Annotated in this window: 93 protein-coding genes, 3 tRNA genes, 2 rRNA genes, 1 other RNA gene and 6 pseudogenes (2 of these 105 only partly in view); 70 read left to right on the top strand and 35 right to left on the bottom strand. The window is 62.9% G+C overall.

All coding sequences use genetic code 11. From position 1 onward, the window contains the following. The 6 genes from HYN69_RS06265 to tnpC form a co-directional block, all read left to right on the top strand. Positions 1-2,101: ribosomal RNA gene (locus HYN69_RS06265) — 23S ribosomal RNA — on the top strand (it extends 734 nt beyond the left edge of the window). Positions 2,102-2,255: 154 nt separating this feature from the next. Further along, positions 2,256-2,370: ribosomal RNA gene (gene rrf, locus HYN69_RS06270) — 5S ribosomal RNA — on the top strand. 71 nt (positions 2,371-2,441) lie between these two features. Then, a tRNA-Met gene (locus HYN69_RS06275) sits at positions 2,442-2,518 on the top strand. A gap of 409 nt (positions 2,519-2,927) precedes the next feature. Next, positions 2,928-3,302, top strand: a complete 375-nt coding sequence (locus HYN69_RS06280) for a transposase (protein ID WP_108434425.1) — start codon at positions 2,928-2,930, stop codon at positions 3,300-3,302. Continuing rightward, the gene (gene tnpB / locus HYN69_RS06285; RefSeq protein ID WP_216824621.1) at positions 3,299-3,652 is read left to right on the top strand and encodes an IS66 family insertion sequence element accessory protein TnpB; all 354 of its coding nucleotides are present in this window, start codon (positions 3,299-3,301) and stop codon (positions 3,650-3,652) included. Before HYN69_RS06280 ends, tnpB begins: the two co-directional genes overlap by 4 nt. 79 nt (positions 3,653-3,731) lie before the next feature. After that, on the top strand, positions 3,732-5,270 hold the full coding sequence (gene tnpC / locus HYN69_RS06290; RefSeq protein WP_108434424.1) for an IS66 family transposase: 1,539 nt from the start codon (positions 3,732-3,734) through the stop codon (positions 5,268-5,270). Here the strand turns inward: tnpC and HYN69_RS06295 are convergent. Genes HYN69_RS06295 through HYN69_RS06305 form a run of 3 tightly spaced genes read right to left on the bottom strand, consistent with a single transcriptional unit; the run spans position 5,252 to position 8,587 of the window. Beyond that, positions 5,252-6,538: a recombinase family protein gene (locus HYN69_RS06295; protein WP_230426552.1), complete on the bottom strand. Its 1,287-nt coding sequence runs from the start codon at positions 6,536-6,538 to the stop codon at positions 5,252-5,254. The genes tnpC and HYN69_RS06295 overlap by 19 nt on opposite strands. A gap of 53 nt (positions 6,539-6,591) precedes the next feature. Beyond that, complete coding sequence (locus HYN69_RS06300) at positions 6,592-7,689, bottom strand: site-specific integrase (protein WP_108434996.1); 1,098 nt, start codon at positions 7,687-7,689, stop codon at positions 6,592-6,594. Further along, complete coding sequence (locus HYN69_RS06305) at positions 7,682-8,587, bottom strand: site-specific integrase (protein ID WP_108434997.1); 906 nt, start codon at positions 8,585-8,587, stop codon at positions 7,682-7,684. The genes HYN69_RS06300 and HYN69_RS06305 overlap by 8 nt, the downstream gene beginning before the upstream one ends. Positions 8,588-8,813: 226 nt before the next feature. Between HYN69_RS06305 and istA the strand changes: the two genes are divergently transcribed. Further along, a complete protein-coding gene (gene istA / locus HYN69_RS06310; protein ID WP_108434414.1) occupies positions 8,814-10,352 on the top strand; it encodes an IS21 family transposase in 1,539 nt (512 codons plus the stop codon). A gap of 14 nt (positions 10,353-10,366) precedes the next feature. After that, positions 10,367-11,125 carry an IS21-like element helper ATPase IstB gene (gene istB / locus HYN69_RS06315; RefSeq protein WP_108434714.1) on the top strand — a complete coding sequence of 253 codons (759 nt, stop codon included), beginning with the start codon at positions 10,367-10,369 and terminating at the stop codon, positions 11,123-11,125. Here istB and HYN69_RS20500 read toward each other — a convergent pair. The 3 genes and pseudogenes from HYN69_RS20500 to HYN69_RS06325 all read right to left on the bottom strand — a co-directional run. Then, a complete protein-coding gene (locus tag HYN69_RS20500) occupies positions 11,091-11,948 on the bottom strand; it encodes a hypothetical protein (protein ID WP_159082375.1) in 858 nt (285 codons plus the stop codon). The two genes, istB and HYN69_RS20500, sit on opposite strands and share 35 nt — an antisense overlap. A 223-nt stretch (positions 11,949-12,171) precedes the next feature. Continuing rightward, positions 12,172-12,375 carry a helix-turn-helix domain-containing protein gene (locus tag HYN69_RS21900; RefSeq protein WP_108434998.1) on the bottom strand — a complete coding sequence of 68 codons (204 nt, stop codon included), beginning with the start codon at positions 12,373-12,375 and terminating at the stop codon, positions 12,172-12,174. A gap of 1,052 nt (positions 12,376-13,427) precedes the next feature. Beyond that, positions 13,428-13,916: pseudogene (locus HYN69_RS06325) on the bottom strand (transposase); the annotation flags it as partial. A 62-nt stretch (positions 13,917-13,978) separates the two neighbouring features. On the opposite strand from HYN69_RS06325, the pseudogene HYN69_RS06330 reads away from it, so the two are divergent. The 4 genes and pseudogenes from HYN69_RS06330 (at position 13,979) to HYN69_RS06345 (ending at position 17,760) form a co-directional block, all read left to right on the top strand. After that, a pseudogene (locus HYN69_RS06330) lies at positions 13,979-14,835 on the top strand (transposase). Between the two features lie 173 nt (positions 14,836-15,008). Further along, the gene (locus HYN69_RS06335; RefSeq protein ID WP_108434999.1) at positions 15,009-15,902 is read left to right on the top strand and encodes an FkbM family methyltransferase; all 894 of its coding nucleotides are present in this window, start codon (positions 15,009-15,011) and stop codon (positions 15,900-15,902) included. A 114-nt stretch (positions 15,903-16,016) separates the two neighbouring features. Beyond that, a pseudogene (locus HYN69_RS21330) lies at positions 16,017-16,408 on the top strand (IS5/IS1182 family transposase); the annotation flags it as partial. Positions 16,409-16,650: 242 nt separating this feature from the next. Continuing rightward, positions 16,651-17,760: a glycoside hydrolase family protein gene (locus tag HYN69_RS06345; protein ID WP_159082376.1), complete on the top strand. Its 1,110-nt coding sequence runs from the start codon at positions 16,651-16,653 to the stop codon at positions 17,758-17,760. A 148-nt stretch (positions 17,761-17,908) separates the two neighbouring features. Here the strand turns inward: HYN69_RS06345 and HYN69_RS06350 are convergent, their stop codons facing one another. From HYN69_RS06350 to HYN69_RS06370, 5 genes are all read right to left on the bottom strand, one after another. Then, positions 17,909-19,642 carry an ABC transporter ATP-binding protein gene (locus HYN69_RS06350; RefSeq protein ID WP_230426508.1) on the bottom strand — a complete coding sequence of 578 codons (1,734 nt, stop codon included), beginning with the start codon at positions 19,640-19,642 and terminating at the stop codon, positions 17,909-17,911. A 244-nt stretch (positions 19,643-19,886) separates the two neighbouring features. After that, complete coding sequence (locus tag HYN69_RS06355; RefSeq protein ID WP_230426509.1) at positions 19,887-20,777, bottom strand: glycosyltransferase family 4 protein; 891 nt, start codon at positions 20,775-20,777, stop codon at positions 19,887-19,889. A 396-nt stretch (positions 20,778-21,173) separates the two neighbouring features. Beyond that, positions 21,174-22,109 (bottom strand): glycosyltransferase family 2 protein, encoded by a 936-nt coding sequence (locus HYN69_RS06360; protein WP_216824662.1) that lies wholly within the window; start codon positions 22,107-22,109, stop codon positions 21,174-21,176. Between the two features lie 294 nt (positions 22,110-22,403). After that, positions 22,404-23,336: an IS5 family transposase gene (locus HYN69_RS06365; RefSeq protein ID WP_108435004.1), complete on the bottom strand. Its 933-nt coding sequence runs from the start codon at positions 23,334-23,336 to the stop codon at positions 22,404-22,406. A gap of 130 nt (positions 23,337-23,466) precedes the next feature. Beyond that, positions 23,467-23,556, bottom strand: a tRNA-Ser gene (locus HYN69_RS06370). A 244-nt stretch (positions 23,557-23,800) separates the two neighbouring features. On the opposite strand from HYN69_RS06370, the gene HYN69_RS06375 reads away from it, so the two are divergent. The 7 genes and pseudogenes from HYN69_RS06375 to HYN69_RS06405 all read left to right on the top strand — a co-directional run bounded on the left by HYN69_RS06375 (position 23,801) and on the right by HYN69_RS06405 (position 30,032). Continuing rightward, positions 23,801-24,691 carry a hypothetical protein gene (locus HYN69_RS06375; RefSeq protein WP_159082377.1) on the top strand — a complete coding sequence of 297 codons (891 nt, stop codon included), beginning with the start codon at positions 23,801-23,803 and terminating at the stop codon, positions 24,689-24,691. A gap of 200 nt (positions 24,692-24,891) precedes the next feature. Beyond that, positions 24,892-25,278: pseudogene (rplU, locus tag HYN69_RS06380) on the top strand (50S ribosomal protein L21); the annotation flags it as partial. 78 nt (positions 25,279-25,356) lie between these two features. Continuing rightward, a complete protein-coding gene (rpmA, locus tag HYN69_RS06385; RefSeq protein ID WP_108435007.1) occupies positions 25,357-25,626 on the top strand; it encodes a 50S ribosomal protein L27 in 270 nt (89 codons plus the stop codon). Positions 25,627-25,815: 189 nt separating this feature from the next. Next, complete coding sequence (locus HYN69_RS06390) at positions 25,816-26,397, top strand: GNAT family N-acetyltransferase (protein WP_108435008.1); 582 nt, start codon at positions 25,816-25,818, stop codon at positions 26,395-26,397. Positions 26,398-26,556: 159 nt separating this feature from the next. Next, positions 26,557-27,579: a GTPase ObgE gene (obgE, locus tag HYN69_RS06395; RefSeq protein WP_108435009.1), complete on the top strand. Its 1,023-nt coding sequence runs from the start codon at positions 26,557-26,559 to the stop codon at positions 27,577-27,579. Next, entirely contained in the window at positions 27,567-28,691 is a 1,125-nt protein-coding gene (gene proB / locus HYN69_RS06400) for a glutamate 5-kinase (protein ID WP_108435010.1), read from the top strand. The genes obgE and proB overlap by 13 nt, the downstream gene beginning before the upstream one ends. Before the next feature lie 81 nt (positions 28,692-28,772). After that, positions 28,773-30,032: a glutamate-5-semialdehyde dehydrogenase gene (locus HYN69_RS06405; RefSeq protein ID WP_108435011.1), complete on the top strand. Its 1,260-nt coding sequence runs from the start codon at positions 28,773-28,775 to the stop codon at positions 30,030-30,032. On the opposite strand, the gene HYN69_RS06410 is transcribed toward HYN69_RS06405, so the two are convergent. Next, positions 30,022-30,621, bottom strand: coding sequence for a histidine phosphotransferase family protein (locus HYN69_RS06410; protein ID WP_108435012.1), 600 nt, complete (start codon positions 30,619-30,621; stop codon positions 30,022-30,024). The genes HYN69_RS06405 and HYN69_RS06410 overlap by 11 nt on opposite strands. A gap of 29 nt (positions 30,622-30,650) precedes the next feature. Here HYN69_RS06410 and HYN69_RS06415 point away from each other — a divergent pair, with 29 nt between their 5' ends. The 3 genes from HYN69_RS06415 to HYN69_RS06425 all read left to right on the top strand — a co-directional run bounded on the left by HYN69_RS06415 (position 30,651) and on the right by HYN69_RS06425 (position 32,598). Beyond that, positions 30,651-30,830, top strand: coding sequence for a DUF3553 domain-containing protein (locus tag HYN69_RS06415; RefSeq protein ID WP_108435013.1), 180 nt, complete (start codon positions 30,651-30,653; stop codon positions 30,828-30,830). A gap of 176 nt (positions 30,831-31,006) precedes the next feature. Further along, on the top strand, positions 31,007-31,783 hold the full coding sequence (locus HYN69_RS06420; RefSeq protein WP_108435014.1) for a GNAT family N-acetyltransferase: 777 nt from the start codon (positions 31,007-31,009) through the stop codon (positions 31,781-31,783). Beyond that, positions 31,780-32,598, top strand: a complete 819-nt coding sequence (locus HYN69_RS06425; RefSeq protein WP_230426510.1) for a lysophospholipid acyltransferase family protein — start codon at positions 31,780-31,782, stop codon at positions 32,596-32,598. The genes HYN69_RS06420 and HYN69_RS06425 overlap by 4 nt, the downstream gene beginning before the upstream one ends. Positions 32,599-32,647: 49 nt before the next feature. Here HYN69_RS06425 and HYN69_RS06430 read toward each other — a convergent pair whose 3' ends face one another. Further along, positions 32,648-33,265 carry a thiamine phosphate synthase gene (locus HYN69_RS06430; protein WP_108435015.1) on the bottom strand — a complete coding sequence of 206 codons (618 nt, stop codon included), beginning with the start codon at positions 33,263-33,265 and terminating at the stop codon, positions 32,648-32,650. A gap of 129 nt (positions 33,266-33,394) precedes the next feature. Here HYN69_RS06430 and HYN69_RS06435 point away from each other — a divergent pair, with 129 nt between their 5' ends. The 4 genes from HYN69_RS06435 (at position 33,395) to HYN69_RS06450 (ending at position 38,108) form a co-directional block, all read left to right on the top strand. Then, positions 33,395-34,144 (top strand): RNA methyltransferase, encoded by a 750-nt coding sequence (locus tag HYN69_RS06435; protein ID WP_230426511.1) that lies wholly within the window; start codon positions 33,395-33,397, stop codon positions 34,142-34,144. A gap of 180 nt (positions 34,145-34,324) precedes the next feature. Further along, a complete protein-coding gene (gene ctaA, locus HYN69_RS06440; RefSeq protein ID WP_108435016.1) occupies positions 34,325-35,479 on the top strand; it encodes a heme A synthase in 1,155 nt (384 codons plus the stop codon). Continuing rightward, complete coding sequence (locus HYN69_RS06445; RefSeq protein ID WP_108435017.1) at positions 35,476-36,951, top strand: carboxypeptidase M32; 1,476 nt, start codon at positions 35,476-35,478, stop codon at positions 36,949-36,951. Before ctaA ends, HYN69_RS06445 begins: the two co-directional genes overlap by 4 nt. Continuing rightward, a complete protein-coding gene (locus HYN69_RS06450) occupies positions 36,948-38,108 on the top strand; it encodes an MFS transporter (RefSeq protein WP_108435018.1) in 1,161 nt (386 codons plus the stop codon). The genes HYN69_RS06445 and HYN69_RS06450 overlap by 4 nt, the downstream gene beginning before the upstream one ends. A gap of 174 nt (positions 38,109-38,282) precedes the next feature. Here the strand turns inward: HYN69_RS06450 and tldD are convergent, their stop codons facing one another. Continuing rightward, positions 38,283-39,704, bottom strand: coding sequence for a metalloprotease TldD (gene tldD, locus HYN69_RS06455; RefSeq protein ID WP_108435019.1), 1,422 nt, complete (start codon positions 39,702-39,704; stop codon positions 38,283-38,285). A gap of 185 nt (positions 39,705-39,889) precedes the next feature. Between tldD and coxB the strand changes: the two genes are divergently transcribed. The 9 genes from coxB (at position 39,890) to HYN69_RS06495 (ending at position 47,449) form a co-directional block, all read left to right on the top strand. Further along, positions 39,890-40,810 (top strand): cytochrome c oxidase subunit II, encoded by a 921-nt coding sequence (gene coxB, locus HYN69_RS06460; protein WP_108435020.1) that lies wholly within the window; start codon positions 39,890-39,892, stop codon positions 40,808-40,810. A 75-nt stretch (positions 40,811-40,885) separates the two neighbouring features. After that, the gene (cyoE, locus tag HYN69_RS06465) at positions 40,886-41,818 is read left to right on the top strand and encodes a heme o synthase (protein ID WP_108435021.1); all 933 of its coding nucleotides are present in this window, start codon (positions 40,886-40,888) and stop codon (positions 41,816-41,818) included. Between the two features lies 1 nt (position 41,819). Then, positions 41,820-41,996, top strand: coding sequence for a hypothetical protein (locus tag HYN69_RS20960; protein ID WP_174213604.1), 177 nt, complete (start codon positions 41,820-41,822; stop codon positions 41,994-41,996). Continuing rightward, entirely contained in the window at positions 41,996-42,565 is a 570-nt protein-coding gene (locus HYN69_RS06470) for a cytochrome c oxidase assembly protein (RefSeq protein ID WP_108435022.1), read from the top strand. The genes HYN69_RS20960 and HYN69_RS06470 overlap by 1 nt, the downstream gene beginning before the upstream one ends. A 24-nt stretch (positions 42,566-42,589) precedes the next feature. Further along, complete coding sequence (locus tag HYN69_RS06475; protein ID WP_108435023.1) at positions 42,590-43,390, top strand: cytochrome c oxidase subunit 3; 801 nt, start codon at positions 42,590-42,592, stop codon at positions 43,388-43,390. 121 nt (positions 43,391-43,511) lie between these two features. After that, the gene (locus HYN69_RS06480) at positions 43,512-44,192 is read left to right on the top strand and encodes an SURF1 family protein (protein WP_108437065.1); all 681 of its coding nucleotides are present in this window, start codon (positions 43,512-43,514) and stop codon (positions 44,190-44,192) included. A 31-nt stretch (positions 44,193-44,223) separates the two neighbouring features. Then, positions 44,224-45,609, top strand: coding sequence for a threonine synthase (gene thrC / locus HYN69_RS06485; RefSeq protein WP_108437066.1), 1,386 nt, complete (start codon positions 44,224-44,226; stop codon positions 45,607-45,609). A 50-nt stretch (positions 45,610-45,659) separates the two neighbouring features. Then, a complete protein-coding gene (locus tag HYN69_RS06490) occupies positions 45,660-46,865 on the top strand; it encodes a M16 family metallopeptidase (RefSeq protein WP_407925255.1) in 1,206 nt (401 codons plus the stop codon). Then, on the top strand, positions 46,865-47,449 hold the full coding sequence (locus HYN69_RS06495; protein WP_108435025.1) for a GNAT family N-acetyltransferase: 585 nt from the start codon (positions 46,865-46,867) through the stop codon (positions 47,447-47,449). The genes HYN69_RS06490 and HYN69_RS06495 overlap by 1 nt, the downstream gene beginning before the upstream one ends. A gap of 189 nt (positions 47,450-47,638) precedes the next feature. Here the strand turns inward: HYN69_RS06495 and HYN69_RS06500 are convergent, their stop codons facing one another. Further along, complete coding sequence (locus tag HYN69_RS06500) at positions 47,639-48,628, bottom strand: MDR family oxidoreductase (protein WP_108437067.1); 990 nt, start codon at positions 48,626-48,628, stop codon at positions 47,639-47,641. A 266-nt stretch (positions 48,629-48,894) separates the two neighbouring features. On the opposite strand from HYN69_RS06500, the gene HYN69_RS06505 reads away from it, so the two are divergent. The 3 genes from HYN69_RS06505 (at position 48,895) to ssrA (ending at position 50,870) form a co-directional block, all read left to right on the top strand. Further along, complete coding sequence (locus HYN69_RS06505) at positions 48,895-49,947, top strand: ABC transporter substrate-binding protein (RefSeq protein WP_108435026.1); 1,053 nt, start codon at positions 48,895-48,897, stop codon at positions 49,945-49,947. A gap of 121 nt (positions 49,948-50,068) precedes the next feature. Continuing rightward, positions 50,069-50,524, top strand: coding sequence for a GNAT family N-acetyltransferase (locus HYN69_RS06510; protein WP_216824663.1), 456 nt, complete (start codon positions 50,069-50,071; stop codon positions 50,522-50,524). After that, positions 50,515-50,870: a transfer-messenger RNA gene (ssrA, locus tag HYN69_RS06515) on the top strand. The genes HYN69_RS06510 and ssrA overlap by 10 nt, the downstream gene beginning before the upstream one ends. A 127-nt stretch (positions 50,871-50,997) precedes the next feature. Here the strand turns inward: ssrA and HYN69_RS06520 are convergent. After that, a complete protein-coding gene (locus tag HYN69_RS06520) occupies positions 50,998-52,419 on the bottom strand; it encodes an FAD-binding oxidoreductase (RefSeq protein WP_108435027.1) in 1,422 nt (473 codons plus the stop codon). A 106-nt stretch (positions 52,420-52,525) separates the two neighbouring features. After that, positions 52,526-53,341 carry an MBL fold metallo-hydrolase gene (locus HYN69_RS06525; protein ID WP_108435028.1) on the bottom strand — a complete coding sequence of 272 codons (816 nt, stop codon included), beginning with the start codon at positions 53,339-53,341 and terminating at the stop codon, positions 52,526-52,528. Between the two features lie 146 nt (positions 53,342-53,487). Here HYN69_RS06525 and HYN69_RS06530 point away from each other — a divergent pair, with 146 nt between their 5' ends. From HYN69_RS06530 to HYN69_RS06545, 5 genes are all read left to right on the top strand, one after another. Further along, positions 53,488-54,717, top strand: a complete 1,230-nt coding sequence (locus HYN69_RS06530; RefSeq protein WP_108435029.1) for an aminotransferase class V-fold PLP-dependent enzyme — start codon at positions 53,488-53,490, stop codon at positions 54,715-54,717. Positions 54,718-54,792: 75 nt separating this feature from the next. After that, positions 54,793-56,247: a cryptochrome/photolyase family protein gene (locus HYN69_RS06535; protein ID WP_108437068.1), complete on the top strand. Its 1,455-nt coding sequence runs from the start codon at positions 54,793-54,795 to the stop codon at positions 56,245-56,247. 61 nt (positions 56,248-56,308) lie between these two features. Further along, complete coding sequence (locus tag HYN69_RS06540) at positions 56,309-57,520, top strand: SAM-dependent methyltransferase (RefSeq protein WP_108435030.1); 1,212 nt, start codon at positions 56,309-56,311, stop codon at positions 57,518-57,520. Then, positions 57,520-57,960 (top strand): TrgA family protein, encoded by a 441-nt coding sequence (locus tag HYN69_RS20505; RefSeq protein WP_159082379.1) that lies wholly within the window; start codon positions 57,520-57,522, stop codon positions 57,958-57,960. Before HYN69_RS06540 ends, HYN69_RS20505 begins: the two co-directional genes overlap by 1 nt. After that, a complete protein-coding gene (locus HYN69_RS06545) occupies positions 57,957-59,045 on the top strand; it encodes an NUDIX domain-containing protein (RefSeq protein ID WP_230426512.1) in 1,089 nt (362 codons plus the stop codon). Before HYN69_RS20505 ends, HYN69_RS06545 begins: the two co-directional genes overlap by 4 nt. 15 nt (positions 59,046-59,060) lie before the next feature. On the opposite strand, the gene HYN69_RS06550 is transcribed toward HYN69_RS06545, so the two are convergent. Beyond that, positions 59,061-60,236: a Gfo/Idh/MocA family protein gene (locus HYN69_RS06550; RefSeq protein ID WP_108435031.1), complete on the bottom strand. Its 1,176-nt coding sequence runs from the start codon at positions 60,234-60,236 to the stop codon at positions 59,061-59,063. 96 nt (positions 60,237-60,332) lie between these two features. Beyond that, entirely contained in the window at positions 60,333-61,322 is a 990-nt protein-coding gene (locus tag HYN69_RS06555) for a LacI family transcriptional regulator (RefSeq protein WP_230426513.1), read from the bottom strand. Between the two features lie 208 nt (positions 61,323-61,530). Here HYN69_RS06555 and HYN69_RS06560 point away from each other — a divergent pair, with 208 nt between their 5' ends. From HYN69_RS06560 to HYN69_RS06575, 4 genes are all read left to right on the top strand, one after another. Continuing rightward, entirely contained in the window at positions 61,531-63,921 is a 2,391-nt protein-coding gene (locus tag HYN69_RS06560; RefSeq protein ID WP_108435033.1) for a glycoside hydrolase family 2 protein, read from the top strand. Between the two features lie 104 nt (positions 63,922-64,025). After that, complete coding sequence (locus HYN69_RS06565; protein ID WP_108435034.1) at positions 64,026-64,682, top strand: GntR family transcriptional regulator; 657 nt, start codon at positions 64,026-64,028, stop codon at positions 64,680-64,682. A 217-nt stretch (positions 64,683-64,899) separates the two neighbouring features. Next, a complete protein-coding gene (locus HYN69_RS06570) occupies positions 64,900-66,300 on the top strand; it encodes an aspartate aminotransferase family protein (protein WP_108435035.1) in 1,401 nt (466 codons plus the stop codon). A 312-nt stretch (positions 66,301-66,612) separates the two neighbouring features. Then, positions 66,613-68,103, top strand: coding sequence for a nucleobase:cation symporter-2 family protein (locus HYN69_RS06575; protein ID WP_108435036.1), 1,491 nt, complete (start codon positions 66,613-66,615; stop codon positions 68,101-68,103). Between the two features lie 50 nt (positions 68,104-68,153). On the opposite strand, the gene HYN69_RS06580 is transcribed toward HYN69_RS06575, so the two are convergent. Next, positions 68,154-68,633, bottom strand: coding sequence for a DUF2938 domain-containing protein (locus HYN69_RS06580; protein WP_108435037.1), 480 nt, complete (start codon positions 68,631-68,633; stop codon positions 68,154-68,156). Between the two features lie 263 nt (positions 68,634-68,896). On the opposite strand from HYN69_RS06580, the gene HYN69_RS06585 reads away from it, so the two are divergent. The 5 genes from HYN69_RS06585 to HYN69_RS06605 all read left to right on the top strand — a co-directional run bounded on the left by HYN69_RS06585 (position 68,897) and on the right by HYN69_RS06605 (position 77,014). Further along, positions 68,897-69,931 (top strand): cysteine synthase A, encoded by a 1,035-nt coding sequence (locus HYN69_RS06585; RefSeq protein ID WP_108435038.1) that lies wholly within the window; start codon positions 68,897-68,899, stop codon positions 69,929-69,931. After that, on the top strand, positions 69,928-72,465 hold the full coding sequence (locus tag HYN69_RS06590; RefSeq protein WP_159082380.1) for a DUF3772 domain-containing protein: 2,538 nt from the start codon (positions 69,928-69,930) through the stop codon (positions 72,463-72,465). The genes HYN69_RS06585 and HYN69_RS06590 overlap by 4 nt, the downstream gene beginning before the upstream one ends. Before the next feature lie 12 nt (positions 72,466-72,477). Further along, entirely contained in the window at positions 72,478-73,197 is a 720-nt protein-coding gene (locus tag HYN69_RS06595) for an alanyl-tRNA editing protein (RefSeq protein WP_108435040.1), read from the top strand. 69 nt (positions 73,198-73,266) lie between these two features. Then, positions 73,267-73,356, top strand: a tRNA-Ser gene (locus HYN69_RS06600). Between the two features lie 271 nt (positions 73,357-73,627). Then, a complete protein-coding gene (locus HYN69_RS06605) occupies positions 73,628-77,014 on the top strand; it encodes a class I SAM-dependent DNA methyltransferase (protein WP_230426514.1) in 3,387 nt (1,128 codons plus the stop codon). A 4-nt stretch (positions 77,015-77,018) separates the two neighbouring features. On the opposite strand, the gene HYN69_RS06610 is transcribed toward HYN69_RS06605, so the two are convergent. The 5 genes from HYN69_RS06610 to HYN69_RS21160 form a co-directional block, all read right to left on the bottom strand. Beyond that, positions 77,019-77,651 (bottom strand): hypothetical protein, encoded by a 633-nt coding sequence (locus HYN69_RS06610; RefSeq protein ID WP_216824664.1) that lies wholly within the window; start codon positions 77,649-77,651, stop codon positions 77,019-77,021. Positions 77,652-77,983: 332 nt separating this feature from the next. Beyond that, positions 77,984-78,193: a helix-turn-helix transcriptional regulator gene (locus HYN69_RS06615; RefSeq protein ID WP_108435043.1), complete on the bottom strand. Its 210-nt coding sequence runs from the start codon at positions 78,191-78,193 to the stop codon at positions 77,984-77,986. Between the two features lie 688 nt (positions 78,194-78,881). Then, positions 78,882-80,204: a tyrosine-type recombinase/integrase gene (locus HYN69_RS06620; RefSeq protein WP_108435044.1), complete on the bottom strand. Its 1,323-nt coding sequence runs from the start codon at positions 80,202-80,204 to the stop codon at positions 78,882-78,884. A gap of 379 nt (positions 80,205-80,583) precedes the next feature. Next, complete coding sequence (locus tag HYN69_RS06625; RefSeq protein ID WP_108435045.1) at positions 80,584-82,758, bottom strand: Ig-like domain-containing protein; 2,175 nt, start codon at positions 82,756-82,758, stop codon at positions 80,584-80,586. A 21-nt stretch (positions 82,759-82,779) separates the two neighbouring features. Next, positions 82,780-82,992, bottom strand: a complete 213-nt coding sequence (locus HYN69_RS21160; protein ID WP_108435046.1) for a hypothetical protein — start codon at positions 82,990-82,992, stop codon at positions 82,780-82,782. A 167-nt stretch (positions 82,993-83,159) separates the two neighbouring features. Between HYN69_RS21160 and HYN69_RS06635 the strand changes: the two genes are divergently transcribed. The 3 genes from HYN69_RS06635 (at position 83,160) to HYN69_RS06645 (ending at position 90,185) form a co-directional block, all read left to right on the top strand. Beyond that, on the top strand, positions 83,160-83,900 hold the full coding sequence (locus tag HYN69_RS06635) for a tetratricopeptide repeat protein (protein WP_108435047.1): 741 nt from the start codon (positions 83,160-83,162) through the stop codon (positions 83,898-83,900). A gap of 250 nt (positions 83,901-84,150) precedes the next feature. Continuing rightward, the gene (locus tag HYN69_RS06640) at positions 84,151-87,843 is read left to right on the top strand and encodes an autotransporter outer membrane beta-barrel domain-containing protein (RefSeq protein ID WP_159082381.1); all 3,693 of its coding nucleotides are present in this window, start codon (positions 84,151-84,153) and stop codon (positions 87,841-87,843) included. Between the two features lie 137 nt (positions 87,844-87,980). Then, a complete protein-coding gene (locus tag HYN69_RS06645; protein ID WP_108435049.1) occupies positions 87,981-90,185 on the top strand; it encodes a glycosyltransferase family 2 protein in 2,205 nt (734 codons plus the stop codon). Between the two features lie 342 nt (positions 90,186-90,527). Here HYN69_RS06645 and HYN69_RS20510 read toward each other — a convergent pair. Both HYN69_RS20510 and torT read right to left on the bottom strand, forming a co-directional pair. Next, a pseudogene (locus HYN69_RS20510) lies at positions 90,528-90,623 on the bottom strand (integrase core domain-containing protein); the annotation flags it as partial. A 151-nt stretch (positions 90,624-90,774) separates the two neighbouring features. Then, complete coding sequence (gene torT / locus HYN69_RS06650) at positions 90,775-91,836, bottom strand: TMAO reductase system periplasmic protein TorT (protein ID WP_230426515.1); 1,062 nt, start codon at positions 91,834-91,836, stop codon at positions 90,775-90,777. A 118-nt stretch (positions 91,837-91,954) separates the two neighbouring features. Here torT and HYN69_RS06655 point away from each other — a divergent pair, with 118 nt between their 5' ends. Together HYN69_RS06655 and HYN69_RS06660 are read left to right on the top strand one after the other, a co-directional pair. Then, a complete protein-coding gene (locus HYN69_RS06655) occupies positions 91,955-92,776 on the top strand; it encodes a hypothetical protein (RefSeq protein WP_108435050.1) in 822 nt (273 codons plus the stop codon). Beyond that, positions 92,773-94,758, top strand: a complete 1,986-nt coding sequence (locus HYN69_RS06660; protein WP_108435051.1) for an ATP-binding protein — start codon at positions 92,773-92,775, stop codon at positions 94,756-94,758. The genes HYN69_RS06655 and HYN69_RS06660 overlap by 4 nt, the downstream gene beginning before the upstream one ends. On the opposite strand, the gene HYN69_RS06665 is transcribed toward HYN69_RS06660, so the two are convergent. Continuing rightward, complete coding sequence (locus HYN69_RS06665) at positions 94,739-95,443, bottom strand: response regulator (protein WP_108435052.1); 705 nt, start codon at positions 95,441-95,443, stop codon at positions 94,739-94,741. The two genes, HYN69_RS06660 and HYN69_RS06665, sit on opposite strands and share 20 nt — an antisense overlap. A gap of 184 nt (positions 95,444-95,627) precedes the next feature. Here HYN69_RS06665 and HYN69_RS06670 point away from each other — a divergent pair, with 184 nt between their 5' ends. The 5 genes from HYN69_RS06670 (at position 95,628) to dusA (ending at position 100,942) form a co-directional block, all read left to right on the top strand. Further along, positions 95,628-96,572 carry an ABC transporter substrate-binding protein gene (locus HYN69_RS06670; RefSeq protein ID WP_108437071.1) on the top strand — a complete coding sequence of 315 codons (945 nt, stop codon included), beginning with the start codon at positions 95,628-95,630 and terminating at the stop codon, positions 96,570-96,572. A gap of 99 nt (positions 96,573-96,671) precedes the next feature. Continuing rightward, positions 96,672-97,694, top strand: a complete 1,023-nt coding sequence (locus tag HYN69_RS06675) for a quaternary amine ABC transporter ATP-binding protein (protein WP_108435053.1) — start codon at positions 96,672-96,674, stop codon at positions 97,692-97,694. Then, complete coding sequence (locus HYN69_RS06680) at positions 97,691-99,655, top strand: ABC transporter permease (RefSeq protein WP_108435054.1); 1,965 nt, start codon at positions 97,691-97,693, stop codon at positions 99,653-99,655. The genes HYN69_RS06675 and HYN69_RS06680 overlap by 4 nt, the downstream gene beginning before the upstream one ends. Before the next feature lie 46 nt (positions 99,656-99,701). Next, the gene (locus HYN69_RS06685; RefSeq protein WP_159082382.1) at positions 99,702-99,863 is read left to right on the top strand and encodes a hypothetical protein; all 162 of its coding nucleotides are present in this window, start codon (positions 99,702-99,704) and stop codon (positions 99,861-99,863) included. 134 nt (positions 99,864-99,997) lie between these two features. Continuing rightward, positions 99,998-100,942, top strand: coding sequence for a tRNA dihydrouridine(20/20a) synthase DusA (gene dusA / locus HYN69_RS06690; RefSeq protein WP_230426555.1), 945 nt, complete (start codon positions 99,998-100,000; stop codon positions 100,940-100,942). A 48-nt stretch (positions 100,943-100,990) separates the two neighbouring features. Here the strand turns inward: dusA and HYN69_RS06695 are convergent, their stop codons facing one another. Next, a complete protein-coding gene (locus HYN69_RS06695) occupies positions 100,991-102,169 on the bottom strand; it encodes a multidrug effflux MFS transporter (RefSeq protein WP_108435057.1) in 1,179 nt (392 codons plus the stop codon). A gap of 72 nt (positions 102,170-102,241) precedes the next feature. Here HYN69_RS06695 and HYN69_RS06700 point away from each other — a divergent pair, with 72 nt between their 5' ends. Beyond that, positions 102,242-103,039: a hypothetical protein gene (locus tag HYN69_RS06700; protein WP_230426516.1), complete on the top strand. Its 798-nt coding sequence runs from the start codon at positions 102,242-102,244 to the stop codon at positions 103,037-103,039. A 153-nt stretch (positions 103,040-103,192) separates the two neighbouring features. On the opposite strand, the gene HYN69_RS06705 is transcribed toward HYN69_RS06700, so the two are convergent. The 3 genes from HYN69_RS06705 to ccmI are packed head-to-tail and all read right to left on the bottom strand — an operon-like array spanning position 103,193 to position 105,271. Continuing rightward, positions 103,193-103,420 (bottom strand): DUF1289 domain-containing protein, encoded by a 228-nt coding sequence (locus HYN69_RS06705; RefSeq protein WP_108435058.1) that lies wholly within the window; start codon positions 103,418-103,420, stop codon positions 103,193-103,195. Continuing rightward, positions 103,410-103,922 (bottom strand): Holliday junction resolvase RuvX, encoded by a 513-nt coding sequence (ruvX, locus tag HYN69_RS06710; RefSeq protein ID WP_108435059.1) that lies wholly within the window; start codon positions 103,920-103,922, stop codon positions 103,410-103,412. The genes HYN69_RS06705 and ruvX overlap by 11 nt, the downstream gene beginning before the upstream one ends. Continuing rightward, positions 103,919-105,271: a c-type cytochrome biogenesis protein CcmI gene (ccmI, locus tag HYN69_RS06715; protein WP_230426517.1), complete on the bottom strand. Its 1,353-nt coding sequence runs from the start codon at positions 105,269-105,271 to the stop codon at positions 103,919-103,921. The genes ruvX and ccmI overlap by 4 nt, the downstream gene beginning before the upstream one ends. A gap of 91 nt (positions 105,272-105,362) precedes the next feature. Here ccmI and HYN69_RS06720 point away from each other — a divergent pair, with 91 nt between their 5' ends. From HYN69_RS06720 to HYN69_RS06745, 7 genes and pseudogenes are all read left to right on the top strand, one after another. Then, entirely contained in the window at positions 105,363-106,610 is a 1,248-nt protein-coding gene (locus tag HYN69_RS06720) for a sarcosine oxidase subunit beta family protein (RefSeq protein ID WP_108435060.1), read from the top strand. Then, on the top strand, positions 106,607-106,768 hold the full coding sequence (locus HYN69_RS20515) for a hypothetical protein (RefSeq protein ID WP_159082383.1): 162 nt from the start codon (positions 106,607-106,609) through the stop codon (positions 106,766-106,768). The genes HYN69_RS06720 and HYN69_RS20515 overlap by 4 nt, the downstream gene beginning before the upstream one ends. Next, positions 106,755-107,078 carry a sarcosine oxidase subunit delta gene (locus HYN69_RS06725; RefSeq protein ID WP_108435061.1) on the top strand — a complete coding sequence of 108 codons (324 nt, stop codon included), beginning with the start codon at positions 106,755-106,757 and terminating at the stop codon, positions 107,076-107,078. The genes HYN69_RS20515 and HYN69_RS06725 overlap by 14 nt, the downstream gene beginning before the upstream one ends. Further along, a pseudogene (locus HYN69_RS06730) lies at positions 107,075-110,094 on the top strand (sarcosine oxidase subunit alpha family protein). The gene HYN69_RS06725 and the pseudogene HYN69_RS06730 overlap by 4 nt, the downstream one beginning before the upstream one ends. After that, positions 110,087-110,635: a sarcosine oxidase subunit gamma gene (locus HYN69_RS06735; RefSeq protein WP_108435062.1), complete on the top strand. Its 549-nt coding sequence runs from the start codon at positions 110,087-110,089 to the stop codon at positions 110,633-110,635. Before HYN69_RS06730 ends, HYN69_RS06735 begins: the two are co-directional and overlap by 8 nt. Before the next feature lie 137 nt (positions 110,636-110,772). Continuing rightward, positions 110,773-111,180, top strand: coding sequence for a hypothetical protein (locus HYN69_RS06740; protein ID WP_159082384.1), 408 nt, complete (start codon positions 110,773-110,775; stop codon positions 111,178-111,180). Between the two features lie 248 nt (positions 111,181-111,428). Then, positions 111,429-112,031, top strand: coding sequence for a superoxide dismutase (locus tag HYN69_RS06745; RefSeq protein ID WP_108435064.1), 603 nt, complete (start codon positions 111,429-111,431; stop codon positions 112,029-112,031). 328 nt (positions 112,032-112,359) lie between these two features. Here HYN69_RS06745 and HYN69_RS06750 read toward each other — a convergent pair whose 3' ends face one another. From HYN69_RS06750 to HYN69_RS06760, 3 genes are all read right to left on the bottom strand, one after another. Further along, on the bottom strand, positions 112,360-113,085 hold the full coding sequence (locus HYN69_RS06750) for a response regulator transcription factor (RefSeq protein WP_159082385.1): 726 nt from the start codon (positions 113,083-113,085) through the stop codon (positions 112,360-112,362). A gap of 75 nt (positions 113,086-113,160) precedes the next feature. Continuing rightward, a complete protein-coding gene (locus HYN69_RS06755; protein ID WP_108435066.1) occupies positions 113,161-115,005 on the bottom strand; it encodes a 7TM-DISM domain-containing protein in 1,845 nt (614 codons plus the stop codon). Beyond that, positions 115,002-115,343, bottom strand: the 3' portion of a protein-coding gene (locus tag HYN69_RS06760) for a 7TM-DISM domain-containing protein (protein WP_108435067.1). The gene runs 1,557 nt beyond the window's last position; 342 of the gene's 1,899 nt are visible here — the last part of the coding sequence; its start codon lies off the right edge, out of view; its stop codon occupies positions 115,002-115,004. Before HYN69_RS06760 ends, HYN69_RS06755 begins: the two co-directional genes overlap by 4 nt.

The raw sequence follows: 115,343 nt of genomic DNA on the forward strand, positions 1-115,343 counted from the left end.
GGTAACACTTGCTGGAGGTCCGAACCAACACCCGTTGAAAAGGGTCTGGATGACGTGTGGCTAGGGGTGAAAGGCCAATCAAATCTGGAGATAGCTGGTTCTCCGCGAAAGCTATTTAGGTAGCGCCTCGGACGAATACCTGCGGGGGTAGAGCACTGCATGGGTGATGGGGGCCCACAGCCTTACTGAGCCTAAGCAAACTCCGAATACCGCAGAGTACTATCCGGGAGACACACGGCGGGTGCTAACGTCCGTCGTGAAGAGGGAAACAACCCTGACCTACAGCTAAGGCCCCTAATTCGTGGCTAAGTGGGAAAGCATGTGGGACGGCCAAAACAACCAGGAGGTTGGCTTAGAAGCAGCCATCCTTTAAAGATAGCGTAACAGCTCACTGGTCTAGATAAGCTGTCCTGCGGCGAAGATGTAACGGGGCTCAAGCCACGAGCCGAAGCTTAGGATGTGGAGCAATCCACGTGGTAGCGGAGCGTTCTGTGATATAGCTCGATGCCTCTCTTGCAGTTTTAGGACTGCATTGGAGGCAGTGAGCTTTCTGTGAAGCCAGGCCGTGAGGCAACTGGTGGAGAGATCAGAAGCGAGAATGTTGACATGAGTAGCGACAAACAGGGTGAGAGACCCTGTCGCCGAAAGTCCAAGGGTTCCTGCTTAAAGCTAATCTGAGCAGGGTAAGCCGGCCCCTAAGGCGAGGCCGAAAGGCGTAGTCGATGGGAACACGGTTAATATTCCGTGGCCAGGAGGAAGTGACGGATCTCAAAGGTAGTTTGCCCTTATCGGATTGGGTGGGCTGCTCAGAGGTCCCTGGAAATAGCCCTCCATCAGACCGTACCCTAAACCGACACAGGTGGACTGGTAGAGAATACCAAGGCGCTTGAGAGAACCACGTTAAAGGAACTCGGCAAAATGCCTCCGTAAGTTCGCGAGAAGGAGGCCCCGTCTGTACGCAAGTGCGGGCGGGGGGCACAAACTAGGGGGTGGCGACTGTTTACTTAAAACACAGGGCTCTGCGAAGCCGTAAGGCGACGTATAGGGTCTGACGCCTGCCCGGTGCTGGAAGGTTAAAAGGAGGGGTGCAAGCTCTGAATTGAAGCCCCAGTAAACGGCGGCCGTAACTATAACGGTCCTAAGGTAGCGAAATTCCTTGTCGGGTAAGTTCCGACCTGCACGAATGGCGTAACGATCTCCCCGCTGTCTCTAACGTGGACTCAGCGAAATTGAACTGTGTGTCAAGATGCACACTTCCCGCGGTTAGACGGAAAGACCCCATGCACCTTTACTCCAGCTTTGCACTGGCATCAGGATTGTGATGTGCAGGATAGGTGGTAGGCATCGAAGCGGGGACGCCAGTCCTCGTGGAGCCTCCCTTGAGATACCACCCTTCGCACTCTTGATGTCTAACCGCGGTCCGTTATCCGGATCCGGGACCCTGCATGGTGGGGAGTTTGACTGGGGCGGTCGCCTCCCAAACAGTAACGGAGGCGCGCGAAGGTAGGCTCAGACCGGTCGGAAATCGGTCGTTGAGTGCAATGGCAGAAGCCTGCCTGACTGCAAGTCTGACAAGACGAGCAGAGACGAAAGTCGGTCATAGTGATCCGGTGGTCCCAAGTGGGAGGGCCATCGCTCAACGGATAAAAGGTACGCTGGGGATAACAGGCTGATGATGCCCAAGAGTCCATATCGACGGCATCGTTTGGCACCTCGATGTCGGCTCATCTCATCCTGGGGCTGGAGCAGGTCCCAAGGGTATGGCTGTTCGCCATTTAAAGAGGTACGTGAGCTGGGTTTAGAACGTCGTGAGACAGTTCGGTCCCTATCTGCCGTGGGTGTAGGAGATTTGAGAAGAGTTGCCCCTAGTACGAGAGGACCGGGGTGAACGAACCACTGGTGGACCAGTTATCGTGCCAACGGTAGTGCTGGGTAGCTATGTTCGGACAGGATAACCGCTGAAGGCATCTAAGCGGGAAGCCCCCTTCAAAACAAGATCTCCCTTGAGAGCCGTGGAAGACCACCACGTCGATAGGCCGGAGGTGTAAGTGCAGCAATGCATTCAGCTGACCGGTACTAATTGCTCGATAGGCTTGATTTGATCCAGAAACAGCAAGGCTAACATAAGCCCCGAAACGGATCGTCAAAAGCAACACGAAATGACTTGGAACAATCAACATGATGTAAGCTGCGGTGAAAAAACAGGCCAAATCCTTACGGATAAACGCCAACGCCGCAGCCTGTTTCTTCCTCGGTTTGGTGGTCATAGCACGAGCAAAACACCCGGTCCCATCCCGAACCCGGCCGTTAAGTGCCGTCGCGCCAATGGTACTCCGTCTCAAGACGTGGGAGAGTAGGTCACCGCCAAACCTAGAAAGAAACAGATCTCTCTAAACCATGACATACCCCCCGATCGCAAACAAAAAGCCCTCGGGAACGGACGCGGGGTGGAGCAGCCCGGTAGCTCGTCAGGCTCATAACCTGAAGGCCGCAGGTTCAAATCCTGCCCCCGCAACCAGTAAGACCCTACACAAGCCACCGTCCGCGGTGGCTTTCGCACGTGTAGCCTCCATTGCGAAATCCAACAGTGACGCCAGGGCGCCATAAAGCGTGACCTGAGCTGGTTCGCGTCTTGTGCCTGGTGCGACCACGATCCGCTGCACGAGGCTCCGGACGATGTCCATTGCCTGGGGACGAGTTGCTTCGTCCACGAGCAGCTGGCTCATCTCTGTCACCTTGCGGCGGTAGAGCTCGCCGAGGTGTGGGTGGATCTCGAGGACAGGTGTGCTGGATTGCCCTGGCTCAGCTGGCGCTCTAGGGTAAGCGCTGTGCCGACCCCACCTTCCTGCTGAATCCGTAAGCTGCGATGCGCCCTCGTGTGGAGATTTGCACGGGAGGTGTCAGTGGGAGTCCATCGGGAGCGCAGTATGGAGGCCGTCGGCTTTGTGGAGCTGCTGGCAGCACCGGCAGCCAAGCGGCGGTGGTCTGACGAGGCGAAGGGCCGGATGGTGGCGGAGACGCTGGTGCCTGGTGTCACGGTGAATGAGGTGGCGGGTCGGCATGGGGTGAAGGCCAACCACCTGTCTTCGTGGCGGACGCTTGCGCGGCAGGGCAAGCTGGTCGTGCCAGAGGTAACGGGAGCCGAGTTCGCCGCGCCGGTGGCGACGGCGCAGGCAGTGGACACGCCTGTTTCAACTGCGTCGATTGATCTGTTGATCGGCCCTGTGACGATACGGCTGGATGTTGCCACACCTGCGGCACGGCTCGCGGAACTGATCATGGCATTGCGGGCTTTCCCGTGATCTTCCCGTCGAACCGGGTGCGGATCATGGTGGCGACGAAGCCCATCGACTTCCGCAAGGGCCACGACAGCCTGGCCGCGATGGTGAAGAATGAGCTGCGCAAGGACCCGTTCACCGGGACAGTCTTCGTGTTCCGCGCGAAGAAGGCGGACCGGTTGAAGCTCTTGTATTGGGACGGCACCGGTCTGGTGATGGCCTACAAGCGGCTGGAAGAACACAGCTTCACCTGGCCCGCCGTTAAGGACGGGGTCATGATGCTGAACCATGCGCAGTTCGAGGCGCTGTTTGCGGGGCTCGATTGGCGGCGCGTTCGGGCCGTCGCGGCGAAGGCTCCCAAAGCCGTGGAATGACCGGTTCTGCCCTGCGGCAGGATGACTCATCGTGCTCTTTCCGGAGGCATAGCCCATGGTGGTTTGGTAAACATCAGCCATGCCAGAGACCGCTGATCTGCTTGAAGAAATTGCTGCGCTGAAGGCGATGCTGATTGCCGCGGACGCACGTGACAAGCGCAAGGACGAGCGCATCGCACGGCTAGAAAAGCTGGTCGCGGCCTTCAAGCAGGCGGTCTTCGGCCGTAAATCGGAAAAGGGCGATCCGGACCAGTTCGAACTGGCGCTGGAAGATCTGGAAACGGCCATGGCCGTGATCCATGCCGAAGAGGATGCCGCGGATCGGGCCGCCAAGCGCCCCGCCAAACCGCGTGCCGCCAATCGTGGATTGCTGCCAAAGCACCTGCCGCGCATCGAGGAGATCATCGAGCCGGACAGCCTGACCTGCGCTTGCGGTGGCTGCCTGCATTGCATCGGCGAGGATGTGTCGGAACGGCTCGACATCGTGCCCGCCCAGTTCCGTGTCATCGTCACCCGCCGACCCAAATATGCCTGCCGGTCCTGCACCGATGGCGTGGTTCAGGCGGCTGCCCCCGCGCGGCTGATCCCGGGCGGCATGCCGACCGAAGCCACGGTCGCCCATGTGCTGGTCAGCAAGTATGCCGACCACCTGCCGCTTTACCGGCAGGCCCAGATCTACAGCCGCCAAGGCGTCGATCTCGACCGCTCCACCCTTGCCGATTGGGTGGGTCGCGCCGCCTTCGAACTCCGCCCCGTCCATGACGCGCTGATGGCGGACCTGAAGCGGTCAACCAAGCTCTTCATGGACGAGACCCGCGCCCCGGTTCTCGATCCGGGGGCCAGAAAGACCAAGACCGGATACTTCTGGGCCTTGGCCCGCGATGACAGGCCGTGGGGCGGCACGTCACCACCGGGCGTGGTCTTCACCTTTGCCCCAGGTCGGGGCGGGCAACATGCTGAGCGGATATTGAAGGGTTTTGGGGGTATTCTCCAAGTCGACGGCTATGCCGGATACAACCGCTTGATCGCAGCGGACCGGATCGGTCCGGGCATTCAGCTCGCATATTGCTGGGCGCACGCACGCCGCAAGTTGATCGAGATCACCCGCAGCGGACCCGCGCCGATTGCCGAGGACGGCGTGGCTCTCATCCGCGAGCTTTATGCCATAGAGGCCGAGATCCGCGGCACTGCCCCCGCGACCCGGCTGGCCATCCGGCAGGACCGCTCCGCCCCGATCCTCGCCCGCCTCGACGACTGGCTGGCCTACCACCGCGCCCGCGCCTCCGCAAAGTCGCCCTTGGGCGAAGCACTTGCCTACATCGCCAAATACCGCGACGGCCTTGGCCGCTTCCTGACTGATGGCCGCGTCGAGATCGACAACAACACCGTCGAACGCACCATTCGCCCCATCGCCCTGAACCGAAAGAACGCCCTCTTTGCTGGCCACGACGCCGGGGCTGAGAACTGGGCCGTCATCGCCTCGCTCATCGAAACCTGCAAGATGAACGCGATCGACCCACACGTCTGGCTCGCAAACACGCTTACCGCCATCGTCAAAGGCCACAAACAAAGCCAGATCGGCGACCTGCTCCCATGGAATTACGCCGTCATGGTGTGATCGGCACAGCGCTTACGCTCTAGGTCGCGCTTACGGGCTTCTAGCTCCTTGAGCTTATGGCGGATGCTGCCAGGATCGCCATCGCCTTCGAGGATGAAGGCCAAGGCCCGCTCAATGCTGCGGGTGACCTTCTCCAACTCCTTTTGCAGGATAACGCTGTTGTCCTTCCTGCTGCGGCGAAGGCGGTCTACCTCTGCCCGGAAGCTGGCCGCGAACTCTGCGATTAGATCCTCGCGCCCGAACAGGATGTCCTTCAGGGCGGTCAGGATGCACTCCTCCAGTTCAGCAACACTGATACTCACCCGGCAGTTACAGGTTCCCCGCTCACGGCGCGCCGAGCAGGAGTAGCGCTCACGATTGACGATGGTCATCGCTCCCCCGCAGCCTGCGCAGCGCACGAGGCCGGAGAGAAGACGCTTTTTGGTTTGGCGCTTGTTGCCGGCTTGCGAGCTGTAGCGACCTCTCAGGGTTTGGGCAGCCTGCCACGTGGCTTCGTCTATGATCTGCAGGGCAGGGACCTCCTTGGTCACCCAGAGGTGTTCTGGGTTGACCCTGGACTGCCGTTTGCCACTGTCAGGATCTTTTACGAAGCGCTGCCGGTTGTAGGTGATGCGCCCAAGGTAAAGTTCGTTGTTGAGGATGCCGTTCTTGCGTTGCCGGCTGCCGTTGATGGTGGAGGCATTCCAGAGACCACCGCGGGGGCTGGGAATGCCCTGACGGTTGAGACTGGCCGCGATGGCACGGGGAGGCTGACCGGATGCATAGTCCGCGAAAATCTGGCGCACCACTGCCGCCTCGTCTGGATGGATCTCTCTCTCGCCGCGGATCAGGTTGCCGTCCTCGGCAATGCGCCGGATCATCCGGTAGCCATAGCTATTGCCGCCAGGAATGCGTCCGACTTCGACGCGTCCACGCTGGCCGCGTCGGGTCTTCTCAGCCAGATCCTTCAAGAAGAGCGCGTTCATCGTGCCCTTCAAGCCGACATGCAACTCGTTGATCTCGCCTTCCGTCAAGGTGATCAGTTTTACGTCTGCATGGTTCAACCGCTTGAAAATCGCTGCCACATCTTCCTGATCACGGCTGATCCGATCGAGCGCCTCGGCAATGACCACATCGAAGTCCCGTGCCCGTGCTGCTTCCATCAGGGCCAGCATACCCGGCCGCGTGCGTAGGTTGCTGGCACTGATCGCATAGTCGCTGAACACCTCGACAACGTCATGGCCCAGGGCTGTCGCCCGCTCGCGGCAAAGGCGGACCTGATCGTCGATCGAGGCAGCCGACTGAAGATCGGAGGAATATCGAGCCTAGATGGCAGCGCGGGTCATTTGTTTATCTTGCCTTTGGATGGAGGAAGGATTTTGCGGGCTTGCGCCACTGAGGACCTGAGGCGGCGGCCGGCCACGATCTGGTTGGCCTCGATGTAGTGCCGTTCGGCCGCGCGAGGATCGACGTGACCGAGGAGTGGCGAGACGATCCCGATATGCTCCGGGTCCTCAAGCGCGACAAAGGTTGCTGCGCAATCGCGAAAAAGATGGAGGTTGATCGATCGGCCAAAAGCAACCTCAGTGGTCACTGTCACCGCCTCGTGGATGGTTCGCCCGGACATCGGCGTGCCGCGTTCTGACACCCACAAGCGCGCGTGGCTCGGGCCTTTGAGGAGGCGGGGCCTTACAACGGAGATGTATTGGTCGAGGGGGGCCGTCAACTCTCGGGAGAGGGGCGCGGAGAAGAGATGGCCTGTCTTGGTCTCGTTGGGAGCAAATCGGAGAACATAGCCTGTGCTCAGTCGGACGAGGTGTCTGTCGATCTCGATCATGGTAAGGTTCGCCAAACGCACCGGGCAGCAAGACAGCAGTCCGATGATGAGCGCGTTGCGGTATGCACGGTCACCCACGTGCTGAACAGCACGATGCTGAGCATTCTCTATGTGGCGCAACGCCCAATCGAGCATTATGTGGGAGGGCTGAAGCCGCGGCGCCTTCTTGCGCCGATCGACCGTCTGGCGCTCGTAGTAGCGAACGATACGTCGCAGCCATCCGAAGTCTTCCTTCGGTGCCATGGCCTCGATCAAACATAGGAGCCCTGCCATACGGCCCCAGATGGTCCAGCTGGACATGTCTTGTTCAACCAGTTGCGCGAGATAAGCCGCAACGCGCTCGGGTGTGACGCGCTTCCACGGTGCCTCTTGATTGTTAGCCAATAGACCCTGACCGATGACGAACGTCAGCCAACGGCCATAGCTTTGCCGATAGTTGATCTGCGTCGTGGGCTTCCAAAAAGCGCCCGGTCCGACCGTTCCGTCGAGAATGTCACCTTCCACAAAAAGGCTGTCCCATGCGGTTCTGTCTGCCGCTGGCCAAAGGGCCAGCGGCAGGCAACGGCGTAAGAGATCGCCATAGAGTATCTTCTTATCAGCCATGTTGCCTCCTCGGTGCCGGCAATCTGATCCGGGCGGTCGTGACGGAGGCTTGGAAGTGCCGCATGGCATTTTGCTGTTCGAATTGCGCATAGGACTTCATCGTGGTCGGTAGGCTGTCACCGATTACATGGCTCAGCGTCGCGAAATCTCCGGGGTTGGAAAGCATGTGAACCTTGCCGGCGATGCTGCGGAAGAGATGCGCATGAATGGTCAGCCCAGTGTACTCTTGGATCGTGTTCTTGATCAGCGCCGAGAGCGAAATGGTCCATCTGGCGCCACCATTCCGCGCCGGAAACAGAAAGTCGGACGGTGCGCTCAGCAGGGTAGGGCGATAATCCCGCATGTAGAGGTCAAAGAGGGCAAGCGTCTCACCCCTAAGCTCGTAGGACAGGGCGCGGCCGTTCTTCACATCCTCGCCCGGGATACTCAGAATGATGCAGGGCATTCGCGTTACTTCTGCCCGGCGGACATGGTGCTCGAGATGGAGACCGGCAAGATTACCGATCCGCATCGGGGCATGTAGCAAGATATCGATCGCAAGCGCCGCCTGGACGAGAAGTGCGCGGCGATGTACGCGCGGATCATTGCGCGCAGCGCGTGCCACAAGCCGAGCCGGAAGATGCAGTAAGAGCGCCAGATTGGCCTCGTCTTCCAGTTGCTCCAGACGTTCCTGGTTCTTGGTCCGAGTTCCATCGATCCGGGCCGCGATGCGGCTGCACATCGTTGAAATCTCTTTCTGGTGCTGTTCGTCGACTTTGAGACCGTGACGCGCGATTGCCAGCACACAAACTGCAAGCTTGTGGGTGGACCCGGTTGGTTTGTCATCGAAGCGGCTCATGTAATAGCGCAGGCCCGCCTTCAGCTTCTCGATGTCGGCAAGGCAGCCCAGATTTTGCATGTCCTCGATAGGGGTACCACTACGTACGATGGCGGAGGCAATTTGCTGAATGTTTGCGTGTTTCGCGTGATGGCGGGCACTGATTTCAGATGATGGCGGGCACCCGTTTCGCGCGATGACGGGCAGCTATTTCACGCGATCGCGGGCAGCGATTTCGCGTCATCGCGGGCAGGCCTGGTCGGCAAAGAGAGGATAGAGCTGCGCTCCTTGAAGAGAGGGGGGCAGGATGCCGACGGGACGACTGAACATGCGGCGGATACGCGATGTTTTACGATTGAAGTTTGGCCAGGGCCTGAGCGAGCGGCAGGTTGCCGCCTCTCTGGGGCTGAGCAAGACAAGCGTTGGAACTTACCTGCACCGGGCGCGGCAGGCGGGTCTGACCTGGCCTTTGCCACAGGGTCTCGACGATGACGGGCTGGAGCTTTTGCTGTTTCCCGCAGCGCCAACCGTGCCCGCCCCCGAGCGGCCGTTTCCGGATTGGATCAGCATCGACCGAGAGCTGCGCCGTCCCGGGGTGACCCGGATGCTGCTGTGGGAAGAATACCGTGCGGCCCATCCGGCAGGCTTTGGCTACACATGGTTCTGCACCCATTTCGACGCCTGGAAAGGGCGGGTTCGCCCGACGATGCGGCAGACCCATGTTGGCGGCGAGAAGGTCTTCGTCGACTTTGCCGGCGACACGATCGACGTCATAGACCCGGCAAGCGGTGAAGTGCAGCCCATGAAGCTGTTCGTCGCCGCGATGGGCGCATCGAACTACACCTATGCCGAAGCGGTCGCCTCGGAGGGCCTTGAAGACTGGATCGGTGCCCATGTGAGGCTGTTCACCTTCTTGGGTGGCGTGCCCAAGGTGGTCGTGCCCGACAACCTGAAGTCGGCCGTGCTGAAGCCGGACCGCTACGATCCCGGACTGAACCGGACCTATGCCGAGATGGCGGAGCATTATGGCACGGCGATCCTGCCAGCCCGGCCTCGCAAGCCCCGCGACAAGGCAAAAGTCGAGGTTGCGGTGCAGGTGGCGCAACGCTGGATCCTGGCGCGGCTGCGCAACCGGCGCTTCTTCTCTCTGGCGGAGCTGAATGCCGCGATCCGGCAGTTGTTGGATGAGTTGAACATGCGGGTCATGCGCGGCTACGGCGCCAGCCGGGCCGATCTCTTCGCGACGCTCGATCGGCCGCATCTCCAGCCGTTGCCGCAGGCCGCTTATACCTTCGCGCGATGGAAACGCGCCCGAGTGGCGTTGGACTATCATGTCGAGGTGGACAGTTCCTGGTATTCCGTGCCCTTCGGCCTGATCCGGGAAGAGGTGGATGTTCGCATCAGTGGCGACATCGTGGAGATCTTCCATAAAGGTCAGAGGGTTGCCAGCCACCTCCGCTGCCCCGGACGCCGCAGCCATGTGACGCTGCCCGATCATATGCCCTCGGCCCATCGGCGGCACGCCGAATGGACCCCGGCCCGGATGCTGGCGCAGGCCGCCAAGCTGGGACCGTCGGTCACCGCCTTTTGCGAGGCGGTCATGACCGCCAGGCCACATCCCGAGCAGGGCTTTCGAACCTGTCTCGGGGTTCTGGCCCTGGCCAAAAGCTACGACGCCACGCGCCTGGATGCCGCCTGTCGGCGCGGCCTGACCATCCAGACCCGATCTGTCGCCTCGATCAGGTCGATCCTGAAGAACGGGCTCGACCGGGCCTTCCTTGAGGACCGACCCGAAGACCGCCCCCTGCACCACGCCAATATCCGTGGGCAGGGTTATTACCACTGAGAAGGAGAAGACTGATGTTGACCCACCCCACTTCCGAGCGCCTCACCGCGCTCGGCCTGGCCGGAATGGCACGCGCGCTGGATGAGCAGCGCCGTGCCGGCCCCACCTATGAAGCACTCGGCTTCGAGGAGCGTCTCGGCCTTCTGGTCGATCGCGAGGCCGCCGAGCGCGACACCAAACGCCTGACCGCCCGCCTGAAGTTCGCGGCCCTCCGGCAGACCGCCAGCGTCGAGGATCTCGACCTGCGCACACCGCGTGGCCTCGACCGCGCCGTCATGGCGCATCTGATCGACGGGGGGTGGACCCTTCGGCATGAGAACCTGCTGATCACCGGCCAGACCGGCCTCGGCAAAAGTTGGATCGCCTGTGCCCTCGGTCACAAAGCCTGCCGTGACGGACGCAGCGTCGTCTACCACCGCGTCCCGCGCCTCTTCGAGGCCCTCGCCCTGGCCAGAGGAGACGGGCGTCACGCCCGCATGCTCAAAGCCATCGCCAAACTGGACGTGCTGATCCTCGATGACTGGGGTCTGGCCATCCTCGCCCCATCGGAGCGACGCGATCTGCTGGAAATCCTCGAAGATCGCCACGGCCGTGGTTCTACCATCGTCACGAGCCAACTCCCGGTTGAGCACTGGCATGAAGCCATTGGAGATCCCACCCTGGCTGACGCCATCCTGGACCGCCTCGTCCACAACGCTCATCGCCTTCAGCTCTCAGGCGAAAGCATGCGCCGAAAAGTCACGAAACCCCTTGACCTCGGCCATCAGGCCTGACTCCATGAAGCCGTCGATCAGCCTGCCCGCGACCGCGAAATGGCTGCCCGCGATGCCGTGAAACAAGCGCCCGCGATCGCGCGAAATCACTGCCCCAATCGCGCGAAATCCGCAGAATGTTGAATCGCTGGTATTTGAGAGAGGCTGGGCGCAACGGTTTAGATGGACCCTCCCCACTCAGCAGATCCGGTTTGGCAATGCGTTCCATCCAACGCGCCACTTCCGATTGAAAGCTCGCTGGGAATGCTTCGATCGGGAAAGTCCAAGGTTCTCTCTTTCTCGGAAACTTGAGAGTGACCTGCGGCCAGCCAGACTGCGCCTCGCGTAGCCGGTTCCAGACCACTACGATTGCGCCGACCGTGACGGCAGGATTGTCGGTGAAGGTCTCTTCGGTCAAAGCGATCAGGAGGCCTTTGACATGGTCGTTTTGCACGCCCTCGGGCGGCACACCGCGGGCACTGCAGTACTGTGCGAACTGCGTCAGCTTCCAGACATCATGCTGGTCAGGCACCTGCGCCAGAAGATCGGCCCACTCCTGTGAAGGTGGGTTGAGCCAATCCGATCTGGACCGGGACGCGCCGCAAAGTTCCAGTGCCTTCAAGACGCCCGAGCGGATGTTCTTGAGCCGCTTCGCCGACAGCCCGACCTGGGCTGGGTGGATCCGCCGCAGCCGCACATGAACCCAGGCAACATTTGCGGGCACCGCGCTAGGGGCCTGTCCAACCAGACGACAAAGGGTCTGGACTGCGGACTTCATGTCGCGCCGCTGAACCGGCGTAACAGCAACGGCATCGAGGCCCTGCAGGATGGCATCCATCATCATGATGTCAGTCCGAACGAAGGGGCTGGTCTACAGGTATACTTCGGGTGAACTGTGCATCGGGTTGGCTCCACATTGGACAACGTTTGCATCGGGTGGACAGGGGTAGTCAGGACGACTGATTCGGGACACCGTAACACAACAATCCGGCTCGGATTGCAGCGCACCGTTGTCCCGATCTGTCGACAAACCATTGTCATCATTGAACATTTTCGCCATCGGCTGGTCATTCTTCCAGACGGTCGCGCACAAAGCGCGCGAGGTCTTGAGGCCTAATCCGCCACTGGAATCCGAGCTTCGCCGCCGGCAAATCGCCCCTAGAAATCCAGCGCCGGATCGTCTTCGTGGACACGCGTACGTACTCCGCCGCGTCAGGGATCGTCATGAGCCGTTCAAGGCTCGTCGGGGAACTGTCGGGGTGTTTGGGCATTGGGCGCTCCTGGCTGATCCGTCAGGCAAGAGGCGACAAACTCGCGTGCCGCTTGCACCGCAAGCAGGCGGACCAACGCGCGCAGGTCACCCTGCGCGGCGCTCGTCTCGATATGCTGCTTGGGGGATGCCCTGCGCACTTGTCACGTCCTCTGCTGACCTGCAGTGAACATGACTGTGCAGTGGCTACACGTCGGCTCACCATTGGCCCGCCTAAGGAGAGCCGGATGTGAGCCCGTCATAGGCCCCTGACGTACCTCTTGAAGGCGCTGAAAGAGGGGGCTGACCTATTGGTCTTGGCTTCGTAGGCTTTGCTGACTTTGTCGATAATGGCGTTTGCGGACAGTTCCGGGTCGCGGGCTCTTTGTTCGAGAAAAAGATCCTGAAATTTTTGCCGGTCGTACTTTGAACGACCATCAACTCCGCTCGGCCGACGCCACAGACGTTCTACGTCAGCGCGGAGAACAAGAAAGTCGGTCCAAGGGCGCAAGCGTTTGCCCGTCCCATCTGAAACGTAAGGACCCGCGTCAACGTCTGGCCCTGTAGGCTGAGGCCCAAAGCGAAGTCATTCCAAGCGAAAGCGATCGTTTTGGAAGAATAAATGTCCAACATTCTTCCGCAGCGGACGCCACGTGTCCGCTCCGTCAAAGTCGGTAGTTGCGCCAAAATAACCTAACCCGTCAGGCGCGCTCGAAGCCATGCGGCTGGCTGGGTCGCTAGGGTCAGGACTTCGGTAACAGGGTAGCCCCAGTCAAGCTGTTTTGTGTATGCGAGGTTGGCCGCAGGGGCGCGGTTTTGAACATCTTTTCTTGTTGGGCCTTCTTGCAGTCGCTGCCGCCTTCGTTTGAGATCAACCTGGGTGCATGCTTCGGTCCGTGGTCAGCGCGGTGGCTGCCAACATGATGCTGGTTCAATGCAATTCCGATGTGCCCATCTCGTTGGCGTGCTCGATCTGGATCGGCAACAGTCCTGACCACAGCATCATGGGAACCGCGTCCCTGGGGGACCTCGAAGGCCTGCGTTTAGGCAGGCAACGGTTTGGAACTAAAGCTGTCAGGCCGCATAGGGCACTGCTATGTCGGACTGGAAGTCGGTCTCATCAACCCACATACGGTGAAGGATTACCCCGATGCGCCGTGCCAGGGCGACCATGGCGCGTTTTGTGCCACGGCGCCGGGCAACCTGTGCGGCCCATGTTCTCAGCCAGGTCGAGCGGCCACGGTGCATCATGACCGTCGCAGCTTGGCACAGGGCGCGTCGAAGGTTGACGTCGCCCGCCTTGGTGATGCCGCCTGAGACGTCGCGCTCGCCAGATTGGTTTCGCGACGGGGTGAGGCCGACCCACGGTCCTACTTCTTTTGGAGACGTGAACCGGGCGGGATCATCGACAGCAGACCGGAAGGTAAGTGCAACGACTGCGCCGATGCCGGGCATGGACATCAACCGGTGGCACACTGGATCATTCTGAGCCAAGTGGCGAACACGGCGATCCAGTCCCGCCAGTTCTTGCCGCAAACATGCCCGCGCCCGGAGCATCGGTTTGGCCTGCTGCCGGTTTCGTGGACACGAAGATAAGATCGTGACCAAGGAACCGGAGAGTGGATCTGACGAGACGGAAGTTCAGACGTGAGTTCAAGATAGAGGCCGTAAGGCTTGTGACGGACCGGGGTGTGGCGGTGGCGCAGGCCGCGCGTGACCTCGACTTGGCGGAGAGCGTGCAGCGCCGCTGGATGCGGGAGTTGACCGCGACCCCGGCCACAGCGTTTCCCGGGAACGGGCAGGTGCGGGCCGATTTGGCCGAGATTGCAGCGCTGATGAAAGAGGTCGCGCGTCTTCGTGCGGAGCGTGACATCCTGAAGAAAGCAGCTTTTTTCGCGCGCGAGGCGACATGAGGTTCGCCTTCATCGCCAAGCATCATCATATCTGGCCGGTCAGCTTGCTGTGCGACGTGCTGGATGTGTCGCGCTCGGGCTTCCATGCCTGGCTCAATCGTCTGACCAGCAGCCGCGAGATCCATGACGCCAAGCTCGTCACGGCGATCGAGACGAGGTTCAAGGCCAGCGAGCGGAAAGGCCGACGCTTTGCTTCATCATTCTGATCAGGGATCGCAATACACAAGCGAGCAGTTTCAGCGGCTTCTGGCCGATCGAGCCATCGTGGTGCCATCGGTTCAAGCCCGATGGCGAGGGGCATCACCTGCTCGATGAGCCGGGCAGGCAATGTGTGGGATCGAGCCATGGTCGCGCCACCGGTCCGAGAGGCCATGGCGAGGTCGGCGATGGAAAGCTTCTTTTCCTGGCTGAAGACCGAACGCACAGCCCGCAAAGTCTACCGAGCTCGCGACGAAGCCCTTGCCGATGTCTTCGATTACATCGAGCGCATCTACAACCCCCGCAGACGGCATTCGAAACTGGGCTATCTCAGCCCCATGGAGTTTGAGGCCCGCGCTATGCTAGTTTAACCTGATGTCCACGAGACCGGCCGCAGCTCAGTTCAAACCTATCCCAGCAAAAATTTTCAAAAAAGCGAGGCGCCCTTGCGTGGTAGTTGTCATCTTTACAAAGCTCAGGTGCAGACCTAAAAATTCGCTTTCAGGGTGACGTAAAGCGGCTGAAGAATAAGAAGGAGCTCACGATGCCGAACATCTTTCAACATTTACTTAGAGCGGATGACCGATCCGCCTGGCTACGCACATACTATCAACGCAAGATGGGGAAATTAACCGATCGAAAATTTAGCGCTGTCGAGGTAGAATCCTTTGTCGAGAGGGCGTTCGATGTAGAGGCAGAAAAGGATTTTCCATATCGGTTGCGCAAATGGTTTGACTTATTCTTGTTACTTGACACAAACAGTTACGTCGACCGCAAGATATTTCAACAAGAAGGCTGGGAAGGTCGTCAGCTTGACATCATTAAAAGTGCTTGTCACCATTTCAAGAAAAACGGAGGCTTTACATTTTTAGATGTGGGCGCCTATTGGGGTCTTTATGCTATGAAATCAGTCCAATGGGGAGCTGATGCCACCATTGCCATGGAACCTGACCCGCAAAATCACAAGCATCTTTTAACACATTTGATGATTAATAATCTTTTAGACAAAGTTGAGACGTATCACCTTGCTGCGTCAAGCGAGGCTTGCACCCTAAATTTTCTTGCCAGCGAAGCCATTTCCTGTGGCAACCGTGGTGGCGCGCAAGTTGTCAGCGATGTGAACGACCAGTTGGTGTCGGTAAAGGGCGTCAAGATTGATGATGTTGCTCCGTTCAATGGACGAAACATTATCGTGAAATTGGATGTTGAGGGCCATGAGCTACACGCCCTGCGTGGCATGCAACGCTTGTGCGACGAGAATGTCATCTTTGCACAAATTGAAATTTGGGAAAAAAACCAGCAATCTGTGTGTGAATATGCGGAGTCGATAGGCCTTCGATTGCTTCACTCGATAGCGGATGATTTCTTTTTCTCAAATAGCGCCGATCTTGAGTGGCTGGACAATGCGCTGAGTAGCCAGGGCGGCGTCCGTAATTGAGAGCGGATTGAAGCAGAGGCATCCCTTTAGGTTCAGGATCCGCTAATCTTAGGCAGTCTGCGTGATGCCGCCTACGCAAGGAGACTGAACCGCTCTGGCCTCATCCAGTAGGGCGACCTGACTCAGGCTGACGGTCATGCCGAACGCCGCGCCGCGCTGGACATGATCCATAGCAACTCCCGCGGATCGACCGGCGTCTGGCGACGGGCGCGGACAAGGTTTACTACGCCGCGAGGTTCGTCGCCGACTTGCGCAAGACCTGTGTAACTACGCATGTCACGCAGAAATCACGCTATGAAGCGATCAATGCCCGCATGATTCGACACAAAGGCTATGCCCTCTGGATCAAGCACCGCATGCGGATTGAAGGGGCCTTTGGTTCGGCAAAAACCATCTGCAGCATGGCGCAAACCGTCTATCGCGGCGTCGAGCGCATGCGATCCCGCTTCGTCCTGGCGATGGCCGCCAACAAACTCGCCCGACTGCCCCGGTTGCTGGCTGCATGACACCAAGAACACGTTTTTCTGAGAGTGCATGCCCTTCGCCCAAACCAGCCGAAGGGTCAGGGCCGTCGCTATTCCACAGGGAAAGCGTTCCAGCTCGCTGACTATTTCAGCAACCTGCTAAACAAAGCCGAAGAAACAAAGCAAAAAACCTCTTGGCAGTCGATCGCGAATTGGATAACGGCATTAGCCATGGAAGACTCTGAAATTTCCACAATTGAATCTCAGCGAGGAGAATAAGAAAAATGGCCGGCAGCAATCCATCAGCTCCTTTCCATCGAGTACGAGGTTTGCGAGGTTTGAGGGAGCGAATGCTCCGTTCGGCTGCAAAACGGCTAGGATTACAGAAATTCATTGATGAATATGATCGTCGTGGCGACCGTCTCCGACAACTGGAAAATTTGAGTGGCGATCTTGTGGATACCATTTTTCAAAACAGCCTTTTGCGATTGTCTTCTTATCCAACGTCTACAAGCTACACACTAAAGGTCGATGAAGCGCCCTATGCTTTCAATCCCTCGCTGGTCAGTGTCGCGGATGGCTTTTTGTCTTTTGTTCGCGATACGAACGCGGTTGTGGTTTCAGATGGGCAAAGTGGCTTTTATTTGAATTATCCGCATAGAACAGAGAACTATATTCTCGAATTGCGTGGCGACCTATCGATCAAGGGGTGCCGAAAGTTAAAACTTGAATCTGACCAATATTCGTTGATCGAGGCCGCAAACGGCCTTGAGGATATGCGTCTTTTTTCTTGTGGCGGAAAACTTTATGGTATCGGTGCAGGCATCAGGGACGCTGGGTGGAAGCCAAGCGAGCAGCGAGAAATTACGCAAATCTTGTTAACGCTGGATGCCCTTGGAAATGTTCTGAACCAGAATGTCCTCAATTCTCCACTCGGCTACGATGTCGAAAAGAATTGGATGCCCTTCGAGCATAATTCGGAATTACATATCATTTACTCTGTCGATCCACTGACCATATTGAAGGTTCAGGGCAACCAATTAATCCAGCTTGGCAGCCAGCCATCCTTAAGCAAAATCATACATGAGGATATGAAATATAGAGGTTCAACAAATGGTATTCCTTTCCGCGGTGGCTACTTGTTTGTTATCCACAATAGACGTAGATATGGAGAAAAGCACGCTTACATCCATTACTTTATGTTCTTGGACCGCGATCTGAATTTGATCCAGATATCGGAGCCTTTTTTGTTCGATCGGCCCGGAATAGAGTTTGCCATAAACCTGGTGGAGAGCGGCGATAGCGTTCTGATTTCATACGGCATAGCAGATAGGCAATCCCGTGTTATCAGCGTGGATGCTAACCGTGTAGCGGATTTGATAGGAATTAGTTAACCGCATGAATTCCCCATGTGAAAACCCGATATCCTGAGTTCTGCCATACGAATAATCGCCCCTTGCGCAAAGTTGGGAATCAGTTTCGCCCGCTGTCGGGTGCTGAATTGTATCCCAAATCCGTTGGCAAGGGGCGACACTCCGGCTTTCAGATGCCAGCCACTTCATCGCGTTGATCGGAACTGAATTCGCTATAGAACAGTCCGGCAAATCGGGTCTTAGTTTTCAGAAGATCCGAAAGAGGCCCTTGCTCAACCAGACGTCCACGTTCGATGAAAGCGATCTCATCCGCCGCAAGGACCGTTGAAAGGCGATGCGCGATGATGATTGTCGTCCGACCTATTGTGGCCTTCGCGATCGCTTCTCTCACGAGAAATTCTGACTGGTTATCAAGTGCGCTCGTTGCTTCGTCCAGGAGAAGGATCGGCGCATCCTTTATGATCGCGCGCGCGAGCGACAACCGTTGCCGTTGCCCGCCGGAGAGGAAAATGCCGTTCTCCCCAACCGGAGTGTCATAGCTTTGGGGCAAATTGATAATAAATTCGTGCGCTTGGGCGGCTTTTGCGGCCGTCTCCACTTCTGCATCGGTCGCATCACGCTTTCCCATGCGGATATTTTCGCGAACCGAGGCGGAGAACAGGAATGTGTTTTGACCGACATAGGCGGTGCGCGCTTGAAGCGACTGGCGTGTGACTGCGCGAAGATCGATGTCGTCGATTTCTACACTGCCGGACTTCGGGTCATACATCCGCAGCACAAGGCTCATTATCGTCGACTTTCCTCCCCCGGATGGACCTACGAGAGCGGTCATCTTTCCGGCCGGGAAGACAAGGCTGAGATCGTCCAGAATATTGTGCACGCCATCGTAACTGAAGCTTATGCGCCGGAGAGCGACCTCACCCACCACGGAAGGTAAAGGTGTTGCGTCAGCGGAATCCAGCATCGCGTCCGGCTTGTCCAGGATATCAAACATCATACGCACGCCAACGAAAGCGCCTTCGAGCGACACGCGCATCCGAGAGAGCCGTTTTGCCGGTTCGTATGCCATAAGCAATGCCGTGATGAATGCCATTAGCTCGCCCGGCGACGCTTGCGTGCCTAGGCTAGCGCTGCTGCCGCTCACCAATACGATTGTGGCAATTGCGATGCCCGCCAGCGTGTCCATCATCGGCGCTGTCGCGCTCTCGAGCCGGACGATTGCATTGGAGCGGTACTCAACGTCGCGAACAGCGCGGTCCATTCGCGCCTCAAGAAGCGGCTCGAGACCAAAAGACCGAACAACACGAAGGCCGGCTGAGGTTTCCTGGATAACTTTCAGGATTTCGGTTAATGATACCAGCTCCGCCTGCATGATCCGGCGCACTCGCCCGAGCACGGACCGCACCCCGAGCAATGCTAGGGGACCGATAACGAGGAACACTGCGGAGAGTGTTGCTTGCTGCCAGATCATGACAGCAATCAGCCCGCAAAGCGTCAATGCATCCCGTACAAAAGAGGTAACGATGATGTCGATCACGGTGCGAGCTGCTTGTGCACCCTGGGTGACGCGCACAAGAATATCGGACGACTCGGTTGCATCGAACCAGGCCGCTTCTTGCTGAAGCAGCTTACGATAGAGCCGCCGTTGAATCGTCGAGACAATTCGATTTCCGGCTTTGGTTAGCGCCACTTGCTGGATATAGCCAGCAATCCCTTTGCTCATGAAGATGGTGACGACGATCGCAGCGACTGCCGCAGCAGGCAGGGCGTCCGGCTCGTCCGATAGCACATCGAAGATCGCCTTCATAATCCATGCAGTTGCCGATGTGGTGGCTGCCACAACAATCATCGCGGCGACAGCGACCCCGTAAATGAACTTCTGCGCAAAAAAAATCTCACGCATAACTCTTAGTATAACTGACGTAATCGTAGTATCGTTATTCATATCATGCAGTCTCTGGCATCACCCACTACCGCCCGGGAGGGAGATTCACAGCCGAATCTAGAACGGCAGTGAAAAATGAGCGACGAAAGTGGTGTGAATATCTCGGTAAGTGCAGCGCAAAATGTTGCCACTTTTGCCCTTTCTGGTAGAGACGACTTGCCGCGGCGTCAGCGAAAATTGTGGAATTTTTCATGATTAAAGATTATTGCGTCATTAATCTTCGGTAAATCTGGACAAGCGCTTCGGCCTCTTTTTGGATGTCAAAATTTATCTGCACATGTGCACGTGCAGACAACGCAAATTCAGCTCGCTGTTTGTGATCCAATAACAAGACCTCGACTGCATCAGTGATTTTCGAAGCAGATCCAGGCGCAACGATAAAACCTGTTTCTCCATGAACAATCTGGCTTCTGAAGGTGCCGACATCAGCTGCAACCACGGGCACTCCGCAAGCCATAGCTTCTATTGGGGTGAGGCCAAATCCCTCCCAGCGCTGTGGCGCGACATAGAGATCAAGCGCGCGATACATGTCAGCTATTGCGGCGAACGGCACGCGTTCTCTAAAAAAAATGCGATCTTCTAACCCTGCAGTCCGAACCCGTTGCTCAAGTGCATGCAGGAATGCTTTATTACTGCCAATCGCCTGGCCAAGGACGACCGCATTAAGATCAGCATGACGTCTGCAAAGATTAATTGCGGTTGATATAAAGAGGTCTGTACCTTTGTTTGAGCGAATGCGGCCGAAGCAGCCGATCAATTTTCCACCAATTGGCAGTCCTAAAGCGGACCGAACAGCTCTTTTGTCATCAGTTGGAGAAAACTCCACAGTATCAATACCATGACTGATGATATGCGGTTGGCATTTAAGATAGCTCGCAGATTTATCTGATGTAGCCAATACGGCATCCATGCGGCTGATCAACCAGCGCGTATATTGTGAATGATTGCGCTGCGAGGCAGAGGTAAAGATAAGCTTCAGTCGCTTTCTCAAAAGAATGCGCAGCGCCAATCCAGCAAGCATCTCGCTATTGCGTCGCGCGTGCCAGACGCGCCAGCCATTTGGCCCAAAACGTGACATGGTCAGCAAGGACAAGATTGATATCTGAGGCAAGTTTGCAGGAAGGCCTAGGCCAACTGAAACGATAGGCATTTGCGCTGCCTGTCTTGGGACCAACCGTACAATCGTTGATGTCACGCCCGAAAGTCGACGATTGAAATTTGGCGCAATCACTGAGACGTCTTTTATATGTGGGCGTTGTAACACAATTTATCCATATGCGAGTGATGTTCTCGCCGATAACGCTTGGGGTTGCAGGTGTAGCGGTCGCAAAGGTTTGCAAAGCATCGCACGCAGTCTGCGTGCAAGCTCGCAGCTTTTGGGCGTCACGGATGCTCAAAAGTGCCTGCGCCACTGCACCAGTTGAATTTACGGTAAGCGCGCCCCACAATAACCATGCCGCCGATAAATCATAATAAAGACCTACCAAAATCAGGCTCTGCGCAACAAAGCCTTCATAGATGCGGTCATCCGCCCGAAATCTTTCTCGGCTTGCCCACCGATCTGCCAGATGCCATAGGTCATTCGAAAATACTCAATCACCATCAAATCAGCTGCAATCCGACCTTGGCCCAGCTCTTCAAACTTAAGTAGTGCGTTGAGTTCACCCACGCTTGACGCCCTCGGCTGTTTTCCGCTTCCGTTTAGCCAAATCGGTATGCCAATCAATTCAAGATGCCCAGATAACCATGGGTCATCGACGGTCCACATAACGTCTGGAATATCGAAGGCGCAATCGTCAAACCAATCTGGGCGCACTAAGACACCTCCGTAGCCCGAGATTTGGTCGACATACCCGCTATTACGATATGTATGGGGTTTGTGAAGGCCAAGGCTAGCTAAACGTTTCAACCTGTATAGCCAGTTTTTCCGCTCGCGCCGCCCACGAGGTAGACGATTGGCTGGTCGCGCGCCGTCCGCTATATCCGGAAAGGTTTCACCTGCTTCAACAATGCAAGTTCCAGGTTTCAAAGCTGCGCAGTTCTTGAAGCGTTTATGCCAGTTGAAATCATAGATCTTGTCGTCATCGCAGAATAACAGGTCCACGTTACGGCCACGCAGCGCCTTAGCAGCAGGAAGAACTTTTGTCGCAGGGCCAAAGTCTTTGGGGCAACGTGTAATTGTCACTCCCTCCGGGACCTCCGGTACTACCCCGTCCCACTGCGGAAACCGGCGATATTCTAGCGGTATGTAGAGGCGAATCTCATCAAACGGCAATGTCTGACCCAACAGGGAATTTAGCGTCGGCATCAACCCATGGAATCTTGGCGGAATTGCAGTTAGCGTCGCGATTGTGGGTACGTGCATAAAGAACTCAAATTTTCTGATCTCTGCATATGGACTGAATGCAGATTCTGACCATTCCATGAACCCGACAGTAAATTAAAATTAACTTGCTACACAAGAATTAACGGAAGTGACGCGCGCGCAAGAGTAGCATTCAGAAAACTATTCTGGCTTACTCCAGTTGGGTACGACCGCTACACATCATGAACTACTCTTGGGGCGGGCGTTAGTAAATAGTACGAAAGTGAGCAATATCACCCATTCGACAGTAGTCCGACCAGAAAGTATGGTGGTAATGCCCCGTTTTTAACGGGTCGCATCGGCTCTGTTGCACAAATTGGCTGGCGTCCGGACTTCCCCTGTCCCCGGACAGAGCTATCCTGCGACTTTCGTGACGGGGATGCCGAGCGCGGTGTAGCCGTTCAGCACGGCAACACGAATCTGGAGCTCCGCGACCTGGCGGTCGAAGTCCCGCGCCATGAGGCTTTGACCCAGGAGTTTGACGCAGTGCATTTTCGTTTCTGTGCGGCTTCGGCGGTGATATCCGCTCCATCGTCGCCAGAGCGCACGGCCCAGGTATTTCGATGCCCGCAGTGCTTCGTTGCGCGCGACCGCGCCTGCCGTGATCGCCTTCCACGGCTTGGCGTTCTTGCGGGGCGTGATCACGGCATGGGCCCCGCGTTCGGCGATGGCGTCGTGGCACTTGCGCGTGTCGTAGGCCCCGTCGGCTGTGACGCTTGCGATCTGCTGATCGGGAGGGATCTGGCAGAGCAACTCCGGCAACATGGGCGCGTCGCCTGTGTCGCTGCTGGTGACCTCAACCGCCCTGATCTCCAACGTTTGCTCATCGATCCCGATGTGAATCTTGCGCCAGACGCGGCGCTTGGGACCGCCATGCTTGCGCGCGTTCCACTCGCCTTCACCCTCCACCTTGATCCCGGTGCTGTCGATCAAAAGATGCAGCGGACCCTGCGACCCCCGATGCGGAATGTTGACGGCAAGGGTCGTCTGGCGACGGCTCAGGGTGCTGAAGTCGGGCACATCCCAATCCAGACCGATAAGGCAAAGCAGGCTCTCCATGAACCCGGTCGTTTGCCGCAGCGCCAAGCCGAACAGCACCTCTATCGTCAGGCAGGTCTGGACGGCGGCGTCGCTGTAGACGGGCTGTCGCCCGCGCTTGCCGGTGGGCTTCGCCGCCCAAACCATCTCAGGATCGAACCAGATCGCCAGCGATCCGCGACGCTTGAGCGCCTTGTTATACGCGGGCCAGTTCAGCGTCTTGTAGGTCGGTGTGTTCGGTCTGCTCATGGCCTCCAGCTATCACGCTGGATTCACGAGATGAATCCCTGACAGGATTTGTGCAACAGAGCCGGTTGACGGGTTTAACGATGGGTAAGACGCCAAATCGGTGATCTTATTCAGTGAAACTAGTTGCTAATGGCGGAGAGGGTGGGATTCGAACCCACGGTGGGCTTGCACCCACTCCGGTTTTCGAGACCGGCGCGATCGACCACTCCGCCACCTCTCCGCGCTTAGGGGGTCGTCTGGGGCGGGGATGTAACGGGGTCTTTCGGGGCATGCAAGTCCCAAAGCGGCGACGATTGCGGGATTCTTGCGGCCCCGGCACGGAGCCGGACGAAGGCGGGGTCTTGCCGCTTGGCGGGCGCTGCGAAAGGCCTGACTTGGCAACGCCATTCGGGCAGCATAGCTATCGGAAGGCCGGGATGTCCCGCCACCATGCCACAGATATGTCCCTTTGGTCCGGAGCGATTATGACCCACTTCCTGCCCCGCCTGGCTCTTTTGTCGCCTGCGCTTGTGGCTTGCCTTGGCTTCTTGGTGCCCTCTGTGCTGCTTGCAGAAACCTCTGTCGGACAGGCTGCTGTTTCGGCCGAGGATCAGGGGGCCGTGGCCAAGTTGATCGGCACCATGCAGATCGACGATGTGATCGATGTCCTCCGCAGCGAAGGGGTGGATTACGGCGTGTCCATCGAGGACGAGATGTTTCCCGATGCGGGTGGCGCATCCTGGAAGGCGACTGTGGCGGGCATCTACAGTGCGGCCAGGATGAAGTCGGTCTTTGCCGCGAAGCTGACAGAGCAGTTGGCCGGCAAGACAGCCGATGCGACGAAGGCTGAGGCATTCTTTGCGTCGTCCCTCGGGCAGCGGGTACTTATGCTTGAACTCGAGGCGCGGCGGGCCTTGCTCGACGAGGAGACCGAGGCGGCGGCGCGATTGGCCTGGGGCGATCTGCAGGCCGGGGGCGGGGAACGGGCCGATCTTTTGCGCCGCTTTGCCGAAGTGAACGACCTGATCGAATCGAATGTCATGGGGGCGTTGAATTCGAACCTCGCCTTTTATCACGGCATGGCGGGAACTGGCGCGTTTGCGGGGGAAATGGACGAAGGGGAAATCCTTTCGGACGTTTGGGGACAAGAGCCGGATATCCGTAACCAGACCGAGGAGTGGGTTTACCCTTATCTGGGCCTTGCCTATTCGTCGTTGACGGATGACGAATTGCGGCAATACGTCGAGTTTTCGGCGTCCCCTGCCGGGCAGGTGCTGAACTCTGCGCTGTTTGTGGCGTTCGACGCCGTTTTCGTGCCGATTTCGGAGGCCTTGGGCGCAGCGGCGGCGCTGCAGATGAACGGGCAGGATATCTGAACCGTCCAAGGGGGCGGCGGCCCCTTTGGCGCTTGACTCGGATAAGCGATTTGCCGATAAGCCCGCATCCTGGCGAGGCGCGAGTCTCGCCTTGATCCTATTTTCAATGACGCCTCAAGCGGGGCGCGCTGTCCGAGGCGGGGGAGACCCCAAAACTCCGCAAGGGGCCACAGGACGCGGAGCAAAGTGAAGGAAAGACCATGTTTGCGGTCCTCAAGACCGGTGGCAAGCAGTACAAGGTGCAGGCGGGTGACGTTCTGCGCGTTGAAAAGCTGGATGCCAATGCCGGTGACAAGGTGCAGTTCAACGAAATCCTGATGGTCGGCGGCGAAACCGTCACCGTTGGCGTGCCCACCGTTGCCGGTGCTGGCGTCGTGGCCGAGGTCATCGACCAGATCAAGGGCGTCAAGACGATCCACTTCGTCAAGCGCCGTCGTAAGCACTCGTCGCAGCGCACCAAAGGCCACCGCCAGCAACTGACGCTGCTGCGCGTGACCGAAGTCCTGGCTTCGGGCGCCGACACGTCGGGCGTCGCCGCTGCCGTTGGCACGGCCATCGCGCGCCGCGCCGTGCACAATTCCGCCGCTGCTGCCCCCGTCGTGGCAGAAGCTTCCGCGAAACCGAAGCGTGCCGCCAAGGCCGCTGCTGCTACGGAGTAATCACTCATGGCACACAAGAAAGCAGGCGGTTCATCCCGCAACGGCCGCGACTCGGCCGGTCGCCGTCTCGGCGTGAAGCTCTATGGCGGTCAGGCTGCCATTCCGGGCAATATCATCGTCCGCCAGCGCGGCACGACCTATTTCCCCGGTCAGGGCGTCGGCATGGGCGTGGATCACACGATCTTTGCCGTGACCGAAGGCCGCGTGGCGTTCAAGAAAGGCCTGAAAGGCCGCACCTTTATTTCGGTTCTGCCCGTCGCGGAGGCAGCCGAGTAAGCCGAACCTTTACAATCGGTTTGTAAAAGGGGGATCGGCCGAAAGGCCGGTCCCCCGCTCGTTTTTTTCGGCATGCGGAGGGGCTTGGCGGAAAAGAGGTGGATGCAGGTGTCAGATTTTCTGGTGCCGGTCCGTAAGGTTTGAAGGGGGTCTCGGGCCCCCGACATGCGCTTCGACAGGAGGGAAGCCATGACGACAGTGGATTTGACGGCGAACACCAACAGCCCGCTGCGCGGGGCTGCGGCCTTTATCCCGGCGGGGCGCTTCGTGCTGCGTCCGGTACGGCGGTCGGACGCTGGGCTTTTCGCGATGTATTCCGGGGATCGCCGCGTGGCGGAAGCGACGCGCTCGATCCCGCATCCCTTGCCACCCGGAGCGGCCGAGGCTTTCGTCACCCGTGCGATGTCGGGCAAGAATGACGAGGATGTCTGGGTGCTCGACGGATCGGCCAGCGGTCTGGCCGAGGTGCTGGGCGTCATAAGCCTGAAGCGCATGGACGAGACGAAGTGGGATCGCAAGCAATCCGAGATCGGCTACTGGGTCGCGCCCGCCTTCTGGAACGCGGGTTTCGCGTCGGATGCCGTGCGGGCGCTTGTCGGTGCCAATCCGCAAGGCAACCGGACGATCTTTGCCGAGGTGTTTCAGGACAACCCCGGATCGGCGCGGGTGCTGACGAATGCTGGCTTCGTCTATCTTGGCGATGCCGAGACCTTCTCGGTCGCACGCAACGCGCGGGTGCCGACCTGGACCTATATCTGCAAGCTGGATTGAGCGGCCCTGTCGGAGCGGGGGTTTTGCACCCCCGCACCCCCGCCGAGTATTTTGTGCCGAGATGAACGGGAGAGATTCTCCGGTTCGATACCGCAAGGCTTGAGCCTTGGGGCATTGTGATCTATCGGCTGTGTCTGACCCTGTTGAAAGCCTGACGCCATGAAGTTCCTCGACCTTGCCAAAGTCTATATCCGCTCGGGTGGCGGCGGGGGCGGATGCGTGAGCTTCCGGCGTGAGAAGTTCGTCGAATTCGGTGGGCCGGATGGCGGCGATGGTGGCAATGGCGGGTCGGTCTGGGCCGAGGCGGTCGACGGGCTGAACACGCTGATCGATTATCGCTACCAGCAGCATTTCTTTGCCAAGAATGGCCAGCCCGGCATGGGCAGCCAGCGCACCGGCAAGACCGGCGATGACATCGTCATGAAGGTGCCTTTGGGGACCGAAATCCTCGACGAGGATGAAGAGACGGTGATTGCCGACCTGACGCGGGTCGGCCAGCGTGTGCTTTTGGCCAAGGGAGGTAACGGCGGGTTCGGGAACCTCTATTTCAAATCGTCGACCAACCGCGCGCCGGGGCGGGCCAATCCGGGGCAAGAGGGGGTCGAGCGCACGATATGGTTACGATTGAAGCTGATCGCCGATGCGGGGCTGGTGGGGTTACCGAATGCGGGGAAGTCGACTTTCCTTGCTGCCGTGTCGAATGCGCGGCCGAAGATTGCCGACTATCCGTTCACCACGCTGGTGCCGAACCTTGGCGTCGTGGGCGTTGACGGGCGTGAATTCGTGATGGCCGATATTCCGGGCCTGATCGAGGGCGCAAGCGAGGGGCGCGGCCTTGGCATGCAGTTTCTGGCGCATGTCGAACGCTGCAAGGTGCTGCTGCATCTGGTTGACGGCACGTCGAGCACGATCACCAAGGATTACCGCACCATCGTGACCGAGCTTGAGGCCTATTCCGACATTCTGGGCGACAAGCGCCGCGTGGTGGCGCTGAACAAATGCGATGCGCTTGACCAGAAAACCATCACCACCCGCAGGAAGGCCCTGGAAAAAGCCTCGGGCGGCAAAGTGCATGTGATTTCGGGTGTGGCCCAGACCGGTTTGCAGGATGTGCTGCGGGCGATCTATGGCGAGATACAGGGGGCCGCCCCCGAAGTGGAGCATGTGCCTTGGCAGCCCTGAGCGCGCTTTGTGCGCCTGACATCCGAAATGCCAAGCGGCTGGTCGTCAAGATCGGGTCCGCACTTCTGGTGGGCAAGCAGGGACTGAAGCAGGGATGGCTATCGGCCTTGGCGCTGGATGTGGCCGAGGTCAAGCTGCGCGGGACGGATGTGGTTCTGGTATCGTCCGGGTCCATCGCGCTGGGGCGGCGGGTGCTGGGGCTGCCGGACGGGGCCTTGACGCTGGAACAGTCGCAGGCGGCGGCGGCGGTCGGGCAGATCCGGCTGGCCCGGGCCTATGAGGAGGTGCTGGCACCGCATGGCATCACCACGGGGCAGGTGCTGGTCACGCTGGAGGATACGACCGACCGGCGGCGCTATCTGAACAGCCGCGCGACGATGGAAACCCTTCTGGGGCTGGGCGTGGTGCCCATTGTGAACGAGAATGACACGGTGGCGACCGACGAGATACGCTTTGGCGATAACGACCGGCTGGCCGCGCAGATTGCGGTGACAGTGGGTGCGGACCAGTTGATCCTTTTGTCGGATGTAGACGGGTTCTATTCGGCCAACCCGAAGGAAGACCCGACCGCGCAGCGCTTCGATCTGGTCGAGACCATCACGCCCGAGTTGGAGGCGATGGCGGGTGATCCGATTTCGGGCCTATCCAAGGGCGGAATGAAGACCAAGGTGATGGCGGCCAAGACCGCCGTGGCCGGCGGCTGTGCCATGGCGATCATGGAGGGGTCTGTGCTGCGCCCCTTGAAGGCACTGGCCGAGGGGGCGGCGCGGACATGGTTCGTGGCCGGAGCCGATCCGCAGGTGGCGCGCAAGCGCTGGATCAATGCGATGAAGCCGCGCGGAGAAGTAACGGTGGATGCCGGCGCGGTGACCGCCCTGCGCGCCGGAAAATCGCTGCTTCCGGCAGGGGTGCGCGCGGTTTCGGGGAATTTCGGGCGCGGCGAGCCGGTGGCGATTGTCGGGCCTGACGGGGCGGGATTGGGCAAGGGCCTGATCCGCTATACCGCGGATGAGGCGAAGCGGATCGCAGGGCATAAATCGGGCGAGATCGAGGGCATCCTCGGCTATGCCGGGCGGGCCGCGCTGATCCATCGCGATGACATGGTGATCTAGCTGCCGACGGCCAAGCGGGGGTTTCACACCCCCGCACCCCCGTGGGATATTTTTGGACAGAAAATGCGGAAGGCGCGGGCCATGGATGGAACTTTTTCGGGCATGATGGCCGATATCGGGGCCAAGGCGCGGGCTGCTGCTGCGGAACTGGCTTATGCATCATCCGAGCGGAAGGCGGCGGCGCTGACCAGCGCGGCGCATGCGGTCTGGGCGCGGCGGCAAGAGATACTGGATGGCAATGTGCTGGACATGGATTTTGCCGAAAAGAAGGGGCTGTCGCCGGCGATGCTCGACCGTTTGCGGCTGGATGAAGGGCGTGTCCGCGCCATCGTCGACGGGTTGCGGTCGGTTGCCGAACAGCGCGATCCGGTGGGGCGGGTGCTGGCGGAATGGGACATGCCGTCGGGATTGCATATCCAGCGGGTCGCAACGCCGCTCGGCGTGATCGGGGTGATCTATGAAAGCCGCCCGAACGTCACGGCCGATGCGGGGGCCTTGTGTCTGAAGGCGGGCAATGCCGTGATCCTGCGCGGCGGGAGCGAGAGCTTCCATTCGTCGGAAGCGATCCATGACTGCATGGTACAGGGGCTGCGCGAGGCGAACCTGCCGGAAGCGGCGATCCAGTTGGTTCCGACGCGTGATCGCGCCATGGTCGAGGCGATGCTGCGGGCTGTGCACTACATCGATGTGATCGTGCCGCGTGGTGGCAAGGGGCTGGTCGGCCTTGTGCAGGCCGAGGCGCGGGTGCCGGTCTTTGCCCATCTGGAAGGCATCTGCCATGTTTACGCCGACCGCGATGCCGATCTGGCCAAGGCGCGGGCCGTGGTGCTGAACGCGAAGACGCGGCGGACCGGGATTTGCGGGGCGGCCGAGTGTCTGCTGATCGATTGGCAGTTTTATACCAGGCACGGTGCGGTGCTGATAGAGGATCTGCTGGCCGCCGGTGTCGAGGTGCGCACGACGGGCGAGTTGCTGAAGGTGCCCGGAACGGTGCAGGCGGCGGCCGATGATTTCGGGCGCGAATTCCTCGACAAGATCATCGCGGCAAAGCTTGTCGACGGGGTGGACGAGGCGATTGCCCATATCCGGCGCTACGGGTCGAGCCACACCGAGGCGATCCTGACCGAAAACGACGCGACCGCGGCCCGTTTCTTTGAACGGCTGGACAGCGCGATCTTGATGCGGAATGCCTCGACCCAGTTCGCTGACGGGGGCGAGTTCGGGATGGGGGGTGAGATCGGCATCGCTACCGGCAAGCTGCATGCGCGCGGGCCGGTGGGGGCCGAGCAGTTGACCAGCTTCAAATATCTGGTCACCGGCGACGGAACGGTCAGAAGCTGATCGTCAGGTTTGTCAGCGCCACATCGACCGTGACGCGGCGCGCGAGATGGTCGAGCATCAGCCCTGCGAGCGGAAACTGGACCTGCGCGGGTTCGACCTCGGGGCCGCCGAAAGGGGTATCGAGCAGCGACCACAAGGCGCTGTCGTGACGCAGACGCGGCGATGCGGCCGTGATGTGCCATCCGTTGTCGTCATGGACCACCTTGATGTTGCCGCCCGTCGGGATCGCGTGTTCGGCGCAGAGGATCAACAGGAATGCGAGCTTTACTTCGGCGCGTGACAGATCGACCGGACTGGTCCAGTCGACCGCGATCCGGCCCGTGCGGTAAAGATCGCCGAGCAGCGGCACGATTTCTATCCGGCTGGTCGACTGTCCCTGTGTCGCCACGCCGAAGGCGATGCGGAAGAAGCGCAGCCTTGCATTGGCCGAAGCCACGCTATCGGCCAGAAGCGCGATTTCGGCCGGTTTCGGGCGCGGGTCGAGCGCCATCAATTCTACGCCGTTGCCGATCGCCCCGATCGGGCTGATAAGGTCATGGCACAGGCGCGAGCCGACGAGTGCTGCAAGTTGCTGGGCTGGATCGGTCATACAGGCCTACACAGGGGAGGGGTGAAACGATGATGTCCTTGCTGGAACCGGGCATGTTCGTGCGCCATCCGTCGCAACCCGACTGGGGGTTGGGGCAGGTGCAGTCCAATATCGGCGGGCGCGTTACGGTGAATTTCGAACATGCGGGCAAGGTGGTGGTTGACGGGAACCGGGTTGAACTGGTGATCGTCTTCGATCTTCCTCGATGATCTTGTGAATTTTCGCACTTAATGCAACCGATGGTTGCCAATGGGCATGGCTTTTGCCCGACTATGGCGAGAATGGCGCAGGGTCGCGCAGCGGGATGGCGTTGCACAGCGGGCAGGCAGACCATAAGTAAGCGCCGTAGGGCGTGGAGTGGATGGCTGGCCCGACGGGATGGGCAATGACGGGCGTTGATGCGTCGATCTTTACGCTGCGGCTCGCCCGCGATGCGCGCGACCTGCGGGCGGCGCAGCGCTTGCGATACACGGTCTTCGTCGAGGAGCTGGGCGCATCGGGGCCTATGGTCGACCATGACGGGCGGCTGGAGCGGGACGCGTTCGATCCGGTCTTCGACCATCTATTGCTGATCGACCAGCGGCGCGATGCGGACCAGCTTGACGATGTGGTGGGCGCTTACCGGTTGTTGCCGTCGGACCGGCTGGGTCCGGGCGAGCGTTTCTATTCCGAAAGCGAGTTCGATCTGCAGCCCTTGCGGCAAAGCGGGCGCAAGCTGCTGGAACTGGGGCGGTCGTGCGTGCATCCCGATCATCGCGGCGGGACGGCGATGTATCATCTGTGGAACGCACTGGCCGATTATGTGCTCGAGCGGGATATCGAGATCCTGTTCGGGGCGGCGAGCTTCCATGGCACCGACATTGCGGCGCTGACGCAATCGCTGGCCTATCTGCATCATCACCATCTGGCCCCCGAAGGCTTGCGGGTGCAGGCCCGCGAGGGGTGCCAGCCGATGGACCTGCTGCCGGTCGCGGCGCTGGACCGCAAGGCGGCGATGGCGGCCACTCCGGCGCTGATAAAGGCCTATCTGCGGCTGGGCGGTTTCGTGGGAGAGGGCGCGTGGATCGACCATGCCTTCAATACAACCGATGTCTGTCTGGTGATGGATACGGGCCGGATGTCCGAGCGACATCGCGGCTTTTACACCAAGGGCCGCGCATGAGCGGCGAGGGGTGGAAGGCCGAGGAGATGGTCTATGCGAGGGCCGGCGTGGCGGGCTGGGGACGTGCGCTGTGGCGCGGGCTGGCCTTGGGTCTGGTGACCTATGGCGGTCTGGTGGTTTTGCTGTTGGTGCGGCTGGTCGAGCGGCCTCTGTTCGGGCTGGACCGGCCGTGGACGCCGCATATCACGCAATTCGTCTGCAAGGCGGCCTTTGTGATCCTGCGCTTGCCGGTGACGGTGCGGGGAGAGCCTATGCAGGGGCGCGGGGCGATGGTGGCGAACCATGCGTCGTGGATGGATATCTTCGCGTTGAACGCAGCGGCGCAGGTCTATTTCGTGGCGAAATCCGAAGTGGCGGGCTGGGCGGGCATCGGTTGGCTGGCACGGGCGACGGGCACCGTTTTCATTGCGAGGAAGGGGCGCGAAGCCAAGGTGCAGCAGCGATTGTTCGAGGACAGGCTGCGGGCGGGTCACAGGCTTGCGTTCTTTCCCGAAGGGACCAGCACCGATGGCGTTCGGGTTCTGCCTTTCAAATCAACGCTTTTCGCGGCGTTCTACACCCATGGGCTGGACGAGGTGATGCAGATCCAGCCGGTGACGCTGGTCTATCATGCACCCCGGGGACAGGACTCGCGGTTCTATGGCTGGTGGGCGGACATGACATTTGGCGGCCATTTCCTGCGGGTGTTGATGCAAGGCCGGCAGGGGCGGGTCGAGGTGGTGTTTCACAAAGCGGCCGCGGTCGAGGACTTTCCTGACCGCAAGGCGCTGGCCGCCCATTGCGAGGCGGCCGTGCGCGCTGCGCTGGTGCTTTAGTCGGCACGAATTTTCTGCGAAAATTCAGGCCGCGACTGTGGCGTTGGGTTCAGCCCAGCGGAGCAAGCAGGGACTTGAGGGTTGAGAGCGGCGCGTCGGTGTTCCAGATTTCTTCGCCCAAGGCGAAGAAATCGGTGACGGGACCGAATTTTTCGACGAGTTCGGCGGTCAGGGCACCTTCGGCAACGACCGGAACCTCGATCATTTCGGACCACCATTCGAACAGGTCCCAGTCTGCCAGACTGCCATCGCCCAGCGGGGTGGCGCCGACGGGGCCGAAGGCGACGTAATCGGTGCCCTGTTCGGCAGCGGTGATGCCTTCGTGGCGGGTCGCGCCGCAATGGGCGCCGATGATCGCATCGGGCAGGTCCTTGCGGACCTTGCGGAGCGAGCGGGCGCCATCGGTCAGGTGCACGCCGTCGAGGCCGAGGCGGTCGACGAGGAGGACGTGGCGTTCGATGATGATGGCGACATCGCGGGCGTGGCAGGTCTGGCGTAGGGCGTCGGCGGCGCGAAGCACGCGGTCTTCATCCTTGGTCGCCAGAGCGAGGCGCAGGCAGGCGATCTCGGCCCCGTCGAGCACGGCGGCAAGACGGTCGGGAAAGGTGTCGAGGTCGAATTCGGGCGGGGTGACGAGATAGATTTGCGGACGGTCTTGATCGGCCATGATGCGCTCCGGTCGGCGTTTTCATCGCATTAGCCTATGTTTGCGGGGTTGACCATGGCCGAGGGTGCTTGCCCTGCAATGGCGGGGCGCGTATCGCGGGGACGAGACTTTGCCCATAGGGAGGGACCGATGGCCGCACCGGAGATGATTGCACCGAGTTTCATCCTTGTCCGCCCGCAGATGGGCGAGAACATCGGGGCTGCGGCGCGGGCGATGCTGAATTTCGGCCTCGAGCGGATGCGGATCGTCGATCCGCGGGACGGCTGGCCGAACCCCAAGGCGGTGGCCATGGCCTCGGGTGCGGGGCGATTGCTGGACAATGCGGGGCTGTTTCCCGACGTTCAGGCGGCGATTGCGGATTGCGACTATGTCTTTGCCACCACCGCACGGGGGCGCGAGCTGGTCAAGCCGGTGGTGACACCCGAGCGCGCGATGGAGATGGCGCGGGCGATGGCGGCGGAGGGCAAGCGCGTCGGCGTGCTGTTCGGGCCGGAACGCGCGGGGCTGGAGAACGAGGATGTGGCACTGGCAAATGCCATCGTGACCGTGCCGGTGAACCCCGAATTTCCGTCTTTGAATCTGGCTCAATGTGCTTTGCTGATGGGGTATGAATGGCGGCGGCAGACGGAAGCGGTGGCCCCCGAGGTGATGGGGTTGGCGCGCACCGAATTTGCGTCGCGCGTGGATGTCGAGAAACTGGGCGACCATTTCGAGGAGCGGCTTGATGCGGCGGGCTTCTTCTTTCCGCCCGACAAGGCCGAGGGCATGAAGCTGAATCTGCGCAACATGTGGGCCCGGCTGGGGCTGACGCGGGCCGAGGTGCAGACCTTTCACGGGATGCTGCGGCAGATCGCCTTTATGTTGAAAAAGCAGGGCTGAGGCCGCGCTTTCGGTTGGCCGCCGGGGGTTTTCCACCCCCGGACCCCCGAGGATATTTGGGCAAGTGTGAAAGCGGGTAGAGGGGGGGCGCACGGGGCCTTGATGGGCTTTGGTGTCGCAGTACCTTGAAGCGGCGGGCGGGGAAGCCTACCGTTGCGGCACAAAGACGGGAGACGGGGAATGGCCGGAAAACGCAGCATTTTCGAGGATGTCGGGGCGGGAGGAGCAGTCCCGGCGGCGCCTGCGGGCGGGATGATCGGGGCGCGGGGAACCGGCGCACGGCGCGGCATCAGGGCGTGGCTGGCGGTGCTGTTCCTGCTGGTTGCCTGCATGATCGCGGTGGGTGGCTTGACGCGGCTGACGGATTCAGGGCTGTCGATCACCGAATGGCGGCCCGTGACAGGGGCGCTGCCGCCGCTGGACGATGCGGCTTGGGCTGTGGAGTTCGCCAAGTATCAGGCCAGCCCCGAATACCAGTTGCAGAACAAGGGGATGGAGCTTTCCGAGTTCAAGACGATCTTCTGGTGGGAATGGGGGCACAGGCAGCTTGGCCGCGTGATCGGGCTAGTCTGGGTGGTCGGGTTCGTTGGCTTTCTGGTGACGCGGCAAATCCCTGCGGGATGGACCGGGCGGCTGCTTGGCGTGGGTGCGCTGGGCGGGTTGCAAGGGGCCATCGGCTGGTGGATGGTGTCATCGGGGTTGAAGGGCGAGATGGTGGATGTGGCGTCATACCGCTTGGCGACGCATCTGGGGATTGCCTTTGTCATCCTTGGGCTTATCGCCTGGTATGTGTTCCTGCTCGGCCGGTCGGAGGCCGAGTTGATGCAGGCGCGGCGGGGGCGCGAGGTCAAGCTGTTCGGGATGACGACGGGGCTGATGCACTTTGCGTTCCTGCAAATTCTGCTTGGCGCGCTGGTTGCGGGGATCGATGCCGGGCGGGCCTTTCCGACTTGGCCCGACATGAACGGGCAGTTCTTTCCGGCGGATGCTTTCTATGTGCCCAATGGGATGTGGTGGCAGGCTTTCTTTGAAAATCCGGGGCTGGTGCAGTTCATTCACCGCATGTCCGGGTATCTTTTGTTCGCTTTCGGTGTGGTCGTGTGGCTGCGGGGGCGGAAGTCTCCGCATGGGATAACACGGGCTGCGTGTCATATGGTCTTGGCGATGCTCGTGGCGCAGGTGGCACTTGGCATCTTTGCCGCGTTGACGGCGGCGCAGGTTCATGTGGCGATTACGCATCAGATCGGGGCGGTTGTCCTGTGGGTGCTGATCATCCGGGCGCGGCATCTGGCGCAATATCCTGTTGCGGGTTCGATCCGGAAAGGGACGCAATGACAACTGCTTACGACGAGTTGATGGCGTTCCAGCGCGAGACCGAGGCGCTGGGGCAGGTGGCGGGGCGGCTTGGCTGGGACCAGGAAACGATGATGCCGCGGGGCGCTGCCGAGCAGCGGTCGGAAGAGATGTCGGCCATGGAGGGGGTGCTACATGCGCGGCGCACCGATCCGCGGGTGGGGGAATGGCTGGCAAAGGCCGAGCCTGCCGATGCGGTGGCTGCGGCGCAGTTGCGCCATATCCGGCGGTCGTACGAGCGGTCGGTGAAAGTTCCGGCACGGCTGGCGCAGGAATTGGCGCGGGTGACTTCGGTGGCTCAGGGGGTCTGGGCGCAAGCGCGGGCCAAGGAGGATGTGCCGGGATTTCTGCCAATATTGCAGGATGTTATCCGGTTGCGGCAGGAAGAGGCGGCCTGTCTGGCGGCGGGCGGCGATGCCTATGACGCGCTGCTGAACGATTACGAACCCGGTGCTACGGCGGCGGGGATCGGGGCGATGTTCGACCGGATGCGGCCACGGCTGGTGGCGCTGCGGGCCAAGGTGCTGGGGGCGGCAAAGCAGCCTGCGGCGCTGCAAGGGTCGTTCGGGGCGGATGCGCAGATGCGAATGGCGCGCGATCTGGCGACTGCGTTCGGATATGACTGGGAGAGGGGGCGGCTGGACCTTGCAGTTCACCCCTTCAGTTCGGGGTCGGGAGATGATGCGCGCATCACCACGCGGGTGGCCGAGGCTGACCCGTTCAACTGTTTTTACTCGACAATCCATGAGGTTGGTCACGCTTGTTACGAGCTTGGCATCGACAGCGATTACCGTCTGACGCCGCTTGGCGCGGGGGTGTCGATGGGGGTGCACGAAAGCCAGAGCCGGATCTACGAGAACCAGCTTGGCCGGAGCCGTGCCTTTACCGGCTGGATGTTTACCCAGATGCGCGAGCGGTTCGGGGAGTTTGGCATCACCTCGGCGGATGAGTTTTATGCTTCCGTTAACCGTGTTTCGCCGGGTTATATCCGCACCGAAAGCGACGAGGTGCAGTATAACCTGCATATCATGATGCGCTTCGATCTGGAGCGCGACCTGATCGGCGGGTCACTTTCCGTCAAGGATCTGGAAGACGCGTGGAACGCGCGGTTCCTTGCAGATTTCGGTGTGGCGGTCGATCGTCCTTCGCATGGCATGTTGCAGGATGTGCATTGGTCGGTTGGGCTGTTCGGATATTTCCCCACGTATAGCCTTGGAAATGTTTACGCCGGATGCCTGCACCGTGCGCTGCGGGCAGACGTGCCCGATCTGGACGCGGCCTTGGCCAAGGGTGATGCGACGCCCGCGACAGGTTGGCTGCGCGAGCGGTTACAGCGGCATGGCGGCCTGCGCGAGCCGAAGGACACGATTGCCGAGGCTTGCGGGTTCGAGCCGGACGAAGGGCCGCTTCTCGATTACCTCGAAGCGAAATTCGGCGCGATCTACCAGCTATGAGCGAACGCGCTGCCGTCTGGTGTCTGGCGGCAGCGCAGATGCTGGGATATGCCTGTTTTTTCTATATTTTCGCGGCGCTGATCCTGTATTGGCAGCAAGGGCTGGACTGGCCGCATTGGGTGCTTGCAGCGGGGCCGACCCTTGCGATTGCGGTGTCTGCGGTGCTTGCGCCTGTTTGCGGGCGGGCGGTGGATCGGGGGCAGGCGGTGGCCTTGCTGACAGTCGGGCCGGTCGTGGGGGCCTTGGCGCTGGGGGTGCTGGCGGTCTGGGTTACCCCTGTCGGCTATCTGGTGGCATGGGCCGGATTGGGCGTTTCGCAGGCGATGTGTCTTTATGACGTGTGTTTCGGCTTGCTGGTCAGGCGGCACGGGGCTGGGGCACGGGAGTCGATCACCAAGGTGACGCTGGTGGCGGGTCTGGCAAGCACGCTGGCCTTTCCGGCAGGGGCGTGGCTGGCGGGGCATTTCGGCTGGCAAGTGGCTGTGTGGGTTGGGGTTTTCGTGGCGTTGGGGTTGGTGCTGCCCCTGCAGGGCCTCGCGGCAAGAGTGGTGGCGCGGGCGGTTCCGGACGAGGTTCGGGATCGGGCGCGGCTGGTGCTGCCATGGCGGGGGATCGTGACGGAGCGGGCGTTCCTGCGGTTGGCGCTGTTGTTTTCGTTGGTGAATTTGAACCACTGGATGCTGATGAACTACCTGCGGCCGATGTTCGAGGGGTTGGGTCTGGCGGCGGCAGTCGGGGTGGCTGCGGCGGCGACGGTGGGGCCTGCACAGGTGGTCGGGCGGCTGGCCCTGATGGGGGCGGGCGGGCGCATGGGAAGCCGGTTCGCGCTGTGGGTGACGATGGCGGCTGTTGTCGCCGCGCCGGTTTTCCTGTGGTTTTCGGCAGGGTTGCACGTGCTCGCCTTTGGCTTTGCCATACTGCAGGGGGCGGGGATGGGGATATTGACCATCCTTCGGCCGGTGCTGGTGGCCGAGCGGTTGGGGCAGGAGCGGTACGGGGTTACTGCGGGGTTGATGGCGATACCGGGACTGGTGGCGATGGGGGTTTCTGCGCCGCTGGGGGCGGGATTGCTGGCGGCGGGTGGACCGGAAGTGGTGATAATCGTGGCTTTTATCATAGCCTTGGGGGCGGTCTGGGCTGTGGCTGCGGATGCGTAGGGCTATGCACGGGATGTGCACGCTTTGGTGCGGTTCCTGCCGGAAAGGGCCGGAAATCGGGGAAAGACCGGATGCACAGGGGATGCATACGGATTTTTTCGGCCGGTAAGGAGCGGTTAAGGGTTTTGCGGCGCGCGCGGGGGTCAGGGGGGCGCGGGTGCGCCCCCCTGCCGGTCAGGCGGCCGAGCCGCCGATGGTCAGGCCGCCGATCATCAGGGTGGGTTGGCCCACGCCCACGGGCACCCATTGGCCGGCCTTGCCGCAATTGCCGATGCCGGGGTCAAGGGCGAGGTCGTTGCCGATGGCGCGGATCTGTTTGAGCGCCGTTGCGCCATCTCCGATCAGGGTGGCGCCCTTGACGGGGGCGATGATCTTGCCGTTCTGGACGCGGTAAGCCTCGGTGCAGGAGAACACGAACTTGCCGTTGGTGATATCGACCTGACCGCCGCCGAAGCCCACGGCATAGATGCCGTCTTTCAGGTCGGCAAGGATAGCGGCGGGGTCGTCGCTGCCTGCCAGCATGTAGGTGTTGGTCATGCGCGGCATGGGGATATGGGCGAAACTTTCGCGCCTTCCGTTGCCGGTGGGGGCGACACCCATCAGGCGGGCGTTCTGGCGGTCTTGCATGTAGCCCACAAGGATGCCGTCCTCGATCAGCACGTTTTTGGCCGAGGGGGTGCCTTCGTCATCGACGCTGATGGAACCGCGGCGGTCGGGGATGGTGCCGTCATCCAGCACGGTCACGCCCGGCGCGGCGATGCGCTGGCCCAGAAGGCCCGCGAAGGCCGAGGTTTGCTTGCGGTTGAAGTCGCCTTCCAGCCCGTGGCCGATCGCTTCGTGCAGCAAGATGCCGGGCCAGCCGGGGCCGAGGACGACATCCATCATGCCAGCGGGGGCGGGGACGGCGTCGAGGTTGACGAGGGCGATGCGCAAGGCTTCGTCAACCATGGGTTTCCAGTGCGAGGCTTCGATCAGGCGGGCAAGGCCGAAGCGGCCGCCGCCGCCCATGCCGCCCTGTTCGCGGCGGCCCGCATGTTCGACGATGACCGAGACGTTCAGGCGGGCCATGGGGCGGATATCGGTCAGGCGGGTGCCTTCGGGGCGGAGGATTTCGACCTCTTGCAAGCCGGCCGAGAGGGTGGCCGAGACTTGCACCACGCGGGGATCGAGCGCGCGGGCGTAGGCGTCGATTTCTTTCAGCACATCGAGTTTGCCTGCGAAGGAGGCGTCGGCCATCGGGTCGGCGTCGGAGTAGAGTTTGACGTTGGTGCCTTTGGGGGCGGGCGCAAGCGTGCCGCCGCCGGCGCCGACGGCAAGGCGGGCGGTTTCCGACGCGCGGCGCAGCGATTTTTCGCTGATTTCGGTGGAATGGGCGTAGCCTGCGACCTCGCCCCGCACGGCGCGCAGGCCGTAGCCTTCGGAGGCGTCATAGGCTGCGGTCTTGATCCGGCCGTCATCGAGCACGATGCCTTCGGATCTTTTGCGTTCGAGAAAGAGTTCACCGTCGTCGGCACCGGCGGTGGCCTGACGCAGGATGGACAGCGCAACCCCTTCATCCAAAAGGGTTTCGAAGGGCCGGAAGGGCGCATCGGTCATGGGGTGCTGTCCTTGATCTGTGTCAAATGGCGCGCTTTTGCCGCAACGGTTTTGCTTGTCGCGCTGCCTCTAATATGGTTTCAAGCAGGCCGGAAACAACGGGATTCTGCGTGGTACTTGTTGCGGGTGTCACGCGGGACCGAAAGAAGCAGCGGCCAAGCCGCGCACTGTGACGGGAAACGAACATGCGTCTTTCGACCATTCAAAAGGGATTTGCCGCCGGTCTGGCCGGATTTGCCGGGGCGATGCCCCTGGCTGCCGCCGCACAGGAGCTGGAGGTTGTGGGTCAGCCGCTGACGCACAAGATGGGCTTTCAGCCCGCCGCGACGGAATTGGCCCGTGACCTGCAGGGTCTGGACCATATGCTTTTGATCATCATCACCGTGATCACGGTCTTTGTCACCGCGCTGCTGGTCTATGCGATCCTGCGCTACAACGGGCGTGCGAACAAGGTTCCGGCGAAGTTCACGCACAACTCGCCGCTGGAAATCGCATGGACGGTCGTGCCGATCCTGATCCTTGTGTTCATCGGTGCATTCTCGCTGCCGGTGCTGTTCAAGCAGCAGGAAATTCCTGTGGCCGATGTCACGATCAAGGTGACGGGGAACCAGTGGTACTGGTCGTATGAATATCCCGACAACGGCATTGCGTTCGACAGCTACATGATCGGGTCGCCCGCGACCGGTGGAACGAACCAGATGACGCCGGATGTCGAAAAGCAACTGGTCGATGCGGGTTACAGCAAAGAGCAGTTCCTGCTTGCGACCGATACGGCGGTCGTCGTGCCGGTGAACAAGATCGTCGTGATGCAGGTCACGGCGGCGGATGTGATCCATTCGTGGAAGATCCCGGCATTCGGCGTGATGCAGGATGGCGTTCCCGGACGTCTGGCGCATCTGTGGTTCAAGGCCGAAAAGGAAGGCATCTATTTCGGCCAGTGCTCGGAACTGTGCGGCCAGATGCACGCCTATATGCCGATCACGGTCAAGGTCGTGTCGCAGCCGGTCTATGACGCGTGGGTCGCCAAGGCTGCGGCCGGTGACGTGGCGTTGTCGGCGGCCGATATCGCCGCCGCCCAGCCGATCGAGCTTGCGGCTGGCAACTGAGCCTTTTGGACGAAGCGATGTGATGGGATGGCCCCGGTTGATCGGGGCCTTTTCCCAACCTGAAGGAACGGAACGATGAGCGATATCCACGCCTTCGAGCAGCCCAAAGAGGCGGGCTTTGGCGATTTTGTGCAGCTTTTGAAGCCGCGTGTCATGTCGCTTGTGGTGTTCACGGCGCTGGTCGGTCTGCTGGTGGCGCCGGTGTCGGTGAACCCCGTGGTCGCCTTGGCCTCGATCCTGTTCATCGCGCTGGGGGCGGGTGCCTCGGGGGCGCTGAACATGTGGTGGGACGCCGATATCGACGCGGTGATGAAGCGCACGGCCAAGCGTCCGGTGCCTGCGGGCACGGTTGCGGCGGGCGAGGCGCTGGGGCTGGGCATGGCGCTGTCGGGCATATCGGTCGTGATGCTGGGTCTGGCGTCGAACTGGCTGGCGGCGGGGCTGCTGGCGTTCACCATCTTTTTCTACGTGGTGGTCTATTCGATGTGGCTCAAGCGTTTGACGCCGCAGAACATCGTGATCGGCGGGGCTGCGGGAGCTTTCCCTCCGATGGTGGGGTGGGTCGCGGCGACGGGGTCGGTTTCGCTGGAAGCGGTGTTGATGTTCGCGCTGATCTTCATGTGGACGCCGCCGCATTTCTGGGCGCTGGCGCTGTTCATGAAGGAAGATTATTCCAACGCCGGCGTGCCGATGCTGACGGTGACGCATGGGCGCAAATCAACGCGGAAACATATCTGGGTCTACACGGTGCTGCTGGCGCCGGTTGCGGTGGGGGCTGCGTTCACCGGGATCGGCGGGCCGATCTATCTGGCGGCTTCGGTGTTGCTGAACGGCTGGTTCCTGTGGGGCGCGTGGCGCATCTGGCACCGCGACGAGGCGGTGGCGGAAGCGGATAAATACGCGGTCGAGAAATCGGTGTTCCGTTTCTCGCTTTACTATTTGTTCCTGCATTTCGGGGCGATCCTCGCCGAGGCGGCGTTGCGGCCCTATGGTCTGGGAGGCTGGTAAGATGGCATTTCGTCCGGAACATGAGATCCACAAGCGGCGCTTTTCGCGCAACCTGGGGGTGGGGCTGTCGTTGGCGGCGTTCATCGCGCTGGTGTTTGCGCTGACGGTGGTGAAGGTCACCGAAGAGGGCAAGATGAAGCACAACGCCGATGGCACCATTCAGGGGCAGTCCGAGTGATGCATAAGCAGAACAAGACCGCGCTCTATCTGGTGGGGGTGGTGGCTTTGATGGCGTCGCTGTCCTTTGCCGCCGTGCCGTTCTATTCATGGTTTTGCCGCGTGACGGGGTTTGCCGGAACGACAGGCGTCGCCACTGCTGCGCCGGACGAGATATTGGACCAGACGGTGATCGTGCGTTTCGATGCCTCGATCGAGAAGGGGATGCCCTGGACCTTCAAGCCGATGCAGCGGGAAATGACCGTGCGGATCGGCGAGAACGCCTTGGCGTTTTACGAGGCCGTCAATACCGCCAAGCGGACGGTTGCCGGAACGGCTGCCTATAACGTCACCCCCGATGCGGCGGGTGGCTATTTCGACAAGATCGAGTGCTTCTGCTTTACCGAGCAGGTCCTGAAACCGGGCGAGCGGGTGGAAATGCCTGTAAGCTTCTTCGTGGACCCCGAGATGCTGAAGGACCCCGAGGGCCAATTCGTGAAGGAAATAACGCTTTCCTACACGTTTTTCGAAACACCGTTGACCGAGGAGCAGGCAGCACTTGCCGCCTCTGAGGGCGAGACGGTAAACTGACAAGAAACGCGAGGGAAACCGGACATGGCACAAGCCAAGAACCACGACTACCACATTCTTCCGCCGTCGATCTGGCCGTTCATCGCTGCGGTCTCGGCCTTTCTGATGCTGTTCGGGGCGACGCTTTGGATGCATGGCAAAGGGCCGTGGCTGGCGCTGATCGGCTTTGCCGGGGTGCTTTACGTGATGTTCGCCTGGTGGTCGGACGTGGTGAGCGAAAGCCAGGTCGGTGACCATACGCCGGTGGTCCGCATCGGGCTGCGCTATGGCTTCATCATGTTCATCATGTCGGAAGTCATGTTCTTTGCCGCATGGTTCTGGTCGTTCTTCAAGCACGCGCTTTACCCGATGGGGCCGGAAAGCCCGGGCATCGACGGGGTCTGGCCACCTGCGGGGATCGAGACTTTCGATCCGTGGCATCTGCCGCTGATCAACACGCTGATCCTGCTGTGTTCGGGGGCTGCGGCCACTTGGGCGCACCATGCGCTGGTGCACGAGAACAACCGCAAGGACCTGAAGAACGGTTTGCTGCTGGCGGTGGCACTGGGTGTGTTGTTCACCTGTTTCCAGATCTACGAATACAGCCATGCGGCCTTTGGCTTTGCCGGCAACATCTATGGCGCGAACTTTTTCATGGCGACGGGCTTTCACGGGTTCCACGTCTTTATCGGCACGATCTTTCTGCTGGTGTGCTATTTCCGCGCGACGCGGGGGCATTTCACGCCAGAAAAGCATGTCGGTTTCGAGGCTGCGGCCTGGTACTGGCACTTTGTCGATGTGGTCTGGCTGTTCCTGTTCGCCTCGATCTACGTCTGGGGCCGGTGAGGGCTGAAAACGCCGGGGGGCTTTGCGCCCCCCGGACCCCCCGCAGGATATTTTTCGGACAGAAAATGAGGGGCGCGGGGCGGATGCCTCGCGCTTTTTCGGTTGGGGAAGGGATATGTCGATGTTGCGCCGGATGATTGTGCCTTTGCTGTTCGGCTTGGCGGGGGCGGCGGTTCTGATCGGGCTTGGTGTCTGGCAGATGCAGCGGCTGTCGTGGAAAGAGGCGGTGCTGGCCGACATCGACGCGCGGATCGTGGCGGCGCCGGTCGGGCTGCCCGAAGCGGTCGACCGTGTGCGCGACAGCTATCTGCCGGTGCGGGTGAAGGGGCGGTTCACGGGCGAGCATGTCGATGTGCTGGTGAGCCGCAAGCAGATTGGCGCAGGGGTGCGGGTGGTCGAGGTGTTCGAGACCGGGGCCGCAGGCGGTGTGCGGCGGGTGCTGGTGGACCGTGGGTTCGTGACCGACGATCTGCGGGATGCGCCGCGGGTTTCGGGAGAGGCCGAGGTGGTCGGAAACCTGCATTGGCCCGACGAGGTGGATGGCTATACGCCACCGCCAGACCCCAAGACCGGGCTGTGGTTTGCCCGCGACGCCGATGCGATTGCCGCGAGCCTGCGGACCGAGCCGGTGTTTATTATCGCGGCCGCGCCAACCGGTGGCGCGATCGAGCCGATGGCGGTCGATACTTCGACTATTCCCAATGACCATCTGCAATATGCGATCACGTGGTTTTCGCTGGCGGCGGTCTGGCTGGGGATGACAGTCTATCTTCTCTGGCGTATCAGGCAGCGGACGGTTTGAACCGTGACAACGAGGCTATAGGCTGATGACGATGAATTACATCTCGACCCGTGGTGCAGCACCGGTTCTGACCTTTGGCGAAGCGATGATGACGGGCCTTGCGCGGGACGGCGGGCTTTATGTGCCCGAAACCGTGCCGGTGATGGCCAAGGCCGAGATCGCGGCGCTGGCCGGGTTGACCTATGAGGAGATCGCGTTCCGGGTGATGCGGCCGTTTCTGGGCGACACCTTCCGCGATGATGAATTCCGCGAGTTGATCGCCAAGGCCTATAGCGGCTTTGGCCATGCCGCGCGGGCGCCGCTGGTGCAGCTCGGGGCGAACCATTTCCTGCTGGAGCTGTTTCACGGGCCGACCTTGGCGTTCAAGGATTTCGCCATGCAGCTGATCGGGCAGATGATGCAGGCGGCGCTGGCCAAGACCGGCGAGCGTATCACCATCGTGGGGGCCACGAGCGGCGATACCGGATCGGCGGCGATGGAGGCGTTCCGGGGGTTGAGCAATGTCGATCTGTTCATCCTGTTCCCGCATGGCCGCGTGTCGGACGTGCAGCGGCGGCAGATGACCACGCCTTCCGAGGCGAATGTCCATGCGCTGGCGATGGACGGGGATTTCGACGATTGCCAAGCCCGCGTTAAGGACATGTTCAACGATTTCGCATTCCGTGACGGGGTGCGGCTGGCGGGGGTGAACAGCATCAACTGGGCGCGGGTGCTGGCGCAGGTGGTGTATTATTTCAGCAGCGCGGTGTCTTTGGGTGCGCCGGAGCGGGCGGTTTCGTTCACGGTGCCCACGGGGAATTTCGGCGACATCTTCGCAGGCTACATCGCGCGCAAGATGGGGCTTCCCATCGAGCAACTGGTGATCGCGACCAACCATAACGATATTCTGGACCGTGCGATGCGGTCGGGGGCCTATAAGACCGACGGGGTGAAGCCGTCGATCAGCCCGTCGATGGACATTCAGGTGTCTAGCAATTTCGAGCGGGCTTTGTTCGATGCCTACGGGCGCGATGGCGGGGCCGTGTCGCAGTTGATGGCCGAATTGAAGGCGGGTGGTTTTGCCATCAGCCAAGGCGCTTTGCAGATGCTGCGCGGCACCTTTGCCTCGGGGCGCTGTTCCGAGGACGAGACTATCGCCACGATCCGCCACGCTTTTGCAACCACGGGCGAGGTCTTGTGCCCGCATTCCGCCGTGGGGGTGAAGGTTGCCGGGGAGCATCTAGGGGCTGTCCCGATGATTACGCTGGCCACGGCGCATCCGGCGAAGTTTCCCGATGCGGTCGAGGCGGCGATGGGCGCGCGGCCGGCGCTGCCGCTGCGGATGGGCGATCTGTTCGACCGGCCCGAGCGGATGACCCGCGTTCCGAATGATCTGGCCGCGCTTCAGGCCGTTGTGCGCGAAAGGACTGCGCGTTGAGCCTGAGAATTACCACGCTTGCCAATGGGTTTCGCATCGTCACCGAAGCCATGCCGGGGCTGTTGTCTGCATCCGCCGGGGTCTGGGTGACGGCGGGGGGGCGCCACGAGCGGGCCGAGCAGAACGGGATCGCGCATTTTCTGGAACATATGGCGTTCAAGGGGACGAAGCGTCGGTCGGCTTTGCGGATTGCCGAAGAGATCGAGGATGTGGGGGGCTATATCAACGCCTATACCAGCCGCGAGATGACCGCCTATTACGCGCGGGTGCTGTCGGCCGATGTGCGGATGGCGCTGGATGTGATCGCCGATATCGTGCTGAACCCGGTGTTCGACGCGAAGGAGATCGAGACCGAGCGGGGCGTGATCTTGCAGGAAATCGGGCAGGCGCTGGATACGCCCGATGACATCATCTTTGACTGGTTGCAGGAGGTGTCTTATCCTGACCAGCCGTTCGGGCGCACCATTCTGGGGCCGTCCGAGCGGGTGGGGGCGTTCAAGAAGAAGGACTTGCAGACCTTTGTGGCCGAGCATTACGGGCCGGACCAGATGATACTGGCCGCTGCGGGCGGGGTCGATCACGACAGCATCGTGGCGCAGGCGGAAGAACTGTTCGGGCATCTGAAACCGGTGGGTGACGCGCGCTTGCAAAAGGCGCTGTTCGGGGGTGGCGAGCGGCGCGAGGTCAAGGATCTGGAGCAGGTGCATTTCGCGCTGGCCTTCGAGGGGCCGGGATACCGCGCGCCCGATGTCTACGCAGCGCAGGTTTACGCCACGGCGATGGGCGGCGGCATGTCGAGCCGCCTGTTCCAGAAGATCCGCGAGGAGCGGGGGTTGTGCTATTCGATCTTTGCCCAGTCGGGCGCCTATGAGGATACGGGGCAGATCACGGTTTATGCCGGAACGTCCGAAGACGAGATCGGCGATCTGGTGGGGCTGACGGTCGACGAGATGAAGCGTGCCGCTGACGATATGAGCGAGGCCGAGGTGGCACGGGCGCGGGCGCAGTTGAAGGCAGGCATGCTGATGGGGCTGGAAAGCCCGTCAAACCGCGCCGAGCGCAACGCCCGGCTTCTGGCGATCTGGGGGCGCGTGCCGGGGGTCGAGGAAGTGGTGGCACGGATCGACGCGGTGGGCGTGGGCGATGTGCGGGCCTATGCCGCATCTGTCGCGGTGGCGAAGTCGGCGGTGGCGCTTTATGGCCCCGTCGCCGATGCGCCCGGTCTGGAGGCGATCCGCGCTAGGCTCGCCGCCTGATGCTGGCTTTTCGCCGCAAGGTCCGCATCGAGACCGAGCGCATGACGCTGCGCCTGCCGCAGCATGGCGACTGGAAGCCCTGGGCGATGCTGCGGGCGGAAAGCGCCGGGTTTCTGGCGCCGTGGGAGCCGTCCTGGGCCGAGGATCACCTGACGCGGCGGTCTTTCACCAACCGTGTCTATTGGGCGGCGCGGGCCGAAGCGCAGGGCACGGCGCTGCCCTTGATGCTGGTCAGGCGCGAGGATCAGGCGCTTTTGGGGGCGATCACACTCGACAACATCCGTCGTGGCCCGTCGCAATCGGGCACGCTGGGTTATTGGATCGGCGAGCAATTCTCGCGCCGCGGTTATATGAAGGAAGCGATCCTTGGCGTGGTGCATCATGCCTTTAACGTGATGGATCTGAGCCGGATCGAGGCGGCCTGCCTGCCCGAGAATGCGGCATCGCGCGGTGTGCTGGAGAGATGCGGCTTCAAATACGAGGGTGTGGCGCAAAGCTATCTGCAAATCGCGGGGCGCTGGCGCAACCATGTGCTTTACGCGAGCCTGCGGACAGACCGGCGCGGTCGCACGGACGTGGGCTGACGGCTTGCCTTGCCAAGAGCGGGGGGCCACTGCCCCCCCGCACCCCCCCCCGCACCCCCCCGACGGGCGGATACTTAAGCCATTGTGAACAGGGCGAGGGTCTTATGCCTTTTCACGCTTGCTCAAATATTCTCGGGAGGGGTCCGGGGAGGGTGGAAAACCCTCTCCGGCCTTGGGGCAAAAGCGCCGTCAGGCGTTCACATCGACCACGATTCGGCCCTGAACCTCGCCCCGCAGGATGGCGGCGCCGAGGGTCGGCAGGTCCGACAGGGTGGCGGGGCGGATCATCGCTTCCAGCTTGCCCATCGGCAGTTCGGCGGCAAGGCGGTTCCACGCGACCACGCGTTGCGCGTAGGGGATGGTGACCGAGTTGATGCCCAGAAGGTTGACGCCGCGCAGGATGAAGGGGGTGACCTTGGCGGGCAGATCGGCGCTGGCGGCAAGGCCGACCGAGGCGACCGAGGCATTGGCCTTCATCTGGCCCAAGAGGCGGGCCAGCATCGCGCCGCCCGCGTTGTCGATGGCACCGGCCCAGAGTTCGGATTCGAGCGGTTTTTTCACCGTCTCGGCCAGATCGGCGCGGGGGATGATGCGGCTGGCCCCCAGATCGCGCAGGTAGCTTTCCGTCTCGGGGCGACCGGTCACGGCGGCGACGCGGTAGCCGTTCGCCGCGAGAAGCGCGGTGGCGACCGACCCCACGCCGCCTGCGGCCCCTGTTACCAGCACCTCGCCCTGATCGGGGGTCAGGCCGTGGGCTTCGAGCGCCATGATGGCGAGCATGGCGGTGAAGCCTGCGGTGCCGATGGCCATGGCCTGACGCGTCGATATCGCATCGGGCAGGGGCACCAGCCAATCGGCATTGACGCGGGCCTTTTGGGCATATCCGCCCCACCACGCCTCGCCCACGCGCCAGCCTGTCAGCACCACGCGGTCGCCCGCCTTGTAGCGCGGGTCGGAGGAGGTTTCGACCGTGCCGGCAAAGTCGATTCCGGGCACATGCGGATAGGTCCGCACGAGACCGCCGCCGGGGCCGATGCACAGCCCGTCCTTGTAGTTCAGCGTGGAGTATTCGACGGCCACCGTCACCTCTGCTTCGGGCAGGCGGCTTTCGTCGATGGATTGGACCGAGGCGGTGGTCTGGCCGGTGTCGTCTTTTTCGACGAGAAGGGCGCGGAACATGGGGTTTCCTTTTTTGTTATGCACGGTCTTGGTCATGCCCGGTTTCAGACCGCTCGTTCGCGCGGCAATATAGGACGGACAGTCACAATCAAGGCGTATCGCAGGGCAATTTCCCTTGCGGGTGCCCTTGCGGGTGATTGAATTTGTGACAGTGTGCAATATCTTGACGAGGCACTTCCAGAGCTAATCCAGCCTTTGTCTGCCTTCGCTGGAATTTCCAACGGTCGGCTCGGTCAGGGCATGAGTGAGAGAGGAAAAAGGAACTGATGAAACACACGAGAGCGCCGCTTCTTTCCGTTGCCGCCCTGTTCGGGCTGGCAACGGCCGTATCCGCAGCAGATGCCGAGCTGACGGTTTTCGATTGGGCCGGCTGGGATATTCCGGGTCTGTCGGCGAAATACGTCGAAAAGCACGGCGACAGCCCGACCTATGCGTTTTTCGGCGACGATGACGAGGCGTTCCAGAAGGTCAGTTCCGGTTTCAAAGCCGATCTGGCGCATCCCTGCGTGGCCAGCCTGCCGCGCTACAAGGAAGCGGGTCTGATCGAGCCATGGGATGTGTCGAAGATCCCGGAATTCGCCAATATCCACCCGCCGCTGCTGGAATCTTCGGTGGTGAAGGATGATCAGGGCGTGTGGTTCATCCCGACCGATTACGCCTATACCGCCGTGGCCTATAACACCAAGGAAGTGACGGCCGAAGAGGTCGCCTCGCTTCAGGTGTTTACCGATCCGAAATTCGCCGGGCGCATTTCGCTGCCCGACAGCGCCGATGACATCTGGTCGCTGGCTTTCCTCGCCACCGGTGTGACGTCTTGGGACAACGTGACAGACGAGCAGTTTCAGGCGGCGGCAGATTGGCTGCGCGCGGTGCATCCCAACGTGCGGGCCTATTGGGCCGACCCTGCCGAGATGAGCCAGCTTATGGCGACGGGCGAGGTTCTGGTGGCCTGGTCGTGGAACGACGGTGTGGCGCTGCTGCAGGACGAGGGCTTCCCCATCGGTTTCAACCGCACGCCCAAGGAAGGGGCGGCGACCTGGTATTGCGGTTACGTCAACCTCAAGGACGGGCCGGGCAGCGAAGACAAAGCCTATGATTTCATGAACAGCTTCCTCGACCATGGCTCGGCCAAGGCGATCCTCGATGCCATCGGCTATGCCATCTCGAACGATGCCGCGCTCAAGGAGATTCCGGCCGAGGAGCTGAAGGCGGCTTTCGTCGATCCGGTCGAGGGGCCGATGCTGGCGCAGACGCCGGTGAGTTCGGAGTTCCGCGCCAAGATGATCGAAGAGTTCGAGAACATCAAAGCGGGGTTCTGACTCCGGCTTGACCAAGACCGAGGCTGGCGGAAGTCGGTCTTCAGGGCGCCCGGCGGCAGGACCGCCGGGCGCTTGGCTTTTGCGTCATCGTCCCGTCACGGCTCTGTCCCATCCTGCGCCGATGGAATACACGCTTCGCCCCGCCGACGTTCAGGATGCCGCCTTTTTGCGAGAGCTGGAGGCGGAGGCTATGCGCGACCATGCGCTGGCCTTGTGGGGGCGGTATCTGCCGGTCGAATATCCGACGCTGTTCGATCTGGAAAAGACGCGCATCGTGTCGGTTGCAGGGGTTCCGGCGGGCAACCTGACCGTCGAGAGCGGGCCGGACCATCTGCGGCTGCGCAAGCTGTACCTTGTGCCCGATGTGCAGGGGCGGGGTCTGGGCAAGCTGTTGCTCGGGGTGGCACAGCGCGAGGCGGCGGCGGCGGGGTTGCCGTTGCGGCTGAGCGTGTTGCGGCCCAACCGTCGGGCACTGGCCTTTTATCTGCGCGAAGGATTGCAGGTGACCGAGGACACCGGCGAGCGGCTGTTCCTGATGCAGCCGGTTCCGGCGGAAAGTCGCAAAACGCCCTTGTGACCACGCTTCGGCATGCCTATATTCGATCCTGTTCGGGGCAACCCGGACTATGGTGATAAACGCACCTGTAATAGACGGCTCGGACCCGGGGGCGGTACCCGGCGACTCCACCAATCCACCCGGTCATTGCGGGGGTTCGGGGTCGAAATAGGATCGACGAACGTTCAAAGAGGCCAGCTTTTACCCGGTGAGGTACCACCGTTATCGGTCCATGATCACAGTTGCCAATGACAACAGTGCTCCGATGGCGCTGGCCGCGTAAGCGGCTCGCAATATCAAACCTAAGTCCTTGCGCTTAGCCGCGTAAGGCGGGGTTCGCAGGTACCTGGCAACAGAAACCTGCACTTTTCCCTTTTTTATCGACAGCATTGCGGGCGATTTCTGACGCAGAAATCGCGGCGGAATTTGACGCAAATTCCGGCGAGCACGGTCGGACACCGTTTTCTGCGCCAGAAAACGGCGCGGAATTTGCGTCAAATTCCGCTGGCGCGCAGCACGGCGCCGGGGTTGAGGATGCCGTTCGGGTCGAGTGCGGCCTTGATCGCCCGCATGGCGTGCAGTTTGGCGGGGTCGGCGTAGCGTTCCAGATCGGCGACCTTGAGCCTGCCGATGCCATGTTCGGCGCTGACCGATCCGCCCATGCTGTCCACGAGGTCGTGGATCGCGGTCTTTATCGGCTCGCGCTGCGCTTCGTGGTCCTTGCGGGTTTTGCCGGGGCGGGGGAAGACGTTGTAATGCAGGTTGCCGTCGCCCAGGTGGCCGAAGCAGTTGATGCGGAAGCTGTCGATGCGGGCCAGTGCGGCGGGGGCTTTGGCGATGAAGTCCGGGATCGCCGAGAGCGGGAGCGAGATGTCGTGGCTGGAGACCGCGCCGATGCGGCGGTTGGCTTCGGGGATCATCTCGCGCAGGCGCCAGAGTTGGGTGGCCTGCGCCTGCGATGTGGCGATCACGCCATCGGTCACGAGCGAGAGGTCGTCGGCTTCGGCGTAAAGGCTCGCCATCGCCTCGTCTGCGTTCAGGCCCGAGGGCAGGCCGAGTTCGATCAGGACCGACCAATCGGGCGGGGTGGCGAAAGGCTGGGTCACATCCGGCAGGGTTTCGGTCAGGAAGTCAAAGCCGGTGCGGTGGATCAGCTCGAAGGCCGAGACCATGCCGGAGAGGCGCTTTTGCGCGAGGGCCAGAAGCCGCAGGGCGGTTTCGGGCGAAGGGGTCGTGAGAAGCGCCGTCACGGTGCGCGCGGGGATGGCGAACAGGCGCAGGCTGGCGGCGGTGATGATACCAAGCGTGCCTTCCGACCCGATCAGCAGGTGGCGCAGGTCGTAGCCGGTGTTGTCTTTCCGCAGGCGTTTCAGGCCATGGAAGATGGAGCCATCGGCCATCACCGCTTCGATCCCGAGGGTCAGGTCGCGCGCGTTGCCGTAACGCAGGACGTTCAGCCCGCCTGCGTTGGTGGCCAGAAGCCCGCCGATGCGGGCGCTGCCTTGCGAGGCGAGCGAGAGGGGGAAGAGAAAGCCTGCCTCGGTCGCCTGCGTCTGGGCGTGGGCAAGGATGGTTCCCGCCTCGACCGCGAGGACGGATTCGGCGGGGTAGAGCCCGCGGGTGGCGGTCATGCGTTCGAGGGACAGGATCAGGGGCGCCGGGCCTTCGGGCAGAAGCTGGCCGCCCACAAGGCCGGTGCCGCCGCCCCATGGCACGATGCCGACGCGGGCGGCGTTGCAGGCGGCGACGATTGTAGCGACCTCGGCCGTGCTGCGGGGCAGGGCGACGGTGCTGCCGGTGCCGGTCCAGCGGCCACGCGGGTCGCTGCGATAGGCCTCGGCGGCGGGGCGGAGGGTGTCTGCGGGGAGCGTTTCCGCGAGGGCTTCGAGAAAGGCATCGGAGGCGGGGTTCAGCATGGGGTGCCCTTTGGCGGCTTGGCTCGGGCTTTACCTAGCGCAAGGGGCGGGGTGGGGAAACGGGGATCGTCACGGGCTTGGGTTGGATGCGCCGGAGAAGCACATCTTACAGCGGGGCGGGGTCGAGGACGAGGATCGAGGGGGTGGCGGGCAGCGTGTCTTGTGACAGCACAAGGTCGGGGCCGCCGGTTTCGACCACGGGATAGCGGCCGCCCAGCGTGGCGAGGAAGGTATCGAGCGAGCTGCCCGAAAACCAGTGCATCGGGATGATGACGCGGGCGCGCAGGCGGTCGACCACGCCGATCATCGCCTCGGTCGACATGGTGTAGCCGCCGTCGACGGGGACCATGACCACGTCGAGCCTGCCGATGGCGGCGTATTGGGCATCGTCGGGGATCTGGTGCAGGTGGCCGAGATGGCCGATGCAGAGGCCGCCCGCTTCGAACACGAAGATCGAGTTGCCGTCGCGCAAGGCGCCTTCGCCGAAGCGGCCACGGGTGTCGGTGGGCACGTTGCGGACCAGCATCGCGCCGAGGTCCAATTCATGCGCGGCGGCGATGCCGCCCGTGGGCCAGCCTTGCAGCACATGCGGGATGCGCGGGTCGGGGTTGTCGGTCCAGTGGGTTGCGTGGGCGTTGTTCATCGTCACCACATCTGGGACGATGTCGGGGTTGCCGAGAAAGCCCGTGTAATCGGTCACCGCCATGACGCTGCCCGATTGCAGCGCGAATTGGGCGTGGTTGATATAATGGATGCGGACCTGATCGGTGCCGACCTCTGCGCCGAGGGCGGCGGGCATAATGCGTTCGGGGCCTTTCGCCAGTGCAAAGCAGTTCGAGGCCTTGCGAGTTTCCTGCGCTTGGGCTGCCATGGCAAGCAAGGTCAGCGCAGTGGCTGCGAAGGTGGCGAGGCTTGTGTGCATGGGCGGCTCCTGTCGCGGGGCGGTTTGCGTGATGGTGCCACGGGTTTGGCGATTGGCGGAATCACGGCTGCGTCAGTGAAAGTTTTGCGGCGTCTTGCGGGGGGCGGCGATCCGTTCCATCAATCGGGCAGCCAGAGGAGACACAGATGACCGGCCTTGACCTGAATTTCGTGCGTGACCAGTTTCCGGCGTTTTCGTCGCCCGTGCTGTCGGGCCATGCCTTCTTTGAAAACGCGGGCGGGTCTTATCCGTGCCGGCAGGTGGTGGACCGGTTGCATCGGTTCTACACGGATCGCAAGGTGCAGCCCTATGCCCCCTATGCCGGAGCGCGCGAGGGCGGGGCCGAGATGGACGAGGCGCGGGCGCGACTGGCGGCGATGATGGGGGTCGAGACGCGGGAAGTGTCGTTCGGGCCTTCGACGAGTGCGAATACCTATGTGCTGGCGCAGGCCGTGCGGCAGTGGTTGCGTGGCACGGACGGGGCGGTGGTGGTGACCAATCAGGACCACGAGGCGAATTCGGGCGTCTGGCGGCGTCTGGCCGATGAAGGGGTCGAGGTTCGGGAATGGCAGATAGATCCGCAGACGGGATCGCTGGCCTTGGCCGACCTGACGGTGCTGCTGGCTGACGGGCGGGTGCGGCTGGTGTGCTTTCCGCATTGCAGCAATGTGGTGGCCGAGATCAACCCCGTGGCCGAGATCGCCGCGATGGCGCGGGCGGCGGGGGCGCGGACTTGTGTGGACGGGGTGAGCTATGCGCCGCATGGCTTTCCGGATGTGGCGGCGCTGGGCTGCGATGTGTATCTGTTTTCCGCCTACAAGACCTTCGGGCCGCATCAGGGGATCATGGTGATCCGCGAGGCGTGGGGAATGGAGTTGCCCGCGCAGTGCCATTACTTCAACGCAGCTTCGCTTTATAAGCGGTTCACCCCTGCGGGGCCGGACCATGCCCAGATTGCGGCCTGTGCCGGAATGGCGGATTACGTGGACGCTTTGGCCGCGCATCACGGGATTTCGGGCGATGCGGCGGCGCGCAATCGTGCCGTGCATGATCTGATGCGCGCCCAAGAGGTGGCGGTGATTGCGCCCTTGGTGGATTATCTGGCGGCGCGCAACGATCTGCGCCTGATCGGGCCGAGGGATGCGGGGGCGCGTGCGCCGACGGTGGCCGTGGCGCTGGACCGTGTGGCCGAGCCTGTTTCGGTGGCGCTGGGAGAGCGGGGCATTGCCTGCTGGGCGGGGGATTTCTACGCGGTGCGGCCATTGCAGGCGATGGGGGTCGATCTTTCGCGCGGCGTGCTGCGGCTGAGTGCGGCGCATTACACCAGTGCGGGCGATGTGGCGCGGCTGATCGCGGCGCTGGACGAGGTGCTTTAGGCGGCTTTGTTTCGTGGGCAGGGTTGAAAAGCTGCGCTGCGGCATAGGTTTAGCGGTCGTTTGGGGATTTATCGCATGACCGCTCCGCTGCTTTTATGGTTCCGCCGCGACTTGCGGCTGGATGATCTGCCGATGCTGGCGGCTGCGCTGGCGACGGGGCGGCCGCTTGTGCCGGTTTTCGTGCTGGATGACGAAACCGAGGCCTTGGGCGCTGCGCCGAAATGGCGGCTGGGGTTGGGGGTTGCGGCTTTCGCAAAGCGGCTGGAGGCGGCGGGGTCGCGGCTGGTGCTGCGGCGGGGCGATGCCTTGGCGGTGCTGCAGGCGCTGGTGGCCGAGACGGGGGCCGCGGGGGTGATGTGGTCGCGGCTTTACGATCCGGTGTCCAAGGCGCGGGATCAACGGGTCAAGGCGGGGCTGCGCGAGGCAGGTATCGGGGCCGACAGTTTCGCGGGGCATCTGCTGCACGAACCTTGGGATGTGGCGACGGGGACGGGCGGGTTCTACCGCGTCTATACGCCGTTCTGGCGGGCGGTGCGGGGGCGGGCCGTTCCTGCTCCGGTGGCGGCCCCTGCGCGGTTGCCTGCGCCTGCGGTCTGGCCTGTGTCGGACGATCTGGACGCGTGGCGGATGGGGGATGCGATGAACCGCGGGGCGGCGGTGGTTTCGGCTTATGTCCATGTGGGCGAGGCGGCGGCGGTGGCGCGGCTGGAGCGGTTTCTTGACGGATCCGTAGACAGCTACGACGTTGCGCGCGATCTGCCGGCGGTCGAGGGAACCTCGGGCCTGTCGGAAAACCTTGCGCTGGGCGAGATCGGGGCGCGGCGGGTCTGGCATGCGGCTTGGGCAGCGTTCGAGCGGGGCGGGGCGGGGGCCGAGACGTTCCTTAAGGAGTTGGTTTGGCGCGAGTTTTCGTATCACCTCGTCTATCACAGCCCGCATATCACCACGGCGAACTGGAAGCCGGAATGGGATGCCTTTCCGTGGCGCGGTGACAGTGCCGATGCAGAACGCTGGAAGCAGGGCATGACGGGCGAGCCTTTCGTGGATGCCGCGATGCGCGAGATGTATGTGACGGGGCGGATGCACAATCGGGGCCGGATGATCGTGGCGAGTTACCTGACCAAGCATCTGATGACCGATTGGCGGATCGGGCAGGCGTGGTTTGCCGATTGCCTGATCGACTGGGACCCTGCGGCCAATGCGATGGGCTGGCAATGGGCGGCGGGGTCGGGGCCGGATGCGGCGCCCTATTTCCGCATCTTCAACCCCGCGACACAGGTCGAGAAATTCGACCCCAAGCAAGAGTATCGCAAGCGGTTCATAGCCGAGTTGTCGCGCGATCCGGGGCGCGAGGCTTTGGCGTTTTTCGACGCGGTTCCAAGGGGTTGGAACCTGTCGCCTGCCGCGCGCTATCCGATGCCCATGGTCGATCTGGCCGAGGGGCGGGCGCGGGCGCTTGCGGCCTATGCGGCGCGGGGGGGCGCGGGGGGCGATGTGGCTTCAGTGGAGGGGTCTGCACGAAACTCTTGAGTGCGGGCTTCGTATCTGTGACTGTGCGTTGTTAAATAAGAACAAAAAGAAGTGGGGTGTGATGGACGTTTTGACGAGCACGGCAGGCCAGAGCGGGCTGCCGCGATATTTCTCCTCGGCTTTCGAGGTTGCCAAGCGGTTGGGGCGCGGGCGGCTGGATTTCGTGTTGCCTGACGGGCGGCGGTTCCGGGTCGAGGGCAAGGCTGCGGGGCCGGTTGCAGAGTTGACGGTGCATAACGCCGACAGCTTTGCGCGGCTGATCCGCGAGGGTGACCTGGGCTTTTGCGATGCCTATCTGGATGGCTGGTGGTCGACGCCGGATTTGCAGGCGCTGATGGACTTGGTGCAACTGCCCGAGAACGACATGGTCAATGACGGCTTTCCCGGCATGGGTCTGGTGCGGTTCTATGAACGCATGCGGTTCTGGTTGCAGGGCAATTCCAAGGCGCAGGCCAAGAAAAACATCCATTACCACTATGATCTGGGCAATGCGTTCTACCGGCTTTGGCTGGACGAGACGATGACCTATTCATCGGCGATCTTCCGGTCTGGGCAGGAAAGTCTGGAAGCGGCGCAGGTCGAGAAATACCGGTCCATGGTGGACGAGATGGGCGCGAAACCGGGCGATCATGTGCTCGAGATCGGCTGCGGCTGGGGCGGGTTTGCGGAATATGCCGCGAAAGAGCGCGGGTTGCAGGTGACGGGGCTGACGATTTCGCAGGCGCAATATGATTTCGCGGTGGAACGGATGGCAAGGCTGGGCCTGTCGGACCGCGTGACGATCAAGTTGCAGGACTACCGCGACGAGCGCGGCATGTATGACGGCATCGCAAGCATCGAGATGTTCGAGGCGGTGGGCGAGAAATACTGGCCGGTCTATTTCAACAATTTGCGCGACCGGCTGAAACCGGGTGCCAAGGCGACGCTGCAGATCATCACCATCGCTGACAAGCGTTGGGACGTGTACCGCAAGAGCGTGGATTTCATCCAGAAATACATCTTTCCGGGGGGTATGCTGCCGTCACCCGCCGTGCTTCGGGCCGAGGTGGAAAAGGCGGGGCTGCGGGTCGCGGGGTCGATCGAGTTCGGGGAAAGCTACAGCCAGACGCTGCGGCGCTGGCATGACACGTTCAACGACCGCTGGGACGAGGTGGCGCGGATGGGGTTCGATGACCGGTTCCGCCGGATGTGGAATTTCTACCTCACGTCTTGCGCGGGGGCGTTTCAGGGCGGGAACTGCGATGTGACGCAGATTACCGTGACGCGGGTCTGATGCCGACGGCGGCCAAACTTTTCGCCGCGCTCGGGTTTGCGGCTTTGGGCTGGCTGGCGGCGGCGGTGCTGGGGCAGGGTCTGCCCGAGGGAATGGTGCTTGGCCTTGTGCCCGAGGGGGCGATGGTCGCGGGGCTGCTGTGCGGTTGGCGCATCGCGGGGCGCGAGGCGGGGCGCGGATATGGCACGGCAGTCGGCACGGGGGTGCGGACGGGTGCGGTGATGGTCGCGGTCGTGCTGTTCGGGGTGGCGGCCTGGGCAATGCTGGAAGCGTCGATGCGCAGGCAGTATCCGGGACCGTTCGAGGCGCTGATGGGCATGGTGCAGTTGATGCTGAAATACGGGCGGCTGATGGGCTATGCGCCCTTCATCGGGGTGATGGGTGTCGGAAGCGCGGTTCTGGGCCTGCTGACCGAAAAGGTAGGGCGGCGCTGGTCGTGAGTCTGGTATTCCTTTACGGGCCGCTTTGCGACACCGCGCTGCGGGCTGTGGTGCTTGGTGGCGGGGTTTCGGTTCAGGCGGGGTCGGTCGCGGGGGTTCTGCACGCAACGGCGCATGGCGCGACATGGGCGTTGGGCGCGGGTGTCGTGCGGGGCGATCTGCTGCGATTGACAGACGAGGCAGCGGCGCGGCTGGCGTTTTACGCAAGGGTGACGGGGCAGGCGGCAGTGCCTTGCGAGGTTGCTTTGGCAGAGGGATCGGTTGCGGCGGTGCTTTATGCGGGCGGGGATGCATTGGCTGCGTGGTCTGCTGGCGATTGGGAGCGTGATTTCGCGGCGGCGGCGGTTGCCGCGGCGCGGGATGTGATGGGGCTTTACGGCGTTGTGGCGGCGGATGTGCTGGCGCGGCGCTACGGCCATATGCTGGTGCGCGGGGCTGCGCGGGTGCGTGCGGCTGTCGCGGGGCCGGTGACGGCGCGGCGGGCGCAGGGGGCGGGCGATGTGGATGTGGCGCGGGTGGCGCTGCCCTATGCCAATTACTTTGCCGTGGAAGAGCATGACCTGCGGTTTCGCCGCTTCGATGGCAGTTTCAGCGATACGGTGAAACGGGCGGCCTTTGTCATGGGCGATGCGGTGACGGTTCTGCCCTATGACCCGGTGCGCGACCGTGTGTTGCTGGTCGAGCAATTCCGCGCCGGTCCTTACGTGCGGGGCGATGGCGAATGCTGGTCGCTGGAGGCGATTGCCGGGCGCATCGATGCGGGCGAAAGCCCCGAAGATGCCGCGCGGCGCGAGGCGGTCGAGGAAGCAGGGCTGCGGCTGGGCGCTTTGGAACTGGTCGCGGGCTATTACCCAAGTCCCGGCGCGGTGACAGAGTTTTTGTATTCCTATGTCGCGCTGGCCGACCTGCCAGACGATGCGGCGGGGGTCTTCGGGGTCGAGGGCGAGGCCGAGGATATCCGCGGCCATCTGATGGGCTTCGGGCGGCTGATGGAATTGGTGGCTTCGGGCGAGGTGAACAATTCGCCCCTTATCCTGACGGCGCTGTGGTTGCAGCGCGAGCGGGGGCGGTTGCGGGCGGGGTGACCCCCGCCCTGCCGGTTACAGGTTCAGCGCGGTCCAGGCCCCGTTGCGCTTGGACGAGCGCACGCAGGCATCGACGAAGGCCACGCCTTCCAGCCCTTCGGCAAGGCCCGGAAAGGTGACTGCGGGGTCGAGTGCGGTGCCGTCGCGACGGGCGAGGATGGCGCGGGCGGCTTCGGCGTAGATGTTGGCGAAGCCTTCCAGATAGCCTTCGGGGTGGCCTGCGGGCACCCGGGCCATGCGGGCGGCGGCGTGGCCCGAGCCGTGGCCATTGCGGGTCAGGCGGTAGCGTGGCGCGTTGAGGGGGCCGACCCAGAGGTTGTTGGGGTCTTCCTGCGACCATTCGATGCTGGATCTGGTGCCGAAGACGCGGAGCTTGAGGTTGTTTTCCAGCCCTGTCGCCACCTGACTGCACCACAGCATGCCGCGTGCGCCGCCTGCAAAGCGCAGCAGGATATTGGCGTTGTCGTCGACGCGGCGGCCGGGGACGAAGCTTTGCAGATCGGCGGCGAGCGCATCAAGCGTCAGGCCGGTGACGAAGCGGGCGAGGTTGAAGGCATGGGTGCCGATGTCGCCGATGGCGCCGCCTGCGCCGGTGCGTGCGGGATCGGTGCGCCAGTCGGCCTGTTTGTGGCCCGACTGCTCGATGGGTTCGGCCAGCCAGTCTTGCGCGTATTCCACCTGCACGAGGCGGATGTCGCCCAGATCGCCATTGGCGACCATCTCGGCGGCTTGGCGGACCATGGGGTAGCCGGTGTAATTGTGGGTCAGCGCGAAGATCACGCCCGACGCTTCGGCGGCTTTGGCGAGGCGCTTGGCCTCGGGCAGGGTGGCGGTCAGGGGTTTGTCGCAGATGACATGGATGCCACGGCGCAGGAATTGCAGGGCCACGGGGGCGTGCATGTGGTTGGGGGTGACGATCGCCACGGCCTGGATCCCGTCTTTGCGGCGTGCTTCGCGGGCGGCCATTTCGGCAAAGCTGGCATAGGCGCGTTTCGGGTCGACGCCCAGATCGGCGGCGCTGGCGAGGCTTTTTTCGGCGGTGGCGGAAAAGCAGCCCGCGACGAGTTCGTATTGGTCATCGAGCCTTGCGGCGATGCGGTGGACCGCGCCGATGAAGGCATCGCGCCCGCCGCCCACCATGCCGAGGCGGATGCGAGGGCTGCGGGCGACAGGTGCTGTTGTATTGGTCATTCGAACCTCTCTCGTTCATCCTTGCGGCAAATACTCCGGGGGGTGCGGGGGGGGGGTGCGGGGGGCTGGCCCCCCGCCCTTGCCGGTTCCGCCGGATCATGCGTCCGTTATGTCGGGCCGGTCGACGAATTGCCAGAGCGTCGGATCGGCGCCGTCTATGGCGGCAAGGACGGCGCGGGTCAGGAAGGCTCCGGCGCGGGCAACGTCTTCGGGCAGTGCGATCAGGCCGGGGCGGAAGCGGGCCAGAAACGGGGTGGCCTCCTTCCCCACCGCGTCGAAGTCGCGGGTCAGGGTCGCGCCACCGCGTTCCGCTCCGGTCACGAGCGCCATGGTCGCGGTGGTCGAGGCCGAAATCAGGCCATCTGGCGGATCACTCGCGAAGCGGCGGGCGATGGCGGCTTCGATTTCGGCCCCGGCGCTGTCCGAAGTGATGTCGTCGGCCACTTGCGCCGAAAGCCCCGCACGTGCGGCCTCGTCCAGAAAGCCTGCGGTCATGTGGCGGGCGTAGCTGTGGTCGGGCGGGGGGGCGATGAGGAGCAGGCGTTTGCGCCCGCGTGCGGCGAGGGCGCGGACGGCGGTGCGGGCGAAGGCTTCGTTGTCATAGTCGAAAAACGGGTGGGTCAGGCCCATGTCGCTGCGCCCGTGGGTGGCAAAGGGGAAGCGCCGGTCGTGCAGGTAACGGATGCGCGGATCGTCGGCGCGGGTCTGGTTCAGGATCACGCCATCGGCCGAGCCGGTCTCGACGATGTAGCGCACCGGCGCCATCTGGTCTTCGTCGGGAAAGAAGGGCATGACGACAAGGTGGTAGGGCGTGCCGCGCAAGCCGCGGGCGATGGCGTTCAGAAGCTGGGCGGTATGGGTCATTGCGTCGGCCTCGGTCGACAGGATCAGGGCGATGACATGGGTCTTGCCGGTGCGGAGCCTGACGCCTGCGCGGTTGGGGCGGTAGCCGAGGCGGGCTGCGGCCTCGGCCACGCGGGTCTTGGTGGCCGCGCCGATGTCGGGGGCGTCTTTCAGCGCGCGGCTTACGGTTGCAACCGCAAGGCCGGTTTCAGCGGCGATGGTTTTCAGCGTGGGGCGGGTCATGCCTGCTGTCGGTCGGGGGGATGCGCTGTCGTGGGGCATGCGGGGTCCGGCAGGGGTGTGGCATGATTTGTGACCGCTGCGCGGGGTGGGGGCAAGGGGGGAAAGCGGGTTGATGCGGAAATCTATAACGTTATAGATTTTTCTGAACCGGTCCCTTGGTGGCAGGCCGGCGACGGGCGGCGGATGGATTCGGGGAAGGGCGCGGGGGATGGACATGCGTGATCTGGGCGGGGAGTGGTCACTGACCGATGGCGCGGTGACGGTGCCTTTCATGGTGCCCGGCGACGGTGTTACCGCGCTGCATCGGGCGGGGGTGATCGCCGACCCCTATGTCGGGCGCAACGAATATGGCTCGCGCTGGGTGGCCGGGCGGGACTGGGTGGCGAGGCGGACTTTCGACCATGCGGGCGGTGCGGCTGCGCTGGTGATCGAGGGGCTGGATACGGTGGCCGAGGTGCGGCTGAACGGGGTGCTTGTCCTGAAGGCGGCCAATGCATTCCGCCGCTGGCGGGTGTGTTCGGGCGCTGCTTTGCGGCAGGGGGAGAACGAGATTTCGGTGACCTTCCGGTCCTCGGTGGCCGAGGCGGCGCAGAGGCAGGCGGCGCAGCCGTTTTTCGTGCCGTGGCACGAGGGGAATTGCCCTATCCCGAACGGCAACATGCTTCGCAAGCCGCAATGCGATTTCGGCTGGGACTGGAACGTGGCGCTGGCGCCGTTCGGCATCTGGGGGCGGATCGGGATCGAGCCTTGCGGGCCGCGCATCGCCGATGTGGTTGTGGTGCAGCGGCACGGGGTTGGCGTGGCCGAGGTTGCGGTCGAGGTGCGTGCCGAGGGAGTGGCAGAGGGCGAGGTTGTCACGGCTGCCCTGTGCGGGGTGACGGGGGCGGGCACCATAGCGGGCGGCGTGGCGCGGGTGGTGCTGGCGATTGCCGAGCCTGTGCTGTGGTGGCCCGCGGGTCTGGGCGCGCAGGTGTTGCATGATCTGGTGGTGACGGCGGGGGCTGCGCGGGCGGTGCGACGGGTGGGCTTGCGCGACATGGCGCTGCTGTCCGAGCCTGACGCGGCGGGGCGGTCGTTCGGGTTTAGGGTCAACGGGCAGGCGGTCTTTGCGCGGGGGGCGAACTGGATACCGGCGGATGCGCTGGCGGGTCGGATTACGGTTGAGGGCGTGCGCGATCTGCTGCAATCGGCGGTGGATGCCAATATGAACATGATCCGCGTCTGGGGTGGCGGGCGCTACGAGCCGGACTGGTTTTACGACCTCTGCGACGAGATGGGGCTGATGGTCTGGCAGGATTTCATGTTCGCCTGCCATCTTTACCCCTCGACCCCCGAATTTCTGGCCGAGGTCGATGCCGAGGTGCGCGATGTGGTGGCGCGGATCAACCATCACGCCTGCATCGCGCTGTGGTGTGGCGACAACGAATTGGTCGGCGCGCTGGGCTGGTTCGAGGCAAGCCGCAAGGACCGCGACCGTTATCTGGTCAGCTATGACCGGCTGAACCGGACGGTCGAGGCGGCGCTGAAGGCGGTGTTGCCAGATGCGGCGTGGTGGCCGAGTTCGCCTTCGGCGGGGCCGCTGGCCTTTGGCGATGCGTGGCATGACGACAGTTCGGGCGACATGCATTTCTGGAGCGTCTGGCACGAGGGGCGCGATTTCGACCATTACCGCGAGGTGCGGCCGCGGTTCTGTTCGGAATTCGGCTTTCAATCCTATCCGTCGATGCAGGTGATCCGGCGCTTTGCGGAGCCTTCGGATTTCAACATCGCCGCCCCCGTGATGGAGAGCCACCAGAAGAACGCGGGCGGCAATGCGCGGATTGCCGAGACGATGTTCCGGTATTTCCGCTTTCCGGTGGATTTTGCCAGTTTCGTTTACCTGTCACAGGTGCAGCAGGGGCTGGCGATCAAGACGGCGGTGACGGCATGGCGGGGGATCAAGCCGCAGTGTCAGGGCACGCTGTACTGGCAGTTGAACGACACATGGCCGGTGTGTTCGTGGTCGTCGCTCGACCACGGGGGCGGGTGGAAACTGCTGCACCACATGGCCAAGGGGTTTTATGCGCCAGTGACGGTGGTCTGCATCCCGCAAGGCGAGGCGCTGGTGCTGCGCGGGGTGAATGACGGGCGCGACGCGGTGCGGCTGCGGGTTACCGCGCGGGCGGCGGCGATGGACGGGACGGTGCGCGATCTGGGGGCAGGCGAGGGGGTGGTGCCGGTCGACCGTGCGGTGGACCTGTGCCGCGTGGTGCGGGGCGATCTGCGGGCGGAGGAGGTGCTGGTGTTCGACTGGGAGGGCGATGCTGCAGGGAGCGATGTTTTTGCGCCCTTGCCGTGGAAGGCCTATGACTTGCGGCCATCGGGCGTGACGCTTGCGGTTTCGGGTGGGGCAGGCGACTGGCGTTTGCGGCTGGAGGTTGCGGCGCTGGCGCCCTTTGTTGCGGTCGAGGCGGATGTGGCGGGGCGGTTCAGCGCGAATGCGGTGACGATGGTGCCGGGGGTTCCGGTCGAGATCGGCTTTGACTGCGATCCGGGCGTGGTGCCGGAATTCGTGCTGCGCGATCTTCATGCGGCGACCTATGGGCCGGGTGCGGGATGACCTTGGCGGGCCTGCGTCGATTTTGGTCTTGGCGGTCTTTGCCCGCTTGATCAAATTGCCGGTCGCGGCGTAACCATTGGGGCCGAGGGAACGGGAAGGCCGGAATGGACGAGGCGACGCAGAAGATACCGATCCACGAGGTCACCTATGGCCGGTTGCGGGATATGATCCTGTTCGGGCGGCTGGAGCCGGGGCAGGCGGTGACGATACAGGGTCTGGTGCGCGATCTCGATGCCGGAATGACGCCGGTGCGCGAGGCGATCCGGCGGATGACCGCCGAGGGGGCGCTGCTGCCGCAGGGTAACCGGCGGGTGGCGGTGCCGGAGTTGACGCCTGCGCTGCTGGAGCAGTTGGCTTTCGTGCGGCTGACGGTCGAGCCGAAGCTTGCGGAACTGGCGGTGGCGCATCTGACGCCCGCGCTGATCGACCGGCTGGAGGCGATCGACGACCGCGTGGACCGAGCGATCCGGGGGGGGCATGTGAACGAGTATCTCGAAAGCAACCACGCCTTCCATTTCGCGCTTTACGAGGCGTCGGATGCGCCCTTGCTTGTCGATATCGCGCGGTCGCTGTGGCTGCGGTTCGGGCCGTCGCTGCGGGTGGTCTGTGCGCGCTTCGGCGCGTCAGCCCTGCCGGACCGGCATGAGGAGGCGCTGGCCGCGATGCGGGCGGGCGACGGGGCAGCGCTGGCGCGGGCGATTGCCAATGACATCGAACAGGGGATCGAGCAGATCAGGGCGGCGCAGGCGCAGGACGCCTGAGGCGGGGCGTGTTGGCAAGGATTTCCGGCCGCAGCGCGGGGTGAAAGCGCCGGGGGTTTCACCCCCGGACCCCCAGAGTATTTTCGCAAGGATGAAGAGGCTTTCGGTGGCTGTAGAATTTGATCAAATTTCTTGAACGGCGCGGGATTTGATCATAAACTGGGAAAAGTGGTGGCGGGAGCGTCCTGCCACCTGATGATTCCGCGAGGTCGCCCCCATGAACATGATCACCAACCATCTGCCCACGGCGGAGTTGCAGGCGCTGGATGCGGCGCATCACATGCACCCCTTTACCGATGCGACGGGGCTTGCGGCCAAGGGCGCGCGGGTGATCGTGCGGGGCAAGGGCGTATGGCTGAACGACAGCGACGGGAACCGCATCCTCGATGCGATGGCGGGGCTGTGGTGCGTGAACATCGGCTACGGGCGCAAGTCGCTGGCCGAGGTCGCGGCGCGGCAGATGGAGGAGTTGGCCTATTACAACACCTTTTTCCAGACGACCCATGTGCCCGCGATTGCCTTGGCGGCGAAGCTGGCGGAACTGGCACCGGGCGATCTGAACCATGTTTTCTTTGCCGGGTCGGGGTCGGAGGCGAATGACACCAACATCCGTCTGGTGCGGCGCTACTGGCAGGTGAAGGGTCAGCCTGAAAAGCGGGTGATCATCTCGCGCAAGAACGGCTATCACGGGTCGACCATGGGCGGTGGCTCGCTTGGCGGGATGGCACCGATCCATGCCCATGGCGGGATGATCGACGGGATCGTGCATATCGACCAGCCCTACTGGTGGGGCGAGGGCGGCGAGATGACGGAAGCCGAGTTCGGTCTGGAGCGGGCGCAGCAGCTGGAGGCAAAGATACTCGAGTTGGGGGTCGACACGGTTGCGGCCTTCATCGGCGAGCCGATCCAGGGGGCGGGGGGCGTGATCGTGCCGCCTGCGACCTATTGGCCGGAAATCCAGCGGATTTGCGACAAATACGGCATCCTGTTGATCGCGGACGAGGTGATTACCGGCTTCGGGCGGACGGGCAACTGGTTCGGCAGCCAGACATTCGGCATCAAGCCGCATATCATGACCATCGCCAAGGGGCTGTCGTCGGGCTATCAGCCCATCGGCGGGTCGATCGTCTGTGACGAGGTGGCGGCTGTGGTGGCGGAAGGTGGCGAGTTCTTCCATGGCTACACCTATAGCGGCCATCCGGTCGCGGCGGCGGTGGCGCTGGAGAATCTGCGCGTCTTGCAGGAAGAGCATATCGTCGAGCATGTGCGCGACGTGGCGCACCCTTACCTTGCCGAGCGCTGGGCCAAGCTGGCCGATCACCCGCTGGTGGGCGAGGCCAAGCTGGTGGGTTTGATGGGGTCTATCGCGCTGACGCCGCATAAGGAAAGTCGTGCCAAGTTCGCGTCCGAGTCGGGCACGGTGGGCTTGCGCTGCCGCGAACGGTGCTTTGCCAACAACCTGATCATGCGCCATGTCGGCGACCGGATGATCATTTCGCCGCCCTTGGTCATCACCCCCGACGAGATCGACACGCTGATCGCGCGGGCCACGCTGTCGCTGGATGAATGTTATGCCGGTTTGAAGGCGGACGGGATGCTGGTCGCCAAGGCTGGCTGAGACGCTGCGATCTGACGAAAAGAAAAAGCCCGAAGGCATTGCGCCTTTGGGCTTTTTTGCATTTCGGGTGGTGCGGGACCGCCGCTTTTTTGCGCCTTTGGTTGCAATCTGTTTCAAGAAAAACGCGAAAACGGTTTCGGGCAGTCCGGTCTAAGCGGGTTGGATGGTAAAGGCATGGCGCAGGCTTCGGTTTGCGGCAGGCTGGAGCCGCTGAAACCCGGCGGGACGACCGGGCAGGCTAACCGGACTGCGTGCCAGAGGGGGGCCGCAGAGACGGCGCGAATAACAACGCCTCCTCGGGGAAAGGAATGAATGATGAGTGATGCCGTGCATCCTGTGGATGAACGCCTGCCTGCGCCCAAGCTGTTCACGCTGGGGTTGCAACATGTGCTGGTGATGTATGCGGGGGCGGTCGCCGTGCCCCTGATCGTGGGGCGGGCGCTAAAGCTCGACCCGGCCGATGTGGCTTTTCTGATTTCGGCGGACCTGTTCGTCTGCGGGTTGGTCACGCTGATCCAGTCAATGGGCGCTACGCAGTGGTTCGGGATCAAGCTGCCGGTGATGATGGGCGTGACCTTTGCCGCCGTGGGGCCGATGGTGGCCATGGCCAACGCGCAAGGCGGGGCCGAGGGGGCGCAGCTGATCTTTGGCGCGATCATGGCGGCGGGTGCGATCTCGATCCTGATTGCGCCCTTGGTCAGCCGGATGTTGCGGTTCTTTCCGCCTGTCGTCACCGGGACGATCATTCTGGTGATCGGGGTGAGCCTGATGCGGATCGGGATCAACTGGATCTTCGGCAACCCCGTGGGGCCGACTGCGCCGCAGATCGTTGACCCTGCCCATGCCGACTGGCTGGCGGCGGTGACCGAAGGTGCGGCATCGGGCGCTATTGCGGGCCTGCCTGCGATGCCCGAGGGGCTGGCGCTGGCGGCCAAGGTGAACAATCCGGCCTATGCGCCCTTGGGCAATATGCTGGTGTCGGGGATTGTGCTGGTGTCGATCCTGCTGATCGCGCGCTTCGGGCGGGGGTTCGTCGCCAATATCTCGGTTCTCTTGGGCATCGTCATCGGGGCGGTGATCGCGGTGGCGATGGGGTCGATGGGCTTTGCCAAGGTGGCCGAGGCCAGTTGGTTCGGGCTGATCACGCCGTTCCATTTCGGCATGCCGCGCTTTGACCCCGTGATGATCGTCACCATGACGCTGGTGATGATCGTGGTGATGATCGAGTCGACCGGCATGTTCCTTGCGCTGGGCGATATGACGGGGCGCAAGGTCGATCAGCCTGCGCTGTCGGCGGGTCTGCGGACCGATGGTCTGGGCACGCTGATCGGCGGGATTTTCAACACTTTCCCCTATACCTCGTTCTCGCAGAACGTAGGCTTGGTGGGGGTGACGGGGATCAAGTCGCGTTTTGTCTGCGTGGCGGGCGGGGTGATCCTGATCGTGCTGGGGCTGGTGCCGAAGATGGGGGCGCTGGTGGAATCGGTGCCGACCATGGTGCTGGGCGGTGCGGGGCTTGTGATGTTCGGGATGGTGGCTGCGACCGGTATCCGCATTCTGGCAGGCGTGGATTTCGCGCGGAACCGCAACAACCTGTTCATCGTGGCCGTCAGCATCGGCTTCGGGATGATCCCGCTGGTGGCGCCGAACTTCAAGATGTGGATGCCGCATGAACTGCACCCGCTGGTCGAAAGCGGCATCCTGCTGGCTTCGGTCGTGGCGGTGGCGCTGAACGCCTTCTTCAACGGGGCCAAGGGCAGCGTCGACGAGATCAAGGCGGCGGCGGCTTCGGCGGATCACTGAGGTTTCGGCAAGTCGGGGGAAGGGCGGCGCCGCAGGGGGCCGCCCTTTGCCTATGCGAGGGCGAGGGCACCTGCCCAGAGGCCAAGCGCGAATGCTGTATGCGCGGCGATGTTCAGAAGCCGCGATTTCGCGGGGTTCGGGGTTTTTGAGGCCGCCCAGCCTGCGCCCATGCCGGGGGCGAGCAAGAACCAGCCTGCGGCGATGGTGGCCATGCCCATGGCGAAGGCGGGCAGGAAAGTGGGCTTTGCCGTCCACTCCGGTCCGGCGAGCAGCACAAGGGCGGCTGCGTAGACGATGCCCACGGCGTAATGCGCGGCCCAGCCGATGGCGCGTTCGTTCCTGACGGGGGGCGTGCGGGTGATGTCGCCGTGAAACAGGCGCCCGCGCGGCACATGGGCGAACCAGCGCCCGACGAGGCCCCAGTTGGGCAGGGACTGGCCCGTGGCGCGGTGCAGGGCAAGTGCCCACAGGTCCATTGCCAGCGTTCCGGCGATACCGATGGTCAGGCTTTGGAGGAGGAATTGGGACATGGGCGCGCTCTTTGGTTCCGGTCGGGTGGTGGTAGCGCGCTTTGCGGGGCGGGGGGAAGGGGGCGCGCAGGGTGCGGTCGGGGCTGGCGGGGTAAGACGAGTATTTGGGCAAGGGTGAAAAGGGGGGGTGTTGACCTTGATGGACGGGGTTGACGGCGGGGAGCGGGCGGCGGGGAGAGGGCGGCGGGCGCACTTGAGGTTTCCGGCCCGTTTGCCTACACCTGAAAGCAAGGGCTTTTGGCCAAGCAGGAAGGGACCGCGACATGCGCACGTATAACGATCTGGCCGAGACCATCGGCAACACGCCGCTTCTGAAGCTGAAGCGGGCGAGCGAGATCACGGGCTGCACGATTTTGGGGAAATGCGAGTTTCTGAACCCCGGCCAGTCGGTCAAGGACCGCGCGGCGCTTTACATCATCAAGGATGCGGTGGCGAAGGGCCTGCTGAAACCGGGCGGGACCATCGTCGAGGGGACGGCGGGCAATACCGGTATCGGGCTGGCGCTGGTCGGTGCGTCGATGGGGTTCAAGACGGTGATCGTGATCCCCGAGACGCAATCTCAGGAAAAGAAGGACATGCTGCGCTTGGCGGGGGCCGAATTGGTGCAGGTTCCGGCGGCTCCTTACAAGAACCCCAATAACTACGTGCGCTATTCGGGGCGTCTGGCCGAGGCTTTGGCGCGGACCGAACCCAATGGCGCGATCTGGGCCAACCAGTTCGACAATATCGCCAACCGCCAGTCGCATATCGAGACGACAGCGCCCGAAATCTGGGAGCAGACCGGCGGCAAGGTCGACGGGTTCATCTGTGCCGTGGGTTCGGGGGGCACGCTTGCCGGGGTGGGGCTGGCCTTGCAGCCCAAGGGCGTGAAGATCGGTCTGGCCGATCCCGAGGGGGCTGCGCTGCATGCGTTCTACACGACCGGGGTGCTGGAAAGCCCCGGCACGTCGATCACCGAAGGGATCGGGCAGGGGCGGATCACGGCGAACCTCGAAGGGTTCAAGCCCGATTTCAGCTACCGGATTTCGGACGGCGAGGCGCTGCCTTTGGTGTTCGAGATGCTGGAGGACGAGGGGATTTGTCTGGGCGGATCGTCGGGGATCAACATTGCCGGTGCGATCCGCATGGCCAAGGATATGGGGCCGGGCCATACCATCGTGACGATCCTGTGCGATTACGGCAACCGCTACCAGTCGAAGCTGTATAACCCCACGTTCCTGAAGGAAAAGGGGCTGCCCGTGCCGGAATGGCTGGACCGTGCGCCCCGTGCCATCCCGACGGTGTTCGAGGACGCATGACGCCGATGCGCGCCTTGCGGCCAAGGCTGGTTGCGGCGCTTGTCGTGGCGATGGTGGCGCTTGGGCTGGCCTTGCCTGCGGGGGCGCAGACGGTTTCCAACAGCCAGACGGCTGCGGACGCGCAGAACAGGCCCAGCATCGTGGCGCAAAAGGCGCCGAGCGGGCTTGTGGTGCAAAAAGGCGCGGGTGCGTCGCGCAGCCTTGACTACACCGCATGGGAGACGGCGGCGGACCGGGCCGAGACGACGCTGGCCGATGCATCGGTGACCGAAACCGCGCTGGGCGAATTGCGCGGGCAGATGGTCGACTGGCGGGCGGCGTTTCTTGTGTCGCAGAACTCGAACGCGACGCGGATCGCCACCTTGCGCGAGCAGATCGCGGCACTGGGGCCGGTGCCTGCCGAGGGCGAGACCGAGGCCGAGGAGATCGCGCAGCGGCGGGTGGCGCTGAGCGACCAGTTGATCAAGCTGCAAGCGCCGGGAATCGCGGCGGAAGAGGCATACCGCCGCGCCGACGGGCTGATCGGCGAGATCGACCGCATCCGGCGCGAGCGGCAGGCGGACCAGTTGCTGCAACTGTGGCCCGCGCCGATCAATCCGGCGAACTGGCCTGCAGCATTGGTCGAATTGCGCGATACGGCGATGGCTTTCTATACCGAAAGCGCATTCCGCTGGCGCAAGGGCGAGGCGAGCCGACAGTTGTTCGACAATCTGCCGCTGATCCTTGTGATGCTGGCAAGCGGGGTCGGGCTTTTGTGGCGCGGGCGCATGCTGGTGGCGCGGCTGGGCCTTGCCTTTCCCGAACGGCAAACGGCGCGGGCGCGGCGGGTGGTGGCCTTGGCGGTGTCGGTCGGGCAGGTGCTGGCGCCGGTCGTGGGCATCATGGCGCTGGCCCATGCGGTGCGGCTGACCGGACTGACCGGTGCGCTGGGCGGCGCGGTGCTGGATGCGCTGCCCTTTGCCACATTCACGCTGCTCGCTGCCCATTGGCTGGGTGCGATGGTCTTTCCCGCCGATGACAGGGCCGAGACGCTGTTCACCCTGCCGCCCGAACGGCGGGCCGAGGGGCGCTTTCTGACCACGGCACTGGGGGCGGTTCTGGGGCTGGAGGCGCTGCGCGAGGTGATCGTGGCGCAGCGCGGCACCGAACAGGCGGCGACGGCGGTCCTGACCTTTCCGGTGCTGGTGGCGGTGGCCGTGTTGTTGCTGCGGCTGGGGCAACTGATGGGCCGCAGCGCGCGGGCGGATGGTGCAGATGACGGCGGCTATGCGGGGCGGGTGCTGGCGCTGATCGCACGCGGAGCGATGCTGGTGGGGATCGTCGGGCCGCTGCTGGCGGCGGTGGGCTATATCGCGGCGGCGGGGGCGCTGCTGTTTCCGGCGGCGCAGTCGCTGGGTCTGGTTGGGTTGCTCTTTGGCTTGCAGCGGCTGGTGGCCGATCTTTACGGGTTGGTGACGAAAAGCGATGCCGCCGATCAGGACGGGTTGTTGCCGGTCTTGATCGGGTTTTGCATGGCGGTGGCATCCTTGCCGCTGTTCGCGCTGATCTGGGGCGCGCAGCTTGCCGATATAACCGAGCTTTGGCAGCGCTTCCTCGAAGGGTTCCAGCTTGGCCAGACGCGGGTTTCGCCTACGGATTTCCTGCTGTTTCTGGTGATCTTCGTCTGCGGCTACACGGTCACGCGGCTGGTGCAGGGGGCGCTGAAGGGCACAGTGCTGCCGCGCACGTCGCTTGATCAGGGCGGGCAGAACGCGGTTGTGGCGGGGCTGGGCTATGTCGGCATCATCCTGTCGGCGCTTTTGGCGATCAACTTTGCGGGGATCGACCTGTCTGGTCTGGCCATCGTCGCGGGGGCCTTGTCGGTCGGTATCGGTTTTGGTCTGCAAAACATCGTGTCGAATTTCGTGTCAGGCATCATCCTGCTGATCGAGCGTCCGGTGAGCGAGGGCGACTGGATCGAGGTCGGCACGGTGCAGGGGATCGTCAAGTCGATCTCGGTGCGGTCAACCCGCATCCAGACATTCGACCGCTCGGACGTGATCGTGCCGAACACCGATCTGGTGGCGGGGCGGGTGACGAACTGGACACGGTTCAGCCTGTCGGGGCGGCTGGTGGTGCCGCTGACGGTGGCGCATGGCGAGGACAGCCGCAAGGTCGAGAAGGTGCTGAAAGAGATTGCCGAGGCGCAGCCGCTGGTGCTGTTGAACCCCGCGCCCGTGGTGGCGTTGATGGGGTTTAACAACGACGGGCAACTGTATGAAATCCGTATGATTTTGCGGGATGTGAATTTTTCGGTCAATGTGCGGAGCGAGGTGAACCACCAGATCCGCGAGCGTTTCGTGGCCGAGGGGATCCACTTGCGTCCGGCCCCCGCGGCTGCCGTCCCGCTTGAGGTGATCCTGCACGAGGCGGCGCAGGATGGCGGGCGTGAGGTTTCGCGGGCGGATGTGCCGGCCCCTGCCGTGGCAAAGCGCCGCCGTGGCGCGGAATCGACCGACGCCCTGCCCGATGCGGATGGCGGGGCGACATTGTGAAGGAAGCCTGACGTGACCGAATTGCTGTTCCGTGCCGATGCCTATCTGCGCGAAGGGGATGCCGTGGTGGTGGGCCACACCGCCGAAGGGGGCATCTTGCTCGACCGGACGGTGTTTTACCCCACGGGGGGCGGGCAACCCGGTGACAGCGGCTGGCTGGCATGGGGCGGGGCCACCGTGCCGATCGCCACGGCGGTCAAGGCCGAGGGCGGGCAGGTGGCGCTGGTGATGGCCGAGCCGATGGCGCTGCCGCCGGTGGGAACGGTGGTGACCCAGCGGCTCGACTGGGAGCGGCGGCACCGGCACATGCGGGTGCATACCGCGCTGCATCTTCTGTCGGTGGTGGTGCCGCTGCCGGTCACCGGCGGGCAGATCGGGGCCGAACGCGGGCGGCTGGATTTCGACATGCCCGACCCGCCCGAGGACGTGGCCGCGATCGAGGAAAAGCTGAACGCGCTGATCGCGCTTGACCTGACGGTAAGCGACGAATGGATCACCGATGCCGAGCTGGCCGCCAATCCGGGGCTGGTCAAGACCATGTCGGTAGCACCTCCGACCGGGCAGGGGCGGGTGCGGCTTGTCAGGATCGGGACTTCGGGGCATCAGGTCGATCTGCAACCCTGCGGCGGCACCCATGTGGCCCGTACCGCCGAGATCGGCCATGTCAGCATCGGCAAGATCGAGAAGAAAGGCCGCCAGAACCGCCGCGTGTCGATCAGCTTGACGGACTGATCGTGGCGGCCCGAAGAGCGGCCAACCCCCCTTGCACCCCGCCCGCCTTGGCCTTAAGACACGCCCCACGGACAGGTGGCCGAGTGGTCGAAGGCGCACGCCTGGAAAGTGTGTAGGCGGGGAACCGTCTCGAGGGTTCGAATCCCTCTCTGTCCGCCAACCCCCTTTGATTTCATTGTATTTTTTTCGGTTTTTGGCGACCTACCCATCGTCAAACCCATCAACCCCAAAATGCTTGGTTCGTTAGGCCCTCTACTCGGCTCTCACGCTGTTTCTCGGTGAGAGTGAGGCGAAACCGCACTTCCGTTTCGTCCACCCCCATGCAATGCTCGCAAAGGTTGTTGCGTGTTTGTGTGGTTCCGAGTTGGTGGTTGAAGAGTTCATTTCTCGCTGGAAGGCATCTGGCGGCAGCGAGCGCGCGAATTTCCAGATGTTCGCGAACGAGTTGTGCGAGGTGTTGGGACTGCCCAAGCCCGCCCCTGCGAGCGAAGCGACGCGCTCGAATTCATATTGCTTCGAACACCCCGTCACTTTCATCCACACCGGCAGCCAGTCGCGCGGCTTCATCGACCTCTATCGCGCCGGCCATTTCGTCATGGAGGCCAAGCAAGGCACGGGCGGCGATCCGGTCGAAGATGACAGCCAGCCTAGCCTTTTGCCGGATTTGCCGGGGCCAATGCGTAAGGGACACGGGACGCGGGGCACGCGGCGGTGGGATGATACCATGCTGCGCGCCCGCAATCAGGCCGATGGCTATGCCCGTGCGGTGTCGCGCGGCGATGGTTGGCCGCCGTTCCTTCTGGTTGTCGATGTGGGTCATGTGATCGAGGTCTATGCCGATTTTTCCGGCCAGGGGCAGGGCTACACCCAATTTCCGGACGGAAATCGCTACCGTATTGCCATGGACGATCTGCGCGACGAAAAGGTGCGCGAACGGTTGCGGATGATCTGGACCGATCCGCAAGCGCTCGACCCGTCAAAGGTGGCCGCACAGGTCACGCGCGAGGTGGCCGACCGTCTGGCGGCGCTGGGGCGGTCGTTCGAGGGGCAGGGGCATGCGGCCGAGGATGTGGCACGGTTCCTGATGCGCTGCCTGTTCACCATGTTCGCCGAGGATGTCGACCTGATCCCTGCGAAAAGTTTTTCCAGCCTTCTGGTGCGTCTGCGCGGGCATCCGGAACACGCGGCCCCTGCGCTTAAGGCGTTGTGGGAGACGATGAACACGGGCGGCTTTTCCGCGATCCTGACGACAGACCTGAAACGCTTCAATGGCGGGCTGTTCAAGGATGCTGATGCGCTGCCCTTGTCCGAGGTGCAACTTTCGCTGCTGATCGAGGCTGCATCGCGCGATTGGCGCGAGGTGGAGCCTGCAATCTTCGGTACGCTGCTGGAGCGCGCGCTCGACAAGCGGCAGCGGCACAAGCTGGGGGCGCATTACACGCCGCGGGCCTATGTCGAGCGGCTGGTGGTGCCGACGATCATGGACCCCTTGCGCAGCGACTGGCGCGACGTGCAAGCGGCGGCCGTGGCGCTGGCGGCGCAGGGGCGCGAGGACGAGGCGCGCGATACGGTGCGGGCCTTTCACGCGCGGCTGTGCGAGATCCGCGTGCTCGACCCCGCCTGCGGGTCGGGAAACTTCCTTTATGTGGCTCTGGAGCTGATGAAGCGGCTCGAGGGTGAGGTGACGGCGCTGCTGGCCGATCTGGGCGAGGATCAGGCGGCGCTGGCGCTGGCGGGGCATACGGTAGACCCGCACCAGTTTTTGGGGATCGAGCTGAACCCCTGGGCGGCGGCGGTGGCCGAGCTGGTGCTGTGGATCGGCTATCTGCAATGGCATTTCCGCACGCATGGCAAGGCATCGCCCGCCGAGCCCGTGCTGCGCGATTTCAAGAACATCGAGAACCGCGATGCGGTGCTGACTTGGGCTGGCACGCGGCCGCGGCTGGATGCGAATGGCGCGCCCGTCACGCGCTGGGACGGGCAGGGGACAATCATGCACCCGGTGACGGGCGAGCAGGTGCCCGATCCACAGGCGCGGGTGGCGGTGCTGGACTATTTGAAACCCGCCGCCGCGACATGGCCGCAGGCGGATTTCATCGTGGGCAACCCGCCGTTCATCGGCGCAAGCCGGATGCGCGATGCGCTGGGCGATGGCTATGCCGAGGCGCTGTGGGCGGCTTATCCGCGCATGCCGCAAAGCGCGGATTTCGTCATGTTCTGGTGGGACAAGGCGGCTTTGGCGGCGCGGGGGTGGAAACCGGCGAGTGACAGACCTAACGGAACGCGGCGTTTCGGCTTCATCACCACCAATTCACTGCGCCAGCCCTTTAACCGTAAGGTGCTGGAACCGCATCTGGGCGACCCGAAAACCCCGCTGTCGCTGGTGTTCGCTATACCAGACCACCCTTGGGCGGATGCTTCGGATGCCGCTGCGGTTAGGATTGCGATGACAGTGGCTGAAGCTGGCCATGCTCATGGACGGGTGTTTAGTCTGTTGCAGGAGCTCAAGGCGGCAACAGACGCCGAAGGTACGCCTGTCACGTTTTCAATAGAGAAGGGAAAAATTCTGAGTGACCTTCGGATTGGTGCAGATGTGGCCAGTTCGTTTTCATTGAGAGCAAATGCTCAGCTTTCTTCACAGGGCGTAAAGCTACACGGTCAGGGCTTTCTTGTCAGTCGTAACCGGGCTCTTACTTTTGCCCAAGATCGAGCTCAAAGCACGATAGTGCGACCTTTCTTGGGTGGCAAAGACTTGGCCCAAACGAGTCGTGGTCTATTCGTAATTGATGCGTTCGGTTTTGACGAGGGCGAGCTAACCCGCGAGCATCCAGACGTTTTTCAGTGGTTGAAGGATTCAGTTTATCCGGAGCGAACTGTGAACAACAGGGAGACCTACCGCCGAAATTGGTGGATTTTCGGTGAACCCAGAAAGGAGATCCGTAAGGCTTTAGCAGGTTTAGACAGGTACTTGGTCACAGGTCGAACCGCCAAGCATCGAATTGTCCAGTTTGTCCCAAAGGAAACAGTGGCGGAGAGCGAAGTTGTAATCTTGGCGATTGCGGATCCGGCACTCTTGGCTGCCCTAAGCAGCCAAATTCACTTTCTTTGGTCGAACGTCACCGGGACGGTCCTTGGCCCGACGCCTCGTTACAACAATTCGACTTGTTTTGAAAAATTCCCCTTCCCAGACCCGACCGAGGCGCAGAAAACCCGCCTTCGCAGCCTTGGCGAGCAGCTCGACGCGCACAGGAAGGCACAGCAGGCGGCGCATCCGAAGTTGACGCTGACGGCGATGTATAACGTGCTGGAAAAACTCCGAGCGGGGCAGCGGATCGAGGGCAAGGACAAGGAAACCTATGACCAGGGGCTGATCGGCATCTTGCGCGATCTGCACGACCAGATCGATGCCGCCGTGGCCGAGGCCTATGGCTGGCCCGCCGATCTGTCCGACGACGAGATCCTGCACCGTCTGGTCGACCTGAACCGCCAGCGTGCGGCCGAAGAGGCGCGGGGGCTGGTCCGCTGGCTGCGCCCCGATTACCAGAACCCCGCAGGCCATGCCGCCGTGGCTACGGGCGAACAGACCGCGATGGACATCGGCCCGACCGACAGCACCGCCAAGGCGCCGTGGCCCAAATACCTGCCCGAGCAGATCGCCGCCGTGCGCGCCGCCCTGTCCGACCTCGGCACCGCCACCCCCGAACAGGTCGCCCGCCAGTTCCAACGCGCCCGCGCCGGTTCGGTCCAACCCCTCCTCGAAAGCCTGACCGCGCTGGGCCAAGCACGGATCGTGGAAGGCGGGCGCTTCGCGGTGTGAGGGGTTACATATTCTTTGCATTGCTTGTTTCGGGAACAGCCAACCCCAGCATTTTGGCGACCTCGGTTTCCTCGGCCCGCAAAGCGGCTATCTGGCGCTTTGCCTCGGCGTAGACCACCACTCGGATGAGTTTGGCGAACATGGCTTCATCCTCTGGCAGGCCATTGCCAGCGTAGAGTTGCTGTCTGAAGCCCGCGATGATTTCGTTTGCAGAAGATGCGTCTGGCGTCGGGCGTCTGCGAAGCGGAATGGCGCAAGGTTCAGAAGAGATTTTTTGAGGATTCATTGAAGGTTTGGCGGACATAGCCGTGTCCGGTTTCGCTGCCTCGGGTGTCCGGTCTGGATGCCCTGCATGTCCGGTTTCGGTGCCTTCGGTGTCCGGTTTGGTTTCGTCGGGCAAAGGTGTTTCCGCGTCTGGTAGACCGGACATGATGCTGTCCGGTTTGAGCAGGTAGTAATCGTTCGTTACATAGGTGCCGGACTGCTTTCTTCCGCGCTTGACGACGATGCGGAGCCACCCCTCGGCCTCCAGCTCATGCAGCAAACGTCTGGTATGCCGTACTGACAGACAACAGCGATCAGCGATCAGCGAAACGCCTGGCCAAAGGTGACCAGAGACTTTTGCAATGTCAGCCATGGAGATTAGCAGAAACCGCTTCCGCGGATCACGCGGCCCATGCTCGAAAAGGTAGCTTGTCCACTCGAAACTCATGAATGGACCACTTGCCGATGGACTGAACCGGAGCCACCTTCGGCGGTGAGCGCTTCCGCCCGAACCGACCTTCGGCCCGCTTTCGTTCGGGTATGCAATACGCTTCCGCTCTCGATCTGCATCGGGATCGATCCTTGCTACGCACGATGACGACTCCGCTGAATCACGTGAATCGTGCAGTATCGGGCCTTAGATGTTGGGAAGGAGTGAACCGTCGGTCTGCCGTGCAGACGGCCGGGGTTGGCAAGCGCGAGCCGTTAGCCCGCTCTTGCCTGCGCCGCCTCCCAGGCATGGACGTCAGCCCATGTCCAGCGAGTCATCTGGGGCGATAGCTTGACCGGCGCGGGAAACCCGTTCCGATTGACCCAGGCCCAGATGGTCGCGCGGTTTACACCGAAATGGCGTGCAAGGGTGGTGTCGGTCACGTAGGCGGCTTGCGCGGTTTGCGCTTCGTTCAACTTTGGCATCACTCGTCTCCATTTGTCCTGAGCAATTCTCTGAATTGCTCGATGCGGTCACACTGTTACCGCCACCCAGACCGCGAAAGTTGCGTACTTGGGCTGGCTGTTTACTGGAGCGGAGAGTTTCTTGCTCACAGCCCGCACGAACGCTTGAACGAGCGAGATGCTACGAGGTGAGGCGACAATCAGCAAACGGCTACGGGATGAAACGACGGGCGACGGGAAGGGGAAGCAAGGTTTTATTGCTGGATTTGGCCCGATAACGCTGCGTCACTGATCTTGTTCTCGGTATTCATCGGGATCTTTACATCATGTTCTATGCGTCAGGTGTTTGCACCGCATTGCCATATGCGGAGCACTCCAAAGCCGGGGAGAACCGACACGACGGGATCTTAGGCGCCTGGAGTGGTGCGGTAGGTGCGCGATGGGCGCAACGGTGCCGAGTTCGAACTTACCGGGGCCAATTCCCTTAAAGGGTTCCGTTGCCGGAACCTCTCGGACGCCGCTGCACTGACAGGGTAGCGTGGCGCGAGGATAGGTTCAAGATCGGCGCCACGCGGGAGCGGTGGTAGGTTGTATCGGGTGAGCGGGCGGAAATTCGAGAGCGGCTGGATGGGTCAGATAACCCATGGCACACTCCCACAAATCATGCGGAAGGTGGGCTTCCGACGGCACCGGTTTGGTGGCGTGGGGATCAACCGAACGGAACGACTTTCCCGGCTTTCGCTTCCATGGCGCTAAGAAAGCCCGCCCAGGCGGCCATCATAGTGCGGCGCTTCTCGATCATGTCGCCACGGCGGTAGGCGGCCTCGACCGCATTGTTGATGCGGTGCGCCAAGGCGACTTCGGCCATTTCGCCTGGATAGGTCGTGCGCTCTGCAACCCAATCGCGAAAAGTGGACCGCAGGCCATGCGGCACGGCGGGGCGTTTCGAGCGCGGATCGAGATATCCCGTAGTCGACTGCACACTCGCGAAAATCACGTCGGCTTCGTGCATTCGGCGCATGGTGGCGGACAGGGTCATGTCCGACAGCATGCCGCCGCGGGTGGCCGGGAATACGAGCGGGTTGTCTGCGAGGCGCGGAAGAGCCTCAAGCATAGCGATGGCAGCTGCAGACAGGGGGATCCGGTGTTCCCGCTTCATTTTCATGCGAGCGGCGGGAATGACCCACAGACCGCGTTCGAGGTCGATTTCCTCCCAAGTCGCGCCACGCACTTCACCCGAGCGCGCGGCGGTCAGCGCGGCGAACTCCAATGCACGCGCCCCGAAGCCCTCACGTTTGCGCAGGTCGGCGAACCAGCGCGGGGCGTCTTCCAGCGACAGGGCGGGTTGGTTGCCCTCGACCGCGATCTTGGAGGCGGCGGGGAGCAACTCCTTGAGGTTCCCCGCCCATCTGGCCGGATTATCGCCAGACCGGTGGCCGGCCACGGTTGCCCATGACAGCACGGCCTCGATCCGCTGCCGAAGGCGCGATGCGGTGACGGTGCGTGCTTGCCAGAGCGTACCCTCGACCTTTCCAGCTTTGTTGCGCACCTCTTGCGAGAGGACGCGCAGCACGGCGGCCGTGTCGATCCGGTCAACCGGCAGATCGCCAATCACCGGTACGGCATAGGTGGCCAGGGTGCTTTCCCACTGGTCGCGGTGCTTGGCGTTCTTGAAGGCGTCGAGCTTCGCCCCCAGCGCCTTTTCGACTGCACCTACAAAAGTCATGCGCGGGCGCTGGGCTTCGGAAAGCGCGGCCTTGATGGCTTTGCGCTCTTCCACCGGATCGACCCCTGCGGCCACCTTTGCGCGCATGTCGCGGGCCTTGTCGCGCGCTTGCGCGAGCGTGACAGTGGGATAGCCGCCAAGGCCTATATCGCGGCGCTTGGCTCCAACGGTCATGCGCAGGATCCACGACTTGGACTCGGTCGGTGTGATTTGGAGGTAAAGGCCCGTCACCCCGCCGACGGCGTGATATGCGTTGCGCCTGCCCCCGTCCGGATGTTCGAGGCGCTTGACTTCGATCGCGCTCATTTCGGGCGTCTTTTTCGGCAAAATTCCACCCCTCAACCTACTCACCAATCGAGCAGTACATGGAAGCGCACGGGGTGCAACGGGAAATCACAAGAAGTGCTTATTTCGTTGTTTTTCAGTCGCTTGAGGTAATGGGAACAGACGGGAAACATCACAAAAAGAGCGGCCTCTCTGTCCGCCATACTCCATCGACACCCAGTTTTTTCATTAATCTTACCGGCGTTTGCTGGATGTGGCGTTCGCAGTTTTGTTCGTAGCGCAGGTTGCGAGAGTGAAACGGAGATTTGTTTGGGGGTTTGACCGGCAATGATCGAGGGTGGTCTTGGGATCGTTTGGGAGGCCGGTCTTTGCTTGACGCCCTCGCCGGCGGGGCGACGGGTTACAGGATGAAGTCTGTGGCCGAGAGATCGAAGATGCCGGTCAGAGCGATCTGGAACTCGGGGGTGCTGTCGCGGTCGGTGTCGGCGTAGATTATGGTGTTGCCGTTTTCGTGGGTGTAGCGGATTTCTCCGTCTGCGGAGACCCCGAAGCTCGACGTCTGGCCCTTGAAGACGAAAGCGTTGTTGTTGCGCAGGGCGGTCGATGCGTCGATCGTGCCAAGATCGATGCGATCGATGCCTTTTTCGAAATCGGTGATGACATCCCGCGTCGCGGAGGTATTGCCGGTGTCGCTGGCGAAATTGAAGTCGAAGGTATCGGCACCGGCGCCGCCCCGGAGGGTGTCTGCTCCGCCACCGCCAAGGATCAGGTCGCTGCCCTTGCCACCTGCGATGATATTCGCGCCCGAGCTTCCGGCAAGGCTATCGTTGAAATCCGAGCCGGTCAGGTTTTCGAAACCCGACAGCTTGTCCGAACCCGCGTTGCCGGTGTTCTGGAATTTCGTGTTGGCAAGCGAAACGGCGACAGAGCCGATCGCCGAGGCATAGGAGACCGTGTCGCCGGCTGCGGTGTTGGTGCCACCGTCCAGCACATCGTTGCCGGTGCCACCATCGATGACATCGTCGCCGGCACTGCCCGCAAGGGTGTCGTTGTTGGCGAAGCCGGACATGACGTCGTTGGCCGCGGTTCCCGAGAGCGTGTTGGCCCGGCTGTCGCCGTTTATGACGTTGCCGCCCGCCGTGGCGAAGTTGAAGGCGGTGCTGCCCGCGATGCCTGCAAAGGAATTTCCGGCCAGATCCCTGAACGCACCGGCATCTACGGTGATGTGGAATGTGGAGCCTGCCGGAAGGTCGGCTGCGGGATTGATAGTGACCTGCGCGCCATTGATCGACACTTGCGACGAGCCTATTGCAATCGACTGCAGGACTGTGCCGCCGGAGGTCTGCCAGATTGCGATGTTTCCGGCACCGGCGACCACGGCCTCGGCAAATGTGAGGACGATGTTTGCAGTGGGGGCGACGGCGAGGGCACCATCGACGGGCGTCATGGTCGCAAGGTCCGGAGCGGAGGCGTCGATGGTCAGGGTGAAGGCGGTCGAGGCGGCGCTTGATACCGCTGCCTTCACGGCCTTGGCCGTGACGCTATATGTCCCGTCTTGCAGATTTGCGCTTGGCGTGAAGGCAAAGCTGCCATTCGCGCCCGTCGCATAGCCCTGCGAAACGCCGCCGATGAACACCTCGACGCTGTCGGCATCGGTCTGCGCGGTGATCGTGAAGGTCGGGGTCACGTCATTGGTGATCTTGTCGTTGGTGGCGCCAGAGTTTTCGGTGACACCTGTGATGACGGGCGGGGTGACCGGCGGGCTTCCGGTTAACTCTGCCCGAGACCGCTGCACACCGAGGCCATCGACGAAATATTCGAAATTGCTTGCGATATCGGTTTCGAGCCGGTCGATCAGGGTAAAAGTCACGGTGCTGCCGCTGACCAGCCATTCGACGGCGGTCCACGCGACGTCGAGATAGCAATAATCCGTTCCCGCGCCGCCATCGAGCAGATCGTTGCCTGTGCCGCCGGTGATATGGTCATCGCCGCCGTAGCCGAAGAGCGTGTCGTTGCCGCCGCGCCCCAGAAGGCTGTCGATGCCGCTGCCGCCGGAGATGCTTTCGGCGACGTCATGGTTGATGGTGAAAGGCGTGTCGTAACTGCCGAGGAGCGTGGCATATTCGACGATCGTGGTGCCGAAGTTGTCGGCCGGCACGACGTCTCCGCCCGATGTCAGCCAACTTGCCGCGCCGTCCCATCCGAGGATATGTGCCGCCGCCAGCATGCCGGACAGGGTGACCTTCGTGCCGTTGATCGTCTGGCCTTCGTAGGCCCAGACCGGCCCGAGGTAGGTGTATTGCAGCGCCATGTAGTCGCGGATCGCCTGATCCTGCGCCACGGGCATTTTCAGGAAATCATCGACGCTGTAGACGCCGTATTTTCCGCCGAAAGTGCCGCCGTAGATGTTGTCGTAGGGATTGGCGTCGGCGGTATAGAGGCCGATGTCGACGAAGGAGGCTTCACCCATCTGGTAGCGGCCGAGTGATCCGTAGATGTTGACGACATCGTAGCGGTCGGAAGATTCGCGAAAGCCGAGCGCATCGAAGAAGTCGTCATAATTGCCCTTCGACACGGTTCCGCCTTTTGATTATCTTCAATAGCTTATGGGCAGCATCGACCGGATATGGTGCCGGTCGAACGTCGGCTTCGGGTCAGGTATCTGTCTTGCCGAAGATTTGTAAAGGCCGAATTCCAGACTGCGGGACTGCAATTCGGGTGCGTCTGGCGGGGTGTCGCGCCGTTCTTTGCGTGTGGGAACCGCGTATTTCGCGGGGATCGGGCCATCCGAAAAGCGGCCACCCAGCATTTCGCCAGTCGAAGCCAGCGAGGTTCCGGTTTGTCAGAGAACAGATTGGTGTATGGCTATCGCTGTACCGCTATGCCGGACTGTGATCGACCGCTGCCGTGCCGGACCGTGACGGTTCGACCGCAGGGCAGGCCTTGCAGTTGTTTGTCCAGACGTCGAGGAAGACCATGACCTACCAATTCCGGATCGCCCTGCTGGCACTGACGCTGTCGACTGCGCTGGTGACTGGCGCACGCGCAGAGCTTTCGCCCGACGCCGCCGTGGCCAAGGCCGACCAGATCGTCGAGGCGGGTAACAAATCCGCCTATGCGCAGGCATTTGCCCTTTACGCAGCCGCTGCCGAAACGGGGGCGGTCTGGGCGCAATACAATGCGGGAGAGATGCTTTACGAAGGCAAGGGAGTGCGCAAGGACCGTGCGAAAGCCGCCGAGTATTACGCTGCCGCTGCGGATCAGGGCAACGCTTGGGCGCAATACAAGCTCGGGTCGATGCTGTTGACGGGTGACGGTATTGCGCCTTTGCCCAGTCGGGCGGTGAAACTGCTCGACGCATCGGCCATGCAGGGCAATGTCTGGGCGAATTACATCCTGGGCGACGCATATCTCGAGGGAAACCGGATACCGAAGGATCTGACGCGCGCGAATTTCTACCTTGATCGTGCGGCGCAGCAGAACAATCCTTGGGCGCTGTTGCGCCTTGGAGAGATCTATCGGGACGGTCGCGGTGTGTCGCAAAGCAAGGTCGATGCCGTCACGCTGTTCGAACAGTCGGCGGCGCAGGGCAACAGTTTCGCCATGGTCGCGCTTGCCGAGCTTTTGGCTGCCAGCAATCCGACCCGTTCGGCATCGTTGCTGCGGGATGCCGCAAAACTGGGCAACGCCAAGGCCAAAGCCATGCTTGCGGATTAGGGTGTCGCGGCGGCGACGCCACGTGGTCGGGCGGTCGTGGAAATTCGCAAAGAGGGGACGGATTGGCTGCGGGGTAGGCATGTTAATCAAGCCATTTGAGCAATTTACCTTTCTTAAGATAGTTAGCGGTTTTTCGCCACTTTAGATAAAGACGGTCCAGAGAATGCATGCAGGCCTGCACGCAGGGCCGAAGCCGCTTGTGCGGTCCGGTCCGGTCGGGTCTAGGAATTTATTGAATGGGCCTTTGACGATGAAGACAATTACTCACGCGCAGCGTTCGGACGTTCGGGGCATCGGTGCGGTCGGGCGGTCCGGAACGCTTTCGGCGCTGCTGCTGGGAAGCGTGTGCGCGGTCAGTCTCGTGGCGGGGATGTCGCGGGCGGCCTATGCCGACCAGCCCTGCGTCGTGACCGGAGCCGCGCAGGATTGTTCGGGCGATCTGTCCTTCGGGCTGCTGATCGATCCGGGCGTGTCGGCGTTGACGATCCACGATGTGACGTCGGATATCGGTTCGGTCGGCGGTGTGACGGGGCTGCGGTTCGACCATGGCGGCGCTTTGACGGTTACCAGCAACACCGGCGCGTTCAAGACCGTTGGTCAGGGCGACGATCTGAACGCGATCCACCTGAGCGGCTTCGGCGCAGATGCGTCTGTGACGCTGACGCAAACCGGCGATGTCGAATCGGATGACGCGAGCGCCGTTCTGGCAACCGCGACGAGCGACGTCACCGTGACCATGACCGGCGATGCGACCGGCAAGACCGACGCGATCAAGGCGCAAAGCTTTACCGACGGTGATGTGAAGGTCGACCTGACCGGCGATGCGCTGTCCCACGAAGGATCGGCGATCTATGCCACGGCCCAAGGATCGGTGGATGTGACCGTGACCGGCAACGTGACCGGCAAGACCGATGCGATCAAAGCGCAAAGCTTTACCGCTGGCAACGTGACGGTCGATCTGACCGGCGACGCGCTATCCTACGAAGGCTCGGGCGTCTATGCCACGGCCCAAGGGGCGGTGGACGTGACGGTCGACGGCGATGTGACGTCGAAGCTGGCAGCGATCACGGCGTCGAACTTTGCAGATACCGGCGAGAACGTATCCGTGACGACCGGCGAGGGCAGCACGCTTACCTCGTGGAACGAGGCGGGGATCGTGGTGTCTTCGGCCTACGGTGCCGTCAGCGTTGACAGCAAGTCGAACATCACCGCGAACAAGGACGGGATCAACGCGATCTCTAGCGGCAGTTTGAGTGACGGTTCGGTCACCGTGACGCAGTCCGGCGACATCCGGTCGGACAACGGCAAGGGCATCTACGCGTCGTCGACCTATCATGCGGCAACCGTCACCAGCACAGGGGATATCCAGTCGAACCAGACGGGTATCTATGTCAAGACCACCGGCAGAGACGATGCCAATGCCGATGCGACCGTGAACCAGACCGGCGATATCACGTCGGACAACGGCAACGGGATCTATGCCGAGTCGATCTATCACGGCGTGGATGTCGTCAGCAGCGGTGCGATCGTTGCCGAGGACGACGCGATCTTTGCGCGCACCACGGGTGACGACGATCTGACCAGCACGCTTTCGGTCAAGCAGACCGGTGCGTTGACATCCTATGACGCAGCGGGCGTAAAGGCGGTCTCGGCCAACAAGTCCATCGTCGTCGACGTGGCGGGCAGCATCGATGCAAAGCTTGCCGGTATCGATGCACAATCGACCGGCAACGATTCGCAATCGACCGTTGATGTCACCCACAGCGGCGGGCGGATTTCGAGTTTCGATTCCTACGGGATCATCGCAAAATCGTCGGCGACCAGCGTGACGGTTACCAACACCAGCGACATCATCTCGAAGCTGGATGGCATCAATGCCACGATGACCGGGAACGGTGACCCGGGCAAATCGGTGACGGTTTCGCAGACCGGCGATATCGAGACCTACAGCGGCTACGGCATCTATGCGACCGCGACGGAAGCGGGCGTGTCGATCACCAACAGCGGCGACATCCAGAGCAAGCAGGGTGGCATCTACGGCTACGCGACGGGCAACGAGGACGGCGCGTCGGTCACCATCGTCAACACGGGCGACATCAAGACCTTTGACGGCAAAGCGATCTACGGCAAATCGTCGAGCCGGACGGTCAGCGTGACTCAGAACGCGGGCACGCTGGACGGCAACGGTACCTCAGAATACGGCATCTACGCCGAGGCACTGACCGAGACGGCATCCGCCACGGTCAATCTGGGCGGCGAAATCAAGGACATGACGAAGGTTGCGGTCTATCTGCGCGGTGTCGAAGGCACGACGCTGACCAACCGTGGTATCATCAGCGCCGGTGTGGACCAGCTTGCGGTGCAGACCGCAGGTTATAACGGAACGCTTGTCGACAACTACGGCACCATCAGCGGCTCGGTGACCTTCAGCACGGGCGAAAGCACGTTCAACAACCACGAGGACGCCGTCTTCAACGTGATCGATGCGGCCTTCGATCAGGGCGGTTTCCTGAACAACGACGGTATCCTTGCCCCCGGCACGCTGGGTTCGGACTTCGATATCCGCGAGGCGCATATCAACGGGCGGATCGTGCAGTCGGACACCGGCGTGATGCTGATCGACGTCAACGCGACCGAAGCAGACAAGATCGTCGTGTCCAACAACGTCGAACTGGACGGCGGATTGCAGCTGAACTTCTCGGAGTTCGGGGATGAGCGGTCTATCGAGGTGCTGACGTCTTACTGGCTGGACGTACGGAACCTGTCGCTGCTGAACACGGCGGTCGATGCGTCGATCCGTTACGACAACGACCGGAATGTGGTGCTGGACTACGTCGGGCTGAACTTTGGTGCCAGCGTTCTGTCGGATACGACCAGACCTGTCGGTGACAGCCTGACGGCCGCGTTCGATGCGGGTTCGATTCAGATGACCAACCTGTTCCTGTCGCTGGCGAATATCGCGGATGATGCGGAATACCAGTTGGCGCTGGACCAGCTGACGCCGACGATCATGATGGCGCAGACCGAACAGTCGCAAAACAGCGCGATCGGCTTCGCGGATTCGCTGATGAGCTGCCCGTCCGATGCGGGTGCGGTGTTTGCGATCGGGCAGACCTCGTGCTTCTGGGGACGCGGAAGCCGCCTGACGGCGTCGCAGACCGAGTTCGGGGCTGAAAAGGCCTATGACGCGGTGGATACGAACCAGCAGATCGGTGGCCAGTTCGGCGTGACTGACAAGTTGTTTCTTGGCGTGTCGTTCGGGTCCACCTCGACCGAGCTGGATGCAGGGGCGCTGGGTAACAGCACGCAAAGCGGTACCGATGTCGGTGTGGCGCTGAAATATGTCGATGATGCGTGGCTGTTCGCTGCGGCGCTGTCGATGGGCAACGCCACGGTCGATACCACGCGCAACGTCCTGATCGGTGACGTCGAAGAGACGCTGACCAGTGCGCGCGACATTTCGTCGAAGAACCTGCGCTTGCGTGCAGCGGCCTCGCTGGGGCTGTCGGAGACGTCCTATCTGAAGTCGATCCTCGACGTGAACGTGACGCAGGTTTCCAGCGGAGCGGCCACCGAAACCGGCGGCATGTCGGCGCTGAGCTATGCTGCGGGCGATGCGATGATCTACTCGGTCGCACCGTCCTATGAATTGGGGACGAAAGTCGCCATGGGGTCGGATGTTGTGGCCAACCCCTTCGTGCGGCTTGGTGTCTACAGCCAGTTCGGATCGTCGCAGGACGTGACGGGTAACTTTGCCCTGTCGGACGCCGCGGACGGCAGCTTTACCACCGGTGCAGAGGCGCGGACGTTGCGCGGAACGCTGGCGGTCGGGGTCAATCTGGTGAAGGGCGACTTTGGTAGCCTGAACCTGCTTTACAGCCGTCAGGTCGGCGATGGCGTGGACATGGACATGATGTCGGTCAAGGGCACCATCCGGTTCTAAGTGTCCGGCACCAAACTTGAACATCAAACCGCTCCGGCCGGCTTTGCCGCGTCCGGAGCGGTCTTTTTACGGGTCGAAGCAGAAGATTGCGGGCGTGCGCGTTGCCCTTGGCTCTTTCGGCGAAAGCGGTTTTTGTAATGACACATGCGATCGACCTGAAAGAATTCCGTCCGGATTTCAGGCCGGCGGGCGATGGCAAGCGGTCTGGTCCGCCGAGCTTGCGGCTTGTCCAGCCCTTGGCGCCCGTCCCTGCCGTGCCGGTTCTGCCGACGGCGGCGGAGCCTGACGTTTCCGATGCCGGACCAGCGGTGGCGGCGTTGCCCGTCACCAAGGCGGCGAGGCGGGCGCGGGTCGAGGCGTTCGTGAACGGGTTGCCGTTCCTTGTGCTGATCGTCGTCTCGGTTGCGGGGTTTGGCGCGATCCTGCAGCTTGCGGTGCAGGACCATAGGCTGCGGGCGTTGCGGTTGCAGGACACCGTGGCGATGGCGGGGCTGTGGTTTTGCAGTCTGTGCTACCTGATAAACCGTTACGGCGCATCGCAGCGCAGCCCCGTGGCGCGAACCGGATTGCAGGCGGCCATGTCGCAGCAGGACGGCGAAGCGCGCGGGGGCAGGCATGTGACGGTATTGGTGCCGTCTTATTGCGAGGAGCCGCGCGTCATCCGGATGACGGTGCTTTCGGCGGCGCTGGCGGTCTATCCGGCCCGCAATATCGTGGTGCTGGTCGACGATCCGGTGACCGATACCGTTTCGGTGGCGCGCAGTCTGGAAGCGGTCGACGGGGTCAGACGCGATCTTGCCGTGCCGGTCGAGCGGATGCGGGACCAACAGCGCGCCTTTGCCTTGCGCCGCCGGTCGGGACTGTTCGATCCGGCGCGGGAAGCGGACCTGCTGTCGCGCAATTTCCATTGGCTGGCCGATTGGCTGGACCGTTACGGGCAAGCGTTTCTGGCCGGAGGGCAGCCCGCCTTTGCCCATATCGACCGCTATTTCATGGATGCGATCCTGTGGCCGCTTGTCGGCCATTACCGCAAGCGCGCCGAGGCGGCCACGTCCTTGCGGTCGGCCGGTGCGATAGAGGCGGCCTATGCCGATGTGTCTGTGGCCTTTTGCACCGACATCACGACCTTTCAGCGCAAGCAATTCGCCAACCTGTCGCATGCCGCGAACAAGGCGATGAACCTGAACGCCTATATCGCGTTGATGGGCGGCAGGTATCGCAAACGCTCGCAATCGGGGCGCGGGTATTTGCGGGCGGAAACGGGGCGCAGGGCCGATCTGGCCGTGCGGCGGCCCGACTACATCCTGACGCTGGACGCCGACAGCGTGATCAAGCCGGAGTACCTGCGCAATCTGGCGGCGGTGCTGGAACAGGACGAGACGCTGGGTGTCGTGCAGACCCCGTATCTGAGCTTTCCCGACAGCACGACCTGCGTCGAGCGCTATGCCGGAGCGACGACGGATATCCAGTATCTGGTGCATCAGGGCAGCAGCCATTTCAAGGCGGGCTTCTGGGTCGGGGCGAATGCGCTGATCCGGTTCGAGGCGCTGAAGGCCATCGAAACCGTCGATGTGCAGAATGGGATGCCGGTGCCGGTGTTCATTCAGGATCGGACGGTGATCGAGGACACGGGGTCGACGATCGACCTTTTGGCCAAGGGATGGGGCGTGTCGAACTATTATGCCGCTTTGGCGCGCAGTGCCACACCTGCGGATTTCGGGGCGCTGTGCATCCAGCGCAAGCGGTGGTGCAATGGCGGGCTGATCATTCTGGGGTCGCTGCTGCGGGCGATGTGGATCGCTCCGCGGGGCAGTTTCGGGCTGCTGGGGTTCGTGCTGCGGCTGCATTATCTGGTGTCGCCGGTGGTGGGGAACATCTGTCTGTTTGTGCTGATGGTCAATTCGCGCCCGAGCCTGTCCTTCCTGTTTGCCATGGCCTTGGCGGTGTTGCCCTACTTTTTGCTCTACGGGCTGGATTTACGGCGGCTGGGCTATCGCTTCGGTGATCTGGTGGCGGTTTCGGCGCTGAACCTGTTGCTGTTGCCGGTGGCCTTTGCCGGAATTCTGGAAAGTCTCGTGCAACTTGTGACGGGGCGTAAGACCAGCTTTGCGCGGACGCCGAAGGTCGAGGGGCGGACGGTGGTTCCTGTGTTCTATTTCCTGTTCTACGGGGCGACGCTGGGGTTCATGGGATGGATTGCCGCGGCTTCGGTGGCGACGGGAAATCTTTGGGCGGCCGTCAGCCCTGCGGCCAACGCCTGTCTGATCCTGTACGGGCTGGTGCGCTACATCGGATTGCGGAATGTTCTGGCCGATTGCATGGCAGGGTTCCGGCGGGGCTAGGCCGCGCCGCGCCCTGATCGGGCTGCGTCCATGATCGGGCGCGGTGACTGGATGCACGCGATAACGGGTCCTGTACGGGCGGTTTCCTGCGACGAAGGGACAACAACGTGCAGGTATCCGGACGATAGCGGAGCTGGTTTCTGCGCTTCCAGTGTTCTGATCCGTCGGGCAATGCTGCGCATAATTGTTATAGTGTAACATAAATGCCACGGAGCCATCAGGCAGCTCGCGCCAGGCAAGTAGACCCTGGCGAGGACGCCTTGGGTGTTTGCAAGCAGGTTTCGACAGTTCTGACGGTTCGGCAGAGGGATGTTGGTTGGACCACGGGAAACAGGGAGCGCAGGCCTGCTCGATGGTTTCGATGTATTGGTCGAGCCATTCATGCCTGACGGTGCGGTTGTAGTGCTTGATATAGGCGTTCTGCTGGGGCTGGCCGGGAAAATTCTACTCATGCAGCCCGTTACTTCCGGTGGGGATTACCGAATGCCTGACGGGTCGGGTCAAGGATGACGATGGGGTGGGTTTGGAATCCGACGGTGCCTTGGACGCCGCGCGGTTGGAGACTGGCGGGATCGGCCTGCGTCTTGTCCTAGGGTGCCGCTTGCGAGAAGACGGGGGTGAAGCTTGCGGGGGCGAGCGATCCTTCCGCACCGATGCCGGTGATCGTGGTGGCATCGACGACCCTGATCGCCGGTCCGGCGTGCAGGATGGTCAAAGTGCCTTCGAGCGAGCGCACTGCCATTTCGATCGACAGTTTTCCCTGGAGGGCTGCAAAATCGGTCGGTGCGGCAAGGATGCGTCCGCGCTTGATGCCGCGGTATACGGCGTGGCTCATATAGGTCGACACCACCTTGATCCTGTCCGACAGGCCGCGGGCGCGCAGGATGGATACGGCGGCCTCGGCCATGGGCCCGCTGCCGATCAGGTAGTCGACGTCGGGCATTTCGTCGAGCAGGTCTTCGACCAGCAAGACCTGCTGTTCGAGGCCGGTATCGCCAAACCGCGTGGCCACGATCCGGGCGGAACTATTGGCGATCTCGGCCCTGAAGCCTTCTTCGACGAAACTGACCCATCCGGCCCCGTTTGGCCCGGGAAACCATGCGACGCGGACAGGCGCGCTGCCCTTTGGGTGGCGGGCCGAGATGACCCGTCCTGCGGCGGCGCCCATCTCGCGCCATGGCACGCTGGCCTTGGCGGTGATGCCGGTATCGTCGATGTCGTTGACCGCCGCGATCACCGGTTTCATCCGGGCGATTTCGGCGACCGCAGGGGTAAGCCCGTCATAGGAGACGGCACCGAGGATGACGGCATCGAATTCCGCCGCAGCGCAGCCCTGCAATTGTTCGATCTGGCGGGCGAGGTTGGGGTAGCCGCCTGCTTCGAACACGTCGAAGGCGACGCCGAGTTTGCGCGCCTCTTCTGCCATGCCGAAATTCACGCTGAGCCAATAGGCATCCTTGAGGTGCGGATAAAGCACGCACAGGCGCCACGGGCGCGAGGCATGGTCGAGCGGGATGTAATCGATGGGGCGGCCTGCGCTGGTGTCATCGAAGGGCAGGATGCGTTCCTGAAGGGGCCATGTCTCTTGCGCCGAGACGGGCAGGGCGATGGCCATAAAGCAGGCCAGCATCGCAGCCAGCGGCGTGGCCATCAACGGGCGTTCCAAAGTGCCTGCATTCGATGCTAGCCTTTCCCTGCGCCTGCACACGGCGCGCCGGAGGCAAGCTTTGCGGAACTTCGTCAACAAGTCCAGTCTCGGCAAAAGGCTGATGTTTGCAGTCCTTGTGATCGCGGGTCTGCCGGCGGCGACCGGCATTCTGGGCTGGTTCGAATTGCAGGACGTGGCGCGGAACCAGACACGGGTGGTGACCGAGGCCATTCCCGCCATTTCCGAAGTGCGCGGCGTGGCCGAGGAGACCAGCCGCGTCGTGGCCGTGGCGCCGGAACTTGCTGCCGTGACGGATGAAATCCAGCGGTCCGAGCGGGCAGATTATCTGATGAAGCAGGTCGATGCCTTGCACGACCGGCTCGAGCGCACCCCGCGCAGCCCCGCCCCGACCGAGGCTTTGGCCGCCGAAGCGGTGATGCGTCAGGCCATCGTCTCGCTCGACGGGCTTGTGCGCCAACGCATACGGGTCACGGCGCAGCGGGATGCCGCTTTGGCGCGCGGGCTGGATGCCACGGTCGAATTGACGGGCATTGCCGATACGCTGGTGGCCAATGCCGAGATGGGGACAGCAGCCGTCATCTCGAACCTTTACGACCTCGAGACGGAATCGCCCGGCGACCGTCAGGCGCGGTTTGCCGCTTTGGACCGGCTGATCGAGGTCGATCTGTTCCAGCTTGGCCTGATGTTCGAGATGCGCGCCCATGCTTCGGAAATCGGGCTGCTTTTGAACCGTATCGTCGCGGCGGGGGCGCAGTCGGACCTTGCGGGGTTGCGCGCCGATCTGGACGGGCGGGTGCGGATCGTCACGCGCCGCATCCTTGCCGTGAACGATCCGCGACGGGCCGAGCGTGCCTTGGAGCTTTTGCGGGCTGTCAACTCTGGCGGGGCGGGCCCGCCCGATACGGGGGGCTGTTCGAGTTGACGGCGCAGACGCTCGATCTGACTGCCCGCATCGCCGGGGCGGAAAAGCAGGTCCGGCTTGCGGCACTTGCACTGGAACGCAGTGCTGCGGCACTTGCCGACCGGATCGAGGCCCGCGCGGTCGAGGCGGGCCGGTCAGCCGAGCAGGCGATCCGCGCGACCCAGCAGCTTTATGCGGCGTCGTCGCTTCTGGCCTTGCTCATCTCGCTTGGGATCCTTTGGTATTATGTGCGTGGCAATATCATCCGGCGGCTGAACGCGCTTTCCGCCACGATGACCCGGCTTGCGGCCGGAAATCTGGGCGCGGCGGTTGCGCCGTCGGGCAGCGACGAGATTGCGGGTATGGAAGCGGCGGTCGAGGTGTTCCGCCGTCAGGCCATCGCCAACCGCGATTACGAGGCCGAGCGCGAACGCAATCTGGCCGAGTTGCAGACCCATCGCAGCGACCTGCAACGGTTGGTGGCCGAACAGACCGAACAATTGCGCGGCGAGGTTGCGGCACATGATGCCGCCCGCGACCGCGCCGAGGCGGCGGACAGGGCCAAATCGGAATTCCTTGCCATGATGAGCCACGAGATCCGCACCGCGATGAACGGGGTGCTGGGCATGTTGCGCAGCCTCGCGCGGGGCAATCTGACCGAGAAGCAGGGAAAGCAGCTTGATGCGGCGCTGGGTTCCGGAAAGGGGTTGATGGGGCTGCTGAACAGCATTCTCGACTATTCCAAGCTCGACAGCGGCAATGGAGAAGCCGAGGCGGTTGCCTTTCGGCTGGAAGATGCGATGCGCGATATCGCGCTTTTGATGATGCCGGTGGCCGAGGAAAAGGGGCTGCACCTGCGCCTCGTCCTGCCCGAAACAGGGCAGCCACAATTGGAGGGGGATCTGGACAAGCTGCGGCAGGTTCTTTTCAACCTTGTCTCGAATGCGGTGAAGTTCACCGAAACCGGCGGGGTGACCTTGCGGGTCGAGGCCGTGGGGAGCGGGGCGTCGCCGCGCTTTGCCTTTTCGGTCGAGGATAGCGGTTGCGGGATCGCGCCGGATGCTCTGGACCGGATTTTCGCGCCGTTCCAGCAGGAAAGCATCCGCACTGCCCGCACCTATGGCGGCACCGGGCTTGGGCTGACCATCTCGCGCAGGTTGGCCGAGGTGATGGGGGGCACGCTCGAGGCGCGGTCGGCAACCGGACAGGGGGCGGTCTTTACGCTGACCGTGCCCTTGGCGGTGTCGCAGGCGCATGAGGCGGAAGCTGCCGCAGGGGTGGAACCCGCCGCGCGGCGGTTGCGGGTGCTGGTCGTGGAAGACCACCCCGTGAACCAGCATGTTGCCGAAGCCTATCTCGACGCACTCGGACATGACTGGCTGACCGTCGCGACCGGCGAGGAGGCGGTCGACCTGTGCGCCAGCCAACACTTCGATGCGGTCCTGATGGATGTCAGCCTGCCGGGAATTTCGGGCATCGAAGCCACGCAGCGCATAAGGGCGATCGACCGCGCCCATGTTCCGGTCATCGGCATTTCGGCGCATGTCCAACCCGACGACATGGCGGCCTGTCTTGCTGCCGGGATGGACGAGATCGTGGCCAAACCCGTCTCGCCCGAAAGTCTGGCTGCCAGCCTGAACCGGCTATGCCCGCCGCTGATCGACGGGGCTGTGCTGACGACGCTGGCCGATCTTGGCCCTGCGCGGACGCGTGATCTTCTGGCGCTGATGCTTGATCTTTTGCCGGTCGAGACCGCAGCGGTCATCGCTGCTGCCCGCGCCGGTGATCTGGCGGTCATGGCGCGGCGTGCCCATCAGTTGAAAGGAGCGGTCGGCAATTTCGATTTCCCCGATCTGGTTCAAACCCTTGACCGGCTTGCAGGCAAGAAAGCCCCGACGGAACCCGAGATCGTCGCCCTGTCGGGCCTTGCCTTCACAGCCGAGCACCGGTTGCGAACTGCTCTGGCAGTCCTGTCGGACGCTGTTAGCCAAGCGGCGCAGTGAAAACATACCCCTCGCCATGCGAGGTGCCGAAGATGCGCGGCAGTTTCGGGTCGTCGCCGAGTTTCGCGCGCAGGCGTTTGACCATGACATCGACGGTGCGCGCATTCGTGCCGTTCTGGCGATGTGTGATCGTGGCAAGCAGGCGGTCGCGGTCCATCACGATGCCGGGGTTCAGCACAAAGGCCCGCAGCAGTTCGTATTCGCCGCGGGTCAGGGGGATTGCCTCGCCAGCCGCATCGGTGATGTGGCGTGCCGAGGTGTCGAAGGTGAAGCCTGCGAAATGCACCACGCGCCGCGTCAATTGCCGCATCGCCGCGGTGCGCCGCAGCAGGTTCTTGACGCGGGCCAGCAACTCGCGGCGGTTGAAGGGCTTGCAGACGTAATCGTCGGCACCGAGTTCCAGCCCGACGATGCGGTCGACATCGTCGGTGCGGCCCGACAAAAGGATGATGCCGATTTCCGACCGTGCGCGCTGTTCGCGGGTGATTTCCAGCCCGTCCTTGCCTGCAAGGTTGATATCCACGATGAGCAGGTCGGGATTCTCTTCCGACAGCACGCGCTCGGCGGCCTCGGCTCCGGCGCAATCGGTGACACGGTAGCCGAAGGATTGCAGATAGCCCGTAAGCGCGGTGCGGGTCACCGGCTCGTCCTCGATCACCACGATATGGGCCGGCCTGACATTCATCGGATGGCCTCTCGGTCACGACGTCGCCACCCTGTTAACATCCTGTCACAACTTTCTCCAAGCCATTCATGCAAAGGGTCTTACGCGTTCACATTCGCCCCATAGGTTTTCTGACAGGAAAGCTTCTGACTTTCCGGGAAAAAAGCCGCGCTTGAAGACTGCGGCACAACAGGGAACGGAAACCATGCAAAGACAGACATATCTGCTCGTAACGGCGGCATCTCTGGCACTCGTGGCCAACGCGGCATTCGCCGAGGATTCGACCGATCCGATCACCATCCCTATCCACAACTGGTCGAGCCAGATCGTGATGAGCAACGTGGTCGGCCAGATTTTCGAAGCCGAGGGCAATTCGGTGGAATACGTCTCGACCGACAGTCAGGCCGTGTATGAAGCGGTGCGTCTGGGCGATGCGACGCTGGAGTTGGAAGTGTGGGAAGGGGCCTTTGGTGCCTCTTTCCGTGCTGCAGTCGAAAAGGGCGGGATCGTCGATGTCGCGACCCACAACGCGATCACCCGCGAAGACTGGTGGTACCCGATGTGGACGAAGGAGGCTTGCCCCGGCCTGCCCGACTGGAAGGCGCTGAACGACTGCGCCAAGCTGTTCGCCACGCCGGAAACCGGCGACAAGGGCCGCTTCCTTGGCGGGCCGGTCGACTGGCTGAAGCATGATCAGGAAAAGGTCGATGCTCTGGGCATGAATTTCGTCGTGGTCAATGCGGGATCTGCCGCGGCGCTTTGGGCCGAGATCGCGGCTGCCGAAAAGACCAAGACCCCGATCGTGGTGTTCAACTGGACGCCGAACTTTGCCGAAGCGGTCTGGCCGGGCGAATTCGTCGAATTCCCCGCTTGGGAAGAAGGCTGCGACAAGGACCCCGCCGTGGGTCCGCTTCCCGACAAGACATATGATTGCGGCAACCCGGCCAACGGGTATCTGAAGATCGCGGCATGGGACGGCATGGCGGAAAAGTGGCCCAAAGCCTTTGCCACGCTGCAAAAGGTCAGCTTCACCAACCCGCAGATCGCCGAGATGGCCAAACTTGTCGACATCGACGGGATGGAGCCGGAAGACGCCGCCGCCACGTGGCTCAAGGCGAACGAAGCGGTCTGGAAGACGTGGATCGAGTGACCGCCCACCTGTGACCTTTAGGGCCGCTCCGTTTTGGCGCGGCCTTTCCTTACCCGCCGTCCGGCCCGCGCCGGACGGTGCCTTACCGGAGTCGAGCCCGTGTCCGATCGTGATCCCGTCATCTCTTGCCACAACCTTTGGAAGGTGTTCGGCACGGGCCGCCTGCCAGCCCTATCGCCCGCCACCTCGGCCGAAGAGTTGCGCGCCAGCGGCCATATCACGGCCGTGCGCGATGTCTCGCTGACCATCGAACGCGGCGAGATGCTGGTGGTGATGGGCTTGTCGGGTTCGGGCAAATCCACCCTTGTGCGGTGCCTTGCCCGGCTGATCGATGCGACCAGCGGCCGTGTCATGGTCGAAGGCCGCGATATCGGCGCGATGACCGAGGCCGAATTGATCGACCTGCGCCGCCGAAAGATGGGGATGGTGTTCCAGAGTTTCGGCCTGCTGCCCCACCGCACCGCGCTGGAGAACGTGGCCTTTCCGCTGGAAATGCGCGGACAGGACCGTGCGTCGCGCATTGCCCGCGCCACCGAGATGCTGTCGCTGGTCGGCTTGCAGGGGCGCGAGTCCTATTTCCCGCGCGAACTTTCGGGCGGCCAGCAACAGCGCGTCGGCATCGCCCGCTCGCTTGCCGTGGAGCCGGACATCTGGTTTCTCGACGAACCCTTTTCGGCGCTCGACCCGCTGATCCGGCGCGAGATGCAGGATGAATTCCTGCGCCTGAAAGCCATGGTCGCCAAGACCATCGTCTTCATCACGCATGACTTCGACGAGGCGATCCGTCTGGCCGACCGCATCGCCATCATGAAGGACGGCATGGTCGAACAATGCGACACGCCCGAACGCATCGTCATGGCGCCGGCCACCGAATACGTGGCCAAGTTCACCTCGGCCATCGACCGCGCCCGCGTGGTGCGGGCCGGAGCACTTGCCCGCCCCGTGCAAGGCCGCGCGGTCGAAGGCGCAGCCCTGTCGGGGCATTCCACGTTGCACGAGATCGCCCGCCTTATCGTCTGCGACCCGCGCGACCATGTGCCGGTCGCCGCCGCCGATGGGGGCCTGATGGGATTGATGGACCGCAACGAGGCGCTCGACATCCTGCTGGGACCGGCCGCATGACCGTGGCCACCCTGCGCCCTGCGTCTTTCACCTTTGATCAGCGCCGCACCGCGCAGGCGCTTTTGCTGTTTGCAGCCGTGCTGACGGTTGGCCGGAATGTGCTGCCCGACGCCCTTGTCCGTCTGCCGGAATGGATGGTCATTCCCTTCGCGCATTGGATCAACACGGTCTTTGCCTTTGCCCGCGACGACCTTGGCCTGATGTCTTTGACCCGCGCCTTTTCCGAGGTGGTGGAATTCTGCCTCGATGTCACGGCCAACCTGCTTTACGGCAAGGCCCGCTGGCCCCGCCTTGGCCCGATCCCGTGGGTCGTGGTTGCGGGTACCGCCGCAGTCGTGGGCCACGCCTTGGGCGGCAGGCGGCTTGCCATCCTCGCAGGGGGTACCTTTGTGTGGATCGCGCTTATGGGCCAATGGCAATGGGCGATGGAGACGCTTTCGGTCATCGTGGTCGCGGCGCCGTTTTCAGTCCTGCTGGGCCTTGCGCTTGGCACGCTGGCATGGCGGTTCCGCATGGCCGAGCGCATCCTGAATCCCGCCCTGAACATCGCGCAATCGCTGCCGCATTTCGCCTATATGATTCCGGTCGTGGTTTTCATCGGGGTCGGGCCGAAGGCAGGCGCCATCGTCACCATCATCTTTTCGGTCCCGCCGATGATCCGGCTGACCTTGCTTGGTCTGCGGGGCGTTCCGTCCGAAATCATCGAAAGCGGCAAGATGTCGGGGGCGACGCGCTGGCAGCTTATGACCCGCGTGCGCCTGCCTGCCGCGCGCACCGAACTGCTGATCGGAGTCAACCAGGTCATCATGCAAAGCCTTGCCATGGTGGTGCTCGCCTCGTTCATCGGCATGCCCGGACTGGGGCAAAAGCTGTTGCAGCTGTTGCAGGCGCTGAAGATCGGTCTTTCGGTCGAGATCGGGCTGACCATCGTGCTGCTTGCCATATTGCTCGACCGGATGACCAAGGCCTGGGCTTACCGCCAACCCGTCCACCCTGCGGCGGGCGCGTCATGGGCCAAGCGTCACCCGCATCTGCTGGCATGGCTGGTGCTGACTGCGGCCGGTTTCGCGCTGGCCAGCTTGCATCCCTATTTCGTCGAGGTCGAACGCAAACAGGCGCTCAGCCTTGCCGGTCCGGTGGATGCGGGCGTGGACATGCTGCTGACCGTGGTGGCCCCCGTTGCCGACTGGCTGCGCTGGTTCCTGATCACATGGGTGCTGATCCCGCTGCGCGACGCCTTTTTGTGGCTGCCCACCACCGCTGTCCTCGTCTTCGTCGCGGCCATTGGCTGGCGGGTGGGAGGGCGGCGATCGGCGCTGGTCTGTCTTGGGTTCATCCTGCCCATCGCGCTGTCGGGCTGGTGGGACCGGGCCATGATCACGATCTACATGGTCACGGTCTCGGTCGTCCTTGCGCTGCTGATCGGCGTGCCGCTGGGGCTTTATGCCGCTGCACGCCCCAAACGGGCGGCGCGTGCGCTGCTGTTCTGCGATACGTTGCAGACCTTTCCAAGCTTCATCTATCTGATCCCCGTCATCATGCTTTTCGGCGTGAACGATGTCGCGGTGATCGCCGCCGTGGTGGTCTTTGCCACGGTCCCTATCCTGCGCTACACCATCGAAGGGCTGCGCAACGTGCCCCCCGAACTGGTCGAGGCCGCCGAGATGTCGGGGGCCAGCCGCGCGCAGATGCTGCGGCATGTGAAGCTGCCGCTTGCGGTGCCGACGCTGCTGGTCGGGGCGAACCAGTCGATCATGTTCTCGCTTTTCATGGTGATCATCGCGGCCTTCATCGGAACGCAGGATCTGGGGCAGGAAATGCAACGCGCCCTTTCTTCCGCCGATGTGGGCAAGGGTCTGGTCCTGGGGTTTGCGGTCGCCTTCATCGGCCTTTTGGCGGATCATGTTCTGCTTACCTGGTCCTGCAAGCGCGTGGCCCTGCTGCGAAGCCAGACATCCTGAACGCCGCGTGCTTGCCCGCCGCGTCACGCCCGGTTCCGAGCCGAAGATGGCCAAGGACACGGCTTGTACCGAACAGGCGGGCACGTTGATCCGCAACCTGCTGGAAGATGCACGACGCGATATGCCGATACTTGCGCCGCACGATCTGGGCGGGGTATCTGACATCGCCGGATCGGGTCTTTCGTTCGACGAGGAACGGCATGCCTGACACAGACAAAATGTATAAAAGCGGGCCAGAACTGGTAAGTACAGGTTCGAGGCGCAAGAGGTTGGACGATGGGATCTTCCATAAAAGAAGGGATTTCGGTGGTCCGCGATGCCCACCGCCTGTCCGTCGCTCCGATGATGGACTGGACTGACCGGCATTGCCGTTACTTCCATCGGCTGATGACGAAGCGCGCGATGCTTTATACCGAAATGGTGACGGCGCCAGCGGTGGTGCATGGGCCGAAAGAGCGGCTTTTGGGCTATTCGGACGCCGAGCATCCGGTGGCCTTGCAGCTTGGCGGGTCAGATCCTGCCGAGCTTGCGGCGGCGGTTCGGCTGGCGGTGCCCTTCGGCTATGACGAGATCAACCTGAACGTGGGCTGCCCTTCGGACCGCGTGCAGTCGGGATGTTTCGGGGCCGTGCTGATGGAGCGGCCCGCGCTGGTGGCCGATTGCGTGGCGGCGATGCTCGATGCGTCCGACGTGCCGGTGACGGTGAAATGCCGGATCGGGGTGGATGACCAAGACCCCGAGGTGGTCTTGCCCGATTTTCTGGCCCGCGTCAGCGCGGCGGGGGTGACGCATTTCATCATCCACGCCCGCAAGGCATGGTTGCAGGGTCTGTCCCCCAAGGAAAACCGCGAGATTCCGCCGCTCGACTACGATCTGGTCAAGCGGATGAAGGCGCAATTTCCGCATCTGACCATCTGCATCAACGGCGGGATCGCCTCGCTCGACCTTGCGCGGGAATTGCTGGATGCGGGGCTTGACGGGGTGATGCTGGGCCGTGCCGCCTATCACGATCCGGGGTCGGTGCTGGTCGGGGCCGATGCGCTATGGGGCGATACGGGGGGGCTGGATGCCTTTGCCACGGTCGAGGCGATGAAGCCCTATATCGCGGCGCATCTGGAAAGCGGCGGGCGGATGCACCAGATCACGCGCCACATGCTGGGCCTGTTCCATGGCCGCCCCGGGGCGCGGGGCTGGCGGCGGGTGCTGTCGGAAGGCGTGGCCAAACCCGGCGCGGGGCTGGGGCTGCTTGACCTTGCACTGGCAGAGGTGATGCGCGAGGCTGCCTGACGGCGCGCCAGCGCGATCCAGCTTAGCGGCGCGCCAGCGCGATCCAGCTTAGCGGCGCGCCAGAGCCAATCGGCCCATGGCAAAGGACAGCACGCCGCAGATCGCGATCGCGGCGAGCATCGGTGTGGCGCTGCCGTCGAAGAACGGGCCTGTGGCCGCGATCATCGCGCCGCCGGCCAGCATTTGCAGCGTGCCGCCCAGCGACGAGGCGAGGCCCGCGATATCTCCGTGATCGTCGAGCGCCATGACCATGGTCGTCGGGATCACGAGGCCAAGGAAGGCATTGGCCACAAACAGCCCTGCGATGCAGACGGGCAGGGTGACAAGCCCCATGAGCGCAAGCCCGAAAAGCCCGAGGGTCGAGAGCGCGAAGCCCGAGCTTGCCACCGTCAACACCCGTTTTGCGCCGTAGCGCAGGCCAAGCGTTCCGGCGGCCTGGCTTGCCGCGAAAAAGCCGATGGCATTGACCGCGAAGGCCAGCGAAAAGCCGGTGGGCGACAGGCCGAAATCCTGCGTGTAGACAAAGCTCGCGCTGGCGATGAAGACGAAGAAGCTCGCCATGCCGAAGCCGCCAAGGAAGGTCAGCCCCATGAAGCTTCGGTTGGCGAGAAGGCGCCTTGCCCCGCGCAGCGTGTCGCCCATGTCAAACGGCTGGCGGCTTTCGGCGGGCAGGGTCTCGGCTTGCAGGAAGGTCAGGATGGCAAGGCTGACGACGCTGGCCAGAAGCAGGATGCCGAAGATGCCGCGCCATCCGGCCACCGCCATGACGCCCGATCCTGCCAGCGGCGCCAGCATGGGCGAGACCGAGATCACCAGCATCACCGCCGCCATCAGCCGCGTTGCGGCATGGCCGGTATACATGTCGCGGATGATTGCACGGGGCACGACCATCAACGCTGCCCCGCCAAGGCCTTGAATCGCGCGGCCGGCGATCAGCGTCTCGATCGACTGGGCAAAGGTGCACAGGATCGACCCTGCGACGAAGATCGCGATTCCGGCATAAAGCGGCGGTTTGCGGCCAGACCGGTCGGCCCATGGACCATAGACCAGTTGGGCAAGGCCGAAGGCGATGAAATAGGCGGTGATGGTGGTCTGCATGTCCTGCACGCTGGCGTTCAGCGATTGGCCTATGGCCGGCATGGCGGGCAGATACATATCTATGGCAAAGGGTCCGATGCAGGACAAAAGGCCAAGCACGAGGGCAGGGCGGGCGATGCGGTCTGTCATGGGAAACGGCCTTCGTGAAAATCGGATGGCAGGGATACGCCTTTTGCGGACGAAGGGCCAGAGGGGACGGCTATGACGGTTCGGGAGACGGCTTTGGAGACGGCTTTGGAGACGGAAGCAGGCTTGGACCCGGGCGCGGGCTGGCGGCGGGCCAGCGGGGCAGGGATCGCGGCTTGGGCACGGGCGGCGGCACCCTTGGCCGAGGCTGCGGTTGCCACCCCGGCCGAGCCATGGCGCTGCGGCGGGACGTGGTTTGTCGGGCTGGATGCGCTGGACAACGATACCCGGGGGACGGTGGGGGCCACAGATTTCCCTTGGGACGAGGTTGGGCTGGCACCCACGGCCTTGCACCGCGCGCAGGTTTCGGTGGTGCGGCCGGGCTATCCGCAGCCGTCGCCCGACGAGACCGAGGCCGGCTTCCGTTTCCGGCTGAACCGCGATTCGGCGCATCTCGACGGGCTGATCGCCGAAGGGCCGGAAAAGCGCCGCCGCGTGGTCGAACCGCATCGCTGGATCATCGGGTTGCCGCTGAACGCCGCCGATGCGGGAGCATCGCCGCTGGTGGTGTGGGAAGGCAGCCACGAAATCATGCGGGCGGGGCTGCTGGCCGCGTTGCAGGGCGTGCCAGAGGCGGATTGGGGCGCCGTGGATATAACAGAGGCCTATCAGAAGGCGCGCAAGCGCGTCTTTGCCGAATGTGCCCGTGTAGAACTGCCCGGCGTGCCGGGCGAGGCGGTGGTGCTGCACCGGCTTTTGGTGCATGGCGTGGCCCCGTGGGCCAAAGGCGCGCGGGCGGCGGGCGAAGGGCGCATGGTCGCCTATTTTCGCCCTGTCATGGGCTCTGTGGGCGCGTGGCTGCTGGCGCCCTAGGGATGGTGGGTGCAGAGCACCCACCCTACGGGCGACGGGGCTAAGGCCAACGGGGAGCGGACGGTGAAACGGGAGATGGCGGGCCGCAGGGCCGCAATTGGCCCAGATGCCCTTCCGTATCACGCGACTTTCAGGATGCCGCAGGTGCGGCAATCAGCCCAGCCGCCCCATCCGTCCGCCACGGCGCTTGGCAAGGCGCGGGGCGCGCGAGGGGAGTTCGGCCATGATTGCCGTGCGTTCTGTTGCGGTCATGCGCGACCACGCCGAGATTTCGTCGATGCTGCGCAGGCAGCCCACGCAGATGCGTTCGGCCGGATGGATGGTGCAAAGCTTGACGCAAGGCGACTGCACCTCGTTCCTTTGCCAGACGTCATCCTTCACTGCTGCTCTCCTGCGGTGCGGCGTCGGCTGCCTTGCGGGCCATATGCCCCATGCGGTCCAACGCTCCTTGCAGGATATAGCCCGCGGCGACCTGATCGATCACCTCTTTGCGACGCTTTCGCGATGTATCCGCCTCGATCAGTGATCTTTCTGCCGCAACGGTCGACAGCCGTTCGTCCCAATAGGTGATCGGCAGGTCGGTCAGACGCGACAGGTTGCGGGCAAAGGCGCGGGTCGCCTGCACGCGGGGGCCTTCGGAGCCGTCCATGTTCAAGGGCAACCCGAGGATCAGGCCGTGGATGCCGCGCTGCGTGCAAAGCGCCAGCAACGCAGCCGCGTCGGCGGTGAATTTCACCCGGCGGATCACCTCGATCGGGGTGGCGACCGACCGGCGCAGGTCGGAGATCGCGACTCCGATGGTCTTTTCGCCAAAGTCCAGCCCCGCGATGGCGCGGTTGGGCGAAAGGACGGCCGCGAAACCGGCGATATCCTCGACGATCACGGGGTCAGACCCGCATTCAGGGCGGCTTCCTTGAGGAAACCTTGTTCGCTTTCCCGGCCCTCGAATTTCACCAGCGCCTCGGCATAGATCTTTTGCGCCTCGTCCTTGCGGTCTAGAACGCCAAGCGAGGTGATGAGCTTGGCCCAATCCTCGACCTCGCCGCCCTCGGCGGCAAGGCGTTCGGAGAGTTGCGCCACCATTCCCGTGATCATCTCTTGCCGCGCTTCGGGCGTCATGTCCCGGGCTGCGGCCACGGCACCGGCATCGGGGCCTTTGGCTTCAGGCAGGGTAAAGTTGATCCCCGCCCGCATCGCCACGTCTTCGATCTGGGCGCGGATCGGCGCGACCCATGGTGCATCGGCGGGGCTGTCGAGAAGCGGTTGCCACAATGCGAAGGTGCGGTCGAAGCGCCCCACCTGCGCGGCCATCAGCCCGTAGTAATAGCGGGCGGTGGGGTTTGCCGCGTCAAGCCGAAGCGCCTTTGTCAGTTCCGCCTCGGCTTCGGGCGACACGCGGCCATCGGCGGCCATGACCATCAGTTCGCCTAGCGCCGCATGGTCTTCGGCGGTGGCGCCGGTGCCTTTCAGAGTGACCAACCGCTCCATCGCCTGACGGGCGGCGGCCAGATTGCCCAGCCGTGCCTCGTTCGCGGCCAGAAGCTCCAGGCCCTGCCGGTCATCGGGGCGGGCTTTCACGGCGGCGCGCAGCTCGTCCATCAGCTTGGCGAAGGCGGGGTCGACCGGAGCGGGAGCAGCAGGGGCAGGGACGGCGGCTTCCATTTCGGCCTGCGGCGGGCGCTTGGCGCGCAGATCGTCGGACATGGCAAGGCGTGCGGCCAGCGGCAAGTCGGGATAGCCGGGCGCGCCGATCCGGTCGTAGACGACATAGGCCCCGGCAAGGATTGGCAGGGTCACGGCCAATGCCGCAAGTCTGCCGCTGCGGGCAGGGGCGGCCGAGGCTTGCGCGGTCCGGTCCGCACCGAGCAGGCGGCGCGAGATTTCGGTCCGAAGCCTATCAGCCTCGTCCGGGGCGAGGGTGCCGCGTGCAAGGTCGCTATCCACGGCGGAAAGCTGGTCGCGGTAGACTTGCAGATCGTAAGATGCGGCGGGTCCGACATCGGCGCGGGCGCGAAAGCCGGCCCGCAGCAGGCTTGCCGCTACCGCCAGACCTATCGCTGCGGCTGCAAGCCAGAATTGCCAGTTTTCCATATGCGACCCGTCCTGTCCGACCCGCGCCAACCGGGGTTCCGACGCCCATGTAATGCTTTCGGCACCGCTGAAAAAGCCTGCGATACGGGAAAGTGACGCATTTGGCGGCACCGCTGCGCTTTGTCGCGCATCTTGTCGCATTTTTCCCGATTGTGCCGCTTGCGGGGGTGGAGCATCGGGGGCATTTCCACGACAAGTGCGACAACACGACCGGCGCCACGGGGGACCGACCATGAAACGCTATTCCGTCTTTGCCATTGCCCGCGAAGCAATGCGCCATCACAGCGGATGGGAGCGCGCCTGGCGCAGTCCCGAGCCGAAGAAGCAATACGATGTCATCATCGTGGGCGCAGGCGGGCACGGGCTGGCCACGGCCTATTACCTTGGCAAGAACTTCGGCATCACCAATGTCGCGGTGATCGAGAAGGGCTGGCTTGGCGGCGGCAACACAGGTCGCAACACCACGATCATCCGGTCGAACTATCTGCAAGACCCGTCGGCTGCGATCTATGAAAAGGCCCGCAGCCTTTACGAGACGCTGAGCCAGGACCTGAACTACAACGTCATGTTCAGCCCGCGCGGCCTGCTGATGCTGGCGCAGACCCATCACGAAGTGCGCGGCTATCTGCGGACAGTTCACGCCAACGCGCTGCAAGGCGTGGAAACCCAGTGGATCGACGCGCAGCGCGTCAAGGAACTGGTGCCGATCATCAACATCGACGGGCCGCGCTATCCGGTTCTGGGGGCGCTGTATCAGGCGCGTGGCGGCACGGCGCGGCACGATGCGGTGGCATGGGGCTATGCGCGGGCCTGTTCCGACATGGGCATGGACATCATCCAGCAATGCGAGGTCAAGGGCGTGCGCTCGGAAGGCGGCAACGTCACCGGCGTCGACACGACCAAGGGCTTCATCGGCTGCAAGAAGCTGGGTATCGTGGTTGCGGGCCATTCGGGGCAGGTGGCCGAGATGGCTGGGTTCCGCCTGCCTGTCGAAGCGGTCGCCCTGCAGGCGCTGGTGTCCGAACCGATCAAGCCCTGCATGGATGTGGTCGTGATGGCCAACACCGTGCATGGCTACATGTCGCAATCGGACAAGGGCGAGATGGTGATCGGCGGCGGCACCGACGGGTTCAACAACTTTACCCAGCGCGGGTCTTTCCACCATATCGAGGAAACGCTGCGCGCGCTGATCGAGACCTTCCCGATGATCTCACGCCTGAAGATGCTGCGCCAATGGGGCGGGATCGTGGATATGACCGGCGACCGTTCGCCCATCATCTCTAAAACCCCGCTCGGCAACTGCTTCATGAACTGCGGCTGGGGCACCGGCGGGTTCAAGGCCATTCCGGGGTCGGGCTGGGCCATGGCCGAGTTGATGGCCAAGGGAGAGCCGGGGGCCTTGGCGAAAGATTTCAGCATGTGGCGCTTCAAGGAAGGCCAGTTCATCGACGAGTCGGTGGCGGCAGGGGTGGCGCATTGACGGGCCTGACGGAGAACCAAGATTTTTCTGCGAAAAATCTTGGCGTGGAACATGTGACGGAAGATTTTTCGGCGAAAAATCTTCGGGCGGGGAAAATTCTTCGGGAAGAATTTTCCGGTGCGGAAATTGCGAACGGGGTGACAAATGCTAATCCTTGAATGTCCCTATTGCGGCGTCAAAGCCGAAGAGACCGAGCTTTCGCCGGGCTACGAGGCGCACCTGAAACGCTTCGGTCCCGGGTCGTCCGACGAGGAATTCGAAAGCTACATGTTCGCCCGCAAGAACCCCAAGGGCGTGCATTTCGAGCGTTGGCGCCATGCCTATGGCTGCGGCAAGTGGTTCCTTGCTGCCCGCTGCACCGCCACGCTGGAAGTGTTCGGCACCTATCCCGCGCAATCATCCGAACCGCCCGCCGATCTGGTGGCAAAGATCAAGGCCAAGCGGCCTGACTGGAAGGGTTACAAATGAGCACCCGTCTTTCAAAAGGCGGCCGGTTGATCGACCGCTCCGCCGCAACCGATTTCTCGTTCAACGGCAAAAGGCTGAAAGGCTTCAAGGGCGATACGCTGGCGGCAGCTCTGCTGGCGAATGACCAGATGCTGGTCGGCCGGTCGTTCAAATACCACCGCCCGCGCGGCATCGTCGCTGCCGGACCGGAGGAACCCAATGCGCTGGTCAATCTGGGCAAGGGCGGGCGGTTCGAACCCAACCAGCGCGTCACCACGACCGAGCTGTTCGACGGGCTGGAAGCGACCAGCCAGAACCATTGGCCCAGCCTCGAATTCGATGTGGGCGTGGTGAACAACTATGTCGCCCGCTTCCTGCCCGCAGGCTTTTACTACAAGACCTTCATCCACCCGCGCCCCTTCTGGAAGCACGTGTTCGAGCCGATCATCCGGCAGTCGGCGGGTCTTGGCAAAGCGCCCAAGGATCGGGATGCGGACCGCTACGAACAGGCCTATGCGTTTTGCGACCTGCTGGTCGTAGGCGGGGGGATCGCCGGTTTGCAGGCGGCGCTGGTTGCGGGCCGTGCCGGTGCGCGGGTTCTGGTGCTGGAACAGACCGCGCATTGGGGGGCCGTGCGCCTGTCGATGCCGAGGTGATCGACGGCCAGCCTGCCGGTGACTGGGTGGCCGAAGCGGTCGCCACGCTTTCGGCCATGGAAAACGTGACGCTGAAAATCCGCACCGCAGGGTCTGGCGTCTATGACCACGGCTATGTTCTGGCCGACGAAAAGGTGGCCGACCATACGCCGGGCGACGGGCGGCCCAAGCACCGCCTGTGGCGCATCCGTGCGGCCAAGATCCTGACGGCGACGGGGGCGATCGAGCGGCCGCTGTCGTTCGCCGGAAACGATATTCCGGGCGTGATGCTTGCGGCTTCGGTGCGCGACTACGTGGTGAACTATGCCGTGTCGCCGGGGGATCGCACGGTCATCGTGACCAACAACGACGACGCTTACCGCACCGCGATTGCGCTGAAGGAAGCAGGTCTGTCGGTTCCTGCCATCATCGACGCGCGCGCATCGGTGACCGGCGAATTGCCTGCCAAGGCTCGTGCCCTCGGTATCCGCATCGAGGCGGGGCGCGGCATCGCCAAGGTGCTGGGGGCCAAGCGTGTCACCGGCGTCGCGATCTGTCTGCAAGCGGGCGAGGGCGCGGTGATCGACGAGATCGCTTGCGACGCCGTCGCCATGTCGGGCGGCTGGTCGCCGGTCGTCCACCTTTACAGCCATTGCGGCGGCAAGCTCGTGTGGGACACCACGCAGGCCCATTTCCGCCCCGATGCCACCAAGCCACCGATCAACCATGACGGCGGCGCGATGGTCTATGCCGCAGGCATCGCCAATGGCGCGATGACCACCGCCGCCGTTCTGGCAGATGCCGACGCGCAGGCGCAGGTCGCCTTGGCGACGCTTGGCATGAAGCCGAAGAAGGCCAAGCTGCCCGAAGTGGCCCCCGTTGTGGAGGCCGCGATGGAAGCGGTCTGGATCATGCCGCAGGGGGCAACCCAGGCGTTGAAATCCAAGATGTGGCTCGACTACCAGAACGACGTGAAGGTGTCGGACGTACAGCTTGCCGCCCGTGAGGGGTATGAATCCGTTGAACACACCAAGCGATACACCACGCTGGGCATGGCGACCGATCAGGGAAAACTGTCCAACATCAACGGCTTGGCGGTGCTGGCCGGTGCGTTGAACGAAGACATCCCGCAGGTCGGCACCACCACCTTCCGCCCGCCCTATACCCCCGTCACCCTCGGCGCGCTGGCGGGCGAGGCGCGGGGCGAGATATTCCAGCCCCTGCGCCGCACCCCGATGCATGGCTGGCATGAAGCGCAGGGCGCCTATTTCGAGCCCGTGGGCCTGTGGCGCCGCCCCTACACCTTTCCGCGCACCGGCGAGACCCATGCACAGGCGGTGCACCGCGAGGTGCTCAACACCCGCGCCAAGCTGGGCCTGCTCGATGCCTCGACCCTTGGCAAGATCATCGTCAAGGGGCCGGATGCGGGGCGCTTCCTCGACATGCTTTACACCGGTGTGATGAGCACGTTGCCCGTGGGCAAGTGCCGCTACGGGTTGATGTGCAACGAACAGGGCTTCCTGTCCGATGACGGCGTGGTTGCCCGCATCGACGAGGAAACCTGGCTGTGCCACACCACATCCGGAGGGGCCGACCGCATCCATGCGTGGATGGAGGATTGGCTGCAGTGCGAATGGTGGGACTGGAAGGTCTATACCGCCAATGTGACCGAGCAATATGCCCAGATCGCCGTGGTGGGACCGAATGCCCGCAAACTGCTGGAAAAGCTGGGCGGGATGGATGTGTCCAAGGAAGCCTTGCCCTTCATGGGCTGGGTTGACGGCACCTTGGGCGGTTTCCCCGTCCGCGCCTATCGCATCTCGTTTTCGGGCGAATTGTCCTACGAGATCGCGGTTCCGGCCAGCCACGGCCTTGCGTTCTGGGAGGCATGCCACACTGCGGGGGCCGAGTTCGGCGCCATGCCTTACGGCACCGAAGCCTTGCACATCATGCGGGCCGAAAAGGGCTTTATCATGATCGGGGATGAAACCGACGGCACGGTGATCCCGCAGGATCTGAACCTAGACTGGGCGATTTCCAAGAAGAAGGAAGACTTCCTTGGCAAGCGCGGCCAAAGCCGCACCTATCTTGCCAGCCCCGACCGTTGGAAACTGGTGGGCTTCGAGGCGCTGGACGGATCGGTCATTCCGGACGGGGCTTATGTGGTCGATGCAGGCTTGAACCCGAACGGGCAAAGGAATGTGCAGGGGCGCATCACCTCGACCTACATGTCGCCCACACTGAAAAAGGGCATTGCCATGGGGCTTTTGAAGCACGGCCCCAAGCGGATGGGCGAAGTGGTCGAATTCGGCACGTTCAAGGACGGGGTCAAGGGAACGCTGAAGGCGCGGGTGGTCGATCCGGTCTTCTTTGACAAGGACGGGGAGAAGCAGAATGTCTGAACCCACCAGCGCGCTCGGTGGCGCAACCTACGCCGGCTTTGCGAACGTCCGCGAGATCGGCCCCTTGGGGATGATCACGCTGCGGGCCAAGGATGTGGCGGGGCTGGCCGATGCGGTCAAATCGGTCACCGGCACCCCGCTTCCGGCAGTCCGCAAGATCGAGGTGGCGGGCGAGTGTGCCTGCGGCTGGATGAGCCCGGACGAATACCTGATCGTGCTGCCCTATGCGGGAGTTGCGGCGGCCATCGCTTCGCTCGATGCTGCGCTGAAAGGCCAGCACTTCCTTGCGGTCGACGTGTCGGATGCCCGCGCGGTGTTCCGCGTCGAAGGGGCCAAGGCGGCGCAGGCCTTGGCCAAACTGTCGCCCGTCGATTTCGCCACGCTGGAAAAGGGCGAATTGCGCCGCACCCGCGCTGCACAGGTCGCGGCGGCCTTCTGGCAGCAGGGTGACGGCTTTACGGTCGTCTGCTTCCGCTCGGTCGGGCGCTACGTCTTCGACCTGCTGGCAAGCTCGTCCATGCCGGGGTCGGAACTGGCCTAGACTGCCGCGAGGCACCGGTGACAGATCAAAGGGGCGGGCGCGAGCCGGCCCCTTTTTCTGCTCTCTCCCTGAAGTTGTTGACTATGCCGCTGCGAATGGGCGACGATTGCAGCGTTGGTGTTGCTATGGTGGTCCTTATGCGTACTGTTTTCTTCGGTCTGGCGCTGCCTTGTGCCGGAATTGCCTCTCCTGCCTCGGCCTCGGTGATCGAGTGCCAGATGGAGCAGATGGGCATGAACATGGGGTGGGTCGCACCGACGATCGCGCTCAACCAAGACGTTGGTGCAGCGACGGCAAAGGTCAGTGACGGAATTATCCTTTTCTTGGCCGGTGCGCCCGTCGATGCCAAGGTGGCGACCGACAATGCCAAGCGCACCACCTATGTCTGGGAGATCAAGACACAGGACGGATCGGGCCAGAACGGCAAACTCCTGTATCGCATGACCCTGATGAAGGCCGACCTTTCGGCGCGCATCAAGGTGATCCCGCAAGGCTACGGCAACAATTTCGATGCGGGTGGCCGCTGCAAGCCGCTAAAGGCCTGACTGCCGGGCCGCCCTGTCGCATCTTTGGCTTTCATGCTCGCCCAAATATCCTCGGGGGAGCCGCGGCACGCGGCGTGGGGGGCGGAAAGCCCCCCCTTCGCGCGGGGAAGGGCGCCGCAGGTGGGCGCGGGGCGCGATTTTTCGCAGAAAAATCGGGGTGGAGCAAAAGCGCCCGTGTAAGGGTTGACCTCGGGTCGACTTGCACCCTTATTGCAGAGCAAGAATTCCCGCCGAACAGGAGAACCCAAATGGCCTTCACCCTTCCCGATCTGCCCTATTCGCACGACGCTCTGGCACCGCTCGGCATGTCGCGCGAGACGCTGGAATACCACCACGACCTGCACCACAAGGCCTATGTCGACAACGGCAACAAGCTGGTCGCCGGGACCGAGTGGGAAGCGAAATCGCTGGAAGATGTGGTGCGCGGCACCTATCAGGCCGGTGCCGTGGCGCAGAATGGCATCTTTAACAATGCCTCGCAGCACTGGAACCACAACCTGTTCTGGGAAGTGATGGGTCCGGGCGAGAACAAGGCGATTCCGGGTGCGCTGGAAAAGGCGCTGACCGAATCCTTCGGGTCGGTCGCCAAGTTCAAGGAAGACTTCGCCGCTGCCGGTGCCGGGCAGTTCGGTTCGGGCTGGGCCTGGCTGGTCAAGGACGCGTCGGGTGCGCTCAAGGTCACCAAGACCGAGAACGGCGTGAACCCGCTGTGCTTCGGGCAGACCGCGCTTTTGGGCTGCGATGTGTGGGAACATTCCTATTACATCGACTTCCGCAACAAGCGGCCGGCCTATCTGACCAACTTCCTTGAAAAGCTGGTCAACTGGGAAGCCGTCGCAGCGCGTCTCTGACGGCGCTGCGCCTTCTTTCGAAGGATGAAAAGAAACCTTGTCACCCCTTGCGGGTGGCGAGGTTTTTTCTTTTACCGGGTCGCGTGTATTTCGAAAGTATAGGTGGCTAGAGCCTTTCGGGTGAACGCGGGCTTGCCCTCTTTACGCGGGCGCAAAAAACCTTCAAAAGCCTTCCAAGGCCTTCGGTAGCTTACCGGGGGTCGAGTGATTGTGTGGGTTTGTTGATGACGCGGTCAGTCCCCTCGGCTGTCGGGTTATCGTGCGACCGGGCCTGGTGATGTGTTAACCAGTAAGTTGTTTGGCCCGACGCCCGATCCCGGCTTGACCGTCACGCCTGGACGACCTTTACCGGCAGCAGCAACTGGTAGCCGTAATTGCGGACCGACCCGATGCTGCGCCCGTCAAATCCCGCTGCGGCGAGCTTCTTTCGCAGGCGCACCACCTTTAACTCTATGGCGACTTTGGACAATCCCGCGCCTTCGGGCAGGATTTCGTCAAATGCGGCAAGGCTGATGCGGCCGTTGGGGTCGGATGCGCAATAGGCCAGTACCGCCGCTTCGGCCGCCGTGATCGACACGCTGCCCGCCGGTCCGGTCACTTCCAGCTTGCGCGGCGACAGGGTCAGCACCGGCGGGGCGGTCGCGTTTCCTTCGGTCAGGCCGTCGCCTTCGGTCAGGCGTTGTGCTTGCAAGCGGCGGCCAAGCGCATTCAGCGCCCCGAGGATCTCGTCGACCGAACTTGGCTTGGTCAGGTAGATGTCGGCCCCGCTGTCGTAACCGCTGCGGCGCTGGTCCATGTCGTTGCGGGCCGTCAGCATGACGATACCGGCATCTCCCGCAGACCCGCGCAAGCGCCGTGCAAAACTGAGCCCGTCTTCGCCCGGAAGGTTGAGGTCGAGCAGGAAGATGTGCGGCCTGTCATCCGAGCGTTCGAAATCCTCGACGCTGGCATAGCCTGTCGCATCGAAACCGGCCGAGCGGAGGGCATTGACCAGAAGGCCGTTCAGGTCGGTGTTGTCTTCGACGATGGCGATGCGGAGGGGGACGGCGGTCATGGCAGGTTCCTTGACGGGACAGGGCGACGGTACAGGGTGACTGGGCAGGGTGGTCGGCAGGCGCATCGCGCAAGGTCATGGGGGCAGCGTCAGGGTGATGCAAAGCGAACCGGCCGCAGTCGTGACGTCAAGACCGGCCTGCATCGCGTCCGACAGCCGTAACGCGATTGCCGCTTCCGGCCCTTGCCAGCCGCGCGGCGCTGCATCTTGCTGCAACGGAACGTGCAGGTCGATGCGACACGCCCCCGTCTGTGCCACGCCCGTCTGTGCCATCCCCGTCTGTGGCGTTTGCGTAAGTTCTAGCGTGATGACCCGGCCTGTGCCAAGCGCCTGAACGGCGGCGAGCAGCACATTGCCGAGCAATGCCTCGAGGAGTGCGGGATCGGCGTAAACCTCGGCATCGGGGCTGTCGCCTTGCAGGTGCAGGCGGTCGGCGATGCCGAGGTCGTCGATCACGTGGTCCAGCGTTTCGAGCAGCGCGTTCGGGCGGGGATGCAACGGCCAGCGGTCCTGATCGAGCCAGACGAGGTGCTGCGCGCGCGTCAGCGCATGGTCGAGATCGCGCACCGCGTCGGCAAGCCTGGTCCGGTCGCCCGCCTCGGGCATGGCCGACAGGCCGACTTGCAGGACGGACAGGTGATTGCGGACCTCGTGCACCAGCATGTGCATGAAGCCGTCTTGTGTCCGGCTGTTCTTGTCGTGTGCGGATTGCGCCGATTGCGCGGCGGCAAGCGACAGGACGGCGTCGCGGGCGCGGCTTTGTTGCTGCAACGTGTCGATCACCAGCAGCGTCAGCGCAAGGAACAAGGAGGCCAGACCGTAGACCTCGACGAAGTGGCTGCTGGCGGACAAGGCGCCATCGATCCCGATGCGCGATGCGATGCGGAACGCCGCGATCGGCAGATGCACCGCATAGACGGCCCACAGGACATTCCGCAGCGGGCGGCTTTCGATCTGTGCGGTGCCAAGCAATACGAGCAACAGCCCAAGGAAGACCGCAGCGGTCACGTTCATGCCGCTTCCGGCCAGCCCCGTATCGCCCGCCGCCAGCGGCAAAGCCAGCATCGCCTGCGCGCAGATCACCAGATCGGCCGCCTTTAGTGCCATCCGGTTCGGACGGTGCTGGCGCAGGAAGTACCGCTGGAACAGCATCGACAGGAAAACCATCAGAAACGATGTGCCGGTCTGGACGCGGTCATGGAATGCAGGGTCCGGCCCGTCGAAAAGCAAAAGCCCGTAGCCGAGCGATTCCATGGAATAGATGAAATAGGTGATCAGGAAGGCCGCAAGGGCCAGCGACAGTTCCGACCTGCTGCGCCACAGCCGCAGCAAAGCAAGCAGCACGCCCATCGCCAGCAGTGCGAAATAGACCATATGCAGCGCGATCTGCCGGTTCAGCCGCTGATCGGCAAGGCTGACGGGTTCCGCGCCGAGACGAAAGACACCTGTCTTGCTAACGACGCGCAGGTAAATATCCTGCCCCGCAAGGGCGCGCGGAACGACGAAGCTGACCGGCACGCGCCGCGACTGGTGCAGGCCAAAGGGCAGCGTGTCGCCCGATTGCTGCATCTGCCAAGACCCGCGCGGCCCGCCCGGCAGATACAGCCACGCCTGATCGACCGAGCCTTGGCCAAGGTCGAGCAGCAGGTCCTGATGGGATTTTCCCAGCCGCAGGCGGTACCAATACGCCGCCCCGTCAGAGACGCCGCCAAGGGTAGACTGCGACGGGGTAAAGGGCTTGTCCCTGATCTCTGACACGGTCAGCCGGGCTGAAGGGTCTGTGTAATGTTCGACGCTTTCGATCAGTTCGGCGGGCGCGTCGGTGCGGTAAAGCGCCGCGACATAGGCCAGCAGCAGCAAAAGCCCGGCCCCGACAGCGACGATCCGCGCCGCTTTTCTAAGATGATCGCGGCCCGTCATGCGTTGGGTATCCACAAGCTGGCCGTTACCGTGGCGGCTGGATCGGGCCGGTCGGCTGGGTCGACAGGTCCGGTCAGGGCGATCTCGCCAGAAAGTGCGTGAACCGCGCCGCGGGCGATGAACAGGCCCAGTCCGGTGCCGCTTTTGCTGCGCGCCGACTCTCCACGGTAGAATTTCTCGAACACCCGGTCGGGCGCGAATGGCGTGCCGGTGGGGGCTGTGTTTTTTACCGTCACCAAAGCGCCGACCCGGTCATGCCGGACTGACGGGACGACGCCGACCGTCACCGGCGTCTGTGGCGCGCGATAGGCCAGCGCGTTCGACAGGATGTTGCGGGC

The sequence above is a fragment of the Gemmobacter aquarius genome (assembly GCF_003060865.1).
GTDB lineage: Bacteria > Pseudomonadota > Alphaproteobacteria > Rhodobacterales > Rhodobacteraceae > Paragemmobacter > Paragemmobacter aquarius.

Excerpts from the sequence above, each read along its gene's own strand:
- HYN69_RS06280 (WP_108434425.1), top strand. The coding sequence starts at position 2,928 with ATGGAGGCCGTCGGCTTTGTGGAGCTGCTGGCAGCACCGGCAGCCAAG.
- tnpC (WP_108434424.1), top strand. The coding sequence starts at position 3,732 with ATGCCAGAGACCGCTGATCTGCTTGAAGAAATTGCTGCGCTGAAGGCG.
- HYN69_RS06300 (WP_108434996.1), bottom strand. The coding sequence starts at position 7,689 with ATGGCTGATAAGAAGATACTCTATGGCGATCTCTTACGCCGTTGCCTG.
- HYN69_RS06305 (WP_108434997.1), bottom strand. The coding sequence starts at position 8,587 with ATGCAAAATCTGGGCTGCCTTGCCGACATCGAGAAGCTGAAGGCGGGC.
- istA (WP_108434414.1), top strand. The coding sequence starts at position 8,814 with ATGCCGACGGGACGACTGAACATGCGGCGGATACGCGATGTTTTACGA.
- istB (WP_108434714.1), top strand. The coding sequence starts at position 10,367 with ATGTTGACCCACCCCACTTCCGAGCGCCTCACCGCGCTCGGCCTGGCC.
- HYN69_RS20500 (WP_159082375.1), bottom strand. The coding sequence starts at position 11,948 with ATGATGATGGATGCCATCCTGCAGGGCCTCGATGCCGTTGCTGTTACG.
- HYN69_RS21900 (WP_108434998.1), bottom strand. The coding sequence starts at position 12,375 with ATGCCCAAACACCCCGACAGTTCCCCGACGAGCCTTGAACGGCTCATG.
- HYN69_RS06335 (WP_108434999.1), top strand. The coding sequence starts at position 15,009 with ATGCCGAACATCTTTCAACATTTACTTAGAGCGGATGACCGATCCGCC.
- HYN69_RS06345 (WP_159082376.1), top strand. The coding sequence starts at position 16,651 with ATGGCCGGCAGCAATCCATCAGCTCCTTTCCATCGAGTACGAGGTTTG.
- HYN69_RS06350 (WP_230426508.1), bottom strand. The coding sequence starts at position 19,642 with ATGCGTGAGATTTTTTTTGCGCAGAAGTTCATTTACGGGGTCGCTGTC.
- HYN69_RS06360 (WP_216824662.1), bottom strand. The coding sequence starts at position 22,109 with ATGGAATGGTCAGAATCTGCATTCAGTCCATATGCAGAGATCAGAAAA.
- HYN69_RS06365 (WP_108435004.1), bottom strand. The coding sequence starts at position 23,336 with ATGAGCAGACCGAACACACCGACCTACAAGACGCTGAACTGGCCCGCG.
- HYN69_RS06375 (WP_159082377.1), top strand. The coding sequence starts at position 23,801 with ATGACCCACTTCCTGCCCCGCCTGGCTCTTTTGTCGCCTGCGCTTGTG.
- rpmA (WP_108435007.1), top strand. The coding sequence starts at position 25,357 with ATGGCACACAAGAAAGCAGGCGGTTCATCCCGCAACGGCCGCGACTCG.
- HYN69_RS06390 (WP_108435008.1), top strand. The coding sequence starts at position 25,816 with ATGACGACAGTGGATTTGACGGCGAACACCAACAGCCCGCTGCGCGGG.
- obgE (WP_108435009.1), top strand. The coding sequence starts at position 26,557 with ATGAAGTTCCTCGACCTTGCCAAAGTCTATATCCGCTCGGGTGGCGGC.
- HYN69_RS06405 (WP_108435011.1), top strand. The coding sequence starts at position 28,773 with ATGGATGGAACTTTTTCGGGCATGATGGCCGATATCGGGGCCAAGGCG.
- HYN69_RS06410 (WP_108435012.1), bottom strand. The coding sequence starts at position 30,621 with ATGACCGATCCAGCCCAGCAACTTGCAGCACTCGTCGGCTCGCGCCTG.
- HYN69_RS06415 (WP_108435013.1), top strand. The coding sequence starts at position 30,651 with ATGATGTCCTTGCTGGAACCGGGCATGTTCGTGCGCCATCCGTCGCAA.
- HYN69_RS06420 (WP_108435014.1), top strand. The coding sequence starts at position 31,007 with ATGACGGGCGTTGATGCGTCGATCTTTACGCTGCGGCTCGCCCGCGAT.
- HYN69_RS06425 (WP_230426510.1), top strand. The coding sequence starts at position 31,780 with ATGAGCGGCGAGGGGTGGAAGGCCGAGGAGATGGTCTATGCGAGGGCC.
- HYN69_RS06430 (WP_108435015.1), bottom strand. The coding sequence starts at position 33,265 with ATGGCCGATCAAGACCGTCCGCAAATCTATCTCGTCACCCCGCCCGAA.
- HYN69_RS06435 (WP_230426511.1), top strand. The coding sequence starts at position 33,395 with ATGGCCGCACCGGAGATGATTGCACCGAGTTTCATCCTTGTCCGCCCG.
- ctaA (WP_108435016.1), top strand. The coding sequence starts at position 34,325 with ATGGCCGGAAAACGCAGCATTTTCGAGGATGTCGGGGCGGGAGGAGCA.
- HYN69_RS06445 (WP_108435017.1), top strand. The coding sequence starts at position 35,476 with ATGACAACTGCTTACGACGAGTTGATGGCGTTCCAGCGCGAGACCGAG.
- HYN69_RS06450 (WP_108435018.1), top strand. The coding sequence starts at position 36,948 with ATGAGCGAACGCGCTGCCGTCTGGTGTCTGGCGGCAGCGCAGATGCTG.
- tldD (WP_108435019.1), bottom strand. The coding sequence starts at position 39,704 with ATGACCGATGCGCCCTTCCGGCCCTTCGAAACCCTTTTGGATGAAGGG.
- coxB (WP_108435020.1), top strand. The coding sequence starts at position 39,890 with ATGCGTCTTTCGACCATTCAAAAGGGATTTGCCGCCGGTCTGGCCGGA.
- cyoE (WP_108435021.1), top strand. The coding sequence starts at position 40,886 with ATGAGCGATATCCACGCCTTCGAGCAGCCCAAAGAGGCGGGCTTTGGC.
- HYN69_RS20960 (WP_174213604.1), top strand. The coding sequence starts at position 41,820 with ATGGCATTTCGTCCGGAACATGAGATCCACAAGCGGCGCTTTTCGCGC.
- HYN69_RS06470 (WP_108435022.1), top strand. The coding sequence starts at position 41,996 with ATGCATAAGCAGAACAAGACCGCGCTCTATCTGGTGGGGGTGGTGGCT.
- HYN69_RS06475 (WP_108435023.1), top strand. The coding sequence starts at position 42,590 with ATGGCACAAGCCAAGAACCACGACTACCACATTCTTCCGCCGTCGATC.
- HYN69_RS06480 (WP_108437065.1), top strand. The coding sequence starts at position 43,512 with ATGTTGCGCCGGATGATTGTGCCTTTGCTGTTCGGCTTGGCGGGGGCG.
- thrC (WP_108437066.1), top strand. The coding sequence starts at position 44,224 with ATGAATTACATCTCGACCCGTGGTGCAGCACCGGTTCTGACCTTTGGC.
- HYN69_RS06490 (WP_407925255.1), top strand. The coding sequence starts at position 45,660 with ATGCCGGGGCTGTTGTCTGCATCCGCCGGGGTCTGGGTGACGGCGGGG.
- HYN69_RS06495 (WP_108435025.1), top strand. The coding sequence starts at position 46,865 with ATGCTGGCTTTTCGCCGCAAGGTCCGCATCGAGACCGAGCGCATGACG.
- HYN69_RS06500 (WP_108437067.1), bottom strand. The coding sequence starts at position 48,628 with ATGTTCCGCGCCCTTCTCGTCGAAAAAGACGACACCGGCCAGACCACC.
- HYN69_RS06505 (WP_108435026.1), top strand. The coding sequence starts at position 48,895 with ATGAAACACACGAGAGCGCCGCTTCTTTCCGTTGCCGCCCTGTTCGGG.
- HYN69_RS06510 (WP_216824663.1), top strand. The coding sequence starts at position 50,069 with ATGGAATACACGCTTCGCCCCGCCGACGTTCAGGATGCCGCCTTTTTG.
- HYN69_RS06520 (WP_108435027.1), bottom strand. The coding sequence starts at position 52,419 with ATGCTGAACCCCGCCTCCGATGCCTTTCTCGAAGCCCTCGCGGAAACG.
- HYN69_RS06525 (WP_108435028.1), bottom strand. The coding sequence starts at position 53,341 with ATGCACACAAGCCTCGCCACCTTCGCAGCCACTGCGCTGACCTTGCTT.
- HYN69_RS06530 (WP_108435029.1), top strand. The coding sequence starts at position 53,488 with ATGACCGGCCTTGACCTGAATTTCGTGCGTGACCAGTTTCCGGCGTTT.
- HYN69_RS06535 (WP_108437068.1), top strand. The coding sequence starts at position 54,793 with ATGACCGCTCCGCTGCTTTTATGGTTCCGCCGCGACTTGCGGCTGGAT.
- HYN69_RS06540 (WP_108435030.1), top strand. The coding sequence starts at position 56,309 with ATGGACGTTTTGACGAGCACGGCAGGCCAGAGCGGGCTGCCGCGATAT.
- HYN69_RS20505 (WP_159082379.1), top strand. The coding sequence starts at position 57,520 with ATGCCGACGGCGGCCAAACTTTTCGCCGCGCTCGGGTTTGCGGCTTTG.
- HYN69_RS06550 (WP_108435031.1), bottom strand. The coding sequence starts at position 60,236 with ATGACCAATACAACAGCACCTGTCGCCCGCAGCCCTCGCATCCGCCTC.
- HYN69_RS06555 (WP_230426513.1), bottom strand. The coding sequence starts at position 61,322 with ATGACCCGCCCCACGCTGAAAACCATCGCCGCTGAAACCGGCCTTGCG.
- HYN69_RS06560 (WP_108435033.1), top strand. The coding sequence starts at position 61,531 with ATGGACATGCGTGATCTGGGCGGGGAGTGGTCACTGACCGATGGCGCG.
- HYN69_RS06565 (WP_108435034.1), top strand. The coding sequence starts at position 64,026 with ATGGACGAGGCGACGCAGAAGATACCGATCCACGAGGTCACCTATGGC.
- HYN69_RS06570 (WP_108435035.1), top strand. The coding sequence starts at position 64,900 with ATGAACATGATCACCAACCATCTGCCCACGGCGGAGTTGCAGGCGCTG.
- HYN69_RS06575 (WP_108435036.1), top strand. The coding sequence starts at position 66,613 with ATGATGAGTGATGCCGTGCATCCTGTGGATGAACGCCTGCCTGCGCCC.
- HYN69_RS06580 (WP_108435037.1), bottom strand. The coding sequence starts at position 68,633 with ATGTCCCAATTCCTCCTCCAAAGCCTGACCATCGGTATCGCCGGAACG.
- HYN69_RS06585 (WP_108435038.1), top strand. The coding sequence starts at position 68,897 with ATGCGCACGTATAACGATCTGGCCGAGACCATCGGCAACACGCCGCTT.
- HYN69_RS06590 (WP_159082380.1), top strand. The coding sequence starts at position 69,928 with ATGACGCCGATGCGCGCCTTGCGGCCAAGGCTGGTTGCGGCGCTTGTC.
- HYN69_RS06605 (WP_230426514.1), top strand. The coding sequence starts at position 73,628 with ATGTTCGCGAACGAGTTGTGCGAGGTGTTGGGACTGCCCAAGCCCGCC.
- HYN69_RS06610 (WP_216824664.1), bottom strand. The coding sequence starts at position 77,651 with ATGGCTGACATTGCAAAAGTCTCTGGTCACCTTTGGCCAGGCGTTTCG.
- HYN69_RS06615 (WP_108435043.1), bottom strand. The coding sequence starts at position 78,193 with ATGCCAAAGTTGAACGAAGCGCAAACCGCGCAAGCCGCCTACGTGACC.
- HYN69_RS06620 (WP_108435044.1), bottom strand. The coding sequence starts at position 80,204 with ATGAGCGCGATCGAAGTCAAGCGCCTCGAACATCCGGACGGGGGCAGG.
- HYN69_RS21160 (WP_108435046.1), bottom strand. The coding sequence starts at position 82,992 with ATGCTGGGTGGCCGCTTTTCGGATGGCCCGATCCCCGCGAAATACGCG.
- HYN69_RS06635 (WP_108435047.1), top strand. The coding sequence starts at position 83,160 with ATGACCTACCAATTCCGGATCGCCCTGCTGGCACTGACGCTGTCGACT.
- HYN69_RS06640 (WP_159082381.1), top strand. The coding sequence starts at position 84,151 with ATGAAGACAATTACTCACGCGCAGCGTTCGGACGTTCGGGGCATCGGT.
- HYN69_RS06645 (WP_108435049.1), top strand. The coding sequence starts at position 87,981 with ATGACACATGCGATCGACCTGAAAGAATTCCGTCCGGATTTCAGGCCG.
- torT (WP_230426515.1), bottom strand. The coding sequence starts at position 91,836 with ATGGCCACGCCGCTGGCTGCGATGCTGGCCTGCTTTATGGCCATCGCC.
- HYN69_RS06655 (WP_108435050.1), top strand. The coding sequence starts at position 91,955 with ATGTTTGCAGTCCTTGTGATCGCGGGTCTGCCGGCGGCGACCGGCATT.
- HYN69_RS06665 (WP_108435052.1), bottom strand. The coding sequence starts at position 95,443 with ATGAATGTCAGGCCGGCCCATATCGTGGTGATCGAGGACGAGCCGGTG.
- HYN69_RS06670 (WP_108437071.1), top strand. The coding sequence starts at position 95,628 with ATGCAAAGACAGACATATCTGCTCGTAACGGCGGCATCTCTGGCACTC.
- HYN69_RS06680 (WP_108435054.1), top strand. The coding sequence starts at position 97,691 with ATGACCGTGGCCACCCTGCGCCCTGCGTCTTTCACCTTTGATCAGCGC.
- HYN69_RS06685 (WP_159082382.1), top strand. The coding sequence starts at position 99,702 with ATGGCCAAGGACACGGCTTGTACCGAACAGGCGGGCACGTTGATCCGC.
- dusA (WP_230426555.1), top strand. The coding sequence starts at position 99,998 with ATGATGGACTGGACTGACCGGCATTGCCGTTACTTCCATCGGCTGATG.
- HYN69_RS06695 (WP_108435057.1), bottom strand. The coding sequence starts at position 102,169 with ATGACAGACCGCATCGCCCGCCCTGCCCTCGTGCTTGGCCTTTTGTCC.
- HYN69_RS06700 (WP_230426516.1), top strand. The coding sequence starts at position 102,242 with ATGACGGTTCGGGAGACGGCTTTGGAGACGGCTTTGGAGACGGAAGCA.
- ccmI (WP_230426517.1), bottom strand. The coding sequence starts at position 105,271 with ATGCGACAAGATGCGCGACAAAGCGCAGCGGTGCCGCCAAATGCGTCA.
- HYN69_RS06720 (WP_108435060.1), top strand. The coding sequence starts at position 105,363 with ATGAAACGCTATTCCGTCTTTGCCATTGCCCGCGAAGCAATGCGCCAT.
- HYN69_RS06725 (WP_108435061.1), top strand. The coding sequence starts at position 106,755 with ATGCTAATCCTTGAATGTCCCTATTGCGGCGTCAAAGCCGAAGAGACC.
- HYN69_RS06735 (WP_108435062.1), top strand. The coding sequence starts at position 110,087 with ATGTCTGAACCCACCAGCGCGCTCGGTGGCGCAACCTACGCCGGCTTT.
- HYN69_RS06740 (WP_159082384.1), top strand. The coding sequence starts at position 110,773 with ATGCGTACTGTTTTCTTCGGTCTGGCGCTGCCTTGTGCCGGAATTGCC.
- HYN69_RS06745 (WP_108435064.1), top strand. The coding sequence starts at position 111,429 with ATGGCCTTCACCCTTCCCGATCTGCCCTATTCGCACGACGCTCTGGCA.
- HYN69_RS06750 (WP_159082385.1), bottom strand. The coding sequence starts at position 113,085 with ATGACCGCCGTCCCCCTCCGCATCGCCATCGTCGAAGACAACACCGAC.
- HYN69_RS06755 (WP_108435066.1), bottom strand. The coding sequence starts at position 115,005 with ATGACGGGCCGCGATCATCTTAGAAAAGCGGCGCGGATCGTCGCTGTC.